This is a genomic window from Microbacterium galbum (assembly GCF_032464915.1).
GTDB lineage: Bacteria > Actinomycetota > Actinomycetes > Actinomycetales > Microbacteriaceae > Microbacterium > Microbacterium galbum.
In genome coordinates, this window is the sequence record NZ_JAWDIS010000002.1 from 342144 (window position 1) to 452973 (window position 110830).

At 71.9% G+C, this 110830-nt stretch carries 112 protein-coding genes, 1 tRNA gene, 1 other RNA gene and 2 pseudogenes (2 of these 116 only partly in view); 56 read left to right on the forward strand and 60 right to left on the reverse strand.

Annotated features, from left to right (window positions below):
- Nucleotides 1–592 carry the 5' portion of a PTS transporter subunit EIIC gene (locus RWH45_RS10765; protein ID WP_315994896.1) on the reverse strand. It extends 998 nt beyond the left edge of the window, so 592 of the gene's 1590 nt are visible here — the first part of the coding sequence; it begins with the start codon at nt 590–592; the stop codon falls past the left edge of the window.
- Nucleotides 593–623: 31 nt separating this feature from the next.
- A complete protein-coding gene (locus RWH45_RS10770) occupies nt 624–1073 on the reverse strand; it encodes a PTS sugar transporter subunit IIA (RefSeq protein ID WP_315994897.1) in 450 nt (149 codons plus the stop codon).
- A 168-nt stretch (nt 1074–1241) separates the two neighbouring features.
- Between RWH45_RS10770 and RWH45_RS10775 the strand changes: the two genes are divergently transcribed.
- Nucleotides 1242–1988, forward strand: a complete 747-nt coding sequence (locus tag RWH45_RS10775) for a GntR family transcriptional regulator (protein WP_315994898.1) — start codon at nt 1242–1244, stop codon at nt 1986–1988.
- 7 nt (nt 1989–1995) lie between these two features.
- Here RWH45_RS10775 and RWH45_RS10780 read toward each other — a convergent pair whose 3' ends face one another.
- Nucleotides 1996–3228 carry an acetate/propionate family kinase gene (locus RWH45_RS10780; protein ID WP_315994899.1) on the reverse strand — a complete coding sequence of 411 codons (1233 nt, stop codon included), beginning with the start codon at nt 3226–3228 and terminating at the stop codon, nt 1996–1998.
- Nucleotides 3225–5363, reverse strand: coding sequence for a phosphate acetyltransferase (gene pta, locus RWH45_RS10785; protein WP_315994900.1), 2139 nt, complete (start codon nt 5361–5363; stop codon nt 3225–3227). The genes RWH45_RS10780 and pta overlap by 4 nt, the downstream gene beginning before the upstream one ends.
- A gap of 92 nt (nt 5364–5455) precedes the next feature.
- On the opposite strand from pta, the gene RWH45_RS10790 reads away from it, so the two are divergent.
- The 3 genes and pseudogenes from RWH45_RS10790 to RWH45_RS10800 all read left to right on the forward strand — a co-directional run bounded on the left by RWH45_RS10790 (nt 5456) and on the right by RWH45_RS10800 (nt 6908).
- Nucleotides 5456–6127 carry an NUDIX domain-containing protein gene (locus RWH45_RS10790; RefSeq protein WP_315994901.1) on the forward strand — a complete coding sequence of 224 codons (672 nt, stop codon included), beginning with the start codon at nt 5456–5458 and terminating at the stop codon, nt 6125–6127.
- 276 nt (nt 6128–6403) lie between these two features.
- Nucleotides 6404–6694: pseudogene (locus tag RWH45_RS10795) on the forward strand (DedA family protein); the annotation flags it as partial.
- A gap of 61 nt (nt 6695–6755) precedes the next feature.
- The gene (locus RWH45_RS10800) at nt 6756–6908 is read left to right on the forward strand and encodes a hypothetical protein (RefSeq protein ID WP_315994902.1); all 153 of its coding nucleotides are present in this window, start codon (nt 6756–6758) and stop codon (nt 6906–6908) included.
- Between the two features lie 33 nt (nt 6909–6941).
- Here RWH45_RS10800 and ffs read toward each other — a convergent pair.
- The 7 genes from ffs to RWH45_RS10835 form a co-directional block, all read right to left on the reverse strand.
- An RNA gene (gene ffs, locus RWH45_RS10805) (signal recognition particle sRNA small type) lies at nt 6942–7038 on the reverse strand.
- 104 nt (nt 7039–7142) lie between these two features.
- Nucleotides 7143–10169, reverse strand: coding sequence for an alpha-mannosidase (locus RWH45_RS10810; RefSeq protein ID WP_315994903.1), 3027 nt, complete (start codon nt 10167–10169; stop codon nt 7143–7145).
- A gap of 29 nt (nt 10170–10198) precedes the next feature.
- Nucleotides 10199–11113: a carbohydrate ABC transporter permease gene (locus RWH45_RS10815; protein WP_437127335.1), complete on the reverse strand. Its 915-nt coding sequence runs from the start codon at nt 11111–11113 to the stop codon at nt 10199–10201.
- Nucleotides 11110–12042 (reverse strand): carbohydrate ABC transporter permease, encoded by a 933-nt coding sequence (locus RWH45_RS10820; protein ID WP_315994904.1) that lies wholly within the window; start codon nt 12040–12042, stop codon nt 11110–11112. Before RWH45_RS10820 ends, RWH45_RS10815 begins: the two co-directional genes overlap by 4 nt.
- A 2-nt stretch (nt 12043–12044) precedes the next feature.
- Complete coding sequence (locus RWH45_RS10825) at nt 12045–13403, reverse strand: extracellular solute-binding protein (protein ID WP_315994905.1); 1359 nt, start codon at nt 13401–13403, stop codon at nt 12045–12047.
- A 136-nt stretch (nt 13404–13539) separates the two neighbouring features.
- The gene (locus RWH45_RS10830) at nt 13540–14736 is read right to left on the reverse strand and encodes an ROK family transcriptional regulator (protein WP_315994906.1); all 1197 of its coding nucleotides are present in this window, start codon (nt 14734–14736) and stop codon (nt 13540–13542) included.
- Nucleotides 14737–14796: 60 nt separating this feature from the next.
- The gene (locus tag RWH45_RS10835; RefSeq protein ID WP_315994907.1) at nt 14797–15729 is read right to left on the reverse strand and encodes an ROK family protein; all 933 of its coding nucleotides are present in this window, start codon (nt 15727–15729) and stop codon (nt 14797–14799) included.
- Nucleotides 15730–15895: 166 nt separating this feature from the next.
- On the opposite strand from RWH45_RS10835, the gene RWH45_RS10840 reads away from it, so the two are divergent.
- Genes RWH45_RS10840 through RWH45_RS10850 form a run of 3 tightly spaced genes read left to right on the forward strand, consistent with a single transcriptional unit; the run spans nt 15896 to nt 20491 of the window.
- On the forward strand, nt 15896–16939 hold the full coding sequence (locus RWH45_RS10840; protein WP_315994908.1) for an AAA family ATPase: 1044 nt from the start codon (nt 15896–15898) through the stop codon (nt 16937–16939).
- 8 nt (nt 16940–16947) lie between these two features.
- Nucleotides 16948–18192, forward strand: a complete 1245-nt coding sequence (locus RWH45_RS10845) for a DUF58 domain-containing protein (RefSeq protein WP_315994909.1) — start codon at nt 16948–16950, stop codon at nt 18190–18192.
- Nucleotides 18179–20491 carry a transglutaminase TgpA family protein gene (locus RWH45_RS10850; RefSeq protein ID WP_315994910.1) on the forward strand — a complete coding sequence of 771 codons (2313 nt, stop codon included), beginning with the start codon at nt 18179–18181 and terminating at the stop codon, nt 20489–20491. The genes RWH45_RS10845 and RWH45_RS10850 overlap by 14 nt, the downstream gene beginning before the upstream one ends.
- A gap of 46 nt (nt 20492–20537) precedes the next feature.
- Here the strand turns inward: RWH45_RS10850 and RWH45_RS10855 are convergent.
- From RWH45_RS10855 to RWH45_RS10870, 4 genes are all read right to left on the reverse strand, one after another.
- Nucleotides 20538–20629: transfer RNA gene (locus RWH45_RS10855), tRNA-Ser, on the reverse strand.
- 142 nt (nt 20630–20771) lie between these two features.
- On the reverse strand, nt 20772–21701 hold the full coding sequence (locus RWH45_RS10860) for an acetamidase/formamidase family protein (RefSeq protein ID WP_315994911.1): 930 nt from the start codon (nt 21699–21701) through the stop codon (nt 20772–20774).
- Complete coding sequence (locus tag RWH45_RS10865; RefSeq protein WP_315994912.1) at nt 21698–23119, reverse strand: APC family permease; 1422 nt, start codon at nt 23117–23119, stop codon at nt 21698–21700. Before RWH45_RS10865 ends, RWH45_RS10860 begins: the two co-directional genes overlap by 4 nt.
- A 68-nt stretch (nt 23120–23187) precedes the next feature.
- On the reverse strand, nt 23188–24078 hold the full coding sequence (locus RWH45_RS10870) for a proline iminopeptidase-family hydrolase (RefSeq protein WP_315994913.1): 891 nt from the start codon (nt 24076–24078) through the stop codon (nt 23188–23190).
- A 78-nt stretch (nt 24079–24156) separates the two neighbouring features.
- Between RWH45_RS10870 and RWH45_RS10875 the strand changes: the two genes are divergently transcribed.
- A complete protein-coding gene (locus tag RWH45_RS10875; RefSeq protein WP_315994914.1) occupies nt 24157–24900 on the forward strand; it encodes a FadR/GntR family transcriptional regulator in 744 nt (247 codons plus the stop codon).
- Between the two features lie 70 nt (nt 24901–24970).
- On the opposite strand, the gene RWH45_RS10880 is transcribed toward RWH45_RS10875, so the two are convergent.
- Nucleotides 24971–25591 carry a GNAT family N-acetyltransferase gene (locus RWH45_RS10880; RefSeq protein WP_315994915.1) on the reverse strand — a complete coding sequence of 207 codons (621 nt, stop codon included), beginning with the start codon at nt 25589–25591 and terminating at the stop codon, nt 24971–24973.
- Nucleotides 25588–25959 carry a MerR family transcriptional regulator gene (locus RWH45_RS10885; protein WP_315994916.1) on the reverse strand — a complete coding sequence of 124 codons (372 nt, stop codon included), beginning with the start codon at nt 25957–25959 and terminating at the stop codon, nt 25588–25590. The genes RWH45_RS10880 and RWH45_RS10885 overlap by 4 nt, the downstream gene beginning before the upstream one ends.
- A gap of 121 nt (nt 25960–26080) precedes the next feature.
- On the opposite strand from RWH45_RS10885, the gene RWH45_RS10890 reads away from it, so the two are divergent.
- The gene (locus tag RWH45_RS10890) at nt 26081–27574 is read left to right on the forward strand and encodes a SulP family inorganic anion transporter (RefSeq protein ID WP_315994917.1); all 1494 of its coding nucleotides are present in this window, start codon (nt 26081–26083) and stop codon (nt 27572–27574) included.
- 22 nt (nt 27575–27596) lie between these two features.
- Here RWH45_RS10890 and RWH45_RS10895 read toward each other — a convergent pair whose 3' ends face one another.
- Nucleotides 27597–28532, reverse strand: coding sequence for a helix-turn-helix transcriptional regulator (locus tag RWH45_RS10895; protein ID WP_315994918.1), 936 nt, complete (start codon nt 28530–28532; stop codon nt 27597–27599).
- A gap of 515 nt (nt 28533–29047) precedes the next feature.
- Between RWH45_RS10895 and RWH45_RS10900 the strand changes: the two genes are divergently transcribed.
- Entirely contained in the window at nt 29048–29392 is a 345-nt protein-coding gene (locus RWH45_RS10900) for a hypothetical protein (protein ID WP_315994919.1), read from the forward strand.
- Nucleotides 29393–29511: 119 nt separating this feature from the next.
- Here RWH45_RS10900 and RWH45_RS10905 read toward each other — a convergent pair whose 3' ends face one another.
- Complete coding sequence (locus RWH45_RS10905; protein ID WP_315994920.1) at nt 29512–29961, reverse strand: MarR family winged helix-turn-helix transcriptional regulator; 450 nt, start codon at nt 29959–29961, stop codon at nt 29512–29514.
- A 198-nt stretch (nt 29962–30159) separates the two neighbouring features.
- Here RWH45_RS10905 and RWH45_RS10910 point away from each other — a divergent pair, with 198 nt between their 5' ends.
- The 8 genes from RWH45_RS10910 (at nt 30160) to RWH45_RS10945 (ending at nt 36662) form a co-directional block, all read left to right on the forward strand.
- The gene (locus tag RWH45_RS10910) at nt 30160–30966 is read left to right on the forward strand and encodes a hypothetical protein (RefSeq protein WP_315994921.1); all 807 of its coding nucleotides are present in this window, start codon (nt 30160–30162) and stop codon (nt 30964–30966) included.
- Entirely contained in the window at nt 30944–31357 is a 414-nt protein-coding gene (locus tag RWH45_RS10915) for a phage holin family protein (protein ID WP_315994922.1), read from the forward strand. Before RWH45_RS10910 ends, RWH45_RS10915 begins: the two co-directional genes overlap by 23 nt.
- Nucleotides 31354–31917, forward strand: a complete 564-nt coding sequence (locus RWH45_RS10920) for a DUF3618 domain-containing protein (RefSeq protein ID WP_315994923.1) — start codon at nt 31354–31356, stop codon at nt 31915–31917. The genes RWH45_RS10915 and RWH45_RS10920 overlap by 4 nt, the downstream gene beginning before the upstream one ends.
- Before the next feature lie 182 nt (nt 31918–32099).
- A complete protein-coding gene (locus RWH45_RS10925; RefSeq protein ID WP_315994924.1) occupies nt 32100–32285 on the forward strand; it encodes a hypothetical protein in 186 nt (61 codons plus the stop codon).
- A 172-nt stretch (nt 32286–32457) separates the two neighbouring features.
- Nucleotides 32458–33654, forward strand: coding sequence for a glycosyltransferase (locus tag RWH45_RS10930; protein WP_315994925.1), 1197 nt, complete (start codon nt 32458–32460; stop codon nt 33652–33654).
- Between the two features lie 104 nt (nt 33655–33758).
- A complete protein-coding gene (locus RWH45_RS10935) occupies nt 33759–34853 on the forward strand; it encodes a type III polyketide synthase (protein WP_315994926.1) in 1095 nt (364 codons plus the stop codon).
- A gap of 47 nt (nt 34854–34900) precedes the next feature.
- Nucleotides 34901–35560 (forward strand): methyltransferase domain-containing protein, encoded by a 660-nt coding sequence (locus tag RWH45_RS10940; protein ID WP_437127342.1) that lies wholly within the window; start codon nt 34901–34903, stop codon nt 35558–35560.
- Nucleotides 35553–36662, forward strand: a complete 1110-nt coding sequence (locus RWH45_RS10945; RefSeq protein ID WP_315994928.1) for an FAD-dependent oxidoreductase — start codon at nt 35553–35555, stop codon at nt 36660–36662. The genes RWH45_RS10940 and RWH45_RS10945 overlap by 8 nt, the downstream gene beginning before the upstream one ends.
- 205 nt (nt 36663–36867) lie before the next feature.
- Here RWH45_RS10945 and RWH45_RS10950 read toward each other — a convergent pair whose 3' ends face one another.
- The 3 genes from RWH45_RS10950 to RWH45_RS10960 form a co-directional block, all read right to left on the reverse strand.
- Complete coding sequence (locus RWH45_RS10950) at nt 36868–37302, reverse strand: hypothetical protein (protein ID WP_315994929.1); 435 nt, start codon at nt 37300–37302, stop codon at nt 36868–36870.
- A 112-nt stretch (nt 37303–37414) separates the two neighbouring features.
- On the reverse strand, nt 37415–38341 hold the full coding sequence (locus RWH45_RS10955) for a UbiA family prenyltransferase (RefSeq protein ID WP_315994930.1): 927 nt from the start codon (nt 38339–38341) through the stop codon (nt 37415–37417).
- Between the two features lie 19 nt (nt 38342–38360).
- Complete coding sequence (locus tag RWH45_RS10960; protein WP_315994931.1) at nt 38361–39134, reverse strand: MBL fold metallo-hydrolase; 774 nt, start codon at nt 39132–39134, stop codon at nt 38361–38363.
- Between the two features lie 164 nt (nt 39135–39298).
- Here RWH45_RS10960 and RWH45_RS10965 point away from each other — a divergent pair, with 164 nt between their 5' ends.
- Nucleotides 39299–40204 carry an SDR family NAD(P)-dependent oxidoreductase gene (locus RWH45_RS10965; RefSeq protein ID WP_315994932.1) on the forward strand — a complete coding sequence of 302 codons (906 nt, stop codon included), beginning with the start codon at nt 39299–39301 and terminating at the stop codon, nt 40202–40204.
- A 97-nt stretch (nt 40205–40301) separates the two neighbouring features.
- On the opposite strand, the gene RWH45_RS10970 is transcribed toward RWH45_RS10965, so the two are convergent.
- Both RWH45_RS10970 and RWH45_RS10975 read right to left on the reverse strand, forming a co-directional pair.
- Nucleotides 40302–40862: a DUF2231 domain-containing protein gene (locus tag RWH45_RS10970; protein ID WP_315994933.1), complete on the reverse strand. Its 561-nt coding sequence runs from the start codon at nt 40860–40862 to the stop codon at nt 40302–40304.
- 5 nt (nt 40863–40867) lie between these two features.
- Nucleotides 40868–41749 carry a manganese catalase gene (locus RWH45_RS10975; protein WP_315994934.1) on the reverse strand — a complete coding sequence of 294 codons (882 nt, stop codon included), beginning with the start codon at nt 41747–41749 and terminating at the stop codon, nt 40868–40870.
- A 238-nt stretch (nt 41750–41987) separates the two neighbouring features.
- On the opposite strand from RWH45_RS10975, the gene RWH45_RS10980 reads away from it, so the two are divergent.
- The 4 genes from RWH45_RS10980 (at nt 41988) to RWH45_RS10995 (ending at nt 43986) form a co-directional block, all read left to right on the forward strand.
- The gene (locus RWH45_RS10980; protein ID WP_315994935.1) at nt 41988–42443 is read left to right on the forward strand and encodes an Hsp20/alpha crystallin family protein; all 456 of its coding nucleotides are present in this window, start codon (nt 41988–41990) and stop codon (nt 42441–42443) included.
- A 106-nt stretch (nt 42444–42549) separates the two neighbouring features.
- The gene (locus RWH45_RS10985; RefSeq protein ID WP_437127336.1) at nt 42550–43620 is read left to right on the forward strand and encodes an iron-containing redox enzyme family protein; all 1071 of its coding nucleotides are present in this window, start codon (nt 42550–42552) and stop codon (nt 43618–43620) included.
- A complete protein-coding gene (locus tag RWH45_RS10990) occupies nt 43617–43817 on the forward strand; it encodes a CDGSH iron-sulfur domain-containing protein (RefSeq protein WP_315994936.1) in 201 nt (66 codons plus the stop codon). Before RWH45_RS10985 ends, RWH45_RS10990 begins: the two co-directional genes overlap by 4 nt.
- 13 nt (nt 43818–43830) lie before the next feature.
- Entirely contained in the window at nt 43831–43986 is a 156-nt protein-coding gene (locus RWH45_RS10995) for a hypothetical protein (RefSeq protein WP_315994937.1), read from the forward strand.
- Between the two features lie 79 nt (nt 43987–44065).
- On the opposite strand, the gene RWH45_RS11000 is transcribed toward RWH45_RS10995, so the two are convergent.
- Nucleotides 44066–44425: a sugar ABC transporter ATPase gene (locus RWH45_RS11000; RefSeq protein ID WP_315994938.1), complete on the reverse strand. Its 360-nt coding sequence runs from the start codon at nt 44423–44425 to the stop codon at nt 44066–44068.
- A gap of 187 nt (nt 44426–44612) precedes the next feature.
- Between RWH45_RS11000 and RWH45_RS11005 the strand changes: the two genes are divergently transcribed.
- The 4 genes from RWH45_RS11005 to RWH45_RS11020 all read left to right on the forward strand — a co-directional run bounded on the left by RWH45_RS11005 (nt 44613) and on the right by RWH45_RS11020 (nt 47961).
- The gene (locus RWH45_RS11005) at nt 44613–45545 is read left to right on the forward strand and encodes a helix-turn-helix transcriptional regulator (RefSeq protein WP_315994939.1); all 933 of its coding nucleotides are present in this window, start codon (nt 44613–44615) and stop codon (nt 45543–45545) included.
- A 111-nt stretch (nt 45546–45656) separates the two neighbouring features.
- Nucleotides 45657–45983: a DUF7882 family protein gene (locus RWH45_RS11010; protein WP_315994940.1), complete on the forward strand. Its 327-nt coding sequence runs from the start codon at nt 45657–45659 to the stop codon at nt 45981–45983.
- Between the two features lie 52 nt (nt 45984–46035).
- Nucleotides 46036–47244: an NAD(P)/FAD-dependent oxidoreductase gene (locus RWH45_RS11015; RefSeq protein ID WP_315994941.1), complete on the forward strand. Its 1209-nt coding sequence runs from the start codon at nt 46036–46038 to the stop codon at nt 47242–47244.
- Between the two features lie 264 nt (nt 47245–47508).
- Nucleotides 47509–47961, forward strand: a complete 453-nt coding sequence (locus tag RWH45_RS11020; protein WP_076677050.1) for an SRPBCC family protein — start codon at nt 47509–47511, stop codon at nt 47959–47961.
- 67 nt (nt 47962–48028) lie between these two features.
- Here the strand turns inward: RWH45_RS11020 and RWH45_RS11025 are convergent, their stop codons facing one another.
- Nucleotides 48029–49021 (reverse strand): aldo/keto reductase, encoded by a 993-nt coding sequence (locus RWH45_RS11025; RefSeq protein WP_315994942.1) that lies wholly within the window; start codon nt 49019–49021, stop codon nt 48029–48031.
- A 151-nt stretch (nt 49022–49172) separates the two neighbouring features.
- Here RWH45_RS11025 and RWH45_RS11030 point away from each other — a divergent pair, with 151 nt between their 5' ends.
- The gene (locus tag RWH45_RS11030; RefSeq protein WP_315994943.1) at nt 49173–49655 is read left to right on the forward strand and encodes a hypothetical protein; all 483 of its coding nucleotides are present in this window, start codon (nt 49173–49175) and stop codon (nt 49653–49655) included.
- Nucleotides 49656–49793: 138 nt separating this feature from the next.
- Here the strand turns inward: RWH45_RS11030 and RWH45_RS11035 are convergent, their stop codons facing one another.
- The 3 genes from RWH45_RS11035 to RWH45_RS11045 form a co-directional block, all read right to left on the reverse strand.
- Complete coding sequence (locus RWH45_RS11035) at nt 49794–51122, reverse strand: Cpe/LpqF family protein (protein ID WP_315994944.1); 1329 nt, start codon at nt 51120–51122, stop codon at nt 49794–49796.
- 141 nt (nt 51123–51263) lie between these two features.
- Nucleotides 51264–52709: a PepSY-associated TM helix domain-containing protein gene (locus RWH45_RS11040; protein ID WP_315994945.1), complete on the reverse strand. Its 1446-nt coding sequence runs from the start codon at nt 52707–52709 to the stop codon at nt 51264–51266.
- 239 nt (nt 52710–52948) lie between these two features.
- Nucleotides 52949–53548: a hypothetical protein gene (locus tag RWH45_RS11045; protein WP_315994946.1), complete on the reverse strand. Its 600-nt coding sequence runs from the start codon at nt 53546–53548 to the stop codon at nt 52949–52951.
- A gap of 116 nt (nt 53549–53664) precedes the next feature.
- On the opposite strand from RWH45_RS11045, the gene RWH45_RS11050 reads away from it, so the two are divergent.
- Nucleotides 53665–54711, forward strand: a complete 1047-nt coding sequence (locus tag RWH45_RS11050; RefSeq protein WP_315994947.1) for an epimerase — start codon at nt 53665–53667, stop codon at nt 54709–54711.
- A gap of 69 nt (nt 54712–54780) precedes the next feature.
- On the opposite strand, the gene RWH45_RS11055 is transcribed toward RWH45_RS11050, so the two are convergent.
- Nucleotides 54781–54939 (reverse strand): hypothetical protein, encoded by a 159-nt coding sequence (locus RWH45_RS11055; protein ID WP_298873663.1) that lies wholly within the window; start codon nt 54937–54939, stop codon nt 54781–54783.
- 142 nt (nt 54940–55081) lie between these two features.
- Between RWH45_RS11055 and RWH45_RS11060 the strand changes: the two genes are divergently transcribed.
- Nucleotides 55082–55354 carry a hypothetical protein gene (locus RWH45_RS11060; RefSeq protein WP_315994948.1) on the forward strand — a complete coding sequence of 91 codons (273 nt, stop codon included), beginning with the start codon at nt 55082–55084 and terminating at the stop codon, nt 55352–55354.
- Nucleotide 55355: 1 nt separating this feature from the next.
- Here RWH45_RS11060 and RWH45_RS11065 read toward each other — a convergent pair whose 3' ends face one another.
- A complete protein-coding gene (locus RWH45_RS11065; protein WP_315994949.1) occupies nt 55356–56285 on the reverse strand; it encodes a helix-turn-helix transcriptional regulator in 930 nt (309 codons plus the stop codon).
- Nucleotides 56286–56371: 86 nt separating this feature from the next.
- On the opposite strand from RWH45_RS11065, the gene RWH45_RS11070 reads away from it, so the two are divergent.
- Nucleotides 56372–56836 (forward strand): GNAT family N-acetyltransferase, encoded by a 465-nt coding sequence (locus RWH45_RS11070; protein WP_315994950.1) that lies wholly within the window; start codon nt 56372–56374, stop codon nt 56834–56836.
- A gap of 187 nt (nt 56837–57023) precedes the next feature.
- Here the strand turns inward: RWH45_RS11070 and RWH45_RS11075 are convergent, their stop codons facing one another.
- The gene (locus RWH45_RS11075) at nt 57024–57917 is read right to left on the reverse strand and encodes an SDR family oxidoreductase (protein ID WP_315994951.1); all 894 of its coding nucleotides are present in this window, start codon (nt 57915–57917) and stop codon (nt 57024–57026) included.
- Between the two features lie 52 nt (nt 57918–57969).
- The gene (locus RWH45_RS11080; protein WP_315994952.1) at nt 57970–59778 is read right to left on the reverse strand and encodes a glycoside hydrolase family 15 protein; all 1809 of its coding nucleotides are present in this window, start codon (nt 59776–59778) and stop codon (nt 57970–57972) included.
- A 169-nt stretch (nt 59779–59947) separates the two neighbouring features.
- Here RWH45_RS11080 and RWH45_RS11085 point away from each other — a divergent pair, with 169 nt between their 5' ends.
- Nucleotides 59948–60514 (forward strand): Dps family protein, encoded by a 567-nt coding sequence (locus RWH45_RS11085; RefSeq protein ID WP_315994953.1) that lies wholly within the window; start codon nt 59948–59950, stop codon nt 60512–60514.
- A 102-nt stretch (nt 60515–60616) separates the two neighbouring features.
- Here RWH45_RS11085 and RWH45_RS11090 read toward each other — a convergent pair whose 3' ends face one another.
- From RWH45_RS11090 to RWH45_RS11100, 3 genes are all read right to left on the reverse strand, one after another.
- Nucleotides 60617–61054, reverse strand: coding sequence for a hypothetical protein (locus RWH45_RS11090; RefSeq protein ID WP_315994954.1), 438 nt, complete (start codon nt 61052–61054; stop codon nt 60617–60619).
- 137 nt (nt 61055–61191) lie between these two features.
- A complete protein-coding gene (locus RWH45_RS11095) occupies nt 61192–63723 on the reverse strand; it encodes a DEAD/DEAH box helicase (protein WP_315994955.1) in 2532 nt (843 codons plus the stop codon).
- Nucleotides 63724–63934: 211 nt separating this feature from the next.
- Complete coding sequence (locus RWH45_RS11100; RefSeq protein WP_315994956.1) at nt 63935–64717, reverse strand: hypothetical protein; 783 nt, start codon at nt 64715–64717, stop codon at nt 63935–63937.
- Between the two features lie 90 nt (nt 64718–64807).
- Here RWH45_RS11100 and RWH45_RS11105 point away from each other — a divergent pair, with 90 nt between their 5' ends.
- A complete protein-coding gene (locus RWH45_RS11105) occupies nt 64808–65842 on the forward strand; it encodes an LLM class flavin-dependent oxidoreductase (protein WP_315994957.1) in 1035 nt (344 codons plus the stop codon).
- Nucleotides 65843–65922: 80 nt separating this feature from the next.
- Nucleotides 65923–66411, forward strand: coding sequence for a GNAT family N-acetyltransferase (locus tag RWH45_RS11110; RefSeq protein ID WP_315994958.1), 489 nt, complete (start codon nt 65923–65925; stop codon nt 66409–66411).
- On the opposite strand, the gene RWH45_RS11115 is transcribed toward RWH45_RS11110, so the two are convergent.
- Nucleotides 66395–66763, reverse strand: a complete 369-nt coding sequence (locus tag RWH45_RS11115) for a hypothetical protein (RefSeq protein ID WP_315994959.1) — start codon at nt 66761–66763, stop codon at nt 66395–66397. The two genes, RWH45_RS11110 and RWH45_RS11115, sit on opposite strands and share 17 nt — an antisense overlap.
- Before the next feature lie 227 nt (nt 66764–66990).
- Here RWH45_RS11115 and RWH45_RS11120 point away from each other — a divergent pair, with 227 nt between their 5' ends.
- The 3 genes from RWH45_RS11120 to RWH45_RS11130 all read left to right on the forward strand — a co-directional run bounded on the left by RWH45_RS11120 (nt 66991) and on the right by RWH45_RS11130 (nt 70199).
- Nucleotides 66991–68394, forward strand: a complete 1404-nt coding sequence (locus tag RWH45_RS11120) for a glycoside hydrolase family 113 (protein WP_315994960.1) — start codon at nt 66991–66993, stop codon at nt 68392–68394.
- A 17-nt stretch (nt 68395–68411) separates the two neighbouring features.
- The gene (locus RWH45_RS11125) at nt 68412–69080 is read left to right on the forward strand and encodes a DUF4440 domain-containing protein (RefSeq protein WP_315994961.1); all 669 of its coding nucleotides are present in this window, start codon (nt 68412–68414) and stop codon (nt 69078–69080) included.
- A gap of 162 nt (nt 69081–69242) precedes the next feature.
- Complete coding sequence (locus tag RWH45_RS11130) at nt 69243–70199, forward strand: NAD-dependent epimerase/dehydratase family protein (protein ID WP_315994962.1); 957 nt, start codon at nt 69243–69245, stop codon at nt 70197–70199.
- 10 nt (nt 70200–70209) lie between these two features.
- On the opposite strand, the gene RWH45_RS11135 is transcribed toward RWH45_RS11130, so the two are convergent.
- Nucleotides 70210–70773, reverse strand: coding sequence for a ribonuclease H family protein (locus RWH45_RS11135; protein ID WP_315994963.1), 564 nt, complete (start codon nt 70771–70773; stop codon nt 70210–70212).
- Nucleotides 70774–70963: 190 nt separating this feature from the next.
- Here RWH45_RS11135 and RWH45_RS11140 point away from each other — a divergent pair, with 190 nt between their 5' ends.
- Nucleotides 70964–71488 (forward strand): hypothetical protein, encoded by a 525-nt coding sequence (locus tag RWH45_RS11140; RefSeq protein WP_315994964.1) that lies wholly within the window; start codon nt 70964–70966, stop codon nt 71486–71488.
- 16 nt (nt 71489–71504) lie between these two features.
- Here RWH45_RS11140 and gnd read toward each other — a convergent pair whose 3' ends face one another.
- The 4 genes from gnd to RWH45_RS11160 all read right to left on the reverse strand — a co-directional run bounded on the left by gnd (nt 71505) and on the right by RWH45_RS11160 (nt 74978).
- Nucleotides 71505–72566 (reverse strand): phosphogluconate dehydrogenase (NAD(+)-dependent, decarboxylating), encoded by a 1062-nt coding sequence (gene gnd / locus RWH45_RS11145; protein WP_315994965.1) that lies wholly within the window; start codon nt 72564–72566, stop codon nt 71505–71507.
- A gap of 79 nt (nt 72567–72645) precedes the next feature.
- Nucleotides 72646–73146, reverse strand: coding sequence for a bifunctional nuclease family protein (locus RWH45_RS11150; RefSeq protein WP_315994966.1), 501 nt, complete (start codon nt 73144–73146; stop codon nt 72646–72648).
- Between the two features lie 51 nt (nt 73147–73197).
- A complete protein-coding gene (locus tag RWH45_RS11155) occupies nt 73198–73818 on the reverse strand; it encodes a response regulator (protein WP_315994967.1) in 621 nt (206 codons plus the stop codon).
- Entirely contained in the window at nt 73815–74978 is a 1164-nt protein-coding gene (locus tag RWH45_RS11160) for a sensor histidine kinase (RefSeq protein WP_315994968.1), read from the reverse strand. Before RWH45_RS11160 ends, RWH45_RS11155 begins: the two co-directional genes overlap by 4 nt.
- A 146-nt stretch (nt 74979–75124) precedes the next feature.
- Here RWH45_RS11160 and RWH45_RS11165 point away from each other — a divergent pair, with 146 nt between their 5' ends.
- Both RWH45_RS11165 and RWH45_RS11170 read left to right on the forward strand, forming a co-directional pair.
- Entirely contained in the window at nt 75125–76186 is a 1062-nt protein-coding gene (locus RWH45_RS11165) for an FtsX-like permease family protein (RefSeq protein WP_315994969.1), read from the forward strand.
- Nucleotides 76183–76872 (forward strand): ABC transporter ATP-binding protein, encoded by a 690-nt coding sequence (locus RWH45_RS11170; protein ID WP_315994970.1) that lies wholly within the window; start codon nt 76183–76185, stop codon nt 76870–76872. Before RWH45_RS11165 ends, RWH45_RS11170 begins: the two co-directional genes overlap by 4 nt.
- Nucleotides 76873–77043: 171 nt before the next feature.
- On the opposite strand, the pseudogene RWH45_RS11175 reads toward RWH45_RS11170, so the two are convergent.
- The 5 genes and pseudogenes from RWH45_RS11175 to RWH45_RS11195 all read right to left on the reverse strand — a co-directional run.
- A pseudogene (locus tag RWH45_RS11175) lies at nt 77044–77820 on the reverse strand (class C sortase); the annotation flags it as partial.
- A gap of 11 nt (nt 77821–77831) precedes the next feature.
- Nucleotides 77832–79247, reverse strand: coding sequence for a SpaH/EbpB family LPXTG-anchored major pilin (locus RWH45_RS11180; protein ID WP_315994971.1), 1416 nt, complete (start codon nt 79245–79247; stop codon nt 77832–77834).
- Entirely contained in the window at nt 79244–80095 is an 852-nt protein-coding gene (locus RWH45_RS11185) for an MSCRAMM family protein (RefSeq protein WP_315994972.1), read from the reverse strand. The genes RWH45_RS11180 and RWH45_RS11185 overlap by 4 nt, the downstream gene beginning before the upstream one ends.
- The gene (locus tag RWH45_RS11190) at nt 80092–81687 is read right to left on the reverse strand and encodes a hypothetical protein (RefSeq protein WP_315994973.1); all 1596 of its coding nucleotides are present in this window, start codon (nt 81685–81687) and stop codon (nt 80092–80094) included. Before RWH45_RS11190 ends, RWH45_RS11185 begins: the two co-directional genes overlap by 4 nt.
- Nucleotides 81688–81967: 280 nt before the next feature.
- Nucleotides 81968–82330, reverse strand: coding sequence for a hypothetical protein (locus tag RWH45_RS11195; protein ID WP_315994974.1), 363 nt, complete (start codon nt 82328–82330; stop codon nt 81968–81970).
- Between the two features lie 230 nt (nt 82331–82560).
- On the opposite strand from RWH45_RS11195, the gene RWH45_RS11200 reads away from it, so the two are divergent.
- Together RWH45_RS11200 and RWH45_RS11205 are read left to right on the forward strand one after the other, a co-directional pair.
- Nucleotides 82561–82842, forward strand: coding sequence for a metal-sensitive transcriptional regulator (locus RWH45_RS11200; RefSeq protein ID WP_055956168.1), 282 nt, complete (start codon nt 82561–82563; stop codon nt 82840–82842).
- A 10-nt stretch (nt 82843–82852) separates the two neighbouring features.
- Entirely contained in the window at nt 82853–83182 is a 330-nt protein-coding gene (locus RWH45_RS11205) for a heavy-metal-associated domain-containing protein (protein WP_315994975.1), read from the forward strand.
- Between the two features lie 28 nt (nt 83183–83210).
- On the opposite strand, the gene RWH45_RS11210 is transcribed toward RWH45_RS11205, so the two are convergent.
- Both RWH45_RS11210 and RWH45_RS11215 read right to left on the reverse strand, forming a co-directional pair.
- Nucleotides 83211–83501, reverse strand: coding sequence for a hypothetical protein (locus RWH45_RS11210; RefSeq protein ID WP_315994976.1), 291 nt, complete (start codon nt 83499–83501; stop codon nt 83211–83213).
- Nucleotides 83502–83601: 100 nt separating this feature from the next.
- Nucleotides 83602–84153 carry a PadR family transcriptional regulator gene (locus tag RWH45_RS11215; protein ID WP_315994977.1) on the reverse strand — a complete coding sequence of 184 codons (552 nt, stop codon included), beginning with the start codon at nt 84151–84153 and terminating at the stop codon, nt 83602–83604.
- A 157-nt stretch (nt 84154–84310) separates the two neighbouring features.
- On the opposite strand from RWH45_RS11215, the gene RWH45_RS11220 reads away from it, so the two are divergent.
- From RWH45_RS11220 to cydC, 4 genes are read left to right on the forward strand one after another with little or no spacing between them, the layout of a single operon-like run.
- The gene (locus RWH45_RS11220) at nt 84311–85750 is read left to right on the forward strand and encodes a cytochrome ubiquinol oxidase subunit I (protein WP_315994978.1); all 1440 of its coding nucleotides are present in this window, start codon (nt 84311–84313) and stop codon (nt 85748–85750) included.
- A 17-nt stretch (nt 85751–85767) separates the two neighbouring features.
- Entirely contained in the window at nt 85768–86793 is a 1026-nt protein-coding gene (cydB, locus tag RWH45_RS11225) for a cytochrome d ubiquinol oxidase subunit II (RefSeq protein ID WP_315994979.1), read from the forward strand.
- 15 nt (nt 86794–86808) lie between these two features.
- Nucleotides 86809–88518, forward strand: coding sequence for a thiol reductant ABC exporter subunit CydD (gene cydD / locus RWH45_RS11230; protein WP_315994980.1), 1710 nt, complete (start codon nt 86809–86811; stop codon nt 88516–88518).
- Nucleotides 88515–90200: a thiol reductant ABC exporter subunit CydC gene (gene cydC / locus RWH45_RS11235; RefSeq protein ID WP_315994981.1), complete on the forward strand. Its 1686-nt coding sequence runs from the start codon at nt 88515–88517 to the stop codon at nt 90198–90200. Before cydD ends, cydC begins: the two co-directional genes overlap by 4 nt.
- Nucleotides 90201–90313: 113 nt before the next feature.
- On the opposite strand, the gene RWH45_RS11240 is transcribed toward cydC, so the two are convergent.
- Genes RWH45_RS11240 through modA form a run of 3 tightly spaced genes read right to left on the reverse strand, consistent with a single transcriptional unit; the run spans nt 90314 to nt 93005 of the window.
- On the reverse strand, nt 90314–91477 hold the full coding sequence (locus RWH45_RS11240; protein WP_315994982.1) for an ATP-binding cassette domain-containing protein: 1164 nt from the start codon (nt 91475–91477) through the stop codon (nt 90314–90316).
- Complete coding sequence (modB, locus tag RWH45_RS11245) at nt 91474–92250, reverse strand: molybdate ABC transporter permease subunit (protein ID WP_315994983.1); 777 nt, start codon at nt 92248–92250, stop codon at nt 91474–91476. Before modB ends, RWH45_RS11240 begins: the two co-directional genes overlap by 4 nt.
- Nucleotides 92247–93005, reverse strand: a complete 759-nt coding sequence (gene modA, locus RWH45_RS11250; protein ID WP_315994984.1) for a molybdate ABC transporter substrate-binding protein — start codon at nt 93003–93005, stop codon at nt 92247–92249. The genes modB and modA overlap by 4 nt, the downstream gene beginning before the upstream one ends.
- A gap of 162 nt (nt 93006–93167) precedes the next feature.
- On the opposite strand from modA, the gene RWH45_RS11255 reads away from it, so the two are divergent.
- Entirely contained in the window at nt 93168–94007 is an 840-nt protein-coding gene (locus tag RWH45_RS11255) for a helix-turn-helix transcriptional regulator (protein ID WP_315994985.1), read from the forward strand.
- Between the two features lie 173 nt (nt 94008–94180).
- Nucleotides 94181–95095: an SDR family oxidoreductase gene (locus tag RWH45_RS11260; RefSeq protein ID WP_315994986.1), complete on the forward strand. Its 915-nt coding sequence runs from the start codon at nt 94181–94183 to the stop codon at nt 95093–95095.
- Between the two features lie 18 nt (nt 95096–95113).
- Here the strand turns inward: RWH45_RS11260 and RWH45_RS11265 are convergent, their stop codons facing one another.
- On the reverse strand, nt 95114–95509 hold the full coding sequence (locus RWH45_RS11265; protein WP_315994987.1) for a TOBE domain-containing protein: 396 nt from the start codon (nt 95507–95509) through the stop codon (nt 95114–95116).
- A 275-nt stretch (nt 95510–95784) separates the two neighbouring features.
- On the opposite strand from RWH45_RS11265, the gene moaA reads away from it, so the two are divergent.
- The 5 genes from moaA to RWH45_RS11290 are packed head-to-tail and all read left to right on the forward strand — an operon-like array spanning nt 95785 to nt 99746.
- Nucleotides 95785–97005, forward strand: a complete 1221-nt coding sequence (gene moaA / locus RWH45_RS11270; RefSeq protein WP_315994988.1) for a GTP 3',8-cyclase MoaA — start codon at nt 95785–95787, stop codon at nt 97003–97005.
- Nucleotides 97002–97802, forward strand: a complete 801-nt coding sequence (locus RWH45_RS11275) for a HesA/MoeB/ThiF family protein (RefSeq protein WP_315994989.1) — start codon at nt 97002–97004, stop codon at nt 97800–97802. The genes moaA and RWH45_RS11275 overlap by 4 nt, the downstream gene beginning before the upstream one ends.
- Complete coding sequence (locus RWH45_RS11280; protein WP_315994990.1) at nt 97799–99022, forward strand: molybdopterin molybdotransferase MoeA; 1224 nt, start codon at nt 97799–97801, stop codon at nt 99020–99022. The genes RWH45_RS11275 and RWH45_RS11280 overlap by 4 nt, the downstream gene beginning before the upstream one ends.
- Nucleotides 99019–99513: a cyclic pyranopterin monophosphate synthase MoaC gene (gene moaC / locus RWH45_RS11285; protein ID WP_315994991.1), complete on the forward strand. Its 495-nt coding sequence runs from the start codon at nt 99019–99021 to the stop codon at nt 99511–99513. The genes RWH45_RS11280 and moaC overlap by 4 nt, the downstream gene beginning before the upstream one ends.
- Nucleotides 99510–99746: a MoaD/ThiS family protein gene (locus RWH45_RS11290; protein ID WP_315994992.1), complete on the forward strand. Its 237-nt coding sequence runs from the start codon at nt 99510–99512 to the stop codon at nt 99744–99746. Before moaC ends, RWH45_RS11290 begins: the two co-directional genes overlap by 4 nt.
- Nucleotides 99747–99804: 58 nt before the next feature.
- Here RWH45_RS11290 and RWH45_RS11295 read toward each other — a convergent pair whose 3' ends face one another.
- From RWH45_RS11295 to RWH45_RS11305, 3 genes are all read right to left on the reverse strand, one after another.
- Nucleotides 99805–100233, reverse strand: coding sequence for a molybdenum cofactor biosynthesis protein MoaE (locus tag RWH45_RS11295; protein ID WP_315994993.1), 429 nt, complete (start codon nt 100231–100233; stop codon nt 99805–99807).
- On the reverse strand, nt 100230–100712 hold the full coding sequence (locus tag RWH45_RS11300) for a MogA/MoaB family molybdenum cofactor biosynthesis protein (RefSeq protein WP_315994994.1): 483 nt from the start codon (nt 100710–100712) through the stop codon (nt 100230–100232). The genes RWH45_RS11295 and RWH45_RS11300 overlap by 4 nt, the downstream gene beginning before the upstream one ends.
- A 113-nt stretch (nt 100713–100825) precedes the next feature.
- Entirely contained in the window at nt 100826–102439 is a 1614-nt protein-coding gene (locus tag RWH45_RS11305; protein WP_315994995.1) for an SDR family oxidoreductase, read from the reverse strand.
- 143 nt (nt 102440–102582) lie between these two features.
- On the opposite strand from RWH45_RS11305, the gene RWH45_RS11310 reads away from it, so the two are divergent.
- On the forward strand, nt 102583–104052 hold the full coding sequence (locus RWH45_RS11310; protein ID WP_315994996.1) for an MFS transporter: 1470 nt from the start codon (nt 102583–102585) through the stop codon (nt 104050–104052).
- A gap of 221 nt (nt 104053–104273) precedes the next feature.
- Here the strand turns inward: RWH45_RS11310 and RWH45_RS11315 are convergent, their stop codons facing one another.
- The 3 genes from RWH45_RS11315 to RWH45_RS11325 all read right to left on the reverse strand — a co-directional run bounded on the left by RWH45_RS11315 (nt 104274) and on the right by RWH45_RS11325 (nt 108319).
- The gene (locus tag RWH45_RS11315) at nt 104274–106184 is read right to left on the reverse strand and encodes a helicase HerA-like domain-containing protein (protein WP_315994997.1); all 1911 of its coding nucleotides are present in this window, start codon (nt 106182–106184) and stop codon (nt 104274–104276) included.
- 10 nt (nt 106185–106194) lie between these two features.
- Nucleotides 106195–106893 (reverse strand): phosphatase PAP2 family protein, encoded by a 699-nt coding sequence (locus tag RWH45_RS11320; RefSeq protein ID WP_315994998.1) that lies wholly within the window; start codon nt 106891–106893, stop codon nt 106195–106197.
- An 88-nt stretch (nt 106894–106981) separates the two neighbouring features.
- Nucleotides 106982–108319 (reverse strand): multidrug effflux MFS transporter, encoded by a 1338-nt coding sequence (locus RWH45_RS11325; RefSeq protein ID WP_315994999.1) that lies wholly within the window; start codon nt 108317–108319, stop codon nt 106982–106984.
- A gap of 232 nt (nt 108320–108551) precedes the next feature.
- Between RWH45_RS11325 and RWH45_RS11330 the strand changes: the two genes are divergently transcribed.
- Together RWH45_RS11330 and RWH45_RS11335 are read left to right on the forward strand one after the other, a co-directional pair.
- The gene (locus RWH45_RS11330; RefSeq protein ID WP_315995000.1) at nt 108552–109259 is read left to right on the forward strand and encodes a DUF3105 domain-containing protein; all 708 of its coding nucleotides are present in this window, start codon (nt 108552–108554) and stop codon (nt 109257–109259) included.
- Nucleotides 109260–109261: 2 nt separating this feature from the next.
- Nucleotides 109262–109933, forward strand: a complete 672-nt coding sequence (locus RWH45_RS11335) for a DUF305 domain-containing protein (protein WP_315995001.1) — start codon at nt 109262–109264, stop codon at nt 109931–109933.
- A gap of 412 nt (nt 109934–110345) precedes the next feature.
- On the opposite strand, the gene RWH45_RS11340 is transcribed toward RWH45_RS11335, so the two are convergent.
- Nucleotides 110346–110830, reverse strand: partial view of a carbohydrate ABC transporter permease gene (locus RWH45_RS11340; protein WP_298873750.1) — the 3' portion only. The gene runs 493 nt beyond the window's last position; the window shows 485 of its 978 coding nt (coding positions 494–978); its start codon lies off the right edge, out of view; its stop codon occupies nt 110346–110348.

Here is a 110830-nt window from a genome sequence, read left to right on the forward strand (position 1 = left end):
GGCCCGTCAGGCCGGTGTCGAAGATCGGATAGAAGTAGCTGAGCCCGAACCCGACGACGAGGCTCGCGAGCGAGACGACGATGGGAACGAACCGGCGCCCACCGAAGAATCCCAGGTAGGACGGCAGTTGGATGGTGTGGTACCGGTCGAACAGCCACGCCGTGAGCAGGCCGATGACGATGCCGCCGAACACGCTGTAGTTGATCTGCACCTGATCGCCCGCGGCCGTGGTCTGCCCGGCGAGCACCACCGGCGACATCGCCTTGAACACGTTCGCGAGCACGAGGTATCCGACGACGGCCGCGAGCGCCGTCGATCCGTCGGCCTTCTTCGCGAAGCCGATCGCGACGCCGACCGCGAACAGCAGCGCGAGGTTGTCGAACAGCGCACCGCCGGCCGCGCTCATGGCCTGGAAGAAGGGGCCGATGACCGGCAGGTCGATCTGGCCCAGCAGGTCGGGCTGACCGAGACGGAGCAGGATGCCGGCGGCCGGCAGCACCGCGATGGGCAGCATGAGGCTCTTGCCCAGGCGCTGCATCTGCGCGAAGCCCGGGATTCCACGGCGGCGCGCGGTGGGGACGGTGGTGGCCATGACGGTTCTCTCTCGACGGTGACGGAACGGATCAGACGGACAGAAGGGGGGTACCGGGGGTGATCTCGGCGCCCTCGGCGGCGTGCAGGGACACGTCGTCGGCGGAGCGCTCGAGGACGACCACGGGGACGACGCTGGCGAGGCCCGCCGCGCGGATCGCCGGCACGTCGTAGGCGATGACCGGGGTGCCCGCCGCAACCCGATCGCCCTTGGCGGCATAGGGCGTGAAGCCCTCGCCCTGGAGCTGGACCGTGTCGAGCCCGAGGTGCACGAGCACGCCCACCCCCTCGTCGGTCACGACGACGAACGCGTGCGGGAAGACCTGCAGCAGCGTGCCCTCGACCGGCGAGACGACGTCGACGATCTCGAGAGGCGGCTCGACCGCGACGCCCGGACCCATCGCCCCCTGGGCGAACAACTGATCGGGTACGTCGGCGAGCGGCAGGACGACTCCGACGAGCGGGGACAGGATGACGGTCACGGGGACTCCTCGGGGGCGGCGGTTCGACGGTACGCACCAGCGACCGTCGCTTAGGTTGGGGAAGATCAGATCGTCTTCGCCCGCGCCGACCACGTGGCTCGTACTGGTACGTACCAGTGAAGCTACTGGTCACCGTCGGGCGTGTCAACACCGAAAGTCGACGCCGTCATGCCCCGTCTCCGCGATGCCGACACCCCGCCCGCCGTCACCGCCGGCCCCATTCCCAAGCACGCCCAGTTGCGCGCGATCCTGCTGTCGGACATCGGCAGCACGTGGCCGGCCCACGCGGCCATCCCGTCGGAACGCGAGCTGTCGACCCGCCACGGGGTGAGCAGGGCGACCGTGCGCGAGGCGCTGCGGCAACTGATCGACGAGCAGAAGCTGTACACGGTGCAGGGGAAGGGCACCTTCGTCGCCGGCGAGCGCGTGCAGTCCCAGCTGCACCTCGCGTCGTTCACGGAGGACATGCGTCGACGGGGCATGGTCGCCACGACCCTCGTCCGCCGCGCCGAGAGGGCGATCCCGCCCCTCGACGTGCGCGCAGCCCTCGGCCTCGATGAGGACGAAGAAGCCTGGTCGATCGAGCGTCTGCGCCTGGCCAACGGCATCCCGATGGCCCTCGAGACCGGCTGGTACTCACCGCGTCTCGCCGACGACCTCGGCGAGCAGGACCTCGGCACGTCGCTCTACGGCCTGTTGGCCGAGAGGTACGGCGTCCGCATCGACGCCGCCGAGCAGACGGTGTGGACGGAAGCGGTCGAGGATGCCGTCGCGACGGCGCTCGCGGTGCCTCCCGGGTCGCCGGTCCTGGTGTTCCGGCGCACGTCGCGCTCCGGCGGTCGCGCCGTCGAGCACGTCACGTCGTGGTACCGCGGGGATCGCTACCAGGTGCACATGGCGCTGGCCGGAGGCTGAGTCGACCTCAGGCCGTGACCGACAGCGTCTGCCGGGCGATCTCGAGCTCCTCGTCGGTCGGTACGACGAGCACCTCGACGAGCGAGGCATCGGTGGAGATGCGACGGATGCCGCGCTCGCGCGCCGCGTTGCGCGCGGGGTCGATCTCGACGCCGGCGAAACCGAGGGTGGCCATCGCCTCCGCGCGGACCGCGGGGGCGTTCTCCCCCACCCCCGCCGTGAACGAGATGACATCGACCCCGCCGAGCTGGGCGAGGTAGGCCCCTGCGTAGGCGCGCAGGCGGTGGATGTAGACGTCGAAGGCGAGCCGCGCCGCCGGGTCGCCGGCATCCCGTCGCTCCTGGATGTCGCGCATGTCGGAGACGCCGGCGATGCCGAGAAGGCCGGACCGCTTGTTCAGCAGCGTGTCGAGATCGGCAATGGACATCTCGGCACGACGGGCGAGCTGGAGGAGCACGGCCGGGTCGAGATCGCCCGAGCGCGTTCCCATGACGAGACCCTCGAGGGGGGTGAGCCCCATCGAGGTGTCGACCGAGCGGCCACCCTCGATCGCGGCCACGGAAGCACCGTTGCCGAGGTGGAAGACGATCTGCTTCAGCTCACCGAGGGGGCGCCCGACGAAGGCGGCGGCGGCCTCGCTGACGAACTTGTGGCTCGTGCCGTGGAAGCCGTAGCGACGGATGCGGTGCGCCTCGGCGACCTCGCGATCAATGGCGTAGGTGTACGCCTCGGGAGCGAGGGACTGATGGAACGCGGTGTCGAAGACCGCGACGTGCGGCACGGTCGGAAACGCCTTCTTGGCGGCGACGATGCCGGCGAGGTTCGCGGGGTTGTGGAGCGGCGCGAGCACCGACAGCTCGTCGATGTTGATCTCGACGAGGGGGGTGACCACGGTCGGCGCGAAGAACCGCGCGCCGCCGTGGACGACGCGATGGCCGACCGCGACCGGCGGGTGCTCGTCGAGCGAGGGTCCGTGCGCGGCGAAGGCCTCGAGCATGACGGCGAAGCCGGCGGTGTGGTCGGGGATCTCGCGCTCGATGGTCGAGGTCGCGTCGGTGACCGTGGGCGCCGGGCCCTCGGGCGAGGCGAGGGCCGCCGCCTTCACCGTGTGCCGCGCGACCCCGGTCGACTCCCCGATGCGCTCGACGAGGCCGCTCGCCAGGACTTCTTCGCGCGCCATGTCGAGCAGCTGGTACTTGAACGACGACGATCCGCTGTTGACGACGAGCACGACGCTCATTCGGGGCTCCCCTGGGCCTGGATCGCGGTGATCGCGATGGTGTTGACGATGTCGTCGACGAGCGCTCCGCGCGACAGGTCGTTGATGGGCTTGTTCAGCCCCTGCAGGACCGGTCCGATCGCGACGGCGCCGGCCGAACGCTGCACCGCCTTGTAGGTGTTGTTGCCCGTGTTGAGGTCGGGGAAGACGAACACCGTGGCGCGTCCGGCGACCTCCGATCCCGGCATCTTGGCGCGTGCCACGGCCGCGTCGGCGGCGGCGTCGTATTGGATGGGTCCCTCGACGAGGAGCTCCGGAGCGCGCTCGCGCACCAGGGCGGTCGCCGCGCGCACCTTCTCGACGTCGGCACCGGTGCCGGACTCCCCCGTCGAGTACGACAGCATCGCCACGCGCGGGGCGATGCCGAACTGCTCGGCCGTGGCCGCCGACGACACGGCGATGTCGGCGAGCTGCTCACTGGTCGGATCGGGGATGACGGCGCAGTCGCCGTACACGAGCACGCGATCGGCGAGCGCCATGAGGAACACGCTCGACACCACCGAGACGCCCGGGGCGGTCTTGATGATCTCGAACGCCGGACGGATGGTGTGCGCCGTCGTGTGCGCAGCACCCGAGACCATGCCGTCGGCCAAGCCCAGGTGCACCATCAGGGTGCCGAAGTACGACACGTCGGTCACGGTGTCGGCGGCCTGCGCGTAGGTGACGCCCTTGTGCGCCCGGAGCCGGGCGTACTCGGTGGCGAACTTGTCGACGTGCACGGCGTCGAAGGGGCTGAGCACCTCGGCATCGCGGATGTCGATACCCAGCTCGATCGCGCGCCCGCGCACCTCGATCGGCTCGCCGAGGATCGTCAGGTCGGCGATGCCGCGCGAGAGGACGGTGGCCGCCGCCCGCAGGACGCGGTCGTCGGTGCCCTCGGGCAGCACGATGCGGCGCTTGTCGGCGCGGGCCCGGTCGACGAGGCCGTACTCGAACATGAGCGGGGTGACGACGCTCGGGCGGGCGACGCCGAGCTCGCGCGTGAGCAGCTCGGTGTCGACGTGGCGCTCGAACAGTGCGAGTGCGGTGTCGTAGCGGTGCTGGGAGTCGGCGGCCAGGCGACCGCGCGTGTTCATGATGCGCACGGCGGTGTCGTACGTGCCGAGGTCGGTGGCGATGATCGGCAGCGGCGAGCCGAGGCCGTCGATGAGTCGCACGATCGAGTCGGGCAGCTCGAACCCGCCGTTGAGCACGATGCCCGCCAGCGACGGGAAAGTGCCCGACGCGTTGGCGAGCAGCGCCGCGAGCAGCACCTCGGTGCGGTCGGCCGGGATCACCACGACTGCGGACTCCTTCAGGCGCGGCAGCACGTTGACCATCGACATGCCCGCCACGACCACGCCCAGCACCTCGCGCGTGAGCAGCGCCGGGTCGCCCTTGATGAGCTCGCCCTCGACCGAGCGCAGGACGCCCCGGACCGACGGCGCGATGAGGAAGCGGTCTTCCGGAAGCGCCCACACGGGAACGGTGCGGTCCTCTCCGGCGACCGGAGCGGCGTCGACGACCTGGCGAACGGATGCCACGATCTCGTCGAGGTGGTCGGCATCGGCGCGGTTGGCGATCACGGCGAAGAGCGCCGCACGCTCGTGCTGCAGCTCTGAGATGGCGAGGGAGGCGATCTGACCGACCTCCTGCGGGGTGCGCGCGACCGACAGACCGAGGGTCTCGCTGTGCCCCTGCTGCGCGCGGCCACCGAGAACGAGAAGCACCGGGGCACCGAGGTTGGCGGCGATGCGCGCGTTGTAGGCGAGCTCGGCGGGGCTGCCGACGTCGGTGTAGTCGCTGCCGATGATGACCACGGCGTCGCACTGCGCCTCGACCGCCTTGTAGCGCTCGACGATGCGCGCCAGCGCCGCATCGGCGTCGTCCCGCACGTCGTCGTAGGTGACGCCGACGCAGTCGTCGTACGCCAGGTCGACGCTGTCGTGGTCGAGCAGCATCTCGAGCACGTAGTCGCGTTCGGCCGTCGAGCGCGCGATGGGGCGGAACACCCCCGCGCGCGGCGTGACGCGGCTGAGGGCGTCGAGGACGCCCAGAGCCACGGAGGATTTGCCCGAATGACCTTCGGCCGACGTGATGTAGATGCTCTGCGTCACGCGTCCAGCCTAGAGCGGGCCCCCGACACCGCTTCGGGGTTGCTTCGGCGTCGAGTCATCAGGACGACCCGGCAGCACTATCGTTCCGAAACATGAACGATGCGCGTCCCGGCACCACCGTCCCCGACCACCGCGGTCGCACCGGCCTGCACCTGACCGGTCTCGGCCTCGACCGCAACCCGAGCGTGGTCGTCGAAGACGTCGAGCTGCTCGCTGCGGGCTGGCACGTACTGCGCGCGACCACGTTCCGCTACCGCGGCGACGACGGCACCTGGAGCACGCAGACGCGCGAGACCTACGATCGCGGCAACGGCGCGACGGTCCTGCTCTACGACCCGGCCCGGCGGACCGTGCTGCTCACCCGGCAATTCCGCTACCCCGTGTACGTCAACGACCACCCCGACGGCATGCTGATCGAGACCGCGGCGGGGCTGCTCGACGACGATGACCCGGTGACCGCGATGCGCCGGGAAGCCGAGGAGGAGACCGGGGTGCGGGTCGACGAGGTCGAGCCGGTCTTCGAGGTGTACATGAGCCCCGGATCGGTCACCGAGCGTCTGCACTTCTTCGCCGCCGCTTACGACGGCTCCGCGCGCCACGGCGATCGCGGGGGCCTCGCCGAAGAGGACGAGGAGATCGAGATCCTCGAGTACGACATCGACGACGCCCTGTCGATGATCCGCGACGGGTCGATCCAGGATGCCAAGACGATCATGCTCCTGCAGTGGGCGGTGCTGGACGGGCCGTTCTCCCCCGGCCGCTGACGCGCCGGTGCGATCACGGTCGCGGGGCGCCGTCAATCTCGGCGAAATCTGGGAGGACCGGTTCTCCCGTCGACTGCGTCGGCGCTCCCGCTCCGGCACGGGCGGCCCGTTCCGCCCCGGACCGGAGGATCACGCCGCATACTCACCGCCCTGTATCCCTTCGACGCGGCATCCGTGCTGCAGGCCTTCGGGCCCTTCGTCCTCGCCGGGATCGCCCTCCTCGTCTTCATCGAGTCGGGGGTGCTCTTCCCCTTCCTTCCGGGCGATTCCCTGCTGGTGACGGCGGCGATCCTCAGCGACCCTCTCGGCATCGCTCCGTGGCAGGTGGCTGTCGTCGCGTCGCTCGCCGCACTCGCGGGTGATCAGGTCGGGTTCTGGCTCGGCCGACGCTTCGGCCGGCGACTGTTCCGCGACGACGCGCGCCTGCTCACGACGGCGCGTCTGGCCGAAGCCGAGGCCTTCTTCGCGCGCTGGGGCGGCCTCTCGCTCGTGGTCGGCCGGTTCGTCCCCATCGTGCGCACCTACGTGCCCCTCGTCGTAGGCGCTGCCGACATGCCCTATCGCCGGTTCCTGCTGTGGAACGCCGTCGGCGCCATCGGCTGGCCGTGCGCGATGACCCTGGTGGGGGGTGCTGCTGGGCGGCATCCCGTTCATCGCTCACAACATCGACGTGCTCGTCATCGTGATCGTCGCGGTGTCGGTCCTGCCCGTGGTCATCGCGGCGGTGCGGCGACGTCGCGCGGGCGGCGGGACCGGGCGGTCGGTGGAGGGCCGCCGCTGAAGCGTCGGAGAGCGTCCACCCGTTTCCGGGCAAAGAAAAGACCCTCCGCGCACCCGGTAGAGCCTGGTTACCCTTGCTACGTTTCCGTCCTGGGGGAGTTGGCCTGGATGCCGCCACGCGGAGAGCCGAGTACAGCTTACCCGACCGGCGGGGCCGCTCTCGCCCGCGACCCCTCCCGCAGACGACGACGCGGCCGGGGCGCTTATCGCACCCCGGCCGCGTGTCGGTCGGATGTCAGCGCGACAACCGCACCGTGACGAGCTGGAACGGACGCAGCTCGAGATCCACGACGCCGCCCTGCACAGCGGTCACCGCTGCGGCGTCCACGTCACGCTCCAGCAGGTCGGTCTCGCTCACGCGGGCGACGTCGAAGCCGGCCTCGAGGCGCGCCTGCGTGCGCTCTCCCAGCGCTTCGTAGAGACGGACGACCACGTCGCCCGATCCGTCCTGGGCGAGCTTGACGGCCTCGACGACGACGCCGGGAGCATCGATCGCCACCAGGGGTGCCACGGAGTCCTCCCCGGCATCGGTCACCACCCGCGCGGGCAGGTTGGTGCGGTAGCCCTCGGCGACGGCGTCGAGCACGTCGGCCCCCACGACGATGCCCACCTCGAGGTGGTGCGCGCCCTGGTCCTGCCCCGGGTCGGGGAACATCGCCGACCGGATGATCGACAGGCGCACGAGCGAGAAGGTCCCCCCGCCGTCGCGCTCGTGGCGGGTGATGTCGTGGCCGTAGGTGGAGTCGTTGGTCACGGCGACGCCGAAGTCGGGCTCCGCGACCCGCACCCAGCGGTGCGCGGCGGTCTCGAAACGCGCCGAGTCCCACGACGTGTTCGTGTGGGTCGGGCGCACGATGTGTCCGAACTGGATCTCGGATGCCGCCCGGTCGGTGTGCACGTCGACGGGGACGCCCAGCTTGAGCAGCTTCTGCTGCTCGTGCCAGTCGACGTCGAGCGACAGCCGCACGGTGCGCGCGCCCGCGGCGAGCGCGACGCGCGTGACGATCGTGGACTCGCCGATCGAGCGCTCCACGACGACCGCGTCTGCGTCGACGCGCACGGCATCCGCGCTGTCGAGGGGTGTCGCGTGCCGGCGGTAGGTCTCGTCGATGTCCCACGCGTCCCACTGGGTGGGGGTGTCGCGGAAGACCTCGAACAGCCCCGCCACCTGGCCCGCCGGCACGACCTCGCGCCCCGACACCACGTCGACGAGCGAGATGAGAAGTCCTCGGGCGTCGATCACCGCGTGGACGATGCCGTTGTCGAGCACGAAGCCCGAGCCCTCGGCGCGCGGGGTGACGTCGCGCGCACCCGGTGCGGCGGCGATGCCCAGCGCCGGCGCACCGGCGCGGGCGTGCGGCGCGGCGTTGACCAGCAGCGTGCGGTCGCCCTCGCCGACGAGCGCGCGGAGGCTGTCGGCGATGATCTGCTCGAGCTCGGTGGCGATCGCTTCGTAGTTGCGCTCGGCATCCCGATGCACCCACGCGATCGAGGTGCCGGGGAGGATGTCGTGGAACTGCTGCAGCAGCACCAGGCGCCACAGGCGCTGGAACGCGTCGGCCGGGTAGGCGGCGCCCGTCCGCACGGTCGCGGTGGCCGCCCACAGCTCCGCCTCGCGCAGCAGGTGCTCGCTGCGACGGTTGCCCTGCTTCGTGCGCAGCTGGCTGGTGTAGGTGCCCCGGTGGAACTCGAGGTACAGCTCCCCCGCCCACACGGCCGGGTCGGCGTACTCCGCCTCGGCGGTCTCGAAGAACTCCCGCGGCGTGGAGTGCTTCACGACCGGCGCGCCCTCGAGGGAGTGCGTGCGGGCGATCGTCGCGGTCATCTCACGCGTGGGCCCGCCGCCGCCGTCGCCGAAGCCGTACGGCAGGAGCGAGGTGCGGGCCCGACCCTTGTCGGCGAAGTTGCGCTCGGCGTGGGCGAGGTCGGCCGCGGTGACCTCGGAGTTGTACTTGTCGACCGGCGGGAAGTGCGTGAAGATGCGCGATCCGTCGATGCCCTCCCAGCGGAAGGTGTGGTGCGGGATGCGATTGGTCTCGTTCCACGAGATCTTCTGCGTCAGGAACCACCGGGCGCCGGCGGCCTTCATGATCTGCGGCAGCGCGCCGCTGTAGCCGAACGAGTCGGGCAGCCACACCTCTTCGGTGTCGATGCCGAACTCCTCGAGGAAGAACGACTTGCCCTCCACGAACTGGCGGGCCATGGCCTCGCCGCCGACCATGTTGGTGTCGGATTCGACCCACATGCCACCCACCGGGACGAAGCGTCCCTCGGCGACGCGCGCCTTCAGCCGCTCCCAGAGCGCCGGGTAGTGCTCCTTCATCCACGCGAACTGCTGCGCCGATGACGACGCGAAGACGAACTCGGGGTCTTCGTCCATGAGCGACAGCACGTTGCTGAACGTGCGCGAGACCTTGCGCGCGGTCTCTCGCACCGGCCACAGCCACGCAGAGTCGATGTGGGCATGACCGACCGCGTGCAGCACGTGGGCACTGGATGCCGCGGGCGCGGCCATCAGCGGGGCGAGGACGTCGCGGCCGGCCTGTGCCGTCCCCGCGACGTCTTCGGGATCGACCGCGTCGATCGCGGCATCCATCGCCTCGACCAGGGTCGCGCGGCGCGCGGAGGTCGCGTCGAGCTCGGCGATGAGGCCGTGGAGCAGACGGAAGTCCTGCAGCAGGTTCCACACCGCGAGGTCGCGGAGGCCGATCGACATCTCGCGGAGCACATAGAGAGGAGCGTCGCCCGCGGTCGCGGGGTCGCCGACCGGGGTGGGCTCGAAGGTGAAAAGGCTGCCGACATCGGGATTGGATGCCGCCTCGACAAGCACGTCGACACGACCGTCGGCGTCGACCGCGGCCGGGCTGGCGTTGTTGAACGGCGAGACCCCCTTGATGGGCGCTCCCTCGCGGTTCCAGACGAGCGCCTCGCACTGGAAGCCGCTCTGACCGGCGGTGAAGCCGAGGTCGATGACGAGCTCGGCGACGGTGCCCTCGGGCAGGGCGCCCGCGGCGTCACGCCACGCAGCGGGGATCTCCCCCGACACGGCGAACCAGGTGGTCCCCCACGCGCGGCCCCACGGCGTCCCGATCGCGAACGGGCGGTAGGCGGCATCCCGCGCCTCGGCGAAGGTCACGGGCTCGCCCGGGGCCTCCCACGCCTGGATGTCGAGGGGCTGGCGGGCGCGGTAGACGGCGGGGGCGAGACGCTCCCGGGCGAAGCGTTCGATGCGCATCTCGATGAGCGCGGTGCGGTCGTGCATGGGATGTGTTCCTTGTCTGGGGGGACGGGTCAGCCCTTGACCGCGCCGGCGAGGGCCGACGGGCCGCCGAGTCCGCGCTGTACGAGCACGTACAGGCCGAGGACCGGGAGGGAGTAGACGATCGAATAGGCCGCGAGCTGGCCGTAGGCCACCGCTCCGAACGACCCGAAGAAGTTGAAGATGCTGACCGCGGCCGGCTGATAGTCGGGGCTGAGCAGCAGCACGAAGGGGACGAAGAAGTTCCCCCACGCCTGGATGAACGTGAAGATGAACACCACCGCGATACCGGGACGCATGAGCGGCAGGACGATCTGCACGAGTGTGCGCATCGATCCCGCGCCGTCCATCCACGCCGCGTGCTCCAGCTCGACGGGGACGCCGTCCATGAAGTTCTTCATCATCCAGATCGCGATCGGCAGGGCGCTCGCGGTGAGGAAGAGGATCGTGCCGCCGACGGAGTCGATGAGGTTCAGCTGGACGAACAGGCTGTAGACCGGCACCATGATCGCCGTGATCGGCAGACACGTTCCGAACAGCACCGCGTAGAGGAAGGGCTTTCCGACGCGCATCTTGTAGCGGGACAGCGGGTAGGCCGCGAGAGAGGCGAGCACCACGGTCGCGATCGCGGTGCCGCCCGCGAGCAGCACGCTGTTCCAGAGCGGGAGGAACAGCAGGTCGGGCTTCATCACCGCGGCGAAGTTGTCGAGGGTGATGACCTCGGGCATCTTGATCGCGAGGGTCGGCTGCGCGTCGAGGGACGCGGTGACCAGCCACACCAGCGGCACCACGAACAGGAAGCCGATGACGATCATGAGCGTGTTCGACAGCACGCTCAGCGCGCGCGTGCGCGGAGACGAGAGCGAGGCCTTCGTGCGCGTCGGGGCGGGCGCGGCCGACCGGGCGCGGCGGCCCGTGACCTCGGGGAGGGTGGTGGTGGCGCTCATGACGAGACCTCCTCGCGCAGGGCGCGGACGTAGAAGAACGAGAAGACGGCGCCGATGACGAGCATGATCGTGGCGATCGCGGTGCCGTAGCCGAGCTCGCCGAACTTCAGCCCCTGCTGGTACGCGAGGATCGGCAGCGTCGTGCTCTTGTTGCCGGGGCCGCCGCCGGTCATGACGAAGATGAGCGTGAACACCGACAGCGTCTGCAGGGTCACGATCATGGAGTTCGTGCCGATGGTGGAGCGGATCATCGGGATGGTGACGTGGATGAGGCGCTTGAACCCGCTGGCTCCGTCCATCTCCGCCGCCTCGGTGATCTCGGGCGGCACATCGGCCAGCGCGGCCGAGTAGACCATCATCGAGAAGGCCGTGCCGCGCCAGATGTTGGCGAAGATCACCATGAGCACCGGCAGGGTGAACAGCCAGCTGACGGGCTCGATGCCGAAGACGGCGAGGACGGCATTCAATGTTCCGTTGTCGCGGAAGAACGCGTATGCGGCGAACGCCGCGACGATTTCGGGGAGAACCCACGCGGTGACGACGATCGTGCCGACCACGGCCGTCACGATGCGGTTGCCGGAGCGCATCATCAGCGCCAGGGCCAGGCCCAGGACGTTCTGTCCGATCACGGCCGAGAAGAACACGAAGACGATCGTGTTGATCACCGCGACGGGGAAGTCGGGGGCCTTGAACAACTGGACGTAGTTGTCGAAGCCGACGAAGTCGCTCGCGACGGCCGTCGATCCCGACAGCGTCGCGTTCGTGAGCGAGCCCCACAGCGACACCAGGATGGGGCCGAGCAGGAACACGGCCAGCAGCAGGGCTGCCGGCAGGAGAGGGAGCGCCCGGGCCGACGACCGGAGGCCGCGCGTCTTCACGCGCGACCCCCGGCCGGTTCCGGTCGCCCCGGGGGTAGCCAGGGCGGTCACGATCAGCCCTGCTGGGTGTTGTCTTCGCCCACGATGCCGATGACGGCCTGGTCGTAGGCGGCGGCCGCGTCGTCCACGCTCGACTGACCGGTCATGACGGCTTCCATGGCGACCTGGATCTGGTTCGAGATCTTGTCGTAGTCCTCGGTCGCCGGGCGGAAGTGGGTGGTGTCGACGAAGCTCGAGAAGGTCTCGAAGCTCGGGTTGGCGTCGAGGTACTCGCGGGACTGGGCGACGTCCGCGCGCACGGCGATCTGGCTGTTGTCGATGCCGTAGGCGGTGGCGTTGTCCTTGTTCACGGCGGTGGAGAGGAAGTCCCACGCGGCGTCGGCGTTCTTGGTGTTCTTACCGATCGCGAGGGTCCATCCCCCCGACATGCTGGTGGTGCCGGGCGCCTGGCCGTCCTGCGTCGGCATGGCGGCGATGCCGAGGGCGTCGCTCCACTCGGGCCACGCGGCGGTGCCGCCGTCGACCCACGCGGCCGACTGCCACGAGCCGTCGAGAGCGATGGCGAGCTTCGACGAGGGCAGCCAGTCGGCGGTCACGCTGGTGAAGATGTTGGGGTCGAGCGCCTGCTGCAGCGACGGTCCGAGGCCGCCCTGGTAGACGTCGCTGACGAACTGCAGCGAGTCCTTGAAGCCCTGGCTGCCGACGACCCACTTCTTGCTGTCGGTGTCGTAGAGGGTGTCCTCGGTGCCGTACATGAGCATCTCGAGCCCCTGCATGGATGCCGCCTCGCCGGCGGTCTTGCCCGAGTAGACGTTGATCGGGATGACGTCGGGGTTGGATGCCTTGACCTTCTCGGCGGCCGAGAGGATGTCGGCCCAGGTCTTGGGCTGCCACGGCACGGAGATGCCGGCGGCCTCGAAGAGGGCCTTGTTGTACCAGAGGCCGCGGGTGTCGGTGCCGAGCGAGACGCCGTAGGACTTTCCGTCGGGGCCGAGACCGGCCTGCTTCGCCCCCTCGGCGAACTGCGACCAGTCGTCCCACTTCGCGAGGTAGTCGTCGAGCGGCAGGAGGTAGCCGGCCGCAGCGTCGGACTGGATCTTGAACGTGTCTTCGTACTGCACGTCGGGAGCGGTGCTGGCCGACTTGTTCATCAGCGCGAGCTTCGTGTAGTAATCCGCGCCCTCGGCCTGGATCGGGACGAGCTCGACCGTCATGCCCTCGTGCGCGGCCTCGTACTGCTTCTTGGCGTTCTCCATCAGCGTCTGCATCTGGTTGAACGTCGCCGTGGTCTGGTACGCGACTCGGATCGTCTTCGAGTCCGCCGCGTCGCCGCTGCCACCGGAGCAGCCGGCCAGAGCCACGGTCAGGGCGGTGGCGGTCAGAAGACCGGTCGCCATCGTCAGTTTCTTCATGGAAGCTCCCTTGCTCGGGTGGAGACACCGCGTCGCCAGAACCTTTTATAAATCAAATGGACTAACTCGGCAAGTCAGGGCAGCCGCAGCGAGGTAACGATCGCGACACGCCCCGCTATGAACGGTCCGGGCCGCGTCAGAGCGCGATCATCATGCGCGCCGGCCGGGCCGCGAACGCGCCGTCCAGCATCAAGCACGCGGCTCCCACGGCCGCCACATCGAGCCCGACCACCGAACGCCGCACGATGATCGGCAGCGTCGCCGTCGACGCGGGATCCGAGGCGACATGCTCCGCGACGATGTCGGCGAGCACCCCGGAAAGGCGTTCCCACGCGGGACCGCCGAGCACGACCTCGTCGACGTCGAGGAGGTTGTTGGTCACCACGAGAGCCCGCGCGATCCGCTCCCCCGCCCGCCGCAGCACTCCCGCGGCCGCGTGGCGGGGATCCGCCGCATCGCGCACGAGACGGTCGAGGCCCGAGCGCGGGTCGGCGTCGAGGTACCCGGCCTCGGCGATGAGCACGCGCGGTTCGATCGACACCCCCAGGCATCCTCGCGACCCGCACGCGCACAGAGGTCCGTCCGCATCCACGACCACGTGCGCGATGCCCCCGGCGTTGCCGGTCCGCCCGCGCACCGGAGCGCCCGCCACCGCGAGCCCCATGCCGACGCCGGCGCCGTAGTACAGGAACATCGCGTCGCTGAGCACGTCGGAGCGATCGAACCACATCTCGCCGACCATCGCCGCGGTGACGTCCTTCTCGACGATGACGGGCAGCCCCGTCGCCGCACCGAGGTCTTCGCGCACGTTCACGTTGTGCCACTGCGGCAGCAGCGGCGGATCGAGAAGGCGTCCGCCACGGGCGTCGAACGGCCCGGGGGCGGCGACGCCCACCCCGAGAACGAGCTCGCGCGGCACCCCCGCACGCTCGACGATCGCGTCGACGGCCGCGCCCACGGCCGTCACCAGGGCTTCGGGAGCGACCTCGCGGAGCCCGGGGATCTCGTCGTGCGCGATGACCTCCCCCGCCATGTCGACCACGACGATCGTGTCGACGACGGGGTCGAGGTGCACCCCCACGGCGAACCGCGAGCGCGGCTCGAGCTTGAGCAGCGTCCGCGGCTTGCCGGGGCCGGAGATGACCTTGCCCGCCTCGATGATGAGACCGTCATCGGCGAGACGGCGGGTGACGTTGCTGAGCGTCTGCGCGCTCAGACCGGTGCGCGCCGAGAGCTCGACACGACTCAACCCCTCCGGCGAGCGACGGATGAGGTCGAGCACCAGCGTCTGGTTGTACTCGCCGACGGCGGGCAGATTGGAACCCGTACGCATGTTCCCCGCCCTCACTCGCCGGCCCGCGGCGCGGTCCTCGGTCTCAGGGTAGACCCGGCCTCAGGACTGCAGCGCGAGCGCTGCCGCCCCCAGCAGGGGGCCGTCGCCGTCGAGACCCGAGCCGACGATGCGGCACCGGCGCGCGTAGGCGTGCAGCGCCGCCGCCTCGGCGGCCGCGCGCACCTGGGCGACGTAGTCGGGGGCCACCTGCGAGAAGCCGCCCGCGATGGCCACGGCCTCGAGATCGCACAGTGTCGCCGCCGCTGCGATCGCCTGCCCGACGGCGATGGCCGAGCGGCTGACGGCGGCGATGGCGATCGCGTCCCCGGCCGCGTGGGCGGCGGCGAGGTCGAGCCCCGTCTCACCCTCCCACCCGTGCGCCTGCGCCCAGGCGACGGTCCCGGGGCCGGCCGCGACGGCCTCGAGGGTGGATGCCACGACCTCGTCGCCCTCGATGGTGCGCACGAACGTCTGGCCCAGGTGGCCCGCGTTGCCGCTGGCGCCGGGAACGGGCCGACCGCCCAGGATGAGTCCGCCGCCCACGCCGGTGGACACCACGATCGCCATCGCGTCGTCGCAACCCACGAGCGCTCCGCGCCAGTGCTCGGCGAGAGCGATGCAGGTGCCGTCGAGGGCGAGGCGGATCGGGCCGTCCACGAGCCCCCCGAGCACCTCGTCGATCGGGAGACCGGCGGCGAGGGGCAGGTTCAGGGGCGAGACCGAGCGGGAGGGCAGGTCGACGGGGCCGGCACTGCCCACACCGATCGCGCCGACGCGGGCGCCGTCGACGGCGGCGAGCGCCGCGGTGGCGGCCTCGCGGATGTTGCGGGCGATCTCGTCGCGGTCCGCGGCCCTCCCGGTCGGACGCCGGGTCACGCTCGCCCGCTCGACCTCGCCGGCGAGCGAGACGAGGGCGGCATCCACCTTCGTCCCGCCGATGTCGACGGCGAGCACGTGCGTGACGGCGGGCAGGGACGGGGTGGTGTGCGACATGCGCGGGCTCCTCGGGTGGACCAACGCTCCCCGATCCTAGGGGCCCGAGCATCCGCCGAGTGACGCCTGTGTGCCGCGTCGTTTCGGGCCCCCGCCCATGCCGAGCGGGTTACGATCAGGTCACGGCGGCGACGACGCGCCTCCACCCCGCGACGCAAGGGATGCCATGGACGAGACGGTCACGCCCGAGGCGGCATCACGACTCCGCCGCCCCGACACCACCGCTCGGCCCGCGGCCGACGCGCCCCTCGACGCAGAGACGTTCGCCCGTCTGACCGGGGGAATCCTGGCATCCGTGTCGCAGGTGATCGACGGCAAGCCGGAGGCGGTCCGAAGCGCTCTCATCGCCCTCCTCGCGGAGGGGCACCTGCTGATCGAAGACGTGCCCGGGGTCGGCAAGACGATGCTGGCGCGGGCCCTCGCGGCCACGATCGACGCCGACGTCCGTCGCATCCAGTTCACCCCCGACCTGCTTCCGGGCGACATCACGGGCGTGTCGGTGTTCAATCCGGTGCAGCGGCAGTTCGAGTTCACCCCCGGCGCGGTCTTCGCCCACATCGTCATCGCCGACGAGATCAACCGCTCCTCGCCGAAGACGCAGTCCTCTCTGCTCGAGGCCATGGAGGAGCGGCAGGTCACCGTCGACGGGCGCACGCACGTGCTGCCCTCCCCCTTCCTCGTGGTCGCCACGCAGAACCCGTACGAGATGGAGGGCACGTACGCCCTGCCCGAGGCGCAGCGCGATCGTTTCCTCCTGCGCATCTCGATGGGATACCCGGATGCCGCGGCCGAGGCGCTCATGCTCCGCCAGCGCGACGCGGTCAACCCGCTCGACGGGCTCACCCCCGTCGTCTCGGCCCGCCAGGTGACCGCCATGATCGCCTGGGCGCGCGGGGTGCACGTCGCCCCGGCACTCGAGGAGTACGTCGTGGCGCTCGCACAGGCGACGCGCAGTCACCCCGACATCCGGCTCGGCGCGAGCCCCCGGGCGACCCTGCAGCTCGTTCGCGCCGCCAAGGTGCGGGCGGCCCTCGACGGCCGGTCGTACGTGATCCCCGACGACATCACGGCCCTGCTGGCGCCCGTCTTCGCCCACCGCCTGATCGCCAACCGGTCCGCGGCCGGAGGCAAGGCGGGGGCTGCGGTCGTGGCAGACGCCCTCGAGCGGATCGCCGCGAGCGTGCGCGTACCCCTCGCCGCCCGACCGTGAGAGCCCGGGTGAGGCGGTTCTGGCCGTTCACGGTGCGCGGCACGGGGGCGCTGCTGCTCGCCGTGGCGGCCTTCGTGATCGCCCAGCGCGCCGGCATCCCCGAGCTGCTGTACTTCGCGACGCTCCTGGCGGCGCTGCTCGTCGCGTCGGCGGTCGCTCTGCTGCTGACCCGCGGATCGGGCGCCGTCACGCGTGTCGTCTCGCCCGAGGTGCCGGAGGTCGGGGGGCCCGCGAGCGTGACCGTTCGCGCGGGTATTCAGAGCGCACTGCCGACGGCTCCGGGCCGGTGGCGGGACGCGCTGCCGGCGGGACTGACGGGGACGGCCGAGGGGGCGTCGCCGACGATCTCGTCGAGCCTCAGCGGTACGGCCTCCACGATCGAGGTGCGCTACGACGTGACGGGGGCTGCGCGGGGGGTGCACGCCCTCGGACCATTCGAGGTCACCACCACCGACCCGTTCGGGCTGGTGCGCCGGCGCATCGCCCTCGGCCGCACCACCGCCGTGACCGTGGCGCCGACGGTGCGCGATCTCGCGGCCCTCCCCGTCGCCGCGGGCGAAGCGGGCGGATCGCGGCAGACCACGACGCTGCAGATCGGCCAGGGCGCCGACAACCTCGTCGCCCGCCCGTACGCGCCCGGCGACTCGATGCGCCGCATCCACTGGCGGGCCACCGCGCACCGCGACACGCTCATGGTGCGTCAGGAGGAGCAGGAGGCGAGCCCCGCGGCCACGATCGTGCTCGACCGCGCCCTGTCGCGCTGGTCTCCGGTGGCCGCCCACGCCCCCGGCGGCGACGCGGCGTTCGAGACGGCCGTCTCGGCATGCGTCTCGGCGGTCGCACGGCTCGTGCACGAGGGGTACACGGTCGACGTCGTGGACAGCGACGGTCAGCTTCTGGCCGATCCGGTGGAGGGCGGCGACGACGCCGACGCCCGTGCGACCGCGGCGGCCTTCGCGAGCCTGCGTGCGCGCCCGGACGACACGGCACGTCGTGTCGTCCCCGCCACGGCGGCGGGCCTCACCGGCCCCCTGATCGTGATCACCGGGGCCTTGCAGGCAGACGACTTCGAGGCCCTCAGGGCCGTGGCCCAGCGCTCCGCCCTTCCGATGCTGCTGGTCGTGGCCGAGCGCGCGGATCTGGACTCGTTGCGCGCGGGCGGCTGGCGCGCGGCGCAGGTGCGTCCCGGTGGCGATGTGGCCGCGGCATGGGACGACGCGATCGAGCAGGGGTACGCCCGTGTCGGTCGCTGACATCACGCAGTTGCGCATCGCTCGGCGGCGGCGCGACGCCGCGCTGCTGGCGGCGGGACTGTACGTCGCGATCATCGCGGCGCTGCTGCCCGCGTTCTCGGTGATCGCCCCCGGCGCGTGGGTGGCCGGCGCGGCGGCCCTGTCCGCCGCGGTGCTCGGGGCGGGGCTGCTCGTGCGGCTCGCACACCTCCCCGCCGTGGTCGCCACCATCATCGAGGCGGCGGTCTGGATCGTGGGGCTCACGCTGCTGTTCGGTCGCTCGACCGCCCTGCTCGGCGTCATCCCCACCCCGGCGACCTTCGCGACGGTGCCGGGGCTGCTCTCGGGCGCCTCCGAGGAGATCCGCCTCGGGGTGGCCCCCGTGCCGCCCGAAGCCGGGCTGAGCTTCCTGCTCGTCGCGGCGGTCGGCGCCCTCGCCCTCGTGCTCGACCACGTCGTGCTGACGGCGCGCATGCCGCTGCTCGCGGGCGTCGGCCTGGTCGCGGTCTCGCTCATCCCCACGATCGCGATCCCTTCCGACGTCGACGTCGCCGGTTTCGTGCTGCTGGCCGCCTCGCTGCTCTTCCTGCTCCGCATCGATACGCGGGCTCGCGCCGCAGCTCCCGCGCCGCGGCGGCCCTCCGCCCGCGCGCCCGGTCGTCTGGGGGTCTCGGCGACGGCCCTCGCCGTCGCCGTGGTCGCCGTGATCGTCGCCGTGGTCGCCACCCCGCTCCTCCCCCAGCCCGGCCTGCGCTTCGCCACCGGCGGATCGGGCGGCACGGGCACGACCATCAACCCCAACCTCGAGCTCGGCAACGACCTGCGCCAACCGCGCGAGGTCGACGTGCTCACCGTGCGGACGACGGCCCCGACGGCGCCGTACCTGCGGGCCGTGACCCTCTCCCGCTTCGACGGAGCGGTCTGGTCGCCCGACAGCTCCGACACCGTGCCCGTCCCGGGCGACGGAGCGGTGTTCAGCCCGGTCGAGACCGACGCCGACATCGCCCGCGTCGACTGGACCACCGACGTCACCGTCGACGCCCTCGACAGCCCCTGGTTGCCCGTGCCCTACCCCGCCGCGACCGTCACCGGGCTCGACGGCGAGTGGCTCGGCATGCCGCAGAACCGCACGGTCGTCACGCGCGCGGGTTCCACGCGCGATCAGCAATACGAGGTGCAGGCGAGTGTGCCGCGACCGACGCTCGAGCAGATCCGCAGCCGCTCGGTGGGCGACCCCGGCCTGAGCGCCGATGTCAGCGCCCTGCCCGCCGATGTGCCTTCGGTCATCGGCGACACGGCCCGCGAGGTGACGGCGGGGACCTCGACCCCCTACGACGCCCTGCTCGCGATGCAGACGTGGTTCCGCAGCAGCGCGTTCCGGTACTCGCTCGATGCACCGGTCGACGCGGGCTTCGACGGCGCGGGACTGGACGCGGTCGCCGATTTCCTGCAGGTGCGCGCGGGATATTGCGTGCACTACGCCTCCGCGTTCGCGGTGATGGCGCGCTCGCTCGGCATGCCGTCGCGCATCGTCGTCGGATACCTGCCGGGAACGGCTTCCAGCATCCCCCAGCAGGGTGGCACCGAGTACACCGTCACCTCGAGCCAGCTGCACGCGTGGCCGGAGGTCTACTTCCAGGGCATCGGCTGGGTGCCCTTCGAACCGACGAACAGCCTCGGGGTGCCGACGAACTTCGCATCGGGATCGACCTCGAACGGCGGCGCCACGCCCACCACCCCCGAACAGGATGCCGCTGCCCCCGACGCCCAGCCGTCATCGGCGCCCTCGTCAGCCGACCGCGGCGACGTGGGGGCCGTGGACGCCGGCGCCGCGGCGACGAGTGCGCGTCCGGGCGCCGCCTGGGTGCCCGTCGGGATCGTGGTGCTGGCGCTGCTCGTGGCCGCCTTCGTGCCGGCGCTGCTGCGTGTCGTCCGGCGCCGCCGACGTCTGAACGCCGCGGGCGCGGGGGATGCCGTGGCCGCGTGGACCGCGCTGCGGGAGGACGCGGTGGATCTCGGCATCCCGGCCCCCGGCGCCGAATCGCCTCGCGCCTTCGCCGCGCGACTGGTCGAGGAGCACGGCGTCGCCGCCGACGACGCCGACCTGCTGCGGGAGGCCCTCGAGCGCGTCAGCTATGCCGGCGACGCGCCCGACCCCGCGCACGGACCGGCGCTGGCCGCGGCGGTCGATCGCGTCCGAGCGGGCCTGCTCGCGCGGGCGACCCCGGCCCGCCGCGCGCTCGCGCGAGTGCTGCCCCGCTCGCTCGTGGTGCGCCCGGGGGCGGTGGATGCCGAGCGCGAGAGCGCGAGCGTGGGCTGAACACCGAAGAGCGCCACCCTCGATCTCGAGGATGACGCTCTTCGTGTGGCGGAAGTGACAGGATTTGAACCTGCGAGGCGAGTTACCCCGCCTACATGGATTCCAGCCATGCTCCTTAGGCCGCTCGGACACACTTCCAACAGGAAAGCTTACACGGCTGCCGAGCCCGCCCGAGTCACGGGCCGCGTCCGACCGCGCGAGGCGGGTGTCGGAACCAGCTCCCGCCCCGCGCGGCGCGAGCCCGCGCGCACGCCGCAGCCGCGGCGCTCGCCCGGTCGCGTCAAAGCACGTCCTTCGGCAGCCGGTGCAGCGTCACCGCCCCGACCGCGCGGAAGGGGTGCAGGGGGTCGGGGGCCGTCGACCCCGTGGGCCCGCCCAGTTCACTGTGGACGACCGCGCTCATCACGGCGTAGGCGTCCATCGCGTCCCACCCGTGTGCGCCGACGAGGGTGTCGAAGACGTCCTCGTATCCGCGTCGGATGCTCTCCTGCACCGGGTCGCCGAGACCGACGAAGATCCACTCGTCGGCGGTCTCGACGCGCGGCGCGCGGTAGCCGGCATCCTTCACGAGATCGATCGAGACCACCGCGACGCCGGCGGCCTCGATCGCCACGAACGACGACTCGCCGCGGGCCATGACGGCGTGGATGTCGCCGATCGACAGCAGCGCACCCTCGACCTCGACGGGCAGGTAGACCGTGGCGCCGGGGGCGACGTCGGTGAGGTCCATGTTGCCGCCGAGCGACGTCGTCGGCATGACGGTCGAGTTCACGCCCGCCGCGGGTGCGGTGCCGATGCACCCGATCATCGGACGCGCTGCGACCACGTGGCGATCGGTGAGGTGCACGCCCTCGGCGTCGATCGGGATGCGACGGCTGACGACCCGATCGGGCATGCGGTGCTGCAGGGCGCCGGCCCCCGGCAGGCTCTGCGACCAGCCGTACGGCCCGAGGCGGATCTCGTGCACGTGCACCGCGAGCGCATCGCCGGGCATCGCGCCCTCGACGTGGACGGGCCCGGTGACCGGGTTGATCGGGGCGCGCAGGGCGGCGAGATCCCCGTGCTCGTGCAGTTCGGCGTACACGGCGTCGTCGGTCTCGAAGGAGATCGTCTCGCCCGTGCCGGGGGTGACGCGCAGGACGGGTGCGACCGCGGCGTCGAAGCCCGGACGGCCGAGCTCCTTGCCGAGCGCGTGGGTGACGCTCGTCACGAGGCCACCTCGCCGCCGCCCTCTCCGGCCGTCGCGGTGGCGTGCTCGGGCAGGGGCCCGGTGGCGCCACCGTTCCTGCGGGCGAAGACGGCGTACACGACGCCGCCCACGACCAGCCACAGGATGCCGCCCACCTTGGCGGTGATGTCGGCGTTGAGCAGCACATAGCCGATGATGAGGAACCCGATCACCGGCACGACGAGGTGCAGCAGGTAGTTCTTCGACTTCTTCTTACCGAGGTAGTACACCGCGACCGAGACGTGCAGCAGCAGGAAGCCGAGCAGTGCGCCGAAGTTCACCAGCGACGAGATGACCGCGATCTGGCCGACGAAGAACAGCACGAGCACGAGCGAGATCGCGCTGACCGACAGGATCGCGGCGAGCGGCACCTGGCGCGCGTTCACCTTCGACAGGAAAGCGGGAAGGCGCCGGTCGCGGCTCATCGAATACAGCAGTCGTGAGGTGGCGGCTTGAGCGGCGACGGCGTTGGCGATGCCCACCGCGACGACGTTGACGGCGAGGAACGCCGTGGCCCAGCCGGATCCCGCAGCCTGCGCGACGAGCAGGAAGAAGGCGTTGTTGACGTCGTCGTCCGAGAACGCGATCGTTCCGGCGGCCAGGGCGCTGGCGAACCACGTCTGCGTGACGAACAGCACGGCCACGACGAGGAGGGCGATGATCATCGCGCGGCCGCCCGACTTCCGGTCGCCCGTGGACTCCTCGGCCATGGTCGAGATGCCGTCGAAGCCGAGGAAGCTCAGGACCGCGATCGACAGGGCGGTGGCGATGAGCGCGGGGTTGACCTTCTCGGCATCCCACACCGGGGCGATCGAGAACTCGGCCCCGGGGATCGCCCCGGAGGAGAGGGCGACCATGGCGATCACGACGAAGATCACCACGAAGAGGAGCTGGATGCCGAGCATGACGCGGTTCGCGAGCTTGATCGAGCCGATGCCGAGCACGTTGATGACGGTGTTGATGATCACGAACGCGACGGCCCAGATCCACTGCGGCACGTCGGGGAAGATGCCGGCCATCGACGACGCCGCGAACACGTAGAGCAGGGTGGGGACGAGCAGGTAGTCGAGCAGGATTGCCCACCCGGCGAAGAAGCCGACGGTGGGGTGGATGCCGCGACCGACATAGGAGAAGACCGAACCGGCGATCGGGAAGGCCTTCGACATCTGCGCGTAGGCCAGCGCGGTGAAGATCATGGCCACGACGCCGGTGATGTACACCAGCGGCACCATTCCGCTCGCGGCGTTGTAGACCACGCCGAAGATCGCCCAGGGGGCGATCGGCACCATGAAGACCAGGCCGTAGACGACCAGGTCGAGAGTGGACATGGAGCGCTTGAGCTCCTGCTTGTAGCCGAAAGATTCCAGCGATTGCTGGGCTTCGGGGGCGGACTTCGACATCGGGGCTCCTGATTCGGGTTCGGGTGGGGCGGGTGCGGTGGGGGCGGGACGTGTTCGCTCGGGGCGCGTCAGGGAAGGGGGGCGAGGAAGTCGGCGATGACGCCGCGGAAGACGTCGGGCATCTCGAGGTGCGTGCAGTGGCTGGCTCCCGCGAAGACGTGGGAGCGGGCGCCGGCGATGCGCTCGACGAACGGCGCCCACGTCTCGGGCGTGGCCTCGTCGTACTCCCCCGCCACGACGAGGGTGGGCACCGCGATCTGCGGCAGGCGGTCGATGATCGTCCAGTCGCGGCCGGTGCCGACGACGTGGAACTCGTTGGGACCGTTCATGGTGTGGTACACCGTCGGGTCGGCGAGCATCTGCGCCTCACTGTCGACGAAGTCCTGCGGCATGGGCGTGATGCGGCAGACGTGACGCTCGTAGAAGACGCGGGTGGCCTCGACGTAGTCGGGGTGGTCGAGCGTGCCGTCGGCCTCGTGGCGATCGAGGGCCTCGCGGTTCTCGGCGGGCAGCTCGGACCGCAGGCGTGCGGCGCCCTCGAGCCAGAGCGGCATGGATGCCGGGGAGTTGCAGATCATCAGGCCCTGAAGCCCCGCCGGCCGGCGCACGGCGATCTCCGCACCGAGCATGCCGCCCCAGGACTGCCCGAGCACGTGATACTCGTCGAAGCCCAGCGCCCCGCGCAGATGGTGGAACTCGTCGACGAAGAACTGCGGCACCCACTGCTCGACGGGAGCGTCGGGATGGTGCGAGCTGCGTCCGCAGCCGATCTGGTCGTAGTGCACGACGGTGCGGCCGGTTATCTCGGCGAGGGCGTCGAGGTTCTTCACGTAGTCGTGCGCCATACCGGGGCCGCCGTGGAGGACGAAGAGCGGCGCGCGGCCGGTGGGTTCTGCGGGCTCGGTCAGGCGGGCCCAGGTGAATCCGTCGTGGAACGGAACGGTGATCTCGCGTTGCATGGAGTCATCGTGGACCCGTTAAAGGTGTGTTGGCAAACCTTTTCTGCGGATTTAACATGGGGGAAACGACGGGAGCCCATGGCCGAGACCGACGACGCCTCCCTGGTGGAGCGCGTGACCGAGCGCCTCATCACCGCCGTCGCGGTGGGCGAATTCCTGCCCGGCACGCGGCTGCCGGCCGAACGCGACCTCTCGCCCCTGCTCGGAGTGGGCCGCACGACGGTGCGCGCCGCCCTCGACGACCTCTCCACCCGCGGGCTGATCGAACGCCGCCGGGGCCGCAGCGGAGGGACGTTCGTGGCGCAGCACTGGCCCGACTCGGTGGTCGTCGGCGTCGACCGGTGGTTCGAGGAGCGCTGGAGCGACCTCGTCGACGCCTGCACGGCGAGCTCGATGCTCCACTCGTCACTGGCTCGGCTTGCGGCCGAACGACGCACGGATGCCGACATCGCCACGATGCGCGACCGCCTCGCCGCCTTCCACGCGGCACCCTCGGGCGACCCGAAGCAGCGGGCCGACAGCCTGCTGCACCTGTCGATCATCGACGCGGCCCACAACACGGCCCTGCGCGACATCCTGCTCGAGCACGAGCGCCATCTCTCGCTCTCGGCCCCCGCCCACCCGTGGGGCGACCGCGAGAGCCATCGACGCATGGAGTCCCGCGCTGCGCGCGAGCACGACGCGATCGTCGACGCGATCGTCACGGCCGCCCCCGACGAGGCGGCGGAGCTCGCTCGCCGTCACGTGCAGATCGATCTCGAACTGTTCACCGAGGCCCGGGAGTTCGCGCGCCGCCGCGCCGCGCAGGCCGCGGCCGGCTGACCCGCCCTGCCCGCAGCGTCCACGAGACGGCGTGCGACGGACCTCTCGACTGCAGGATGTCGCCGGGTCGTCAGCGGGCTGCCGTCTCGGCATCGAAGGCGCGCGCGCCGGGCTCGGCGGACGACAGTCGCGTCTCGAGACCGGCGCGCACGTCGGGCCACTCGTCGCGGAGGATCGAGAAGTAGAGCGTGTCGGCGACGGAGCCGTCCGGCGCGACGCGGTGCCGGCGCAGGCGCCCCTCCGGCGTCGCGCCGAGCCGCTCGATGGCGCGGGCGCTGCGCTCGTTGCGCGCGTCGCATCGCAGCGCCACTCGATTGACTCCCCAGGTCTCGAAGGCGTGGCCGAGGAGGAGGAGCTTGGCGGCGGGGTTGGTCTTCCCGCCTTGGAACGTGCGTCCGTACCACGTCGTCCCGATCTCGACCCGCCCCTGCGCGGGCACGTACTCGTAGAACGTGGTCGATCCGCGTACGACGCCGGTGCCGGCATCCCGCACGGTGAAGGCGAACAGCCCCGGGGTGGCGAGCTGTCGCTCGACGTGCGCGGCGTAGGCGTCGACCGAGGCCGGCCACGGCGTCGTCATGCGACTCCACAGGTCGGGGCCGGTGAGGGGCCACGCCGCGGCGGCGTCGGACGGGTCGGCGGGAGAGAGACGGATGCCGTGCCCCTCGAGCGTGATGTCGTGGGCGGTCATCGCGCCTCCAACTGCGCGATGAACTCGTCGGCAGCGGCGACCTTGCGGCGCAGGTCTTCGCGGCGCTGCTGCGCCTCATCGCGGATGCCGGCGAATCGATCCCGCAGTGCGGTGTCGCCGGGATCGGCCTCGAGACCGTCAACGACGTTCAGCAGCTCGCCCATCTGCTCGAGCGAGTATCCGAGCGGCTTCATGCGTCGGATGAGCAGCAGGCGCGATTCGTCGTCGGCGGTGTAGAGCCGGAACCCGCCCTCGGTGCGGGCCGAGGGGCGCAGCAGGCCGATCTCGTCGTAGTGGCGGAGCGTGCGGATCGACAGCCCCGTGCGCTCGGCGAGCTCGCCGATCTGCATCGGACGCTCCTCGGTCATGGCATCCCCGATCCCGCAAACCTCACGTTACGGTAGAGTTCTTCTCGGTCGCGGTTGCGACCCCTCTATTCTTCCCCGCGCCGCCGCGGGTTCCCACCGAGCCCCCCTCAGGAGCATCGACATGACCGACGTCCTCGCGCGCCCGCGCCCCGAACCCACCGTCCTGCAAGCGCTGCGCTCCCCGCGCCTACTCACCCGCGAGGTGCTCGCCGGTCTCGTCGTGGCGATCGCCCTCATCCCCGAGGCCATCGCATTCTCGATCATCGCCGGCGTCGACCCGCGTCTCGGACTCTTCTCGTCGTTCGTCATGGCCGTGGCCATCGCGTTCCTCGGCGGGCGTCCCGCCATGATCTCGGCGGCGACCGGAGCGATCGCGCTCGTCATCGCCCCCGTCGCCCGCGAGCACGGCGTCGACTACCTCCTCGCGACCGTGATCCTCGGCGGCATCCTGCAGGTGATCCTCGGACTCGCCGGGGTCGCGAAGCTCATGCGCTACATCCCGCGCAGCGTCATGGTCGGGTTCGTGAACGCCCTCGCCATCCTCATCTTCATCGCGCAGGTGCCGCAGCTGATCGGGGTGCCGTGGGCGGTGTACCCGATCGCCGCGGCGGGCCTGGCGATCATGTACCTGCTGCCGCGCGTGACCAAGGCGATCCCCGCTCCGCTCGTGGCGATCGTGCTGCTCACGGGTGCGGCCGTTGTCTTCGGCATCTCGGTCCCGACCGTGGGCGACCAGGGCGCCCTGCCCGAGAGCCTGCCCGCACTGCTGATCCCGAACGTGCCGTTCACCCTCGACACGCTCGGCATCATCTTCCCATTCGCCGTGGCGATGGCCGTCGTGGGCCTGCTCGAGTCGCTCATGACCGCAGCCCTCGTCGACGACATCACCGACACCCCCTCGTCGAAGACGCGCGAATCGCTCGGCCAGGGCGCCGCGAACGTTCTGTCGGGCCTGTTCGGCGGAATGGGCGGCTGCGCGATGATCGGCCAGACGATGATCAACGTCAAAGCCTCGGGGGCGCGCACCCGGATCTCGACGTTCCTCGCCGGCGTGTTCCTGCTGCTCCTGGTGCTGGCGTTCGGCGACGTCGTCGCGATCATCCCGATGGCCGCTCTCGTGGCCGTGATGATCGTCGTGTCCATCGCCACCTTCGACTGGCACAGCATCCGCCCCTCGACCCTGCGCCGGATGCCACTGAGCGAGACCATCGTCATGGTGCTGACCGTCGCCGTCACGGTGTGGACGCACAACCTGGCGATCGGTGTCGGAGTGGGCGTCGTCGCGGCCGCGGTGCTGTTCGCACGCCGCGTGGCTTCGCTGACGAGCGTCACCCGCTCCGTCGAGGGGGACACCGCCCGCTACGTCGTGGAGGGCGAGCTCTTCTTCGCTTCGAGCAACGACCTCACGACCCGGTTCGCGTACCACCGCGACCCCGCGCACGTCGTGATCAACCTGTCGCGCTCGCACGTGTGGGACGCCTCGACCGTCGCCGCGCTCGATGCGGTGCGCACGAAGTACGCCCACCTCGGCACGACCGTCGAGCTCGAGGGAATGAACGACACCGCGGCCCGCTTCCACGATCGCCTCAGCGGCGGCCTCGGCGCCGGGCATTGACCGGCGGTCGCACCGACCGGCGTCAGGAGCGCAGGGTCGACGAGGGCGTCTCGCCGAACTCCCCGCGGTACATGGCGGCGAAGCGGCCGAGGTTGGAGAAACCCCAGCGCGCGGCGATCGCCGCGACCGTTTCGACCGAGGGGTCGGCGCTGCGCAGTTCCGCCCGCGCGGCGTCGAGGCGCACCCGCCGCAGATACTGCATCGGCGTGCGACCGGTGGCGGCACGGAAGGCGTACTGCAGGCCGCGCGGCGACAAGCGTGCAGCCTCCGCGATGTCGGCGAGCACCACGGGTTCGGCGGCGTGCGCTTCGACGTAGGCCTTCGCCCGACGCACGGGCGCGGGCAGGGGTCGCGACGGCCGGCCGGCGGCGAGGGCGTCGGTGAAGGTCGTCGGGAAGGTCATGAGAGAGGCTTCGAGCATGAGCGTTCGCGCCTGCTGCTGGATGAGCGGGGTGCGCTCGGGCGAGCGCAACAGCACGTCGCGGGTGTACTCCCACGTGCGCGACCAATAGCGCAGACGCTGCTCGCTCACGGGGGCATGGCCCGTCGCCCGGACGCGCAAGCCCTCATCCCCCGACAGACGACGCGCGGCGTCGTCGAACTCCGTCCGCGTGAACGAGACGCCGGTGCCCGCGATGCGACCCGTGAATGCGATCTCCAGCGGACGGTCGACCACCATGAAGGGGACCGCGGTGTCGATGCGTTCGCGGCGATAGGTCCCCACCACCCGCGGGCCGGCGATGCGGCCCACCACCACCTGATCGAGCGGGTCGGATTCGACCAGCATCGTCGACCCGATCGTGTAGTCGCAGAAACCGAATCCTGGCTCGGACGCCGCGTGCCACGCCATCGCGGGCTGAATAGCATCCGCGCGGGCGATGCGGGCTCCCGGGACGATGGTCTGCCACAGGTGCTCCACCGTCTCGGCGTCGCGGGTCTCGATGTTCGTATGCTCCACGCAGGCTTCCTAAATCGTCCGAGAATGTGCGGCAAGACCATTGCGTCGAAGGACGCCCGCCGGTATGGGAACGCTCTCACGCGCCGCAATGCACAGATCGACGATGACGCACCCGACCGGCGACGGTCGGCGCGGATGACCCCCCATCCGCATTCACCGTATCCATCAAAATGCGGAAAATGCGCATTTCGGCGTCGTCGGCCGCGGGACGCGAGTGAACAGCCGCGAAGCGCAGCATCGCGCGGCGCACATTGACCCGTCGCCGAACCGCGGCGAGCATTCGCAGGCGGCATCTCGATGCAGCGACCCGACCGCTCCCGCTCCCCGGCGCGGTGGTCGGAGGCGTTCCGGCGCGGAGCTCGTGACTTCGCGCTGGAACGTCCGATGGTCTCCCTCCCCCTCGTCGTCGATCCCGGTGCCGTCGATGCGATCACCGTCATTCCCCCTCCGTGCGTCCGGCCGCCGTCATAATGGGTGCGGCGCCCGTTCGGCGCCCCGCCAGTCGAGGGGACCCGATGCCGTTTCGCACAGTGACCACGCTGCAGTCGTGGATCGACGATTTCCGCGCCCTCGGCTACGACGACGCGGACATCCTCCGCGTCATCCCGCAGGACAACGACGACGGCGGGGATGCCGGACTGATCGCCGCCCAGCTGCGCAGCGTATCGACCACCTTCTACGTCGCCCCCGGCTCCGAGCAGGGCGCCACCGACTGGTCGGTCACCTTCGAACCGCGCGAAGACGCCGCTCCCCTGCCGGCCGGCCGCGTGATGGCCCTCGCGGGAGAACTCGCGACCCTGGCCGCGCTGTGCTCGTTCCTCCAGGCCCGCTCGGAAGCCTTCCTCGCGGCCGCCGAGTAGTCCGACTCGGCGCGTCGCGTGCCGTCCGTCACCGACGCTCGGTGGGCGGAGTCCCGAGGCGACGTCGCGAACTAGCGGCAGCCGGACGCGTGACCGGATGCCCGCGTCGCACCCCGCCGTCAGCGTCGCGCGTGCGCGACGAGCTCGTCGATGACCCCGGCCACGCGGTCGGCCAAGGCCGGGTCCATGCGGGTGACGGCATCCTCGATCGCCGCGTCGAACGCCCGCAGCTCCGACCACGGCGGGGCATCCAGATCGACGATGGCCGTGATGTGGTTCACGCGGCGGTCCTCGGCGTCCAGATCCCGTTTGACCGCTCCCCGCTGGACGAGACGGTCGATGAGGGTGGTGACCCCGGCCGAGGTGATGCCGAGATGGTCGCGCACGTGCGAGGGGCGCGCTCCGGGGTTGTCGCCGATGAACAGGAGCGCCCGGGCATCGAGCTCGTTCAGCGACAGGGCGCGGCGAGCCTCGGCGGCGGCGGTGCGCCGCGCCTCACCGTAGGCGAGAAGGGCACGCCCGAGCGCCGACCCGGGGAGGGGCGACAGCGGGGCTTCGGATGACTGCACGACCCATGATCGTACTCATTCCGCGGCGGCGCGCACGACCGTTGCGACCGGCCGTCGGGCGGGTCCGTCCATCGGACGCTTTCCGAAGCGAACCGGCCGCCTCGCGCGTTGCACGCCATCCGCACCGGGGCAAGGCCCGAGCCGCAGCGGTGGTTCCGGACCTAGACCGGACACCCCAACGCCACGGAAGGAGCGAACATGTCGCAATTCACCACGTCTCAGGACGAGGACTCGGGCACCGCCGCGAAGGCGGGAGCCGCCGCGCAGGAGGCATCGGCGACCGCGAAGACGGCGGGGCACGCCGCCCAGGAGGTCGCGCAGTCCGGCGCCCACGAAGCGGCCGCCGTCGCCGGCGAGGCAAAGGCGCGCATCGGCGACCTCGTGTCGCAGTCGGGCCGTGAGCTGTCGGACCAGGCCGCGACCCAGCAGAAACGCCTCGCGGACGGGCTTGGCTCCCTGGGCGAGGATTTCACCCGCATGGCCGACGCCGACGAGGGCGGCGGGATCGCGGGTGAGGTGGTGCGCCGCGCAGCGGAGCACGCGTCGACCGTGGGCTCGTGGCTCGCGGATCGCGACCCTCAGCAGCTCGTGAAAGACGTCACCGCGTTCGCACGTCGTCGCCCCGGCACCTTCATCGCCGTCGCGGCCATCGCGGGGGTCGTGGTCGGCCGGCTCAGTCGCGCGATCGCCGCCGGAGCCGCGTCGGACGACTCGGGTGCGTCCGCTCCCGCGACGCTCGGCGGTCCGCGCTATGCGGATGCGGACGCCGCGGTCCGGGCCAGCGACGACGGCGCGGACAGGCTCGAGGGGAACGTCCCCCCGGTCGGCGTCGTCGACGCGACGCCCATCGTCCCGGTCGTGGACGGCACGCGGCCGACCGAGCCTGTCGGCGACGGCACGGGCCTGACGGCCGACGTCGACGACCCGCCGCTGTACACCGAGTCGGCGGCACGCCTCGACGGCGCACGTGAGGGAGGTTCTGATGACCGACCCGACACCCTCTGAGCAGAAGGCTGCGACGACGTCGCTGGGCGAACTCGTCGGCGAGGTCACTCGCGACATGTCGACGCTCATGCGGCAGGAACTGGCTCTCGCCAAGGCCGAGGTGAAGGAGTCGGCGACGAAGTCGGCGAAGGGCGCCGGGCTGCTCGGTGGCGCGGGATACGCGGCCGGCATGGTCGTGCTCTTCCTCTCGATCGCGCTCTGGGAGGCGCTCGCGCTGCTGATCGGGCACGCCTGGTCGGCCGTGGTGGTGGCCGTGATCTGGGCGGTGGTCGCGGGGATCCTCTTCGCCATCGGCCGGAGCCGCCTCAAGACCGTGGAAGGGATGCCGCAGACCGCGGCCACCCTTCAGGAGATACCGGAAGCATTCGCAAGGAATGAGGAGAACCGATGACCGATTCACCGGAAGCCATCCGCGCCGAGATCGAGCGCACCCGTGCCGACCTGGGCTCCGACGTCGATGCCCTCGCCGACAAGGTGACGCCCTCGAAGATCGTCGATCGGCAGAAGAGCAAGCTGCACGGCGCCGTCCGCAGCGTCCGCGATCGCGTGATGGGGGTCGCCGACGATGCCGGGAGCACGGCATCCGGCCTCGCCCACCGGGCGGGGGACGCCGCGCACGACGCGGGCCACGCGGTGAAGGGGAACCCGCTCGCCGTCGGGCTCGTCGCCTTCGGCGCGGGCCTCGTGCTCGCCTCGCTCATCCCGCCCTCGCGCGCCGAACGCGACGCGGCCGCGAAGGCGAAGGACAAGGCGGCTCCGCTGATCGACGAGGCGAAGGACGTCGCGCACGACATCGTCGCCGACCTGAAGGAACCCGCGGGCGAGGCCGTCGACGCCGTCAAGGATCGTGCCGCCGAAGCGGTGCAGCACGTCAAGGACGACTCCGCCGACGCGGTCTCCACCGTGCGGGACCGCGCGCAGGATGCCGGAGAGACCGTTCGCGGCGCGTGAGGACACCGCGGGGTGGGGCACCGGGCTCGCTCCACCCCGCGGCCGGCGGCGCCGCCGGGATGCGCATCATGTCACCGTTGTCAAGCGGGCACCGCCGCGACCCGCGTCGGGTTATGACGGAGGTCGAGACGCCCGTCGGGAGACGGGGCATCCCGTCGGGAGACGGGAGTGAGGAGCACATCATGATCTACGGACAGCAGAGCGGACAGAAGGCGGGCTCGGTGTGGAGCATCGCCATGTCGACCGCCATGGGCAACGGCATCGTGCCGCGATCGACCGACGAACCGCGCGAGCGCACGGCGCCGCGCTGGCCTTGGTCGCGCACACGCGACGCCGGCGAGGCGATGGTGGTCGCGCCCCGCGCCTGACCCACCGCCCCTTCACCCGACGCGTCGGTCCCTCCCCCGGGGGCCGGCGCGTCGGCTCGTGTCCGGGCGTTCACACGATGGTCTCCCGGGCGTAACCCAGCCCACGGGGTCCACGCCTCAGCATGGGACGACCGCATCCGCGGTGCCTCTCCCCGGCTGAAACGAGACCCCGATGACGCGATCCATCCGTGTGCTCTCCCTCTACGAGGGCTTCTTCGCCGGTGGAGCCCGCATCCTGCATTCCGACGTCGTCGCGGGACTCGCGCGCGACGGCTCGCAGGAGCACCGGGTGCTCTCGCTCACCGCGTCCGCGCGCCGCGACGCGTCGCTGCAGCTCGCGCGCGATGACACGCGCTACCGGCGCCTTCGCGAGGCGGGCGTGGAGATCACGGCGTTCGACCGCATCGCCGGCGACCGCCCGATCGCCCCGGAGGATTACACCGCGGCCGAGCTCGACCACGCCGCCGCTCTCTTCTCCGACGCCGACGTCGTGCTCTCGCTGAAGGAGCAGCCGCTGAGCCTCGTCGTCGCGCTGGACCGGGCAGGTCTGCTCCCCGACGTCCCCGTCGCGGCGTGCCTGCACCGGTCCGACCCGACACACTCGGGCCCCGCCCTGGGATGGCTGACGGATGCCGCCGCCTCCGGCGCCGTGACGGCCACCATCTCGTGCGCCCTGTCGACCTCCGACGCCTATGCGCGGGCCGGGGTGGCGGCGCACGAGGCGTGGGTCATCGACAACGGCATCGACACACGCCGCTTCCGCCCGGGCACGCGGGCGGAGCGCCGTCGCATCCGCTCGGCCCTCGGCATCCCGGAGTCGGCACCCGTGGTGCTGCTGGCCGCTCGCTTCGACGCGATGAAGGATCCGGGGCTCTTCCTCCGCGCCGTCGCCGCGCACGCGCGCCGCGCGCCCGCCACGCACTACCTCATGTGCGGCTCCGGGATGACGGCCGACAACCCCGCGTTCCGCGCGCTGCGCGCCGAGAGCGGGGTCGGTGTCGAGGTCGCCCTGCACGCGTTGGGCCTGCGCGAGGACATGCCCGAGCTGTACCGCATCGCCGACGTCGTGGCCCTCACGAGCGCCTTCGGCGAGGCGTCTCCGCTTTGCCTGGTCGAGGGCGCGGCCTCCGGGGCCGTACCCGTGACGACCGACGTCGGCGACGCCGCGCGCATGGTGGAGGGGTTCGGTCTCGTCACCGCGCGCGACGTCGCCGCCATCGCCGAGGCGTGGGGCGACGCCCTCGCCCTGCGTCCGGCCCTGCGCGGGGCCGCTCTCGCGGCCCGCGGACGATTGGACCGCCGCCGCATGATCGACGAGTACCGGGGCGCCATCGCCGGACTGCTGCTGCGCGACGCGATCGCGGCCTGACCCCGACGGCACGCGGGTCTCACCGACCTGCCCGCACCATAGACGCCGTGCGACACCCGCACCATCCCCGCGCCGGGGCCCGCGAAGCGTGTCTACAGTGAGGCATGACCGCCCGAATCGTGTCGATCGGCACGGCCCTGCCCGACACCCGCGTCACCCAGTCGACGCTGCGCGACCTCTTCGCCGCGCAGCCGGGCTTCGACCGCAAGGCCCAGCGCCTGGTCGGGGCCGCCTTCGACGCCGCCGCGATCGACACCCGTCACGTCGTGCTGCCGCAGCTCGCGGGTGCCGCCGGAGACGGCCTCCCCGTGCGCGACGGCGACACCCTGCTCATGCCGCCGACGGGGGCCCGCAACGACGAATACCGCCGCACCGCCCCGGGGCTCTTCGCCGCGGCCTCGCGCGCCGCGATCGACGGGTCCGGATACGACACGGATGCCGTGACGCACGTCGTCACCGTCTCGTGCACGGGGATGTTCGCCCCCGGGCCCGATTACCACCTCGTGCGCGACCTCGGACTCTCGCCCACCGTCGAGCGGTACCACCTGGGCTTCATCGGCTGCGCGGCCGCGATCCCGGCGCTGCGCCTCGCGGCGCGGATCGTCGGGAACGACCCCGCCGCGGTCGTGCTCGTGGCCTGCACCGAGCTGTGCTCGCTGCACTGGCAGACCTCGTCGCACCCCGACCAGATCGTCGCCGCCTCGGTGTTCGCCGACGGCGCGGGCGCCGCGGTCGTGGCATCCGGGGATGCCTCGCGCGACGGACTCGACCTCGACGGCTTCGCCACCCACGTCACCGACGACGGTGAGAAGGACATGGCGTGGACCGTCGGCGACTCGGGCTTCGAGATGACGCTGACGCCCGAGGTCCCGCGCATCATCGGCCGTGAGATCTCCGCGATCGCCGCCGATGTGCTCGGCGACCTCTCCGACGTCGACGCGTGGGCGGTGCATCCGGGCGGACGCAGCATCCTGGACCGCGTCGAGAACGCCCTCGACCTGGATGCCGCCGCCCTGGCGCCCTCGCGGGACGTGCTGCGCCGGCACGGCAACATGTCCAGCGCCACGCTGCTGTTCATCCTGCGCGACCTGCTCGCCGATGCCGCCCTGCGCGATGGCGATCGAGTCGCCGCGATGGCCTTCGGGCCGGGCCTCACCGTGGAGGCGGCGACCATCACCGTGCGCCGCGCATCGGCGTGAGCGCGTTCACCGGCCTCGCGCGGCGCGACACCGCGCTGCGGGAGCTGATGGACGACCCCGAATGCGACCCGCGAGCGTTGGCGGCCACCTATCGCCGGTTCGACGTCGTGAACCGCCTCGTCTCGGCGTGGGGGCGGGTGTACCGCACGCACGTGCGTCCCGAGCTGATCGCGCTCGGTCGTCCCGCGCGCGTGCTCGACCTCGGTTCGGGCGGCGGCGACGTCGTCGTGCGCCTCGCGTCGCTGGCGTCCCGCGACGGCCTCTCGGTCGAGTGGGTGGGCGCCGATCCCGATCCGCGCGCGCACGAGGCCGCGCGGCTGCGGGAGCGTCCCGGTGTGCACTTCGTGTCGCAGGGCTCCCGCGAGCTCATCGAGTCCGGAGAGACGTTCGACCTCGTGCTGTCGAACCACGTGCTGCACCATCTCGACGACGCGTCGCTCGCGGCCTTCGCCGACGACAGCCTCGCCCTCTCGCGCGGTGCGGTGCTGCACGCCGACATCGCGCGCGGGCGCCTCGCCTACGGCCTGTACGCGGTGGGCATCGCGCCACTCTCGGTCGGCACCTTCCTGCGCGTGGACGGGCTGCGCTCGATTCGCCGGAGCTACCGCCCCGCAGAACTGGCCGCCGCCCTGGGCACGCCCTGGGTCGTCGAGACACCGGCGCCGTTCCGGGTGCTCGCCACGGCGAGAGGGCGCGCGCGTGACTGAGGTGCTCGTCGTGGGCGCGGGACCGGTCGGCCTCGCCCTCGCCGCCGATCTGCGCACCCGTGGCGTCGCCGTGGAGGTCGTCGAGCGACGCGCCGATCCCGGTGCGGGCACGCGAGCCATCGGCATCCATTCGCCCGCCCTCGAACTGCTCGAGGCCTCAGGGGCGACGGACGGGATCCGGCAACGCGCCGTGCGCATCTCGCGGGGAGAGGCCCGCGCCGACGGCCGGCTGCTGGCCGGGATCCGGTTCGATCGCCTGCGGGCTCGGCATCCGTACGTGGCGGCGCTGCCGCAGTCCGACACGATCGAGGTGCTCACCGCGCTCGCCCCACCGGTGCGGCGGGGTGCGGGCGTGGTGACGCTGAGCCAGGAGGGCGACGGCGTCCGCGCGCAGCTCGACGACGGGGACGAGATCCGCGCGGGAGTCGTCGTCGTCGCCACCGGGTGGTCGGGGCGAGACCTCGTGTATCGCCCGGGGGCCGTGCGCACGCACCACTACCCCGATACATACGTCATGGCCGACGTCGTGGCATCCGGGGGGCCCGTCGCCCGCGTCCACCTCGAGCGCGAGGGGGTGGTCGAGTCGTTCCCCCTGCCGGGCGGGCGGCGCCGACTCGTCGCGTGGGCGGGCCGTGGGGAGGTGACGGATGCCGACGGCTTCCTCCGCGACGCCGTCGCCGCCCGCACCGGGACGGCGCTCGAGATCACGGGCGCGTCGACGTTCGGGGTGCGGCGGGCGGTGGCGCCGGCCCTGCGGCGCGGACGCGTGGTCGTGGTGGGTGACGCGGCGCACGAGGTCAGCCCGATCGGCGGTCAGGGGATGAACCTCGGCCTGCTCGACGCGCTGACGCTCGCGCCCCTGTTGGAACCGTGGGTACGGCGCGGGGACGACACGGATCTCGCTCGGTGGGAGCGCGACCGCCTGGCCTCGGCGCGGCACGCGGCGCGTCTCGCCTTCCTGAACACGCTGCTCGGGCGCGCGGCCGGCGCCCCCGCGCACGCGGCACGAACGGCCGCGCTGCGCACCGTGCTGCGCGGGCCGGGCGGCGCCGTGTTCACTCGGGCGTACGCGATGCGGTTCGACCGGGCGGCGCGGGGCTGACGCGCGGCGTCGCGGCGGGCGTGCGTGAGCTGCACCCGCTCGGCATCCCCACCGCCGGCAGTGCCGACACCGTCTCCGACGGAATCACCACCCGGCCATCCCTCTTCTCCGCGGGCGACATCGTCGTGTCCGACCGCCGCCTCGTCCGTGGACGACGAAGGCCCCGCAACCCGAAAAGGAGCCGAGGCCTTCGGATGCGCGAGCGTCAGCTGCAGGTGACCGGCGGCACGTCCGGCGCGCTCACAACGGGGCCGTCGAGGCGCATCGTGTTGCCCTCCGTCATGTAGGGCGACTGCTCGAGCGGCTGAACGTAGCGGCCGTCCATGCATTCGGCGTCGTAGTACGCGACGCCCTCGGGCAGCGGATCGGCGGGCTCGCCGAACGCCGCCACGAAGTCATTCGGGCAGCCCTCCGTGCCGGAGCACTCGAAGCCGTCGGGGTAGACGATCCACAGCTGGTCGTCGCTACGCGCCCAGGCGGGCAGTTCGGTGATCGGCGGAGTGGCCGTGGGAAGCGGGTACTCAGCCTCGGGAGTGCTCGCCGGGGTGACGGTGGGCGCGGGAGTCGGGGCGCACGCCGTCATCCCCGCGAGGAGCGCGAGCGAAGCGAGGCTGACCGTGATCTTGGCTACAGGGGTCATCCCGCCAGCTTCACATCCGCTCGCGGTGGTCGCCAATCCGCGGGGCGCGCGCGTCACGGGCGCAGCGTGAGCACGTCACCGGGCCATCTGTCCCGGAGCGACGGAAGGTCGCTCAGGTCGCGACGAGCTGGGCGGCGAGCAGCAGAGCGGCGAGCATCGTGAGCTGGAACACCGCCCGCCCCGGTGTCCGCACGAACACCAGCACCGCGGCGGCGAGCGCGACCACCAGCACGGCGACGAAGAAGATGACGCCGACCGGGGTGGCATCCGTGCCGAGGAGCACCGCGACCGCGCCGACGACGATCCCGAACGCGGCGAGCACGACCGAGGCGCGCGCGCCGAGACGGTGCGGCAGGCCGCGCACCCCCGTGCGGCGATCGTCGTCGAGGTCGCGGACGACGTTGGTGAGGTGCACGGCGGCGCCGAGGGCGGCGCCGGCGAGGGAGGCCCACGGGGCGGCGAGGCCCGGGTCGGACTGCGACAGCGTCGCGAACGAGGGGAAGAGCCCGAAGCTCAGCAGGAACGGGACGATCGAGAACGGCGTGGACTTGAGCCCGGCGTTGTAGGCCCACGCCGAGGCGAGGGCGATCGCGTGTGCGGCGAGCAGCCCCGGCCCGAGCGGTACCGACAGCGCGACCGCGACAACGAGGGCTGCCACGGCCACCGCGAGCGCGCGCTCCGGGGTGACCGCTCCCCCGGCGATGGGCTTGTCGGTGCGGCCGACCGCCGCGTCGCGGGCGCCGTCGATCGCGTCGTTGGACAATCCGACCGAGACCTGCCCGGCGAACACGGCCACGACCAGCAGCACGAGACGCGCGGGCTCCACTCCGGCCGCGATGCCCAGCGCGAGCGACAGGGCCGTGACCACGAGCGTCGGCCCGGGGTGAGTGGCGCCCCACAGCGCCCGCACGAGGGGTGGCTTCGCCGCGGCATCCGTCACCTCGACGACGCTACCGTGGCGAGGCGCGTTCGCGGCACCGCGCGATGACGAGCGCGCGAGGTCGTCCCGCGGGGCGACACCGGCCGCACGAAAGGCCATGTGGGGGGGCTCGGGGCGATCAGTGGGCCCCGGTGGCGTGCGCGTCCCGCACCGCGTGTTCGGCCCCGGCCGTCCACGGGTCGCCGTGGCCCGGGAGCATCGTGCCGGCCCGGGTCTCGGCGAGGGCGCCGAGCACCGCGAGCGCCGCGGTGCTGTCGGCGGTCGCCGCGCGGGCGACGATCTGCGGCCCCGCCCGCCCGGTGTACGGGTCGAGGGTGACTAGGGCGTCGCCGGTGAACAGCAGGTCGCGGTCGGGGAGGTGAAACGCTGTGTGACCGTAGGTATGACCCGGGGTCGCGATCGGGACGAGGCCGCCCAGCAGCGGCTCGCCCGGGCGGATGTCGCCGAGCGCGGCCGCACCGCGGACGGAGAGTGCCCCGGCTCGGGCCATCTTCGCGAGAGCCGGGATGCCTCCGGGGTGACGGAGCGGATACAGGGCGCGAGACGCCTCGCGGTCGTAGCGGTAGGGATGCCGCACGAGCGGCACGTCGGCTTCGTGCACGTGGATCGGGACGTGGTGTTCGCGCTGCAGGCGGTCGACGGTGCCGACGTGGTCGAAGTGGCCGTGTGTGAGGGCGACCGACACCAAGTCGTCGGGACCGGAGCGATGCGCGGCCAGGGCGGCGACGAGGTACGGCCACGACCGTGGCAATCCCGTGTCGACGAGGATCAGGCCGTCATCGGTGGCGATGAGGTAGCTGTTGGTGAGGGCGCGCGTGATCATCAGCACGCCGTCGGCGACCTCTCTTACCCCGTCGGGCGTGCGCCCGGGTCCTGCGTGTTCTTTCGACATGTCGCACACCCTCGTGCGGGGACGGGCGGACCGCACACGGGGTTGCGGGTGCGCCGAGGCGCTGTTAGCGCGTCGGGCCGGCGTCAACCCCCTCGGGGTGCCCGGTCCCGCCGCTTAGCGTCGCCCCGCGAGGAGCCGCCGAGGCCTCACGCGGAGGGGACAGCATGGGTCAGGTCGTCGTCGTCACCGGCGGTTCGCGCGGAATCGGACGGGCGGCGGCCCTGCGCTTCGCCCGCCGGGGTGCCCGGCTCGCGCTCGTCGCGCGCGACGAGATCGCCCTCGCCGCGGCCGCCGAGGAATGCCGCCGCCGCGGGGCCGAGGTGCTCACCCTCTCGATCGACCTCGCCACCCCCGACGGACCGGCACGGGCGGCGGATGCCACGGTCGCCCGCTTCGGACGGATCGACGTGTGGGTGGGGTCGGCGTCGGTCTTCTCCTACGGTTCGGTCGAGGACACCCCCGACGAGGTGCGCGATCGGGTGATCGAGACGAACCTCCTCGGACACATGCGCGCCGCCCGCGCCGTGCTGCCGTACTTGCGCGCGGGCGGGGGCGGCACGATCGTCTTCGTCGGCTCGCTCTACTCGCAGGTGGCCGGGCCCTACGTCTCGTCGTACGTCGCCGCGAAGCACGGTCTGCTCGGCTTCGCGCGCTCGCTGCGGCAGGAGATGCTCGCGCACCGCGGCATCCGGGTGAAGGTCGTGCTGCCGGCCAGCATCGACACCCCGATCTACCAGCGCGCAGCGAACTACACCGGGCGCACCGCCTTCCCGCTCCCGCCGGTGGTCGCCGCCGACCGCGTGGCCCGCGCCATCGTGCGTGTGACGCGCGGACGCCGGCACGAGGTGGGCGTGGGGGCCGCGCAGTTCGTCACCCGTCCGCTGCAGTTCCTCGCGCCGCGCGTCTACGACCGCTTCATCCGCGCGCTGCAGCACGCGCTCGGCCTGCGCCGCCGGCCCGCGACACCGACCAGCGGCGCGGTGCTGGAGGCGCAGCACGACCCCGGCGCGGTGAGCGGCGGCTGGGCGCGCGTGCCGCTGCGGCGCCCGCGTTCTTCCACGGGAGGCTGAGCCCGTCGAAGCCTCCGGTCCCTTCGACAGGCTCACGGACCTCCCGCCACAGGAGGCTGAGCCTGTCGAAGCCCCCGCGGTCGAGAGGACCGATCGGTCAGGCGGCCGTCTCGAAGCCCTCGCGCTGGGTGTTCTCGTCGGCGACCCGCACGCCCCAGCGGTAGGCGAGCTTTCCGCCGAGCCAGCCCGAGACGCTCAGCCCGGCGGAGGCCATGACGCTGAGCCCGAAGGCCACGACCGGGACCCGCGCGAGATCCAACGCCCGCACGACGAGGCTGGTCGAGAACAGCGCCATCGCGGTGACGTTGATCACCAGATGAGCGACGGCCGTCCGCCGAGCCGGCGTTCCGCGCGGAATGCGCGACATGTCGAGCAGGCCGAGCACCGACGCCCCCACTGCCCCGCCGAGACCGATCGCGATGAGCCAGCGCGAGCCCTTCGCGAACGCCCGGGGATCGTCGGCGGCGAGAGCCAGCAGGTCGAAAACGAGGCTCGACGACCACGCCCCGATCGGCACGGTCACCGCGACCGGATGGAACGGGTGCCCGTACGGCCCCGCCACGATCGACCGCGGCACCTTGGCCGCGCGCATCGCGGGAAAGCTCGCTCCGCTCCGCGGCGCCGAGACCGTCGAGGGCCCCGGCGCCGCGGCATCCATCCCGTTCATTCCTTGTGCAGCGCGTCCTGCGCGCGCCCGGCGAGCTTCTCGACCGTGTTCGGCAGCTCGGTCGTGCCGTAGAACCGCACGTCGGGCTTGGTGGGCGGGGGCATCGGCACGCCCGCGGGGGGCTCGGGGAGGTAGGTGAACTCGCCCTTGCCGTCGGGCGTCGGCCCCGAGGCCCAGGTGCCGTCACCGGCCTGCGCACCGTTGCTGAAGTTGATGTATTGGTACGACACGTCGCGATCCTCCTTGTCGAGGGGGAAGTTGCTCGGCACGGGCATCTGCTCGTAGCCCTCGGCCTGCAGCTCGGCGGCCGCGGCGGCCCACTGGTTCTGGTGCATCGTGTCGCGGGCGAGGAGGAACGCGAGCAGGTCCTTCACGCCGTGGTCATCGGTCTGGTGATACAGCCGCGCGACCTGGACGCGCCCCTGCATCTCGGCGTTCGCGTTGGCGGTGAAGTCGGCGAGCAGATTGCCGCTCGCGGTGATGAAGCTGCCCTGCCACGGGTTGCCGTTCGCGTCGACGGGGCGGGCACCAGCGCCCGCGACGATCCCGTGCTGGATGTCGGTGCCGCCGATCACGGCGGCGACGGTCGGGTCGTCCTGCACGGCCTCCTCGGTGATGCCGAGCGGCGACTTCTCCAGCAGCTGCGCGATCATGATCGCGAGCATCTCGACGTGACCCATCTCTTCGGCACCGATACCGAACACGAGGTCGCGGTACTTGCCGGGCATGTGCATGTTCCACGCCTGGAACTGGTACTGCATCGCGACCGAGATCTCGCCGTACTGGCCGCCGAGCACCTCCTGGAGCTTGCGGGCGTAGACGGCGTCGGGCTTGTCGGGGGTGGCGCTGTGCTGGAGTTCTTGTCGGTGGAAGTACATGTCTCTCCTCGTCGTCGGGACGCCGACCGGGGGGCTCGGCATCGACGGCCACGAAACGCTTCCTCGCAGGGGTCCGGCACGGGGGTTGCGGGCGCGGTCGACGCGGGCCACAATCGCGCGCCCGACCTCTTGGCACTCTCGACCCGAGAGTGCTAATCTTCTGCCGAGTTGAGCGAGCATGACTCAACTTCTGGAGCCCCGGATGCCACGTCCGGACTGATCGAAAAGGAGAACGACCATGGCCACCTACGACCCCTTCCGCGACCTCGACCGCCTCGCGTCGACGCTCCTCGACGCCCGCCGCGGCGGTGGTCCGCGCCGGATGCCGATGGACCTGTACCGCGACGGCGATCACTACGTCCTCGCGGCCGACCTGCCCGGTGTCGACCCCGGGTCGGTCGACATCGACGTCGACGGCCAGCTGCTGACGATCCGCGCCGAGCGCACCCTCGGTTCGGGCGAGGGCGTGAAGTGGATCACCCGCGAACGCGAGACGGCATCCTTCGTCCGACAGCTCAACCTCGGGCAGGGCATCGACACCGAGCGCATCAGCGCCGCCTACCGCAACGGCGTGCTCTCGGTCACGATCCCCGTCAGCGAGAAGGCGAAGCCGCGGCGCATCGCCGTGTCGACCGACGACGGCGAGGGCGTGATCGAAGCGCACGAGAGCACGCCGCAGCCCATCGAGCAGTGATCACCACCGAGCGAGGGAGCGGTCCCATCCACCCGCTCCCTCGCCCGGGCGCCTCCGCTTGTCAAGGGTCTCGAACAACCGCCGCTCCCTGACGCACAGTGCCTGGGTGCCGCCGACTCTGTCCTCGCCCCCGCCCGCTGCGCCCGTCGACGACGTCGAGGCCCGGCTGGTGCCGTTCGACGCCCGCGGACCCGTGAGCGCCGCGGTTCTGCGTCACCTCGTGGACGGTGTCGCCACCGGGCACACGGCACTCGCCGACGCGGCGGTCTCCACGACCGCCGACATCGCGTGCGACGACGATCTCCAGCTCGCGCTCTTCGCGCTGTACGCCTCGTCGTACGGATCGATCGCGGCGTTTCGTGCCGAGCTCGAGTGGGATCCCGCGCTCGTCGCCACCCGACGCGTCATCGAGACGGCCTTCGAGGCCTCGCTGCGCGAGAGCATCGCCGTCCCGCAACCACCCGCGCCCACCGCGGATGCCGTGGCCCGCGACCTCTTCGCCCTGACCGGCGCCGAGGGCGGCCCCAGCCTCTCGCGTCACCTGGCGCGCAAGGCCACGCTCGAGCAGGCGCACGAGTTCCTCGTGCACCGCACGGTGTACACGCTGCGCGAGGCCGACCCCCATTCCTGGGCCATCCCCCGCCTGACCGGCCGCCCCAAGGCCGCCCTCGTCGAGATCCAGTCCGACGAGTACGGCGCCGGTCGCCCCGACCGCGTTCACGCGACCCTGTTCGCACGGGCGGTCCGCGGCGCCGGACTCACCGACGCGTACGGCGCCTATGTCGATGACGTTCCCGCCGTCACCCTCGCGTCGCACAACACGATGTCGATGTTCGGACTCAACCGCCGCTTGCTCGGCGCGATCGTCGGTCACCTCGCCGCGTTCGAGATGACCTCCTCGATCCCCAACCGTCTCTATTCCGAGGGGCTGCGCCGGCTCGGCTTCGGCGACGATGTGTGCGGGTACTTCGACGAGCACGTCGAGGCCGACGCCGTGCACGAGCAGATCGCCGGACGCGACCTCGCCGGCGCCTTGGCCGAGGACCGGCCCGACCTGCTCCCCGACATCCTGTTCGGCGCGGCCGCGTGCCTCGAGGTCGACGACCGCGTCGGCCGACACATGCTGGACGCGTGGTCGCGGGGTGCGTCGTCGCTGCGCACGGAGGACGAACGATGACCGACGACCGCGTCACGATCACGGCCTACCCCGACGGTCCCCTCCTCGTCCGCGGTGACGCCCACCTCCTGACCAGCGAGGGGGCGGAGGTGCCCCGTACCCGCCGCACCGTCGCCCTGTGCCGCTGCGGACTGTCGACCATCAAGCCGCTCTGCGACGGAACCCACAAGGCGTCGGGTTTCCGCACCGAGGAGTGAGGCTCTCGCCCCGATGCGTCTCGACGCCGACGACGCGCTGCCGCTGCGACGGAGGGACGACGCCGGTCTCGACGAGCTCGCGGACGACCCTCACGACCTCGTGCGTCGGTCGGCCACGCCCTCACGCGCGCTGCGACGCGGGGTCGCGGACGCCCGCGACCATGCGTAGGCGGCCCGGCAGGAGAGGGGCCCACGCGCACGACGACGCCCCGACCACCGGGAGCGGTGACCGGGGCGTCGGGAGTGCGTCAGAGGTCTTCCGGAGCGAGATCGCCCTGACCCTCTTCGCCCAGTTCGACGACGCCCGGGTCCTCGCCCTGCGAGTCGGTACCGGTGGACTCGGGGTGGATGTCCTCGAGGGGGATGTCACTGTCGTCTGCCGGGATCTCGGCAGGGTCGGCGCCGGTCGCGGTGGCCGGGTTGATGTCGTCGGGATCGGCGCCCTCGTCGAGAGCGGTGGTGGCGTCCCACTCCGCCTGCGCCGGGTCGAGCGCGGGATCCGGCTCGATGGACGTGTCGCCGTCGCGCAGGGGCTGCACACCCGCGGTTCCCACGTCCGCGGCCGGCATGGTCGCGTCGGGGGTCGGGTCGATCGAAGCGTCGCTCATGAGGGGTCCTTCCGTCGGACGCGGGGGGCCGCCGGAATCAGCGGTGAACCCATCCAACGCGGGCCCCGCGCAACCGGCCCGCCCCTTGACAGCCTCTCGGCGCGCCCGTACCGGACGTCACGTCCGGCCCGCGCTCCGCTCCACCACCCCACCCCGGGCCGCGCCACGACGCGGCGGAAGGAAAGCCATGGGAGAGTTCCTCTCGGTGCGCTCACGCGGAATCGACGACGTCGAACGCGTGTGGCGCCAGTTCGTCCCCAGTGCCCGTCTCGAGCGGGTCGACCCCCGTACCGTGTCGTTCTCGTGGACCTCGGTCGAGCTCGCGCACTTCTCGGCGGTGTCGTATGAACTCGCGGCATCCGTCCATTCCTCGGTGCGCATGACCGACCAGATCATGGCGTGCCGCATGATCGCGGACGACGTGCGCATCGAGTCGGAGGGGCGCCCCGTCGACCCGCGGCGACCATGGGTGACCTCGGACGCCGGGGCGGACGCGCAATGGACGGGTTCGGCGCGGGTACGTGCCTTCGTGTTCGACCGCAGCGACGCCGAGCGCGTCGCACGCATCGCCTCGGGCGACGACCGACTCGTGCTGCGTCGGATCGATCCACAGGCGCGGGATCGCGACGCCGCGACCCAGTGGGAACGCTCGTTCGCACACGTGTCGTCGTCGCTGGTCGCCGTCCACGACGACGGCATCCTGGCCGCGGAGCTGCACCGGCACGCGCTCCTGTCGACCCTGTCGGCGTTCTCGACCTCCTATGCCGAGGCCGTGCAGCGGGCCCACCAGCGCTCGTCGGCGCCGCGCGCCGTGCGCCGCGCCGTCGCGCACATCGAGGCGCACGCGCACGAGCCGCTCACCCTCGAGGACATCGCCGCGGCAGCGGGGATGTCGGGGCGCGGGCTGCAGCACGCCTTCCGCCGCACTCTCGACATGACGCCGATGGAATATGTGCGCCGCGTGCGGCTCAGTGCCGCCCACGAGGAGTTGCGCTCGGGCACCGCGGTGTCGGTCTCCGACGTTGCGAAGCGCTGGGGTTTCTCCAGCGCCTCGCGCTTCGCCCGGTACCACCGGGAGCACTACGGACAGAACCCGGCGCAGGTGGCCCGCATGTTCTGAGGCGTCGCGTTCGGTCTCGCCGTTGCGCACGGGGTGTCGGCGAGACCTTCCGAACACACAGCGATTGCACAGTGAAGACGGCGGGGCACGACAGCCCGCGAAAGGACAGATGTGGGCAAGTTCATCTACGAGGGCGGCGTTCGCAACGAGTTCGAGGACCGCCTCCTCGCGCACCTCCAGGTGGTCGTCGGCAACAAGCTGCGCCGCGGGGAGCCGTTCTACTTCGTGTGGAAAGACGACATCAGCACGGGAGGCGGCCGCACGTCGGTCTGGGTGCACCCCCGCGCCAACATCGTCTTCAAGTTCAACGGCGGACGCCCGCCCGCGCTGAACCGCGCGTGGCTCGAGGCGCTGATGTCGACGGCCAACTCCCCCACGGGTCTGTACGTCGTCCCCGAACCCGCCGACGAGACGGTGGCGCCCGAGTCGTACGCCTGACGCGGCTGTCAAGGCGCTGGCATCCCGGCCCCCGGCGGCGGAGCGTGGAGGGATGACCCCCTCTTCCTCCGCCGCGCCCGTGCGCGTCGTCGTGATCGGCGGCGGCAATGCCGGACTCTCCGTCGCCGGGCGGCTGCATCGCGCCCGCGTCGGCGAGATCACCGTCATCGAGCCGCGCGAGCAGCACGTCTTCGCCCCCCTGCAATCCCACATCGCGGGAGGGGCCGCGCGGGCGTCCGAGGCCGTGCGACGTCAAGCCGACGTCATCCCGCCGGGGGTGCGGTGGTTGCGCGATGAGGCCTTCACCGTGGATGCCGAGACCCGGCGCGTGCACCTCGTCTCGGGCGGAAGGATCGACTACGACCAGCTCGTCGTCTGCGCCGGCATGCGGATGGCGTGGGAGCAGATCCCGGGCCTGACCGAAGCGATGGCGACCCCCGAGGGCGTGTCGAACTACGACTACGACCTCGCCGCGAAGGCCTCCCCGGTGCTGCGCGATCTGCGTCGGGGCACGGTGGTGTTCACCCAGCCGCCCGAGCCGGCATCCTGCGGGGCCGCCGCGCAGAAGCCGATGTACCTCGCGTGCGACTGGTGGCGCGCGATCGGCGTCCGTGACGACATCCGCGTCGTGTTCGTCTGCCCCGATCCCGTGCCCTTCGGCATCCCGGCCATCGATCGCGAACTTCGTCGCAAGCTCGACGAGTACGGCATCGAGGTGCGGTACCAGCGCGAACTCACGAACGTGGATGCCGACAGCCGCACGATCGAGATCGGACACGGCGAGGCGCGCGAAACCATCGCGTACGACGTGCTGCACGCCGTTCCGCCCCAGCGGGCGCCGGAGTGGATCGCCGGCAGCGGGCTGTCGGCATCCGATGATCCGCACGGGTTCGTCGACGTCGACCCCGAGACGTTCCAGCACGTGCGCCACCCCGAGATCTGGGCCCTCGGAGACGCCGCGACCGTCGCCACGCGCCGCTCGGGCGGGGCGATCCGGCAGCAGGCGAAAGCGCTCGTGAAGAACATGACGGCGGTCCTGGCCGGCCGCACCCCGACCGCGAGGTACAACGGCTACAGCGTCGTTCCGTTCACGGTGTCGCGGGGCACCGTCGTGTTCGCCGAGTTCGACCGCGCGGGTCGGTTGCAGCCCACCATCCCCTTCTGGCGGTCGCTCTACCGCGAGCGCCGCCTGTCGTGGATCGCCGATCGCCGTGTGCTGCCGTGGGTGTACTGGCACCTGATCCTGCGCGGGCGCGCCTGACGGCACCGGCCCGCGGCCACGGGGCGCGCGCCCGGCGTCGGGTCGCGCCCGGCGTCGGGTCGCGATAAACGCCATTCGTGCGCAGAAACGCCCTGACACCGCGTTTCCGCGCACGGATGGCGTTTATGCGGGTGGGAAGCGAGCGACGGGACCCGCTCGCGCCTATAGGGCACGAACGCCGATCCCTCAACCCCGGGGGCGGGCCGTCGGGATCGCGCGAAGACTGGGGGCACCCCGGAAACCCACGAGAAGAGGACATGCACCATGGCACAGGTCATCGAAACCATCGACGTCGACGTTCCCGTCCGCGTCGCCTACAACCAGTGGACCCAGTTCGAGGAGTTCCCGCACTTCATGAGCTTCGTGGAGTCCATCACGCAGAAGTCCGACACGCTCACGCACTGGAAGGTGAAGATCGCCGGTGCCGAGCGCGAGTTCGACGCCGAGATCACCGAGCAGCACCCCGATGAGCGCGTCGCGTGGAACAGCGTCGGCGGCGACGAGAACCACGCGGGTGTCGTGACCTTCCACCGCCTGTCCGACACCGAGACGCGCGTGACCGTGCAGATCGACTGGGAGCCCGCGGGCGCCCTCGAGAAGCTCGGCGCCGTCTTCGGCGCCGACGACCACTCGGTGAAGAAGGACCTCGCGAACTTCAAGGAGTACATCGAGTCGCGCGGCGCCGAGTCCGGCGCCTGGCGCGGCGACGTCAGCTGACGTCTCCCCCTTCGATGAGAAGCCGGGCCCGCCTTCAAAGCGGGCCCGGCTTCTCGTCATCGCGGCGTCACCACTGCGGGTGGATCTCCGCGCGCAGACGACGGTCGTACACGTCGCGCACGAGGGCGTCGAACGCGTCGAGGTCGAAGCCGCCGTCGAGCAGGCCGCCCGCCTCGGCGTTCGCGCGGGCCTGCTGCACCGAACGCGCTCCCGGGATGACCGCCGTGACACCCTCGCGCGACGCGATCCACGCGAGCGTCGCGGCCGGCAGCGTCACGCCCTCCGGCAGCGAGGCCTTGAGTTCGTCGGCCGCGGCCACGCCCTCCTCGAACGGCACTCCCGAGAACGTCTCGCCCTTGTCGAAGGCTTCGCCGTTGCGGTTGTAGGTGCGGTGATCGTTCTCGTCGAAAGTGGTGTTCGTCGTGTACTTCCCCGACAGCAGGCCGCTCGCGAGCGGCACGCGCGCGAAGACCGCGACGTTCTGCTCGGCCGCGAGGGGCAGCACCTCGTCGAGGGGCTTGAGGCGGAACGGGTTGAAGATGATCTGCAGGTTGGTCAGGTTCGGCCGCCGCAGCGCCGACAGCGCCTGATCCATGGTCTCGACCGACGCCCCGTAGGCGGCGATCACGCCCTCCGACACGACCTGGTCGAGGGCGTCCCACGTGGCGTCGCCGTCGATGACGGCCGACGGCGGGCAGTGCAGCTGCACGAGATCGAGCGTCTCGGTGTCGAGCAGACGACGCGAGCGATCGAGCCAGCCGCGGAAGTTCTCCATCACGTAGTTCTCGGGCACCTGGTCTTCCCGGCGCCCCATCTTGGTGGCGACGGTGATGCCGGCATCCGGCCTGCTCTTCAGGAACGCCCCGATGATCTGCTCGGACCGGCCGTCTCCGTAGACGTCGGCGGTGTCGAAGAGGGTGACGCCGGAATCGGCCGAGGCCTCGAGCACGGCACGGGCATCGCCCTCGCTGACATCACCCCAGTCGGCGCCGAGCTGCCAGGTGCCGAGGCCGATCGCCGAGACCTCACGGCCGGTACGGGAGAGGGGACGCTGCTGCATTGCGGTTCCTTTCGAAGCTTCTCCGAGCCTATCCAGCCCCTCCGACACCGGGGCCGATCGACGACGGATGCCGGTGACCCGGCGAGCGCAACCCCGGATGCGCTCGCGCACCCGACGCCTAGCGTGGCGACACACCCACGGAAGGAACAGCATGGACACCCCCGCCGAGCGGCTCCCCGGAGCCGACGAAGAGAACATCGTCCCCGACTCCGACGGTCTCGCCGCCGATGTGCCCGCGGGCGCCGCGGGCGCCGATTCGGGAGCCGTCGGCACGGCTCGCATCGACCCCGACGACGAAGCGCGCCTGCAGGGCATCTCGAGCCAGAACGACCTGCCCGGCGTCGGCACGCGCGCCGCCGACGGACTCACCGAGCGCGGCACGGACGACGCGCGCGGCGAGGGCGGGTCGACATCGCGCCACACCGAGGACACCGGGGGCGCCGACCACGACGACCTCCCCACGGAGAAGAGCGAGGACGTGCGGACTCCGGCCTCTCCCCCGCGCAGCGACGACGGCGGCGAACCGCACGTCGACGCCGACGACCCCATCGCGGCCTTCCAGCCGGGCGTCGGTCGCGACTCCGCGGCATCCAGCAAGATCGCCCAGGGCCTCCCCGACCCCGACGAGGCCTGACCGGCCGGACGCGGGAGGTTCGGTCGTCCGGGCCTCCCGCGCCCGGTCCCTTCGACAGGCTCAGGGACCTCCCCACGTAGAAGGAAGGCTGACCCCGTCGGAGCCTCCGCAACCCGCGACCCGGGCCGGTCCCGAGCATCAGTGCGTCAGGCGCAGGGCGTCCTCGGCGAGGTGGAAGAAGCTCGGCATCGCCTCCGACACCGCGGCGACGTCGGTGTCGGCCATCAGCAGCACCACCGTCGCGTCCCCCGCGTCGTCGCGCACGAACCAGCTGCCGGTCAGCACACCGCGGCTCGAACCGCCCTTGAACGCCACGTACGGCCAGGTTTTGACATCGAGTCCCTGGCCCGGGTTCTCGCTCAGGATGCCGAGCACCTCGGCATCCTGAGTCCGCTGCAGCGCGTGGTGCACGGCGGCGACGTCGGCCGCCGACGCGAACCAGTCGAACCCGTTCTGCCACTGCGACGTGGTCACCGCCTCGCCCTCCACGGCGAGGGGCGCCGCGGCGATGCGGTCGAGCACCGCGCGCCCGCCCGCTTCGTCGGCGGCTTGCCATTCCGCCCGCAGCGCGGGGTCTCCCCACCCGAGGGTGAAGATCTCCTTCGTGGAGGGGAAGGGCGTCAGCGCCGCGGGGTCGGCGTGGCCGCTGCGTGCGACCGCCGCTTCGACGCGCTCCCGACCGAGCCGCGCGATCAGCAGATCGGTCGCCGTGTTGTCGCTGATGCGGATCATGGCCGACGCGGCATCCCGCACCGACACCTCGGTGCCCGCGGGGGCATCCTGCAACTCACCCGAGGGCAGACTGCGGTCGGTGTCGGCGAGCACGAGGGTGTCGCCCCACGACACCTCCCCGGATGCCACGGCCTCCGCCGTCGCGAGCAGCACGTACAGCTTGAACACCGACGCCAGCGGGGCGGAGCGGTCGGCGTCGAGGGAGATCACGGTCTCGTCGCCCCGCTGGACGAGGGCGCTCACCTCGCCGGGCAGTTCGCGCAGCCGCCGCTCGACCTCGTCGAGCGAGGTCGACGGCTCCCAGGCCGGGGCGACGGGGCTCAGCAGCATCGTGGTGATCCGCCCCGCGGAGTCGATCGCGAGGGTGAGGTCGAACGGGTCGCCGAGGGCGCCGGCGACCGTGGCGCGCGCCTGCGTCTCGGTGCCGGTGTAGGCGGTGACGGTGAACGGCGCCGCCGGGCGGATCTGGCGGTTCACCATCTCCGCGACCTGCTCCGCCGGCACCTGCTTCTGGAAGTTCTCGTCCAGCACCCGAGCCCACTCCCCGGCCGTGGTGTCGTTTTCGGCCTCGAACAGGTCGAGGACCCACGTCAACCGCTCCCCGACGGGGGTGGAGGGGACCTCGACGGATGCCGCGGCGCTCGCGGTCGGGACGGGTTTCGCGCTCGTGCATGCGGTGAGGGCGGCGACGGCGACGAGCGAGACGAGGGCGGTCAGGCGACGGGCGAGGGTCACGAGGTTCCTTCCGGTGGGGTCCTCCCACGCTACGAGCGGGCGGCTTCGCGCACCTCCCCCTCTCGACGGAGGTGCGCGAAGCGGTCGAGGCGCGGGACGACATCCGCCGGACCCCGTCCGCGGCATACCGTCCCCCGGGACTCAGCGCGCTGCCGTGCCGCGCGTCCCCGACGGGGCAGCGCGCCGCGCCCGCCACCCGACGAGCACGTCGATCACGACGAACGCGGCGAGCGTGTAGCCCACGAGCGGCAGGAACAGCCCGATCGCGATCGCGACGACGAGCACCGCCGCGATCCCCCACCACGGCGCGCGCCCCAGAGCCCCTCGGGCCGGTGCGGCCGCGAGACCGCGGGTCGGTCGACGCCTCCACCACATCGCGTACCCGAGCACGACGAGAGCGGCGATGCCGAGGGCGAGCGCGAACAGCACGAGCTGGTTGGCGAGGCCGAACATCGTCCCCGAGTGCAGATCGATGCCCCACCGCGAGAGTTTCGCGAGCAGGGGGTAGTCGGCGAAGTCGACGCGATCGGTCACCTGCATCCGCGATCCATCGATCGCGACGGCATCCACCTCGGTCGGGAAGCTGCGGTGGATCTCCTGCACCACCCACGCCTTCCCGGCGGCGGCGGGCGGCTTGATCTCGACGTCGCCGCTGTCGACGTTGATGCGCTGCGCGATCGCGAGGACCGCGTCGAAGGTCGCGGAGTCGGCGGGGCCGGTCGCTGCCGCGGCGCTGTGCCCCGCGTGCCCGGCATGCTCTCCACCCGCTGCCGCGCCGTCGAGCGAGGTCGTCAGCGTCGGAGTGCCCTCCCCCACCGCGGCTCGGAGGTCGGACACGTGGGCTCCGGCGAACGTCGACCACGTGATGCCGGTCGCCGAGAGGAAGACCGCGCCGAGCACGACCCAGATCCCGACGGCGGAGTGCCACCCCGACAACCGGCGGTAACCGGTGTGACGGCGGTTCGGACGCACGAGGTCGCGGCGGCCCCGGCGCGAGCGCACGAAGCGTCCGATCCACAGTCCGAGCCCCGCAAGGGCGACGATCCCGAGCCAGGATGCCGCGAGCTCGCTGTACCAGCGCCCCGCATCCCCGAGGTGCAGCGACCGGTGCAGGTCGCTGATCCAGTGCCGCAGCGGCAGCGCTCCGCTCGTGCCGTAAGCGGGGAGATCGCCGCGGATCTCGGTCGTGGCCGGATCGACGAAGATCGCTCGCGTCGTGCTCTCGGGCAGCGTCTCGTCGGCGAACATGACGCGCGTCGTCGCGCCGGCCTCGGGCGCGGGGCGCACCGCGACGGGCGTCGATCCGTCGCCGAGGTGGGCCCGCGCCGCCTCGATCTGGGCGGCGAGAGAGACCCCCGGGGCGTCCGAGGCCGCGGTCAGCTCGTGCGCGTACATGACCTTCTGGAGGGTCGGTGCGACCGCGTACAGGGCCCCGCTCACCGCCGCGACGAGGATGAACGGCCCCACGAGGAGACCGGCGAAGAAGTGCAGGCGCCGCAGCAGCGGGGTGAACCACCCTGCGCTGCCGGGCGGGCGGACGGCTGGGGAGGGGGCCGCGGCCGCAGGAGGGGAGTCGGTGGCGGTCATGCGACGACCACCGGACGAAGACGGGAAGAGGGCATGGGGATGTCGCTTTCCGGGCGCGAACGCCCGTCATCCGGCGCGCACAGCGGCACCGGTGCCGCGCCCTCCGACGGGCGGCCCGCGGGCCGGCGCGTGCGGATGAGCGCGGAGAGGAAGGGGGCGCATCCGGGAGGGATGCGGGAGGAACCGGCGCGCGAATCGCGCGCGGCCGGATCCCCACCCGGAAGAGGGCGGGGAGAAGCTCAGGATGCCGCGAGCGGCGGACCGCGACGGCGAGCCGACGCGACGATGACGGTCGAGATCGGCACGACATCGGCGACGACCATCGCGTGCACGCGACGAGTCGGCGCCGGGCCGACGGAGACGGCGGCGACGCGCGCCCGCGCGCGAACCCACGCGACGCAGCGACCGGCGAGCGCCCCGAGGACGGCGACCGTGCGCTCACCGCGATGCAGCATCGCCGTGGTCGCGACGGCCGCGACGAGGTGACCGGCCCACATCGTGGCATCCACCGAGACGACCGGTGCCGGGGCGTCACCCGTCAGCAGGAGCGGCGCGCCGTGGACGTGACCCGCGACCCCGGGCTGGAAGCTGCCCAGCACGAAGAGCAAGTGGAAGAGCAGCTGGCTGAGGGCGACCGCGAGCCCGAGACGCGCCGGCGAGAGCCGTCGTCCGGCGAGGACGGTGCACACGACGAACGACAGGGCGAGGGGCACGACGACCCCGACGAGCCCGGGTACCTCCCCGCCGCCGGAGACGTGGGAGAGCAGGGCGACGAAGGTGGCGACGGATGCCGCCACCGCACCGCGCGCGACGCGCGGGGCCCGGCTCTGTCGTCGCATGGACTCATTGTGGCAGCACGCGAGGACCCCCTCCGCGCCCGACGAACAGGCTGTGCGACGAGGATCGGCGGTTCGCACGACTCGGTCGGTAGCATCGACCGACGACAGGAGCCCCCGTGACCGATCACCCCGCAGACCGCGACGGCGACCCGCGACCCGCTTCGCGCCCGCGCGCCGTCATCGCCGGCGCGAGCGGCTTCGTCGGGCGGGCACTGACCCGCGCGTTCGAGGATGACGGCTACGACGTCTACACCGTCGGCCGCACGGGGTCCGCGGTATGGGGGGATGCACCGGCGATCGCGCGCCTGGTCGACGGCGCCGACGTGCTGATCAACCTCGCCGGGAAGATCGTGTCGTGCCGGTACACCGACGCGAATCGCGACGAGATCCTCCGCTCCCGCGTCGAGACCACGCGTGAGCTGCACACCGCCGTCGCTGCGGCCGACACGCCGCCACGCGTTTGGATGAACGCCTCCACCGCCACGATCTACCGGCACGAGACCGAGCGCGGCAACGACGAGGTCGAGGGCGTGCTCGGTGAGGGGTTCTCGGTCGACGTCGCCACGAGGTGGGAGCGTGCGTTCTTCGCCGGCGAGCTGCCCGCGACGCGCCGCGTCGCGCTGCGTATGGCGATCGTCCTCGGCGACGGCCCCGCCACGCGCATGCTGTTCGCCCTCGCGAAACTCGGAGTCGGCGGGCCCCAGATCGACAGCTGGTGGTTCCCGCACCGGCGCTACCGCGGCATCGGCGCCCGTCCGACCGGACCCGTGTGGTCGTCGTGGCACCGGACGAGCGGACACCAGCGCTTCAGCTGGATCCACATCGACGACGTCGTGGCATCCGTCCGCTTTTTGCGCGACCACGACACGCTCTCGGGGCCGGTCAACCTCTCCGCTCCGGGCGTCAGCGACAACCGCACCCTCATGCGGGAGCTTCGGAGGGTGGCCCGGATGCCGTGGGGCCTGCCCGCGTGGAGATGGATGCTCGACCCGGCGATGGCGGTCTTGCGCAACGAGCCCGAGCTGGTGCTCAAGAGCCGGTGGGCGCTCCCCCGCCGACTGACCGAGGCGGGGTTCACCTTCCGGTTCGCCGAGCTCGGCGGCGCCCTCGACGACGTCGCTGCATCGCGTCGGCCCCGAGCGCGCGATATTCTCGCCGCCTGAACGACGACGCCGCCCCGGCGCGGCCTCCCGGGGGCGGCACGCGCGGAGCGGCGTCGGTGAGACCGGTGGTCAGACCTGTCGACGGATGAAGCGCATGAGCGCGGCGATGATGCCGATGATCAGGATGATGATCCCGATCCACAGCAGGAACTTCACGGCCTCGACGAAGACGCCGAGGAACAGGAGCACGAGGCCCACGATGACGAGGATGATGGCGAGAGCTGGCATAACCTCCACCCTGCACCTCCGGGCGGGCCCGCGCCGCGGCCTTGACACGCGCCGAGCCGGCCGACAAGGACGTGTCAAGACGGTCGCCGACTCGGCATCCGGCGGCTAGCGTCGAGCACACCACGACCCCGAGGAGGCGGCTATGGCCGATCGCGACGTCACCGAACACGCAGGCGGACACGGCACCGGACCCGGCGAGGGCGAGTACACCGACGTCCAACTGCCCGACGGCGAGATGGACCGCGGTAGCGCGGACCAGCCCGGGGAGTACGTCGACCGCGAGAACGCCGACGGCAGCGAGAGCCGCCCGCGCGCCGACGAGGCCGGCGCCTACACCGACGTCGAGCAGCCGAGCGGCCACGAATCGCGCGAGGACCTCGACGACCCGGGCGAGTACACCGACCGCGATCGCTGAGTCAGCGATCCAGCGTCCGCCGCGGCGTCGTGCGATACGCGTCGCGGTAGGCCTGGACGAAGGCCGCGAGATCGACGAAGCCCCAGCGCGCCGCGATGTCGGCCACGTTGGTCGCCGTCGGGTCGGCAGCGAGCAGGTCCGCATGCGCGGCGCTCAGCCGCGCGTGCGCCAAGTGGCCTTCGGGAGTGGATGCCAGATGCCCATTGGCCAGGAATGCCCGACGCAGGCCCTGCGTCGAGGTCCCGACCGCCCGGGCGGCGTCGTCGATCGTGACGGGCAGCGACGCGTGATCGTCGATCCACGAGACCGCCGCGGCGTAAACCGCCGCCTGCTCGATCGCCGATGCCCGCCGCTCGCGCGGATCGCCGAGGAGGGGGAACGCTTCGAGCGTCGCAGCGACGAGCGCACGGCGCACGTGGGCGCGAACGAGCGGCTCGGCGAGCAGCGGCGTCTGTGTGAGCGACCAGCGCACCGTCGCCAGCCAGTAATCGCGCAGCCGCCTCGACACGGGACCGGTGTCGCCGAAGCGGATCTCCAGCGCCTCGTCGCCGTAGATCGTCCGAGCCGCCTCGCGGAGCCACTGCGCATCGAAAGACAGCAGCTGCACCTCGGTCTCGTCCGGGCGGCCGATCAGCTCGTGCCCGGGCTCGACGATGCCCGGCTCCACGCTGTAGTCACCCTCGCGCGATCCGATGCTCCACGCGTATCCGGGGCCCGAGGTGGCGAAGAAGAAGCGGTCGGCCTCGTAGACGATCTCGGCTCGGCACTCCCAGGCGAGGCGTCGCAGTGCGAAGGACTCGTCGCCGACGGCGTGCTCGGAGATCGACGCGTGGTCGGCCAAGACGTCGACGCGCCCATACTGCGCCTGGAGCCAGGCCTGCGTGTCGGCGACGCCGTCGGTGCGGACGCGCGAGTCGAAGAAGTCGTTCATAACGAGATGCGCGAGACCCCTGAAAGACGTCGCAGCACGCCCCATGATAGTTAACCTCCGCTTCGAAACCGCCGGGAGAGAACCCCATGACCGATGAGCCCGTCATCCGCTCCATCCACCCCGACGACGCCGGCGAGGTGCTGACGATCCAGCGCGCCGCCTTCGCCAGCGAGGCGCTCATCTACGGCGACCCCGACATGCCGCCGCTCACCCAGACCCTCGAGGAGCTCGCCGCCGAGCTCGTCGAGAACCTCGGCTGCGTCGCGGTGAGCGGGACCCGCATCGTCGGCGCCGTGCGGGCCCGCCGCGACGGGGATCTGCTGTTGATCGGCCGGCTGGCGATCGCGCCGGACCAGCAGGGCGAGGGCCTGGGAACGCTCCTGCTCGCGGCGGTGGAGGAGCGCGGACGAGAGGCCGGGGCGACCGAGGCCGAGCTGTTCACGGGCGGGCTGAGCGAGGCGAACCAGCGCCTGTACGAGCGCGAGGGCTATCACCGGTCCGAGACCACCGCCGACGGCGAGATCTTCTACCGCAAACGCCTCGACGCCTGACCCGCTCCCGGTGGCTTCGACAGGCTCAGCCGCCTTTCGCCTCCGTGCCGCACGCGAGCGCCCCGAGCCGACCGCAAGGCCCCCGAGCCGCCCGCGAGGTCCCTGAGCCTGTCAAAAGGACCGGACCCCCGCACACGCCGAACGGCCGCCGTCCGAACCCGGACGACGGCCCCTCGCGGCGCAGCGCTTACGGTGTGGGCATGCCGCCGTTGACGTTCAGCGTCTCGCCGATGACGTAGCTCGACTCGGCCGACGCGAGGTACACGTACGCCGGGGCGAGCTCGGCAGGCTGACCCATTCGTCCGAGCGGCGTCTCCTCGCCGAACTCGTCGACCTTCTCGTCGGGCTGTCCGTCGGTGACCTGCAGCGGCGTCCAGATGGGTCCCGGTGCCACCGCGTTGACGCGGATGCCCTTCGGCGCCAGCTGCTGGCCGAGAGCCTTGGTGAAGGTGTTGATCGTCGCCTTCGTCGAGGCGTAGTCGACGAGGATCGGCGCCGGCGAGTACGCCTGGATCGACGTCGTGTTGATGATCGTCGAGCCGGGCTGCAGGTGCGGCACGGCCTCCTTGCAGATCCAGAACATCGCATAGACGTTCGTCTTGAAGGTGTCGTCGAACTGCTCGTCGGTCAGCGTGGTGACGTCCTCGTTGAAGATCTGCTTGCCGCCGTTGTTGACGACGATGTCGAGCCCGCCGAGGCCCTCGACCGCTTCCTTCACGAGCGTGCGCGCGTACTCGCGCTCGCGCAGATCGCCGGGGATCTGCACCACGGTCGCGCCGGCCTCGCGCAGGATGCCGGCGATGCGATCGGCATCCACCTGCTCCTGCGGCAGGTACGACATCGCGACCGAGGCCCCCTCGCGGGCGAACGCGATGGCGGTGGCCGCGCCGATGCCGGAGTCGGCGCCGGTGATGAGCGCCTTGCGCCCCGCGAGTCGGTCGCTGCCGACGTAGGTGTCCTCGCCGAGGGCGGCCTTCGGCGTCAGCTCGGCATCGAGGCCGGGCTCCTTCTGGTCCTGCGACTGCGGGTCGATGTCGGCATAGAGCTTCGCCGGGTCGGTGAAGGTGTACTGCGTGCTCATGGCGAGTCCTTTCATGGGGGATGCCGGGGCGGGGCCGCCTCGACGGGGAGGGTCAGCGGTTCTTCAGCGCGACGTCGTCCACGAGGTCGCGGATGACGAGGGCGGCGTTGATGAGGGCGAGATGGCTGAGCGCCTGCGGCAGGTTGCCCCAGAACGCGCCGTCGGACTCCGCAATCATCTCGGAGTAGATCCCGACGTCGTTGCCCTGGGCGACGAGGGCGTCCATCGCCTCGAGGGCCTCGTCGTGCCGACCGACGCAGGCCAGGGCTGTGGCTCGCCAGAAGGCGCAGGCGACGAACGTCTGCTCCTCCTGGTCCATGCCGGTGTAGCGATAGACGAGGTGGTTCTCGGTCGTGAGACGCTCCGTGATGGCATCCAGGGTCTTCGACATGCGCTCGCCCCGGTCGAATCCCGTCGGCGCGTGCAGCAGCACGGAGGCGTCGAGGTCTTCGCTGCCGGGCGCGATCGTGTAGGCCTGCAACTCGTCCGACCAGCAGCGCTCCTCGACCCAGCGGTGGATGCGGTCGCGCTCGGCGCGCCAGCGATCGCCGTTGTCGGGGATGTGCCCGCCGTCCGCCAGCCACTGGGCGTCGTCGAGGGCCTTCCAGCACCCCATCTTCGACGAGGTGTAATGGCGGAGCTCCGGGAGTTCCCACATGCCCGAGTCCTCGCGGCGCCAGAGGTCGCACGTGCGATCGGCGACGTCGGCGAGGAGCCGCCCGGTCTGGGTGTCGAGGCGGTTGCCGGCCTCGACGTAGGTGCGGCACAGCGCGATGAGGTCGCCGTAGACGCCGAGTTGCAGCTGCCCCTGCGCGGGGTTGCCCGTGACGACCGGCTGATTGCCGTTCCACCCCGGGACCTCGTGCTTCTCGAGCCCGATCTCGGCGTCCCCGTCGAGCGTGTACATCACCTGGACCTCGGGACCGTTCTTGCGGATCGTCCGCAGCAGCCACGAGATCGCCGCGTGCGTCTCCTCGCGCAGACCGAACCCCACCCACGCGTGCGCGGTGTAAGCGAGGTCGCGGACCCATGCGAAGCGGTAGTCCCAGTTCTTGCCGCCGCGGGGGTTCTCGGGCAGCGATGTCGTCGCCGCCGCGGCGATCGCCCCGGTCGGGCTGAACAGCAGCAGCTTCAACGCGAGGGCACTACGTTGCACGTCGTCGGCCCACGGACCCTCGTACGAGAACTCGTCCGACCACATCTGCCAGCCGCCGATCGTGCGGTCGATGCCCCGGTCCACGTTCTTCGCGTCGGGGATGCGCAGCGGCTCGCCCTCGGTGGCGGCGATGACGAGGAGGTGCCGCGATCCCTTCGCGGTCGTGAACCCTCCGTCGATGCTCTCGTCGCCGGCATCCGGGTCTCCGTGGACTCCGTGCTCGTGGCCCGTCACTGCGAGCGAGACATGGCCGATGCGCATGATCGAGAAGCCGTCGATGCGCTCGGTCCACGGCGCCGCGGAGCGGAGCATGGTGCCCGGTTGCACGCACCACGCGAACTCCACTTCGCCCTTCACCCCGTCGACGCGGCGGGCGAGCTCGGCCCACGGCAGGCGCCCGGCGATGCCCGTGACCATGGCGTCGGTGAGGGTGGCCACCCCGGAGGCGGTCGTGAACGTGGTCTCGAGGACGTTCGTGCGCGGGATGTACCGCCGAGAGACCTCGTACTCCTCCACGGGTGCCAGTTCGATGCAGCCTCCCGCCGACTCGTCGACGAGACGCGCGAAGACCGGGCGGGAATGGATATTGGGCAGCGGAAGCCAGTCCACCGAGCCGTCGAGGCCGATGAGCGCGACCGTTCGGCCGTCGCCGATCGCGGCGTAGTCGCGAAGCGGCCGAGACGGTGCGGGAGGAGTGGGAGGCACGTCTTCACGCTAGGAATCGCGTGCCGAGGCTCCCCCGGGGTTGTCGTATGGCGTCCGAGCGGCTACGGACGCGGCTCCGGTACCTCTCCTCCGACGCGCTCGCAACCCCCGCCGCCCGCTCGAGCCTGCGGCCTAACGTCGCTACCGACCGTGAGCGAAAGGAACGCGCATGTCCGCCACCACCACCAAGGACGCCGCCCCCACCAAGAACCGTCGCCGCCCCGCGCGCGGAGGCAGCGGTCCGGAGACCACCGACGAGCAGAACGCCGAGAAGGGCTTCCAGGCGTCGGAGCAGTTGACCGACGCCCTCCAGGCCGTGCTGGTCGACCTCATCGAGCTGTCGATCCAGGGCAAGCAGGCCCACTGGAACGTCGTCGGCAAGAACTTCCGCGACACCCACCTGCAGCTCGACGAGATCATCGACGCCGCCCGCGAGTTCGGTGACGAGATCGCCGAGCGCATGCGCGCGCTGCACGCCCTCCCCGACGGACGCAGCGACACCGTCGCCGAGACCACCACCCTCCCCGAGTTCCCGCAGGGCGAGGTCGACACGGCCGAGGTCATCGACCTCATCACCGAGCGTCTGGATGCCGTCGTCGGCACCGTCCGCGACGTGCACGACGACGTCGACGAGGAAGACCCCACGAGCGCCGACATCCTGCACGGTGTGCTCGAGCGCCTCGAGCAGCTGTCGTGGATGGTCAGCGCCGAGAACCGCGTCGCCCGCAAGTCCTGAGCGGAATCGATCACGACGGATGCCGGGGCCTCAGGGCCTCGGCATCCGTCGTTCGTGCGAGGGCCCGGGCGCCGCACCGATGATCGGCGCGGACAGGAATCGTCAGCCGCGCGCGATCAGCAGGGGCGGGTGCGGGCCCTCAAGCCGCGCGAGCGAGGCCTTCATCTCGACGATGCTGTCGGTCATGCCGGCGATTCTCGCGGTGATGTCGAGAATGTTCGCGTCGATCTTGAGCAGCCGGTCGTCGATCTGCCGTTCGCGGGCGTCGATACGCGCCATGCGCTCGTCGAGCCGTGCGTCAGCGCGGTCCATGCGGGCATCCGCCCGCTCCATGCGGGCCTCGAGGCGGTCGAACCGGTGATCGATCTGTTCGAACCGCTGATCGACCTGTTCGAACCTCCGGTCGACTTGCGCGAAACGCTGATCGACCTGCGCGAAGTTGCGGTCGGTCCGACGCTCGACCCGATCGAGCATCCATTTCACGCCGCCCAGGATCGCCGCAGAGAACGTGAGGAACAACGCGGCGAGGGCGATGAACACCTGTGCGATGTCGAGAGTCACGGCCGATCCTTCCTGTGCGCGGCGTGCGTTCACTGTACGACGCCGCTCACCGGGAATCACATGCGCACGTGCGATCGGTGGAGAACTTCACCCATCGCAGGATCGGGGAGGAGGCGTCAGAGCCGCAGCACCTCGGTGACCCGGACGACCGCGGTGCCTTCCTCCTCGGATGCCGCGAGGTCGACCTCCGCGCGGATGCGCCAGTCGTGGTCGCCCGCGGGGTCGTCGATGGTCTGCTCGACGCGCCACACTCCGTCGGAGGTCGACGACTCGTCGATGTCGACCAGAGCGGACGAGCGTGCCGCTCCGCCCGTGCCGATCGCGTCGTGCTCGTCGAAGTAGCGATCGAGAACGTCGGGCCAACCGGCATCCGGATCCAGCTCGACGAGCTCCTCGTCGCGCTGCAGAGCAGCGAGTTGCACGCGCCGGAACATCTCGTTGCGCACGAGCACGACGAACGCGCGGCGGTTGGTGAGGATCGACGGCGGCGCCGGAGGCACCACGGGGGCGTCCGGATCGTCGGCCGGGTTGATGAGCTGCTCCCACTCGTCGACGAGGCTGGAGTCCACCTGCCGCACCAGTTCGCCGAGCCACGCGATGAGGTCGAGCAGGTCGGGCGTCTGCGCGTCGACCGGCACCGTCTGCCGGATCGCGCGATACGCGTCACTGAGGTAGCGCAGCACCAGACCCTCGCTGCGCGCGAGCTGATACAGCGAGACGTACTCGCCGAACGAGCAGGCCCGCTCGAACATGTCGCGCACGACCGACTTGGGCGACAGCTCGAAGTCGCGGATCCACGGCTGACTCGACGCGAACACCTCGTACGCCTGCGCGAGCAGTTCCTCCAGGGGCTTCGGCCAGGTGATCCCCTCGAGCAGCTCCATCCGCTCGTCGTACTCGATGCCCTCGCGCTTCATCGCGGCGACCGCCTCGCCCCGCGCCCGGAACTGCTGCTGCGACAGGATCGGGCGCGGGTCGTCGAGCGTCGCCTCGATGACGCTGACGACGTCGAGCGCGTAGTGCCCCGTGCCGACCGATGACGCCGGGGCGACGGCATCCGGCCCCCGACCGAGCTCGACCTCGGGGTCGAGCATCTCGATCGCGGCGAGCGCGAACGGCGACAGCGGCTGGTTGAGTGCGAAGTTCGGCTGCAGATCGACGGTGAGCCGGATGCCGTCGGCCCCCGCCTCCACCACCCCGGCCTGAACGAGCGTGCGGAAGATCGCGATCGCCCGCCGCGCGAGCTCGTACCGGCGGGGGCGGGGCTCGTGGTTGTCGAACACGAGCGAGCGGACGTTGCCGAACACGTCGCCGCCGCGCGCGATGACGTTGATCAACATGGCGGCCGACAGCTTCATCTGCGGCTGGAGCGGCTCGGGCTCGGCCGCGACGAGACGGTCGTAGCTCTGCTCGGTCCAGTTGACGAAGCCCTGCGGCGCCTTCTTGCGCACGATCTTCTTCTGCTTCTTGAGGTCGTCGCCGGCCTTGAGGATTTGAGCTGCGTTCTCGATCTCGTGATCGGGCGCCATGACGACGACGGTGCCCGCGGTGTCGTAGCCGGCCCGGCCCGCGCGCCCCGCGATCTGATGGAATTCGCGCGCCGAGAGCTGGCGCATACGGGTGCCGTCGTACTTGGTCAGTGCCGTCATGAGCACGGTACGGATCGGCACGTTGATGCCGACGCCGAGGGTGTCGGTGCCGCAGATGACACGCAGCAGCCCCCGCTGCGCGAGGGTCTCGACGAGCCGGCGATACCTCGGCAGCATGCCGGCGTGGTGCACGCCGATGCCGGCGCGCACGTAGCGCGAGAGCGTCTTGCCAAAGCCGGTGGTGAAGCGGAAGCCGCCGATCGCCTCGGCGATCTCGTCGCGCTGCTCGCGGCCGATGATGCGGATCGACGACAGCGCCTGTGCGCGCTCCATGGCCGCGGCCTGCGAGAAGTGCACGACGTAGATCGGCGCCTGCTTCGTGTCGAGCAGTTCCTGCACGGTCTCGTGCACGGGCGTGCGGGCGTACTCGAAGTGCAGCGGAACCGGGCGCTCGACGCCGGTGACTCTCGCCGTGGGCCGACCGGTGCGGCGCGAGAGGTCATCGGCGATGTCCTCGACGTCACCGAGAGTGGCCGACATGAGGATGAACTGCGCGCGATTCAGCAGCAGCAACGGCACCTGCCACGCCCAGCCGCGGTCGGCCTCGCCGTAGTAGTGGAACTCGTCCATCACGACCTGGTCGACGTCCGCGTCGGCGCCCTGGCGGAGGGCCAGGTTCGCGAGGATCTCCGCGGTGCAGCAGATGATCGGGGCGTCGGAGTTCACCGACGAGTCGCCCGTGACCATCCCGACGTTCTCCGCCCCGAAGATGTCGACGAGCGCGAAGAACTTCTCGCTCACGAGCGCCTTGATGGGCGCCGTGTAATAGGTGCGGCCGCCTCGGGAGAGGGATGCCGCGTGCGCGGCGACCGCGACCAGGGACTTCCCCGTGCCGGTCGGGGTCGACAGGATCACGTTCGCCCCCGACACGATCTCGATGATCGCTTCGTCCTGCGCCGGGTACAGCGTCAGCCCGCGCGAGGCCGCCCACTCGACGAAGCCGAGGTACACGGCATCCGGATCGCTGCCGGTCGGCACGTGCTCGAGGAGGGTGGTCATTCCCCCACCCTCTCATCCACCGGGCGGGCGGACCCTTCGACAGGCTCGGGGCCGCCAGGGCGGAGCCCGAGCCGAGGCGCCCGGACCCGACCAGGGCGGCTGCGCGCGACCGAGGCGGCTGCGCCGAACCGAGGCGGCTGAGCCCGCACCCGAGGTGGCTGAGCCCGTCGAAGCCACCGGCTCCACCGCTCGCGCCTGGCGCCCCCGTGCCTCACCCCGCGTCGCTGAAGACGCCCACGTTCTCGCCGTCGTACACGAACTGCACGCTCGTGCCGACCGGGAAGCGCTCGATGAAGGCGTCCGGCATGCCGTCGGCGACGACGAACTGCACGGTGGCCGGGAAGATCCCCGCCCCGCATCCGCCGTAGACGAAGTTGCCGCGGAAGCCGGTGGTGCCGTCCTGCCCGACCTCGTCGGTGTCGAGCAGATACAGGCACGAGCTGCGATTCTCGCTCGCATCGACCTGGGCCGTGCCGACGAAGGCGCTCACTCCGTAGAAGTCCGCGAAACCCCGTTCGTCCCCCGTGCGCTGTCCGAAGATGGTGGGGCTCTGCGCGCCCGGATCCTCGACGAGGGTCGCCACCTGCGGCGCTCCCACGGACGCGGCGACCGGCACGAACCCGACTCCCACGGTGGTCGCCGCGCTCGCGAGCGCCGCGACGAGCGCGAGGGACAGTGCCCACGCCCACACGGTGCGCTTGGAGCGCAGGAGCGGGGCGCGCTCGCGCTCGACCTCCTCCTCGGGCTCGGGTTCTTCGTCGCCGTCGACGGGCGCCGCGGCGCCGACCGCCGGGGCCGAGGGAGGCGGGACCGTCGGAGCCGAGGCTGACGGAACCGGGGCCGTCGCGGCTGCCGGAGCTGCCCGCTCGGACCGCTCGAGGTCTTCCAGCGCGAGCAGCCGCTCGTACGCGGCCGGGTCGGCGGAGATGTCGGCGCTCGGTCCGTACGCCCGCGCGCGCAGTCGCCGCAGCTCCTCCCGCACGCCATCGTCCATTCTCGAAATGCTTCCACACCTCGCGGGCGTCCGGGCCATCTCGCGTTACATGCGTGGGAATAGATCAGGATGCCGTGCGTTGCACCGCGTATGCGCTCCTTCGGCACACTCTCCTTCGGCCACTACGGCCCCCTCGGCGGGGGACACCATCTCTCCGCGGGCGACTCGATGCTCCAGGCGATCGACCTCGCCCAGGGCATGGACGACCTCGGCGTGAACGGCATCTCGTTCCGGGTGCACCACTTCGCCCGTCAGCAGGCGGCGCCCATGCCGCTGCTCGCGGCGATCGCCGCGCGCACCTCCCGCATCGAGGTCGGCACCGGCGTCATCGACATGCGGTACGAGAACCCGCTCATGCTCGCGGAGGAAGCGGCATCCCTCGACCTCATCAGCGGCAACCGCCTGGCCCTCGGCGTGAGCCGCGGGTCACCCGAGACCGTGCAGCGCGGCTACGAGGCGTTCGGGTACACGGGGTCGCAGGACCCGCGCGGCGCCGACATCGCCCGCGACCACTTCGACCTCTTCCTGCGCGCGATCGAGGGCGAGGGTCTCGCCGAGCGCGACCCGATGAGCCCCTTCGGCGGCGGAACGGGTCTGCAGCGCATCGAGCCCCACTCCCCCGGCCTGAAGAAGCGCATCTGGTGGGGCGCCGGCACCACCGCAACCGCGGAGTGGGCGGGGCGCACGGGGGTGAACCTCATGTCGTCGACGCTGCTCACCGAGGCCGACGGCACGCCGTTCGACATCCTGCAAGCCCAGCAGCTCGACGCCTTCCGCGCCGCGTGGCGCGAGGCGGGGCACGCCGGTGAGCCGCGCACCTCGGTCAGCCGCAGCATCTTCCCGATCGTCACCGCCGAAGACGAGATGTACTTCGGCGGGTCCGCGGGCAGCGACCAGATCGGCGTGATCGACGGCATGCGCTCGACGTTCGGCAAGACCTACGCCGCGCCGCCCGAGGTGCTCGTGGAGCAGCTGCAGAACGACGCGGCCGTGATGAGCGCCGACACCCTCATGCTGACCATCCCGAGCCAGATGGGCGTGGAGTTCAACCTCCGCCTCGTCGAGAACTTCGCGACGCACGTCGCGCCCGCCCTCGGCTGGCAGCCGACGCTCGCGACGGTCTGACCACCCCGGATGGACCCGGATGCCGCCCCCTCGGCATCCGGGTCCATTCGTCGTCTCGGAAGCAGTCGTACGGTGGAGGAATGACCGTCGTTCGGACCGCCGTCTTCCCCCGAGACGCCGCCGCGGTCTCGGGACTGCTCGGCGATTACCTGCGCCGGACGGAGTCGGAGAAGGCCGAGCGCGGGCTCGCGACGCCGGGGGCGGCGCTGGCCGCTCGCTACGCCCGTGAGATCGACGACCCCGCGGCGGCCTTCGCGGGGAATCGCGTGCTCGTCGCCACGGTCGACGACGTCGACTGCGGCATCGTCGTCGTGCGCATCTCGCCCGTCGTCGTGGAGCTCTCGCGATTGTGGACCACTCCGCCGGCACGGGGTCGAGGGGTCGGGTCCGCGCTCCTCGACACGGCCCTCGCGGATGCCGTCACACCCGTGCGCCTCTCGGTCTGGCGCTGGCGGGACGACGCCGTCCGCCTCTACCGACGTCGGGGCTTCACGGTCGTCGCCTCCGAGGACGACCGCCCCGACCTCATCTTTCTGGAGCGGCCGGCGCCGGTCAGCGCCAGGCCGTGACGCCGCGCGAGCGGGCGACCGTCTGCGACAGCAGGTATTCGCCCCAGGCCACCGCGTACGCGCCCAGCGCCGCCCATGCCCATCCCGTCGGCAGCACACCGGCGATGCCGAGGAGACCCGCCACGGTGAGAGCACTGACGACGACCAGCACGGGGATGACGGCGCGAGGGGCGGCGAGCGCGCTGTCGGACTTCCAGATCACCAGGACGGCGCCGGCCGTGGCGAGGAGCAGGATGAGCGGCGCCCACCACGACCCCAGGACCGCCATCGCGATCGACGCTCCGACACCCGCGACGGCGAGCGATGCGGTGCGGAGGATGCGGATGCGCCGGGCGCGCTCGTCGGATGACACGGTGACTCCTCGGGTGACGGGTCTTCCAGCGTAACCGGCGTGGTCCGGGCGCCGTCCGCCCGGGAGAAGACCCAGAATCGTTGCGGATCCCGGCGATGAGGCGTCGCGCCGCCCGCCGCGCGCCCTAGCCTGGGACGGCGGGCCCCGAGGCCCTCACCGGTCGACGTCGACACCGCGCACCACACGGCATCGCGCATCTCACGGCATCGCATCGGGAAGGGGCCGACATGGACGTCTCACGACGCGGCCTTCTCCTGGGCGGTCTCGGAGTGGTGGCCCTGGGCGCCGCCAGCGCAGCGGCGGCAACGGTCATCACCAACGGCGCTCCGGCAGAGCCCGTCATGTCTGCGTCGAACAGCGCCTCCGGCGCATCCCCCTCTCCGAGCGCGAGCACGCCCGCCGACCTCGACCTCCACGTGTGGGACACCGTCCGCCGCCCGCTGTCGAAAGCCGACGACGCGACGCTGGCGCTCGTCGACGGCGAACTCCCCGCGGGCCTCGCGATCGTCGGTGCGACCCTCGCCGGACGACCGACCACCCAGGGCCCGTACGCCTTCACGATCGAGGTGCGCCGGGACGACGACCGTCGGCGGCGCCGATTCGCCGGCACGGTCGGCGACATCAGGCGCGACCTGAGCATCTCGCTCAGCCTCGACGAGAAGACCCCCCTCTCCGCGACGGCGCGCGAACTCGACCGCATCGCCCTCCTCGGCGCGCACGCGACCCTCGTCGTGCTCTGCTACATCCCGGATGCCACCTCGACGACGTTCACCCGCGTGTCCGACGATCGCATCCGCAAGGTGTTCGCCCTCGCGAAGGATCGCGGCGTCCGCATCACTCTGCTGAAGCCCCACATCGCCACCGAGAAGGACGGCGACGGCTTCTATCGCGCGAACTACGCCCCGGCATCCGTCGACGGCTTCTTCTCGCGGTGGACCGAGCAGATGGTGCATTTCGCGGGCCTCTGCGCCGACAACGGGATCGAGTACCTCTCGCTCGCGTGCGAGCAGCCGGGCCAGACGGACGCGGCGCAGTACGCGAAATGGGTCGATCTCGTTAAGACGGTGCGAACGGCCGAGCCCGGGGTGAAGCTCACCGCCGCCTTCACCACGCTGGAGCTGTATCTGCTGCACACGTACTGGCTGCCGCAGGGCACCCCGCACATGGCCCAGCTGCTCGACGTGTTCGGCATCAACTCGTGGATCCGCCTGACCGACAAGGTCTACACCCCGTCCGCGCCGAACATCACCGTCGACGAGCTCGCCGGCGGCTGGCGCGGAGCCGACGGTCGCACCGACGACCACCTCGGAAAGCTCGAGGACGTGTGCGCGCAGCTGCGCATCCCCTTCCTCATCACCGAGGTCGGCGTGCAGCCGCGGGTCGACGGTCTCGCCCAGCAGGAGGGCAGTACCCCGCCCACGGGCGCCCCGAACCACGACGTGCAAGCGCTGCTCTACCGCTCGGTCCTGAAGGCCCCGCTGCGGTCGTCGTGGTGCACGGGCGTCTCGATCTGGCACATGCGCGCCCCCTTCGCTTTCGGCGACGTGTACCACGACGCCCTCTTCCCGGGCGAGAAGGTGCTGAGGGATGCCATCGCGAAGACCCCGTCGCTGGCATCCCCCGCCAGCTGACCCCGTAGCGTGAGCGGATGACGTCTGCCTCGACTCCCCACCGCGGCCGCGAGGTCACTCTGTCGGGCTCGTTCCGCTGCGCCGACGAGACCGAAGCCGCGCGGGTGCGCGCACACCTCCCTGCGCACCTCGCCCTCACCCGGGCCGAACCGGGCTGCGTCTCCTTCGACGTCGACCCCACCGACGACCCCCTCGTGTGGCGCGTCGAGGAGCGTTTCGTCGATGAGGCCGCGTTCGACGCCCATCAGCGCCGCGTCGCGGCGAGCGCGTGGGGCGCCGCGACCGTCGGCATCGAGCGCCGGTATGAGATCCGCGGACGAGACCGGGATGCCGCGGCCCTCGTCGCCGCGGCGTGGGCGGCCGAGGAGCGTCTGCTGGACCCGCGGGTGCGCCAGGACCCCGCCCGGGTCGAGCCACTGCTGGACGACGACTTCGTGGAGATCGGGCAATCGGGGCGCCGCTTCACGCGGGAGGCCATCGTCGCCGCCCTGCGGGCCGAGCCCGGCACGTCGACGGCCGAGATCGCTGAGCGGTCGAGCCGCGTCATCGCCCCCGACACGGTGCTCCTGGACTACCTGCTCACGGTCGAGGAGCGCGTCAGTCGCCGTTCGTCGGTGTGGCAGGGCTCGCCCCCGCGCCTGACGTTTCACCAGGGGACGCCCGCGCCGTCGGACAGCGCGAACTGAGCCGACTCGGCCGCCGACGGCCGGTGGCTCCCGCGAGGGTTGCGTCCGCCGAGCGCGAACTGAGCCGACTCGGCCGCCGACGGCCGGTGGCTCCCGCGAGGGTTGCGTCCGCCGAGCGCGAACCCGCTCGCCGCGCGGGCCGGCGGCTGCTTGGCTGGCCGCATGCGACGCATCCTCATCCTCGGCGGAACCGCCTGGCTCGGCCGGGCCCTCGTCACGGCGGCGCTGGCCACCGGCGCCGATGTCACCTGTCTCGCCCGGGGAGAGTCGGGAGCCGTCCCCGCCGGAGCACGGCTGGTGCGCGCCGACCGGAACGACCCCGACGCCTACGCCGACCTCGACGGCGAGTGGGACGACGTCGTCGAGCTCTCGTGGGACCCCGGCTTCGTGGCATCCGGTCTCGACGCCCTCGCCCACCGGGCGGCGCACTGGACGCTCGTGTCGAGCGTGTCGGTGTACGCGGACTCCGCCGCGCCGTTCGCCGACGAGTCCGCGGACCTCGTCGAGCCCGTCGACCTCGAGCAGTACGCGGATGCCAAGGTGCACGCCGAGCGACTGACCACCGCGCGCGTGGGCGAGCGGGCGCTGCGCGCTCGCGCCGGGCTCATCGTGGGGCCGGGCGACCCGACCGATCGCTTCGGCTACTGGCCGGCCCGTTTCGCGCGGGGAGGCCGGGCGGTCGTGCCCGAGCCGAGCGGCCGGCACGCGCAGGGCATCGACGTCGACGATCTCGCGGAATGGATCGTGCGCGCGGGGTCGGCCGGGGTGACCGGTCCGGTCAACGCCGTCGGTGAGGAGTTCCCGCTCGCCGCGGTCTTCGCGGCCGCCCGTGAGGCCGCCGGTGCGAGCGTCGAGACCGTCCCGCTCGACGACGAGACCCTCCTGTCCCGCGGTGTGCAGTACTGGGCGGGCCCGCGGTCGCTCCCGCTCTGGTTGCCCGCCGAGGCGCGGGGCTTCTCCCGTCGCAGCGACGCCGCGTTCCTGTCATCCGATGGTCGGCGCCGCCCTCTGGCCGAGACGATGCGACGCGTCCTCGACGACGAACGGGCGCGCGGGATCGACCGGCCCCGTCGCGCCGGACTCGCCCCGGCGGAGGAGGCCGAGGTGCTGGCTGGCTGACCGCGCGGTCTCAGCGGCCGTTGCGGTCCGCCGCGGAACGGGGCGGTGCCTGCTGCACCTCGAGGCGATCGAGACCGCGCAGCGAGGTCCAGATGAGTTCCTCGCCCTTCGCCGCATGCTGCGAGGCGCGCACCGCGCGTTCGTCGGCCCACGAGTTCAGCACGTGGCCGGAGTGTCCGCGCACGTGCTCGAGCACGACGTCGGGGAGCCCCGCGTCGCGTCGCGCATCGCGAGCGGCGATGAGCGCCTCGAGGATCCCGCGGTTGGCCACCGGCTTCTTGGCGCTCGTCACCCACCCGCGACGGCGGTGGCCGTCCATCCACGACGAATACGTGTCGATCGCGTACTTCGAGTCGGCCTGCACGACGAGCTCGCGCACGTCGGCGTGGTCGGTGATCGCGTGCAGGAGCCCGAGCAGCTCTCCGATGTTGTTCGTCCCCGAGGGGATCGAGCCCGCGGCCCAGTGGCCGTCTTCGCCGACCCACGCCCAGCCCGCGGGGCCGGGGTTGCCCTTGCAGGCGCCGTCGGTGGCGACGACGTAACGGTCGGAGGGGGTGGATGCCGAACTGCTCATCCCCCTAGTCTCCCCCGCCCGCCCGGGGCGATCCGACGCGGGGACCCGGGCGGGCGAGCACGCGGGTGAACCTTCGACGCTTCCCCGCGGGAGGGACGGTGAGCGCGCGCGGAGACCGACACCGCGGATGCGAGTCTGGCGCGATCCGTCATCGCGTCGCCCGCGTCCCGCCCCCTCGAGAAAGCCCGCCATGTCGTCCACGTCTCGCGCCCGCCTCCACCCCGCCGCTCTCACCGCCCTCATCGTCGGCGGGGTCGTCATCCTCGGGGCTCTCGGATTCCTCGCCTGGCTGCTCACCTCGACGCAGTCCACCCCGAATCAGCAGGCCACCCAGAAGCTCGTGCAGTGGCAGGAGATCTTCGAGAAGTACCGCAGCGCTCACGGCACGCTCCCCGACATGCCCGCGGGCGGCTACTGCCTGGGCACGGGCTTCCCTCTCGGATCAGGGGGGACGGCCAACTGCCGCGACTACGCCGCGGCGACGTACTACACCGAAGAGGCCGGTGCTCCGCTGCGCGAGGCGCTCGCCTCGGTGGGCGAGCTCCCGCAGGGCGTCTCGGCCGCCGTCCGCGGCACCGTGGGCCCCTACGCGCTCTACGACGACGCCGGAGTCCGACTGCTCACCGCCGAGGACGGCGCATGCGAAACCCCCGCCGTCGAGGTGTGGAACGACGGCGGGGGCCTCTTCATCTGTCAGATCCTGCTGACGCGCTGAACGCGCGCGCGGGCCGTCAGCTCCGGCCGCTCTCGGCCTTCTTCTGACCGGCCTCCAGCACGTCGCCGGCGGGCAGCTCCTGGTGACCGCCGAACTGCAGACGCATCGCCGACAGCACCTGGTTGGCGAAGTGGTCCTCGCCCCGCGAGGCGAAGCGCTCGAACAGCGAGGCGGCCAGCACCGGCACGGGCACCCCGGTGTCCACGGCGGCCTTGACGGTCCAGCGCCCCTCGCCCGAGTCCGAGACGCGACCGGCGAGTCCGTCGAGCGTGGGGTTCTGCGCGAGAGCCGCCGCGGTCAGGTCGAGCAGCCACGACGAGATGACCGATCCCCGGCGCCACAGCTCCGTCACCCGCGCCGTGTCGATGTCGAACTGGTAGTACTCGGGCTCCTCCAGCGGGGCGACCTCGGCCGAGTGCTCGCCCTGGTGCAGGCCCGCGTCGGCGTTGTTCAAGACGTTGAGCCCCTCGGCGAGCGCGGCCATGATGCCGTACTCGATGCCGTTGTGCACCATCTTCACGAAGTGCCCGGCCCCCGAGGGACCGCAGTGCAGGTACCCGCGCTCCTCGGTCGTGTAGTCGCCCGTGCGTCCGGGCGTGCGCTCGACCTCTCCCGGTCCCGGCGCGATCGTGCGCAGAACGGGCTCGAGGTGCGCGACGGCTTCGTCGTGACCGCCGACCATCAGGCAGTAACCGCGCTCGAGGCCGAACACGCCGCCGCTGGTCCCCACGTCGACGTAGTGGATGCCGCTGTCGTCGAGCTTCTTCGCGCGACGCACGTCGTCACGGTAGTTCGAGTTGCCGCCGTCGATGATGATGTCGCCCGGCTCGAGCACCTCGGCGACCTGGTCGACCACCGACCCGGTGAGTCCGGCGGGGATCATGAGCCACACGGCGCGGGGCTTCTGCAGCTTGGAAGCGAGGTCGGCGATGCTCGTCGCCCCGGTCGCCCCCTCCTCGACGAGGGAGGCCACGGCATCCTGATTCACGTCGAAGACGACGCAATCGTGACCGTCCCTCATGAGTCGGCGCACGATGTTGGCGCCCATCCGTCCGAGTCCGACCATGGCGAGTTGCATTCGTACCCCGTTCGTCGTGATGAGGCCGCGGCGCGCGGCCCCTCCGCGAGTCTAGGAGCGTCGAGGGGGCGGCGGACCGTCAGCCCTGGAAGTCCTCGGGGTCGACGTCGTCGAGGAACCGGCGGAACTCCTCCACCCGCTCCTCCTCGGGCGACGGGTCGAGCTCGACCGCGTCGTCGGGCACTCCCGCCTCGGCGAAGACGCTGTCGGCGACCCAGATCGGCGCATCGACACGGGCTCCCAGGGCGATCGCGTCGGAGGGGCGGGCGTCGAAGGAGCGCTGTCCCCGCGGGGTGTCGACCACGAGGCGGGCGTAGAACGTGCCGTCCTCGAGATGGGTGATCTCGACCCGGTCGACGGTCGCCGACAACTCCCCCAGCATCGCCGTCATGAGGTCGTGCGCGAGCGGGCGGGGCGGGGCGGTGCCCTCGATCGCGACGAGGATCGACATCGCCTCCTGCGGACCGATCCACACCGGGAGCACGCGCTCGCCGTCGGCCGCGGCGTCGAACGGCGAGAGCAGGATGACGTGCTGCTGGGCCGGGTCGAGGGCCACGCCGACCACTCGCACCCGGATCATGACGCCCATCGTACGTCGTCGCCTGCGCCGTCCGCCTCGGCGTCCGAACCGTCAGCGCAGGATGCCGAGGGCCCGCGCCGCGGAGACGGCGCCGGTGCGCGAGGTGACGCCGAGCTTCGAGAAGATGTGTGCGAGGTGCGACTTCACCGTCGCGTCGGTGATGTGCAGGAGCGCCGCGACGTCGGCGTTCGACGCGCCGCGGGCGACGAGATGCAGCACCTCGATCTCGCGCGCCGACAGGGTGACGCGGGGTTCGCGCATCCGCGCGAGCAGTCGACCCGCGATCGCTGGTGCGAGCGCGCTCTGCCCCGCCGCAGCGGCGCGGACACCGGCGAGCAGCTCGTGGGGAGGCGCATCCTTCAGCAGGTACCCGCTGGCCCCCGCCTCGACGGCACCGAGGATGTCGCCGTCGGTGTCGTAGTTCGTGAGCACGAGCACGTAGGGCGGGGCGGCGAGCGCGCGGACGCGCCTGGTCGCCTCGGCACCGGCGGCACGGTCGCCGAACTGCAGGTCCATCAGCACGAGCTCGGGCGCGAGACGCTCGGACAGGGCGACCGCCTCGTCGGGGGTCGCGGCCTCGCCCGCCACCTCGATGTCGGCCTCCGCATCGAGCAGGGCGCGCACCCCCGCGCGGACGACGGGGTGGTCGTCGGCGATGACGACGCGGATCACGACGCACCCCCCGGGAGCGTCACCGTGATGGCGGTGCCCCGCCCCGGCGCGCTGTCGACCTCGAGGGCGCCGTCGAGCTGGCCGACCCGCTCCCGCATGGCCCGCAACCCGAACGAATCGGTCTCGGCCGCGGCCGCCTCCGCCCGCTCGGGATCGAACCCGACGCCGTCGTCGGCGATCCGCAGCCGCACCGCGTCGTCGAGCCGGGTGAGACGGATGCCGACGCGCGCCGCGCCGGCGTGCTGGGCGACGTTGGCGAGGGCTCCCTGTGCGATGCGCAGCAGCGCCGTCTGCGCGTCCATCGGCAGCGACGCGTCGTCGTCCACCTCGACGTCGATCGCGACCTTCTCGCGTGCTCCCCAGTCGCGCGCGAGGCGCTCGAGTGCGGGGCCGAGACCGCTGTCGAGGCGGGGCGGGGACAGTTCCCGGATGAAGCGCCGGGTCTCGGCGAGTCCGTCGGCGGCGGTCTCCCGGGCCAGACGCACGTGCGCGAGGCCCGGGCTCGTGGCATCCGCCCGCTCCGCCGCGTGCAGCAGCATCTGGATGCTCGAGAGCCCCTGCGCGACGGTGTCGTGGATCTCGCGCGCGAGCCGCGCCCGCTCGGCGAGGATGCCCTGCTCGCGCTCGGCGGCCGCGAGACGGTCGCGCGTGGCCAGCAGCTCGGCCATGAGCGCCTCGCGCTCGGCGGCCCGCCGGTCGAGCGCGGCATAGCCGAGGCCGATGAGCAGTGCGACGCCCGCGCCGACGAGGGGGCCTACGACGCCGCCCACCGTCAGGCCCCCGTGCACCGCGAAGGCGGCGATCGTGAGCGCTGTCGTCCCGAGCACGACGAGGGGCCCGGCGGCCCCGGGCAGCACGTGCAGGTAGAGGAAGAACAGCGGGAAGACGAGGTAGGCGGCCTCCGGCACCAGCCAGACCAGCGCCGCCCAGACGAGGGTCAGCACCGCCACCCACACCACGGCCGCCGCCCGGCGGCGTGCGCGGGCGACCGCCAGCCCGCCGAGGTAGACCCCGCCGAGCAGCCCCGCCAGCACGAGAGCCGTCACGGAGCCGTCGGTCACCAGCACGCGCACCACGACGAGCGCGAGGAGGGCCCCGAACAGGACGTGGAGCCCGGCGCGCAGGCCCGCGAAGACGGGAGCGAGGGTGCGGTGCGGCATGACGATCTCCAGGCTACGGATGCGGGGCCCGCGGCGGATCATCCGAAAGGTGGAGAGCAGGAACGCCCCTTGCGCCGATGACCGCGGAGGGCCGGGTGACGACGCTGGAGGGGTGCCGGTGAGATCCGCCGGCGGAAGGAGGCGACGTGTACGTCGCATGGCGCGATCTGCGGTTCGCCCGCGGGCGATTCGCCCTCATCGGGGCGGTCGTCGCCCTCATCACCCTGCTCGTGGGTTTCCTCGCGGGCCTGACCGGCGGCCTCGCCGCCCAGAACGTCTCGGCCGTGCTGGCCCTCCCCGGCGACCGGCTCGTGCTGCAGCCGGTCGGAGACGCGGCGGCGACCTTCGGAGAGTCGGCGATCGGCGACGCCACCGTCGCCGCGTGGCGCGACGCTGCGGGTGTCACCGGCGTCGTGCCGATCGGCATCCTGCAGTCCCGCGCCGAGGGCCCCTCCGCGTCGGGGGCTGTGGCCCTCTTCGGTCTCGACTCCCCCGCCTTCGCGCTGAACGTCTCGTCCGACACCGACGCCGCGCTGTCCGCGGGCGCGGCGAAGACCCTGGGCGCGTCCGTGGGGAGCGAGGTGACGATCGCTGGCGAGGGCTTCCGCGTCGCCTCCGTCGGCGACGACCTCTCCTACAGCCACACCCCCGTCGTCGCCCTCACCTCGACGGCGTGGAAGACGCTCGCCCAGCGCCTGGGCGGGACGGGCGCGGCGACCGTGCTCGCCGTCTCCGGCGACCCTGTGTGGGACGCGGTGGCCACCGACACCGGGACCACGGCATCCACTCCCCTGGCGAGCCTGCCGGCGCTGCCGACGTTCCGCTCCGAGATCGGATCGCTCGGTCTCATGATCGCGATGCTCTTCGGTGTCTCGGCGCTGGTCGTCGGCGCGTTCTTCACCGTGTGGACCATGCAACGAGCCGGAGACGTCGCCGTGCTCAAGGCCCTCGGCGCCAGCACCCCCGCCCTCGTGCGCGACACCCTGGGCCAGGCCCTCGTCGTGCTCATCGTCGGAGTGGGGGTCGGCATCGCCTTGACGGCCGCCCTGGGCGCGCTCGCCGGCGGCGCCCTGCCGTTCGTGCTGAGCCCCCTCACCACCCTCGCCCCGGCGCTCGTCATGATCGCCCTGGGCGTGCTGGGAGCCGCCGTGTCACTGCGCACCGTCACGAAGTCCGACCCTCTCACCGCCCTGGGGAGCACCCGATGATCCTTCTCGACGACGTCACCCTCACCTACCCCGACGGCGACGCCCGCGTCACCGCCGTCGACCGCGTCACGCTCGAGGGCCGCCCCGGCCTCGTCACGGGCATCACCGGACCGTCGGGGTCGGGCAAATCGAGCCTGCTGGCTCTGGCGGCCACCCTCGTCCGTCCCGACTCCGGTCGCGTCGTCGTCGACGGAGTGGATGCCACTCGGCTCGACGCCGCGGGTCGCACCGCGCTCCGGCGGGAGCGGATCGGCATCGTGTTCCAGCAGCCGCAGCTTCTGCCCGCCCTCACCGCGCGCGAGCAGCTGCGCGTGATGGCCGAGCTCGGAGGACGGGGCCGCCGGGAGCGGCGCGCCGCCGTGCGGGGTCGCGTCGACGGGCTGCTGGATGCCGTGGGCCTCGGCGACCACGCCGATCGCCGCCCCGCTCAGCTGTCGGGCGGTCAGCGCCAGAGGGTCGCGATCGCCCGCGCGCTCGTGCACGAGCCCCGCGTGCTGCTGGTGGACGAGCCGACGAGCGCGCTCGACAGCGCCCGCGGCGCGGAGATCATGGCGCTGCTCTCACGGCTCACGCACGAGCGCGGTACCGCCACCCTCCTCGTGACGCACGACCTCGTGCACGCGGGTGCCCTGGATGAGACGGTCGAGGTCGTCGACGGCCGAGCGACCCGCGTCGTCGCGGTGTGACCCCCGGCCCGCGCGGGAACGTCGGGCGCGGCGGGCCCACCGCATCGCGCGCGCCGCGACCACGAGCCAGCCCACCGCCGCCGGGGCGAGGACGGCGAGCCACCAGGGCGGAGGCAGGGTGGTCCGCTCCGGAGCCCCCGTCTCCGGAGCGTCCTCATCGGCGACGCGCTCCGCGTGCACGACGAGGCGATGGGTGTTGATGCCGATGGGCGTGCAGGTCACGAGGGAGACGAGGTCGCGACCGTCCTGCACCGCGAGGCGCGAGATGTCGGTCGGCAGCACCACGTCGGAATCTGTCACCCGATACCGCAGGGTGCGCCCGAGGACGTCGACGTCGACCTCGTCACCCGGGTGGAGCTTGTCGAGGTCGGAGAGGAGCGTGGCGTCGGGGAGGCCCGAGTGGCCGGTCAGGACCGCGTGCGTCCCCGGCCCGCCGACCGGCAACGACGAGCCGTAGAGGTGACCGAGCCCGCGGTCGAGGACGTCGGGAGTCGATCCATGGAAGACGGGCAGATCCACGGCGATGGCGGGGATGCGCACGCGGGCGATCACGCCGTTCGGGTCGAGGGAGAGCTGCGAGAGGTAGCGCGCGGCGGCGGCGTCGACGCCCGGCTTCCCGGCGTCGTCGCCGAAGGGGTCGATGAGCAAGCCCGTGGCCTCGCGGAGGTTGTACTCCCGCGCCGCGGAGAGCGACTGGTCCACGACCTGTCGATCGGCGGCATCGACCACCTGGGCGTATCCCTCGACGACCGTATTGGTGCGGATGAGGTCGAACCAGCTCGCGGTGGGGGGATACATCATCACCGCCACCCCGATGAGGGCGGCTGTGGCGAGCAGCAGATCGTGGCGGGCGCGTCGCGCGCGGGTGCGCAGGGTGCGCGCCGTCCGAGACGGCACCGAGGAGGGCCCCGGCCGCCGACCGGCGTCCGAGACCCTCCCGGTCTTCATGCGAGGACCGCTCAGGCCCGGCGACGCGCCCGGCGCACCAGCACGACACCGAGGGCGAGCACCACCAGTGCACCTCCGGCCGCGGTGAACGCCGCGCCCGTCGATCCACCGGTGAGCGGGAGGGTGAACGGCGGGATGGGCGAGTCCGCGATGTCGGCGACGTTCGGCGACGTGGTCGATCCGACGGCCACGGTGATCTTCACCGGCTGAGCGAGCTTCTGATACCCGGTGGGGGCCGTGGTCTCGACGAGCCAGTAGTCTCCCGTGCGCAGCCCGGCGACCTGGACGGAACCGTTCGCGCCGGTGGTCGCGCCCGTCACGACGGCCGTCGCGCCCGCCGTGCTCGGGTCGACGGCGTAGACGTCGAAGACGGCGCCGGCCAGCGTCTTGGTGCTGTCGCCGGTCACGTGCTTGACGACGCGCAGGGCACCCCACTTGGAGGGAGTCGGCGTGGAGCTGGTCCCGTGCGCGTGCTGAGGATCGTTGATGTACGCGGTGGCCGTGTTGCTGATGGTGCCGTCACCGATCGAGAGCACGGTGGTGTCGATCTCGACGATCACTTTCGCCGTGCTCGCCACGCCGTTGAGCTTGGCGAGCCCCGAGGCGGTGAGCGAGACGACGACATCGCCGGAGGTTCCGACGGTGGGCGCCGTCAGCGTGTAGTCGCGCGGCGTCGCGAGCGTCGAGGTCGTCGACCCGTCGACGAGCGAGACGGTGGTGCTCGAATAGCCGAGACGACTCTCGAGCGTGTCGCTGATCTCGTAGGACGAGATCGAGGTGCCCGCCGGCGCCTTGGAGACGTCGTTGGTGATGGTCCACGGGAGCGTGTCGCCGATCACGTGCGCTTTGCTCTCGTCGACGGTCTTCGTGAGGCGCGAGACCGCGTTCTTCGGGTAGACGTGCACGTCGTAGTTCCACGCGCCGTTGGCCGGCTGCGGGAGCGCGACCAGGAAGGGGACGGCGGGCGAGACCACCGACGACGTTCCGGGGGCGGTCTCGCGCACGAGGTACAGGCCGATCCCCACGGCGGGGGACGTCAGCGTGATCTCACCCGCGCTGTCGGTGGTGCGGACGATACCCGTGCCGAGCGTGTGCGTGGCCGTCGAGCCGTACACGTCGGCGACGGTCAGCGCGCTCGCGGTCGCCCAGCCCGTGTCGGTCGTGAGGTCGACGTCGGTGACCTTCTGCACGGTGAACTCGACATCCGCGAGGGGGGTACCACCGGGGTTGGCGATCTTCGTTCCGTCGTTCGTGCCGAGGGTGCCGGTCGCGGGCTGCTCGAACTTGTGGATCGTCAGCGAGACCGAGGCGGAGGTGTCGATATCGGCCGACGAGGCGTGAGCCGGTGCGGCCGCGGCCAGGAGTGCGGCCGCCACCCCCGCCGAGGCGAGGAGTCGGAGCCGGCGCGAGAACCGGGTGGTGGTCATAGTCCTTCTGCTTTCTGAGTATCGATGGATGTCGGTGTCGGAGGAGAGGATTCGGAAGCGGATGCCGCCCCGCGGCGACGCCGCGCGCGCACCCACAAGAGGGCGGCCGACGCCATCAGGGCGACCCCGGCGCTCGTGAAGGCGATCGTGCCCGGGCCTCCCGCCGACGGCAGGGCCACGACGCGGGCGTCCCAGATGCGCAGCGTGCGCGAGGCGGTGTCGTAGGAGACGAGCGGGTCGGTGGTGGAGCCGAGGTCGATCGCGCCGTCGGGGTGGGCGGCGTCGTGGCGCACGGCGAAGGCGATAGGGGCGACCAGGGGCGCGTACCCGCTCGGTGCCGCCGTCTCGACGAGCCAGTAGGACCCCGGCGCGATGTCGACGAGGGCGAACCGGCCGGGCTGGGCTCCCGTCTGCAGCACTCCCGAGACGGCGGCTCCGGGATGCCCGTGATCGTCCGCGCGGAGGTCGAACGCCGCGCCGTCGAGGAGTGCGGGCGCTGTCTGTCCGCGGTCGCTGTAGGAGTGCTTCTCGATGTCGAACGTCAGGATGCGCTCGTCGGTCACGTCGGCCGTCGTGACGTCGAGGCTGGAGGCACCGATCGTGAACGAGGTCGACGCGGTGGCGAGGTGGTAGCCGTCGGGCGGCGACTTCTCAGTGAGCGTGTACGTGCCCCAGGACAGACCCGTGACGCGGAACACGCCGGGACGCGCGTCGGTGTCGGCCCCGGAGTACCCGGTCTGACCGGTGTTGTCACCGACGTCGACAGCGGTCGCGCCCGGAGCCGTCAGCGTGAAGGTCGCACCCCCGACCAGCTTCCCGCTCACCTCGTCGGTCTTCCTCCACGTCACCGATCCGGCTTGGTCGGCATTGGTGAGGGTGCACGAGACGCGCTGGCCGTCGGCGATCGCGATCGTCGAGCTGCTGCCACGGCGACGGTGGTCCCCGACGCGTCGACGCACGACACCGCTTGGAGCGTGTACCCCGGCCGCGCCGTCTCGGCCAACGTGTACGTCGCCGGCTCCACCACGCGTGTCTGCCCCGAAGTGAAGGCGAGAGCCGTGGTCCCGGCCGTCGCGGAGAGTTGCCAGATCGAGGCGTCGGAGGGCGCACCATGCCGGATGTCGAACGCTTTCACGAGGGTGAGCTTCGGCTTCAGCACATTGACGAAGGCACAGCTGACACGCACCCCCCGATCCGTCGCTGCCGGGTTGGTCGGAACCGTCACCGTCGCTTTGGAGCCGCTCCCCGAGGAGATGACGCCGGAAGCCGAGCGGCACGACCAGGTCGTTCGGTAGTCGTTCGGATCCGTCGTCCCGGCGGGGTCTTGGACGACGTCGTACGTGGACTCCGCGAGCACGGGCAGAGGACCGACGACGGCCGGTTGCACTCCCGTCGCGCTGCCCGTGGTCGTGTTCGTCATGGACGTGACCGTGCCGCTGCGGATGGAGAGCGTGAACTGGTCGCTCGGAGCATTGCGGGCGTCGACGCTCACGGTCCCCGTCATCGTCGGCGGGGCCAGACAACTCCCGAGGTCCGTGTTGGAGGAGAGGGAGGTCGTCACCGTGTCCAACTTCGTCCAGGTGGTGGGGTCGAAGCGTGCGACGGTCGTCCCGTTGCTGAGGTAGGCGTTTCCGAGATTGTCGAAGTCCAGACCGTTGGTGCCCGGCAGGCCACCGGCGATGGTCTTCGACGTCGACGCCGGGACTTCGCCTCCCGTGCTGGCCGCCAAACTGGCCGCGGAGACGATGATGAGGTTGGTCGAGTCCCACGAACCGCGGACGATGTAGAGATTCCCGTCGGCGTCGAAGGCGATGTCGCCGTTCGGCTGACCCGAATCGGTGATACCCGTCCAGGCGAACCCGCGGTCGGAGAAGGAGCGCGCATTCGGCGCATACTCGAAGATGCGGAAGCGATATTCCTGGACGCCGGCATGGTCCGCCTTCTCGAACCCACCGAAGTAGAAGTCGCCGGTGTCGAGGTCGAGCGCTCCACCGACGAGGTCGCCCGCAAATGCGGCGATGTAAGAGTCCGACGTGGTGGTGAACGTCTGACCTCGGGCGTCGTACGTCAGGATGCGGGCCTTGTTGTTGCCCCCGTTCCCCCAGCTTCTGTCGTAGGAGTACGCACGGTCGCCACTGGCGGTGATTCCCAAGCCGTTGGCGAAGGGCACCTTCCACGAGCCCATCGACGACGTCGACCCGTCGGGCGCGATCTGGGTGATCTCCCCGGATGACGACACGGCGTACTCGTAGCGGGGAAGGCACTGGAACGGCTTCCACGTCGCCGCGGCCGCGGGGGGCGCGTCGACGACGGTCGCCGCGACCGGTCCGATCACGGCGAACGCGACGACGACGACGGATGCGACGAACCGGCGGATCGCACGGGTGTACGTGGCGGGCATGGTCTCCTCGATGGCGCGGAGGAGCAGACCGAGGATCACGCAGAGGTGCCGCGGAGCGCGTCAGCGCAGCCCCTCGAGGGCAATGATGAAGCCACGCGCGGCCCCCATCCGCTCGGATGGGGGGCTATCTCACGAGGGAGCACGCCCGGTCGTATCGACCCTTCACCCGAACGTCGCCGAGCGTCCCCGCGCGCACTTTCGGGCCGAGGTAAAGCGGGGTTCTGCCGTCACCCGAGCGTGACGGACCCACGTCGCCGCGACCGGGCCTCGATGTGAGTGCCGCCTCCCCATCGGCCGCCGTGGGCCACAGGAGCGGGAGTCACCAACCGAAGGCGTTGAACCATTCGCGACGACGACCGGCCTCCGCGCGCGACTCGTCACCGCGCCACGAATCGTGCTGTTCGAGTGTCCGGTCGTCGGTCAGAGCCACGAAAGCCCAGCAGACCGGGCAGACCGCGCGTCCGTCAGGGAACCCGTCGTCGAGCATCGCTGCGGGTTCGGCCGGTGAGCCCGCACCGGGGCACTCGGGCGGATCGGCCTGCAGGTCGCTCCAGAGCAGACGCCCACCGGTGCGGTGGTGAAGGCCCCGGTGCCCGTCCTCACGAGTGCAGATCTCGCCGTTTCGTCGGCTGAGGCACAGCCTCCGGGCGGCGCCCGGGAGCGCTGCCAGTGTTCGCGTCATCCTTCGATTCTCGCCGCTGCGAGCGCAGCGGGGGCAGGTGCGGGATGCGCACGGGGCGGTGGGGTCCGGTGGGGAAAGGTTCGGTGGTCATCGCCGACCACCACCGGTCTGACGAAAAAGCATGTCGACCTCCTGATGCTTCGACTGTCCGCCAATGGGAGCCGTGCGCCGAGGGGGTTGACACCGCACGAGACGGTGCTAAGCATACCCCACGGGGGTATCATCGAGGCATGCACGGATACGAGGGCAACAAGGACGACCTCCTCAAGCGCCTGCGTCGGGCGGAGGGGCAGGTGCGCGGCATCGCCCGCATGGTCGACGACGACCAGTACTGCATCGACATCCTCACGCAGGTGTCGGCGGTCACGAAGGCCCTCGAGAACGTCGCTCTCTCACTCCTCGACGATCATCTCTCGCACTGCGTCGCCGAGGCGGCCGCGCAGGGCGGGCCGGTCGCCGAAGAGAAGTTGAAAGAAGCAAACCAGGCCATCGCGCGCCTGGTCCGTTCCTGAGGAGGACACCATGTCGGAACAGCGCATCGAGCTCGGCCTCACGGCCGCCGCCCCCGCCGGTGGGGGCTGCGGCGAGGCCTGCGGCTGCGGCCATGCGGCAGCGGCATCCGCTGCCGCTGCCGCTACGGCGACGGACGAGTTGCGCGTCGAGGGCATGACCTGCGAGCACTGCGTGCGCGCCGTCACCGAGGAGCTCTCCTCGCTCGCGGGCGTCGACGTCGTCGACATCGCCCTGCAAGCGGGCGGTACGTCGATGGTGCGCATCACGCGCACGGAAGACGTCACCGACGACGACCTCGCCGCCGCGATCGACGAAGCGGGTTACTCGCTGGCCCCCTGACGCCGCGAGCGCGAGAGACCGCCGAGGCTCAGAGCACGCGACGCACGAGGGCGTCGACGGCGGAGTGGAACGTGAGGTGCTGCGACACCTCGACCGCGCGGTCGTACCGTGCGCCGCCGAGGGCCACGAACACCGCACGGACGACCTCGACGTATCCGACGATGTAGCCGCCACGGGCGACCTCGTAGAGGTCGAGGTCGATTCGCGTCCAGGGGATCTCGGTGGGCGCCGGTGGGGCGACGACGGTGTCGATGGGGGCCGCCGCGCGCGCCGCGCCGATGAGCGGACCCCGGTGGCTGAGCGGTGCTTCCATGACCATGTGAGAACTCCTTGGCTCGTCCGGGGTGCTCTCAGCGTGCACGCTCTCCCGATGCCTCGTGCCTCCCTTGACGAAACCCTCCGCCGGGGCTACGCGAGCCTTACACCGTAGAGCGGGCGGGCCGACCGCGACGCGGGCGCTCCTCGGACAGACCGAAGGGCACGGCTGCGGCGGTGAGGCGGGCGACCTCGTCGAGCCATCGCAGGTCGGCCTCGAGTCGCGCCTTCCGGGCCGCTCGGACGATCGCCGCGGGAACGGCATCCGCGTCGGCGACCTCTGCGTCGCTCGCGTCCAACGCCGCTCGGACCGCGGCACGCTGCACCGAGAGGATGGCATCGACGTCGGCACCCGGGAGGGTCACGGCGAGCGCGATCTTGAGGGCGACGTCGTCGCGGCCCTCTGCGAGGGAGGCGGTGGTCAGCCAGGCGCGCGCCTCGGCGCGGCCCGCGGCGGTGGGCCGCCACAGCACCCGCGCCTCGTCGTCGACGCCCGCCCCCTCGACGAGCCCGTCGCGCTCGAGTCGCTCGAGGGTCGTGTACACCTGACCGACGTTCACGCTCGCCCCGGTGCGCCTCTCGTACTCGGCGCGCAGCTGGGAGCCGTAGCAGACGCCGCGATCGAGGATCGCGAGCAGGCTCTGACGCACCGACATGCGGCCTCCGGACCGGTTCGCAGGGAAAAGACTTTCCCGGTAAGTCTCAGCGTAGACCGACGAGGTGGTTCGACGCCGAATCATCGCCGGGCGGCGTGGGAGGGCCCGGCGTAGCATGTGGTCTGACCACATAATCCGGTTTGATCGGAGGCTCCCGATGGAGTGGCTCGACCCCCTGGCTCTCGCCCGCTGGCAGTTCGGGTTGACGACCCTGTACCACTTCCTCTTCGTTCCGCTGACGCTGGGGATGTCGCTGATCGTGGCGGTTTTCCAGACCGTCTGGTACCGCACCGGTGACGTGCGATGGCTGCACCTCACCCGCTTTTTCGGGAAGATCTTCCTCATCAACTTCGCCATGGGCGTGGTGACCGGCATCGTGCAGGAATTCCAGTTCGGCATGAACTGGTCGGCCTACTCCCGCTTCGTCGGCGACGTCTTCGGCGCCCCGCTCGCGTTCGAGGGCCTTCTCGCCTTCTTCCTCGAGGCGACGTTCATCGGCCTGTGGATCTTCGGGTGGGACAAGCTCCCCCGTCTCGCCCACCTCGCGAGCATCTGGATGGCCTCCATCGGCGCGACACTGTCGGCGTACTTCATCATCGCGGCGAATGCGTTCATGCAGAATCCCGTCGGGTATCAGATGTCGGCCGAGGGTCACCGCGCCGAGCTCGTCGACTTCTGGGCGCTGCTGACCAACCCCGTCGCCCTCGCCGCCTTCCCGCACACGATCTTCGCCGGCTGGATGTTCGCCGCCATGGTCGTGGTCGCGGTGTCGGCCTGGCACATGGCCCGCGGCCGCAACACCGACATGATGCGCAAGACCCTGCGGTTCGGCCTGTGGGCGACCGTGGTGTCGTTCGTGCTCGTCGCGATCGTCGGCGACCAGCTGAGCCTGGTCATGGTCGCGACCCAGCCGATGAAGATGGCCGCCGCCGAGGCGACGTTCAACACGGTCTGCGGACAGGACGCGTCGTTCTCGATCTTCACCCTCGGCACCCCCGACGGGACGAGCGAACTGTTCTCGATCCGCGTTCCGTTCCTGCTCAGCATCCTGTCGACGCACTCGCTCGACGGCTGCGTCGAGGGGATCAACGACCTGAACACGCTGTACAGCCAGGAGATGTTCCCGCAGTTCGCCGACCAGGTCGACGGCAACTTCGCCCCCGTGCTGTGGGTCACGTACTGGGCCTTCCGCTGGATGATCGCGCTCGGCGGCATCGCGGCGCTCGTCAGCGTCGTCGGCCTGTGGGTCACGCGCAAGAACGCGAAGCGCCCCGTCGCCGGCTGGATGTGGCGGATCGCGATCTGGACGGCTCCGCTGCCCATGCTCGCGAGCCTCGTGGGCTGGGTGTTCACCGAGATGGGCCGCCAGCCGTGGATCGTCTTCGGTCTCATGCTCACGCAGGACGGCGTCTCGCCCAGCGTCCCGGGGTGGAGCGTGCTCGTCTCGCTCGTCGCCTTCACGCTCGTCTACCTGAGCCTTGCGATCGTCGAGTTCGGTCTCATCGTGAAGTTCGCGCAGAAGGGCCCCGACCCCCTGCCCGACCCGGATGCCGAGCGCGACGACTCCGTCGAGAACACGCCGACCACGGTCTACTGAGAACGCAGGAGAACATCATGGACCTCGCACACCTCTGGTTCTGGATCGTCGCCTTCCTCTTCGTCGGCTACTTCGTGCTCGACGGGTTCGATTTCGGCGTCGGCATGTCGATCCCCTTCCTCGGCAAGGACGACATCGCCCGCCGCCAGATCATCAACACCATCGGGCCCGTGTGGGACCTCAACGAGACGTGGGTGATCGTCGCCGGCGCGGCGCTGTTCGCCTCGTTCCCCGAGTGGTACGCCACGCTCTTCAGCGGGTTCTACCTCCCGCTGCTGGTGATCCTGCTCGCGCTCATCGCTCGCGGGGTGTCGTTCGAGTACCGCCATCAGCGCGACTCGCTGCGGTGGAAGCGCTCGTTCGACCGCATGATCGTGGCAGGGTCCGCCCTCCCCGCGTTCCTGTGGGGCGTCGCCTTCGCGAACATCGTGCAGGGCGTGCCACTGGATGCCGACCACGAATACGCCGGCACCGTGCTGACGCTGCTGAACCCCTACGGCATCCTGGGCGGGCTCACGACCCTGCTGCTGTTCTTCACGCACGGCGTGTACTTCGTCGCTCTCAAGACCGACGGCCAGGTGCGCGCCGACGCCCGGCGCCTGGCGGGTCGGGCCGGTCTGGTCACGATCGCCCTCGCGGCCGTGTTCCTGGGGTGGACCGTCGCCCGGTCCACGCAGGCGCCCCTGTTCCTCGGCGTCGTGGCGCTGTCGGGTGTCGCCGCACTCGCCCTCATCGGCTCGTGGGTCGCCAACTCCCGCGACCGCGAGGGAACCGCGTTCGCCCTCGGGGCCGTGACGATCGTGTCGGCCGTGGCCGCGCTGTTCTTCGCGCTGTTCCCCAACGTGATGCCCTCGACCCTCGACGGGGGCGCGAGCCTCACGATCGACAACGCCTCGAGCACCGACTACACGCTCACCATCATGAGCTGGGCGGCGCTCATCTTCTTGCCGCTGATCCTGGCCTACCAGGGCTGGACGTACTGGGTGTTCCGCAAGCGCGTCACCCGCGCCCGGATCGAGAAGGCCGCGCTCGTCGCGCACTGATCCCCGGACCCACCCATGAAACCCGTCGACCCCCGCCTCCTGCGGTACGCGAGCGCCTCGCGCGGCTACTTCGTCGTCACCGCGGCGATCGTGCTCGCGCAGGCGGGCGTGATCGTCGGCTTCGCCGGGGCGCTCACGCACGCGCTGGTGGGGGCGATCGAGGGGCGGCCGCTCGCCGAGCTCTGGGGATACGTGGGCATCGCGGCATCCCTCGCCGCGCTCCGGGGGCTGCTGATCGCCGCCTCCGAGCGCACCTCGGCCCGCGGGGCGGCGGCGGCGTCGGCGCAGCTGCGCGAGGCGCTCATCGCCGCGGTGACGCGGCTCGGACCGCGCTGGCTCGGTGCGCGCAACACCGCCGCCCTCGCGGTGACGGCCGGACACGGTCTCGAGGCGCTCGACGCGTACTTCGGCCGCTACCTGCCTCAGCTGGTCGCCACCGCGATCACGATGCCGATCCTGATCGGTGCGATGACCCTCGCCGACCCGCTCTCCGGTCTGACCGTGGTGCTGACGATCCCGCTCATCCCGCTGTTCATGGTGCTGATCGGCCTGGCCACGCGCGGGGTGCAGCAGAAGCAGTACCGCACGCTGGGCCGGCTCGCGGCGCGCTTCGCCGACACCGTCGACGGACTCGGGACTCTGAAGGCCTTCGGTCGCCAGCACCGTGCCGCCGACTCCATCGAAGCGGTGACGCGCGACTACAAGCGCGAGACGATGACCGTCCTGCGTGTGTCGTTCCTCTCGGGCTTCGCGCTGGAGTTCCTGGCATCCATCTCGGTCGCCATCATCGCCGTGACGATCGGGTTCCGCCTGCTCGCCGGCGACCTCTCGCTGCTGGTGGGGCTGTTCGTTCTCCTGCTCGCGCCGGAGGCGTACCTGCCGCTGCGGCAGGTGGGGGTGCAGTTCCACGCCGCGAGCGAGGGAGTCGCCGCGACGGAGGAGATCTTCGACGCCCTGGACGCTGCCCGCACGACCCCCGACGCGGATGCCGAGACCCCGGCGCGCGGATCCGTCCTCACGCTCGACCGCGTGCGCGTGCGGCGGGAGGGGCACGTGCTGCCGGAGGTGTCGCTGTCGGTCGAGCCGGGCGAGATCGTGCTGGTGACCGGCCCGAGCGGTGTCGGCAAGTCGTCGCTGATCGCGGCGGTGCTGGGTTTCGCGGAGTACGACGGCTCGGTGCGCATCGACGGCGCCCCAGTTTCGCACGCGCGCGGCGCGGTCGCCTGGGCGGGCCAGCGACCGGGGCTCGTGACCGGCTCGGTCGCCGACAACGTCGCTCTCGGCTGCGCGCCCGATCCCCGGCGCGTCACCGCGGCGCTGGCCGACGCGGGGGCGGCGGATCTCGACCCCGGAACGGTGCTCGGGGCCGCCGGCGCCGGGCTCTCGGGCGGCGAGGCCCAGCGCGTCGCCGTCGCCCGCGCCCTGTACCGGGTCCGCGTCACGGGGGCGCCGCTCCTCCTGCTCGACGAGCCGTCGAGCGCCCTGGATGCCACGACCGAGGCGCACCTGTGGACGACCCTCCGCCGCGAGGCCGACGCCGGCCGCGGCGTGCTGCTGGTGTCGCACCGTCTTTCCGCGCGGGCGATCGCGGACCGCGTGGTCGAGCTGCGGCGCGGGTCCGGAGGCTTCGACAGGCTCAGCCTCCTCCGTCCCGACCCCGCAACCGAGGTCCCTGAGCCTGTCGAAGGGACCGGGAGCTTCGTTCCCGAGAGGAGTCACCCGTGAACGGGCGCGTGCGCGGCATCCTGCGCTCGGCGATGCCGTCGCGGCGGCGGTTCGCCCCGGCGCTGCTCGCCGGCTTCGGTACGGCGGCCAGTGCCGTGGCTCTGCTCGCGGCGAGCGCGTGGCTCATCGCCCGCGCGGCGGAGCAGCCGCTGGTGATGTACCTGTCGGTCGCCGTGGTCGGGGTGCGCGCGTTCGCGCTGTCGCGCGGGGTGTTCCGTTACCTCGAACGTCTCAGCGGCCACGATGCGGCGCTGCATCAGCTCGCGGGGGTCCGCGCCGACCTGGTGCGCGACCTCGTGCCGCTGGCCCCCGACGGCCTCGCGCGCTCTCGCCGCGGCGGGCTGCTCTCAAGCGTCGTCGACGACGTCGAGGAGCTTCAGAACCTCCCGCTGCGCGTGGTGCTCCCGCTCGTGACGGCGGCGACCACCGCGCTGGCCGCCGTCGTGTTCACGGCGTTCGTCTCGTGGCCCGCCGCGCTCGCGATGCTGGTCTGCCTGCTCGCGGCGTTCGCCGTATCGGTGGCGGTCGGCTGGGCCGCGGGCGCTCGCGCGGAGCGTTCGATCGCGCCGCTGCGCACCGCCGTCGCCGACGCCGTGCACGACCTGCTCACGAATCTCGACGTGCTGACCGCGTACGCAGCGGTGGATGCCGCCCGCGCTCGCGTCCGCTCCGCCGATGCCGCCCTGCGCCGGGCGCTGGTGCGCCGCGGAGGCGCCCAGGGACTGACCTCGGGCGCCGTCTCGGTGCTCGCCGGCGTCGCCTCTCTCGCGGCGCTGCTGGGCGCCGCCCCGGCCGTGACCGGGAACGACCTGACGGGTCCGGGGCTCGCCGTCGTCGTGCTGCTGCCGATGGCCGTGTTCGAGGTGTTCGGACCTGTCCCCCTCGCGCTCGCGTCCTGGCGGCAGGTGCGCGCAGCCGCAGAGCGGATCGCGGATGCCGTGCCCGAGCGCATTCCCGACGGCCTCCCCCGCGACGAGCCCGCACCGACGGGCCGGGCGCCCGCGCTCGGCGAGGGGATCGAGCTCCACGGTGTCGGGGCGCGGTGGCCGGCACGATCGGACTCCGACGCAGACGCCGGACGGCTGGAAGACGTCGACCTGCGGGTCGGCCCCGGCGAGCGCGTGCTCGTCACCGGCCCGAGCGGAGCGGGCAAGACGACGCTGGCGCACGTGCTGGTGCGCTTCCTCGACTACGAGGGATCGTTCCGCATCGGCGGCGTCGACGCGCGCGGACTCTCGGGAGACGACCTGCGCCGCACGATCGGTCTGATCGAGCAGTCGCCGTACCTGTTCGACGAATCGATCCGGCAGAACCTCCTCTTCGCCCGCGACACCGCCACCGACGCCGACCTGTGGGTGGTGCTGTCGCGCGTGGGCCTGGCCGATTGGGCCCGGGAGCGCGGTGGTCTCGACGCCCGCGTGGGCGATCGCGGCGGGCTCGTCTCCGGCGGGCAGGCCCAGCGCCTCGCCCTCGCCCGGGCGTTGCTGCGCGGCTTCCCCGTGCTCGTGCTCGACGAGCCCACGGCGGGCGTCGACCCCGCGGCATCCGATGCCCTGCTCGCCGATCTGCTGGGGGCCGTCCATCGCGATCAGGCGGTGGTGCTCGTGTCGCACGTCGACGTCCCCGCGGGGCTGGTCGATCGCGAGGTGCGGCTGGAGGGCGGGCGCGTCGTCGCGGACTGAGCCACCGCAGGCCCCCGCCTCGCGCCGCGATCGACCCGGCCGAGTGTCCCGGACACGCCGGGAAACGCGAAGTCCAGCGACGTGTCCTGGACACTCGACGGAGAGGAACCCGCTCAGGATGCCGCGACGAAGCGCACGCGGTCCGGAGGAACGCTCCATCGCACCGTGTCGCCGGGGCGGAGCGCCGCGGCCTCGGCCGCCGGCACCTCGGCGACGCCGGAGTCCATCACGACGCGCACCCCCGTCGGCGTGGGCTCGAGGTGCGACACCGTCGCCGTGGCCCCCTCGCCGAGCCGCGCGTCGGCTGCGCGGAAGACCGCGGCCAGCGCACGCCCCTCGGTCGACGCGAGGGCGAGGGAGGCGGCATCCGTCGAGGTCAGCCGCAGCCCCTCCCGCACGAAGTCCCCGCGCTGCGCCGCGCCCACGAGCCGCTCCACACCCGCGATCTTCGCCGCGACCTCGGTCGCCGGGGCCGCGAGCACCTCGGGCACCGGCCCGTCCTGCGTCACCCGGCCCCGCTCGACGATGAGCAGCCGGTCGGCGAGGGCCGCGGCATCCACCGCGTCGTGCGTCACGGCGATCGTGGTCACCCCGGCCAGCCGATCGCGCAGCATCGAGCGGATCTCGGACGCCGTCACGGCGTCGAGCGCGACGAGCGGCTCGTCGAGCAGCACCACCCGCGGTTGCGCGGCGAGAGCCCGCGCCACGGCGACGCGCTGCTGCTCCCCGCCCGACAGCTGGGCGGGCCGACGCTCCCCCGTGTCGGGCAGCCCCACGCGGCGGAGCCAGTCGTCGGCATCCGCACGGGCCATGGATGCCGGCACCCCGGCGGAGCGCGGACCGAAGGCGACGTTCTCGCGCGCCGTGAGGTGCGGGAACAGTCGCGCGTCCTGACTCAGGAGCACGATGCCGCGGTGCATGGGGGCGGTGCGCAGACGCGGCGCACGATCGAGCACGTGCGCGTCGACGGCGATCTCACCCTTGTCCAGCGGAGTGAGTCCCGCGAGGGCGGTGAGCAGCGTCGACTTGCCCGCGCCGCTGCGGCCCATCACGGCGATGGTCTCCCCCGGGGTCGCATCGAGGGCGACGTCGACGGTGAAGTCGCGACGGCGCACGACGACGCGGGCGCGCAGGGCGGCGGCATCCGGCAGCGGCATGCGGCCGTCGCGCGACGCGGTGGTGCCGGCATCGCGCGGTCCGGGGCTCCCTCGGCGCCCACCCGCTTCGTCGGCGTCGCGCCGATCACGTCCGGGCTTGCCGGCATCCGGAGTCGTCATCGCCCCACCCCCGGGCGCCAGCCCCGCACCAGCAGCAGCACCGCGACGGCGGTCACCAGCAGCAGCAGCGACAGCGCGACAGCGGCGCCCTGCGAGACGCCCGCCCCGTTGAAGGCGGTGTAGATCGCGAGCGGCATGGTCTGCGTGACGCCGGGGCGGTTGCCCGCGAAGAGCGCCGTCGCTCCGAACTCCCCGATCGCGCGCGCGAAGCACAGCACGACTCCCGCGACGATGCCGGGCGCCGCCAGCGGCAGCGTGATGCGCCGCAGGATCGTCGCGCGCGACGCGCCCAGCGAGGCGGCCGTGCGCTCGAACTCCACGCCGGTGCTGCGCAGGGCGCCCTCGACCGCGAGCACGAGGAACGGCAGCGCCACGAACACCTGCGCCAGCACGACCGCCGCGGTGGTGAACGGCAGACCGAGGACGCCGAGCGCCCCGTTGCGCCCGAACAGGTAGAGCAGGGCCACGCCCCCCACCATCGGCGGGAGCACGAGGGGAACGGTCACGAGCGCGCGCAGCACCGCCGCCAGCCGCGCGGGGCTGCGGGCGATCACGAGGGCGAGGGGGATGCCGACGACCGCGCACACCACGGTCGCCAGAGCGCCGGTGCTCAGCGACAGGCCGAGAGCCGACAGGGCCGCGGGAGACGTGACATCGCTCCAGAGCGTCCCCCACTCCACCCGGGCGACGAGCGCCGTCAGCGGAACGAGGAGGAAGAGGAGCCCCGCGACGGCCGGCACGACGAGCCAACGCGGGACGAAACCGCCCGTCACGGCGCTCGGAAACCCGCGTCGCCGAGGATCCTCTGCCCCTCGTCCGAGAGCACGAACGCGACGAAAGCGGCGGCGGCGTCAGGGTTCGGGGCCTCGGACAGAGCGGCGATCGGGTAGCGGTTGACCACGGCATCCGCCCCCGCGGGCACGATCGCCTCGACGTCGTCGCGACCGACCACGTCGGTGGCGTAGACCAGGCCCGCGTCGGCCTCGCCGGCGGCGACCTTCGTGAGCACCGCGGTGACGTTCTGCTCGGCGCTCGCGGGGGTCACGGCGACCCCGGCGTTCGACAGCAGCGTCTGCGAAGCAGCTCCGCACGGCACCTCGGGGGCGCAGAGCACCGTCGTGACCCGCGCGAGGTCGGCGAGGCCCTGCACGCTCCCGGGGTTGCCCGTCGGCACGGCGATGACGAGGGTGTTGCCCGCGAAGATCCGCGGATCGGGCGCCTGCGCGGCGACCTTCGCCATGTTCTTCTCGTCCGCCGAGGCGAAGACGTCGGCGGGCGCCCCCTCGCCGATCTGCGTGGCGAGCGTGCTCGAGCCGTCGTAGACCGGGGTGACCGTGATGCCGGGGTTCTGCTCCTCGAACGCCCGCGCGATCTCGTCGAACGACCGCTGCAGCGAGGCCGCGGCGTAGACCTCCACGGTTCCGGACGGGCCGTCGGCGGATGCCGCGGGGGCGGGCGACGTGCCCGCGCACCCGGCCAGGAGGGCGGCGACGGCGACGACAGTGAGCAGACGGAGGGGGCGGGACATGGCATCCTTTCGGCGACGCCGGCGGGCCGCCGCTCCAGTATTCCGTATAAGCGGACTCATGGCCGCGTGAATACCGAATGTGCGGATAAAGCGAGGGGTGGATCGGCGGGTCCTGGCATGGCGACCGCCCACCGGGTAGGAACGGGGGGTGCGAGGAACGACGTGAGCGACCTGACCAGCCTGGGCGATTTCCTGCAGCGCCGACGCGAAGCCCTTCAGCCGGAGGACGTGGGGCTCGCACGAGGCGTGCGCCGTCGTACGGCGGGGCTGCGCCGCGAGGAAGTCGCGCTGCTGAGCTATATGTCGACCGACTACTACGCGCGCCTCGAACGGGGCACCGGCCCCACTCCGTCGGAGCAGATGCTGACCGCTCTCGCCCAGGGGCTGCACCTGAGCCTCGCCGAACGCGATCACCTGTTCCACCTCGCGGGCCACCGGCCTCCCCTGCGCCACGCGGGCACCGAGCACATCAGCCCCGGCATGCTGCGCGTCCTCGACCGCCTCGACGACACCCCCGCCGAGATCGTCACGGAGCTGGGCGAGACCCTTCGCCAGAGCCGCCTGGGTGTCGCGCTGCTGGGGGATGCCACGCTGCGATCGGGGCCCGCCCGCAGCATCGGATACCGCTGGTTCACCGATTCGTCGGCGCGTGCCGCCTACCCGCCCGAGGAACAGGCGACGCTGTCGCGCGTCTACGCGGCGGGTCTCCGCGAGCTCGTCGCCGCTCGCGGACCCGACTCGCAGGTCGCCGCCCTGGCCGACGACCTGCGCGTGCGCAGCGACGAGTTCGCCGCTCTCTGGCTCGCTCACGAAGTCGGCGCGCGACCGCCCGCGATCAAGCGCTTCCTCCACCCCGAGGTCGGCCGCCTCGAGCTGTCATGCCAGACCCTGGTCGACCCCGACCATGCGCACCGCCTGCTCGTGTACACGGCGCAGCCGGGGAGCGAGAGCGCCGAGAAACTGCGGCTGCTCGCGGTGATCGGAGCCCCCGGCGGCCGCTGAGGGGTGGATCCCCGGCGGGCGAGCACCGCGGGCGGGCCGCGCAGACGGTGAGCCCGCTGCGCCCGGGCACCGCCGGTCGCCGAGGGGTGGATCGTCGATCAGCGGCTGAGCGGGCACTGGCCGCCCGGCACCCGGGGGCGCGAGCATCGAGGCACTCCACGAAAGGACCGCCCATGTCTCCCGATTCCCCCCGCCCCCTCCGCGGTCGGCTGGCCGTCGTCACCGGCGCCAGCGACGGCATCGGCACCGTCATCGCGACGCGGCTCGCCTCGCTCGGCGCCGAGGTGGTGCTGCCCGTCCGCTCCCCCGACAAGGGCCGCCGTGCGCTCGACGCCCTGCGCAGGGAGGTCCCGGATGCCGTCGCCTCGACGCGCGCGCTGGACCTCGCCAGCCTCGACTCGGTGGACGCTCTGGCCGCAGGCCTCCGCGAGGAAGGTCGCCCGATCCACCTGCTCGTCAACAACGCCGGCGTCATGACCCCTCCCCGCAGGCAGGAGACCGCCGAGGGGTTCGAGCTGCAATGGGGCACGAACCACCTGGGTCACGCGGCGCTCACCCTCGCCCTGCTCCCGGTGCTGCGCGCGGGCACAGCGCGCGTGGTGCACCAGACGAGCATCGCCGCACGGCGCGGACGCTTCGACCCCGACGTCATCTCCGCCACCCCCTACGACGCCATGGCGTCGTACGTGCAGTCGAAGATCGCGATCGGACTCTTCGCCCGCGAGCTCCACGCGCGCAGCCGGGCCGAGGGCTGGGGGCTCACCAGCACGCTCGCTCACCCGGGCGTCTCGCCGACCAACCTCCTCGCGGCGCAGCCCGGCGTGGGCCGCGAGCGCGAACTCGGAGCGCGCCGTGTCATCCGGCTGTTGACCCACCTGCGCATCACCGGCACCGTGGCATCCGCCGCCGAACCCGCCGTGCTCGCGGCGACGGCGCCGCTTTCGGACGACACGTTCTTCGGCCCGTCGCGCCTCATCGGCGGCCCCGCGCGGGCGAGCGAACCGTGGGAGCCCTTCCGCTCCGCCGACGACGCCCGGCGGGTGTGGGCACTGACGCACGAGGCCATCGGGCCGCGCTTCACACCGTGATGACCGGGGCGCCCGGTCTCAGCCCCGGGGCGCCTCCACCGTCACGACCGTCGCCTTGACCGAGGCGACCGCGAGCGAGCCGGGCTCCACCGCGAGGTCCCGCGCGGCCTCGGCCGACATGAGCGAGACCACCCGGTGCGGGCCGCACTGCAGATCGACCTGCGCCATGAGGCCGTCGATCTGCACGCGCGTGACGATGCCGGTGAAACGGTTCCGTGCGCTCGAGGAGACCCCCGTGGGGTCGTCCGGCTCGTCGGCGAGCGCGACCGCGCGTTCGGCGAGGGCGGCGCCGGGGATCTCGACCGGCGACGCCCCCGTCGTGGGCAGCGTCCCCTGATCGATCCAGCGCCGCACCGTGTCGTCGCTGACCCCGAGCAGACGGGCGGCGGTGGCGATACGGAAGGTGTTCGGCATGCGACGACCGTACCCGTCGGCGCCGAGCGCCGAGACAGCATCCTGCTGACAAGTCGGCGACACCCTGCAACCGAGTCGTCAGCAGCATGCCGTCTCACGGCGGCAGGCGTCACCGGCTCCGCACCGCCGGTGACGCCGGAACAGCGCTACGCGCCACCCGCGCCCGCGGCGGCACCCCGATGCAGGTCGCGGTCCCGGCGGCGTCCGCCCGCGGTGAGATCCGCACCCACGCGCCGGACCGCCCTCACCCCTCCGCGCTCGCCTAGGCTCGACCCATGGATGCCGAGGACGCGAGCACGACGCGACGACCGGTCGCCGTGCCCCTCGGCGCGACCGTGACCGCCTCGGGCGCGACGGCGCTGCCCGCCACCGGCGCCCCCGCAGGCCCGAGCGCGGGGCGCACGTCTCACGCGACCGCGCTCCCCGCCACCGGCACCCCGCGCGGAAAAGCCTCGCACGAAGGCGCCCCGCGCGAGGGCGGCCTGCTCGACCGCTTCGGCCGCGTCGCGACCGACCTGCGCGTCTCGGTCATCGACAAGTGCAACCTGCGCTGCACGTACTGCATGCCGGCCGACGGGATGCCGTGGCTCCCTCAGACGCAGCTCATGAGCGCCGACGAGATCCGCCGCATCGTGCGGGTCGCCGTCCGCTCGCTCGGCGCCGAGGAGCTGCGCATCACCGGCGGCGAGCCCCTCGTGCGCAAGGATCTCGAGCACATCATCGCCGGCATCCGCGCCGACGCCCCCGATCTGCCCATCTCGATGACCACGAACGCCGTCGGCCTCGACCGGCGCGCCCAGGCGCTCAAGGATGCGGGCCTGACCCGCCTGAACGTCTCGCTCGACACCCTCCACCCCGAGACCTTCGCCGAGCTCACCCGGCGCCCGCACCTCGACAAGGTGCTCGCGGGTCTGCAGGCCGCTCGCGCAGCAGGCCTCGGGCCGATCAAGATCAACGCGGTCCTGCTCGCGGGCGTCAACGACACCGAGATCGTGCCCCTCGTCGACTGGGCCGTGTCGAACGGCTTCGAGATGCGCTTCATCGAAGACATGCCCCTCGACGGCGACCGCTCGTGGAGCGCCACGAACGTCATCCCCGCTCGCGACATCCGCGCCGCCATCGAAGAGGCCTTCACGCTCACCGCCGACCCGCGCGGCCGCGGAGCCGCTCCCGCCGAGCGCTGGGAGGTCCGCCGCCCCGGCGAGACCGCCGTGGCCGGGCACGTCGGCATCATCTCCTCGGTCACCGAACCCTTCTGCGCCGCCTGCACGCGCACGCGCGTGACAGCCGACGGCAAGGTGCGCTCGTGCCTGTTCTCGCACGAGGAGACAGATCTGCTCACGGCCGTCCGCGACGGCGCCGACGACGAGGGCATCGCCCAGATCTGGCGGGATGCCATGTGGGCCAAGCCCCGTGCGCACGGCTCCGACCGCGTCGGTCTCGCGCGTGCCGACTTCGTCCAGCCCGAGCGCACCATGAGCGCGATCGGCGGATGAGGCCGCTCGTCGAGCCGGTGGCATCCCTCGCCCCGGAAGAGCTGATCCGCACCGCTCGCCATGCCGTCCTCGCGGCCATCGGCGAAGAGGGACAGCGGAGGATCGCGGCCGCCCGCATCGCCGTGATCGGCGCCGGCGGGCTCGGGTCCCCCGTGCTGCTCGCCCTCGCCGCCGCCGGGGTGGGCGAACTCGTGATCATCGACGACGACACGGTCGAGCGCACCAACCTGCAGCGGCAGCTCGCGCACCGCGTCGACGACATCGGCACCGCGAAGACCGCCTCCGCCGCGCGCGCCGTGCGTGATCTCTCGCCGCTGACCGTCGTCCATGAGCGAACGGTACGGCTGACCTCCGACAACGCCGTCGCGCTGCTCGACGGCGCTCACCTCGTGATCGACGGCAGCGACACCTTCGACACGCGCGAGGCCGTCGCCGCCGCCGCCGAGCACCTCGGCATCCCCCTCGTCTGGGGTGCGGTACAGGAGTGGGCCGCGCAGGTGACGGTGTTCTGGTCGGCCCCGCCCGAGGGGCACTCCCCCGTCGTGCTCGGCGATCTGTTCCCGACGGGGTCCGCCGGCGAACCGCCGACGTGCGCCCAGGTGGGCGTGCTGGGATCGCTGTGCGTGCAGGTCGGAGGCCTGCTCGCCACCGAGGCGATCAAGCTCGTGACCGGCGCCGGAGAACCGCTGCTGGGCCGCCTCGTCGTGATCGACGCGCTGCGCGCCCGCCACGACGTGATCCCGCTCACCCCGGCCGCCCGCCCCGCGGCCGGATCCTGCCCCCGGAGGCCCCGATGACCGAGCTGCGCACCGTCGAACAGCACCGCGACCGCGTGCTCGCCGCCGTGTCGCTCCTGCCCGCCGAGAGGGTCGCCCTCGCCGACGCGGCCGGACGCACGCTCGCCGAACCCGTTCTCGCGGCGCACGATCTGCCCGGCTTCGACAACTCCTCCATGGACGGCTTCGCCGTGCGTTTCTCCGACGTCGCGGGAGCGGATGCCGAGAACCCGGCGACCCTTCGAGTGGTCGCCGATCTGCCCGCCGGCACGACCGACGACCCCGCGCTCGCGCCCGGTGAGGCCGCCCGCATCATGACGGGAGCGCCGGTCCCCGCCATGTCCGACGCGATCGTGCCGTTCGAAGACACCGCGGGCGGCCTCGCCGACTCGCTGGGCACCGTGACCGTGCGTCGCTCCCCCGCCGGAGAGGGGGCGTTCATCCGCCGCCGGGGCGGCGACAGGCGCGCCGGTGACACGGTGCTCTCAGCCGGGGAGCGTCTCGGCCCCTTCGCCCTCGCCGCCGCGGCCGCCGCCGGGGTGGATGCCGTGAGCGTCACCCGCCGCCCGCGCGTCGCCGTGGTGTCGACCGGCAGCGAGCTCGTGGCGCCGGGCACCGCGCCCGGCAGAGGGCAGACCCCCGACTCCAACGCCACTCTGCTCGCGGCGCTCGTCGACGGCGCCGACGCCGACCTCGAACTCGTCGACCGCGTCGGCGACGATCCCGCCGGCATCGAGACCGTGCTCGACCGAGCGTCGCGCGCCGACGTCGTCGTGTTCACCGGCGGGGTCAGCGCCGGCGCCTACGAACCGGTACGCCTCGCCCTCAGCGACCGCATCGCGTTCGAGAAGGTGTCGATGCAGCCCGGCAAGCCGCAGGCGTTCGGGGCACTCCCCGACGGACGGCTGGTGTTCGGGCTGCCCGGCAACCCCGTGAGCGTCGCCGTCTCGTTCGAGGTCTTCGTCCGCCCGGCGCTGCTGGCGCTGCTGGGCCGCGCGGTCATCGATCGACGCCTCGCCCGGCTCACGGCATCCGAGACCTGGACGACACCGCCCGGCCGACGGCAGTACCTCCCCGCGGCGGTCGACCTCGTCGCGGGCACCGTCCGCCCGGCCACCGCCGGCGGCTCCGGCTCGCACCTCGCGGCCTCTCTCGCCCGTGCCGAGGCGTTCGCGATCGTCCCGGCCGAGGTGTCCACCGTGTCGGTGGGCGACGTCGTCGATGTCATGCTGATCCCATGACCTTCACCCACCTGGATGCCGCGGGCCACGCCCGCATGGTCGATGTCACGCAGAAACAGCCCACCGTCCGCACCGCCACCGCACGCGGGTTCGTGCGCTGCGCGCCCGAGGTCGTCGCGGCGCTCCGCGACGGCACCACCCCCAAGGGCGACGTGCTCGCCGTGGCGCGGATCTCCGGCATCCAGGCCGCCAAATCCACCCCCGCACTGCTCCCCCTCGCTCACGTCATCGGGGTGCACCGCGCCTCGGTCGACCTCCGGATCACCGACGCCGGCGTCGAGATCGAGGCCACCGTCGGCACGGCCGACCGCACCGGCGTCGAGATGGAGGCGCTCACGAGCGTCTCGGTGGCAGCCCTCGCGGTGGTCGACATGGTGAAGGGTCTGGACAAGGGCACCTCGATCGAGAACGTGCGCATCGTGTCGAAGACCGGCGGCAAATCGGGCGACTGGCATCGTCCCGGCGAGCCCGGCACGGCGGTGACCGCATGAGCGTGCGGGTGCGCTACTTCGCCGCGGCCGCCGACGCCGCGGGGACCGACGCCGAGGACCGCGCCGAGCCGACCCTCGCGGCACTGCGCTCCGGGGTCGTCGCGGATCACCCCGCTCTCGGCGGGATCCTCGACCGCTGCGCCGTGCTCGTCGACGGCACCCGTCATGACGACGACGCCGCGCTCGACGGCGTCACGCACGTCGACGTTCTGCCGCCCTTCGCCGGGGGCTGAGCCCGCCTCGCCTCACCTCGGCTCGAGGCGCGCAACCGGCCCCGGCGCCCGGCCGTCTCTAGCCGCCCAGGCCCTTCCACTCCGTCGTGCCGTCGGCCTCGACCTGCCGCTTCCACACGGGCAAGTCGGTCTTGATCGTCTCGATGACCGTGCGGCACACCTCGAACGCGGCAGCCCGGTGACCGGATGCCACGGCGATGACGACCGCGGCCTCGCCCACCTCGAGTCGCCCGACACGGTGACTGACGGCGACGATGGCGTCGGTGCCGGCGGCGGCGTCGGCGGCGATGCGGTGCAGGGTCTGCTCGGCGTCGGGGTGCGCGCTGTACTCCAGGGCGACGACGGCATCGGAGGCGTCGGGATCGGTGTCGCGCACGCGACCGACGAAGGTGGTCACGGCCCCCGACGAGGAGTCCTCGACGGCGTCGAGGTGCAGGTCGAGGTCGAGGGGCTGCTCCGACAGGCGGGCGATGCGGACGGCGCTCATGAGTGGTCTCCTCCGGCGAGCTGGTCGAGGATGTGCGGGGCGAGCTCCGCGACGACGGCTATCCCGGATGCCACGGCACGCGTCGATCCGGGGAGATTGACGACGAGGACACCGGGGTCGACGATCCCGGCCAGCCCGCGCGAGATCACCGACAGAGGGGTGTCGGCGAGTCCTCGACGGCGCAGCTCCTCGGCGATCCCGGGAAGCTCGCGGTCCAGGACGCGGCCGGTGCCCTCGGGCGTGCGGTCGGTCGGGGCGATCCCGGTGCCGCCGGTGGTGACGATGAGCCCCGGCCCCTGGTCGACGAGGTCGCGAAGAGCGGACTCGACGCTGTCGGCCCCGTCGGGCACGACGAGGGGCTCGTCGCAGGAGAAGCCGGCCTCCTGCAGCAACGACACCGCGAGCGGACCCCCGCGGTCTTCGCGCAGTCCCGCGGCGGAGCGATCGGAGACGGTCAGGACGCGGGCGTGATGAGGCACGTTGTTCAGCCTAGGCCGCCGTCGTTGGGATGGGCTCTCCGGCCGCGCCGCCCCGGCGGCTGCATCGCGCCTCCGTCGCGGCCTGACCGTCGTCCGCGCTCACGGGCCCCGCCTCACGCCGAGGGGGCCGCGGTGGTCTCGACCTCGGCGATCTCCGGGGCGATGCGTCCCGCTTTCGCCTTCGGCGCGAGGTCCTCCCGCTGCACGTGCTCGGCGGCCGCGGTGATGCGCCGCGCCATGCCGCTGAAGATCAGGCCGTGGAACGGCAGCACCGAGAGCCAGTAGAGGCGACCGGCGAGGCCCGTGGGGAAGAACAGTGCGCGCTGGTCGAAGCGAGCCCCCTCACCCTCCGGCGTGGCGCGCAGTTCGAGCCACGCTCCCCCGGGCACCTTCATCTCCGCCCGCAGACGCAGCAGGTGGCCCGGCTCGATGGCCTCGACCCGCCAGAAATCGAGCGCATCGCCGACGGTGACGACCGAGCGACTGCGCCGACCGCGGGCGAGGCCGACCCCGCCGACCAGCCGGTCCATCCAGCCGCGGATCGCCCACAGCAGTGGCGACGAGTACCACCCGTTCTCGCCGCCGATGCCCTCGATCACCGACCAGAGCTGCGCGGCGCTGGCCTTCGTGGTCATCGTGCGGACATCGGTGTAGACGAGCCGCCCCGCCCACTCGGGGTCGCTCGGCAGCGGGTCGCTCGGAGCGCCCGACACCTCGGCATCCTGCCAGCTGGTCTCGATGGCGTCGTCGTTCACGCGGCCGAGCGCCCGACGCACGGCCTCGCGATACGGCAGCAGGCCGCCCTCGGGGCGCGGGACGAGATCGTCGATCGCGCGGTCCTTCACGACGCAGTCGTTCTGCAGCGACTCCACCAGCGGGCGCGCGATCGACTTCGGAATCGGGGTGACGAGGTTGACCCAGTGCGAGGCCAGGCGCGGGGTGAGCACGGGAAGAGAGGCGATGGCCCGCTGCGGGAGACCGGCCTCCATGGCGTAGCCGTTCATCATCTGCCCGTACCGCAGAACGTCGGGCCCGCCGATGTCGACGGCGCGGTTGACGTTCGGCGCGACGCGGGCGGCTCCGAGCAGGTAGTGCAGCACGTCGCGCACCGCGATCGGCTGGATATGGTTGCGCACCCATTTGGGCGCCGGCATGTACGGCAGCACGTCGGTGAGGTGGCGCACCATCTCGAACGACGCCGAGCCCGACCCGATCACCACGCCGGCCTGCAGCACGAGGGTCGGCACCCCGCTGTGCAGCAGGATGTCGCCCACCTCCACCCGCGAACGCAGGTGCGCCGACAGGGTGGCGTCGTCGGGGTGCAGGCCGCCCAGGTAGATGATGCGCGACACGGATGCCGCGGCGGCGGCGTCGGCGACGGTCTGCGCGGCGACGCGGTCGGTCGCCTCGAAGTCGCGCGCGCTGCCCATCGAGTGGATGAGGTAGTAGAGCACATCGACGCCCTCTACGGCGGCGCGCACGGCCTCGCGGTCGGTGGCGTCACCGGCCGCGATCTCGACCTCATCGCCCCACGGGAACGCTTCGACACGGCGCGGATCCCGCGCGAGGACGCGCACGCGGTAGCCCGCCGACAGCAGTCGGGGAACGAGCCGTCCGCCCAAGTAGCCGGTCGCCCCCAGGACGAGGGCGCGGGGGGCCGACCCGTCGGGTCGGGGCTGCGCGACGAGGGCGGGTTCGCGGCCGGTGGGGGCGGAGAGCTCGGTCATGCCCGACACGGTACGCCGGGCCTCCGACATCTCCGGGGGCTTGACGAGAGGCACCGTGCGGTCGGCGGCCACGGCCGGTAGCACCACCCCTCGCGCAGCGCGCGGACTGGAAACGCGGACGCGATGGGGGTAACGGTAGAGGGATGAACGAGAAATCCCCCTCGGCATCCGGAGCACCCCGGCTCGAGGTCGACGACGTCATCGTCGTCGACAAGAAGCGCGTGCGCACCGCGATCGGCGGCACCGTCGTCGGCAACTTCATGGAGTGGTTCGACTTCGGCATCTACGGCTACCTGGCCGTGACGCTCACCGCTGTCTTCGCCTCCGACGTCCCCGCCCCGTGGGGTCTGCTGGTCACGCTCCTCGGCTTCGCGATCTCCTTCCTCGTCCGCCCCTTCGGCGGCTTCGTGCTCGGGCCCCTGGGCGACCGCATCGGCCGGCAGAAGGTGCTGTTCCTCACGATGGCGATGATGGCCACGGCCACCGCGCTCATCGGCATCCTGCCCACCTCCGCGCAGATCGGCCTGTGGGCGATCATCCCGCTGTACCTGTTGAAGATGGTGCAGGGCTTCTCCACCGGCGGCGAGTACGCCGGCGCCACGACCTACGTGTCGGAGTTCTCCCCCGACAAGCGCCGCGGCTTCTGGTCGTCGTGGCTCGACGTCGGCTCGTACGTCGGCTTCGCCGCGGGCGCCTCGGCGGTGGCGATCACGACCGCGATCACCACCTCCGTCTCGGGCGAGAACGCCATGACCGAGTACGGATGGCGCATCCCGTTCCTCCTCGCCGTCCCGCTCGGCATCGTCGCCATCTACTTCCGCCTCCGCATCCCCGAGACGCCCGCTTTCGAGCAGGCCGGGGCGGTCGAGGCCGACGCCGACGACCCGATGGCCCGGCAGGGGCTCGTGGGCATCGTGCGCCACCATTGGAAGGCGCTGCTCATCGGCATCGCCCTGGTGGCCGCGACGAACACCGCCGGCTACGCCCTCACGAGCTACATGCCGACCTACCTCGAGAAGGAGGTGGGCGTCTCCAACCTCTCCGCCGCGATCGCGACCGTGCCGGTCCTGCTGATCATGTCGGCCACACTCCCGCTCATCGGTCGCCTCAGCGACCGCATCGGCCGCAAGCCCGTGTACGCGATCGCCGCGGGGTCGGCCCTGGTCCTGCTCGTCCCGGCCTTCCTCATCATGCAGATCGGCGAGCTGTGGGCGGTCATCATCGCGCTGTTCATGGCGGCGGTCCCGGTGGCGTTCTACGTCGCCATCTCGGCATCCGCCCTGCCCGCCCTGTTCCCCACGGCGTCGCGCTTCGGCGCCATGGCCGTCGCCTACAACGTCGCCGTGTCGCTCTTCGGCGGGACCACCCCGCTGTTCAGCCAGGCGCTCATCGATCTCACCGGCAACACGCTCATGCCCGCGTTCTACATCATGTTCTTCGCCGCTCTCGGACTCGTCGCGCTGCTGTCGATGCGCGAGACGGCGAAGCGCCCGCTCCTGGGTTCCGTGCCCACGGTCGAGACCCCCGCCGAGGCCGAGGCCCTGGTGGAGCGCCAGGACGACGACCCGCTCATCGACACCTCGACGATGCCGCTGGCGATCCGCCGCTCGTGACGTGACGCGGAGGGGGCGAATGCCGGGACCACCGGCCTCCGCCCCCTCCGCGCTCCGCGTATCCCCTTCGCCGTACTCCTCTCGCGCTTCTGCGCTCAGCGATCCGCCCACCCTCGGCCCGCGCGCCGCGAACCCCCTGACCCTGCGCAGATCACCGCCCTGCGCACCTCACCAGCTGAGCGCGCGCCGCAGCCACCGGGCCGACAGCCGACCCCGCCCGCTCAGCGCCGACGGCTGTTGCCGAACAATCCGCGGATGACACCGTTCACGATGCTCTTCGTGGCTCCGCGCCCGAGCAGCCCGTCGAGGCCCGGGGTCGGCGCGCTCGAGCGGCTGCGAGGGGCGGCGGTGCTCTTGAGGATCCGCTCGTACTCGCGCTGCGCCTTCTTCTGCGCCTCGGCGTTGGCCTTGTCGATCGCCGCCTTCTGCTTCGCGTACTCGGCCTGGTCGGCCGCGGCCTTCTTCGCCCGCTCCTCGGCCTCGCGGGCGTCGGCGGCCGCCTGCATGCGGGCACCGAGGATCTCGCGCGCCGACTCCCGGTCGATCGGCGTCGCGTACATCGGGAACAGGGCGGATGCCGACACGGCCGAGGCCATGGCGTCCGCGGTGATCGGCGACATCGACGCCCGCGGCGCGAACAGGCGCGTCCACGCGACCGGGGTGGGGGCGCCGCGCTCGCTCATCACGGTGATGATCGCCTCACCCGTGCCGAGCTCCTGCAGCACGCGCTCGAGGTCGTAGCCCGAGTCGGGGTAGGTGCGCACCGACGCGCGCAACGCCGTGGCGTCGTCGGGGGTGAAGGCCCGCAGGGCGTGCTGCACGCGCGAGCCGAGCTGGGCGAGCACGTCGCCGGGCACGTCCTTCGGCGTCTGGGTCACGAAGAACACCCCGACGCCCTTCGACCGGATGAGGCGCACGGTCTGCGTGATCGCCTCGAGGAAGGCCTTCGAGGCATCGCGGAAGAGCAGGTGCGCCTCGTCGAAGAAGAACACGAGCTTGGGCTTGTCGAGGTCACCCACCTCCGGGAGCACCTCGTACAGCTCGGCGAGCAGGTACATGAGGAACGTGGAGTACAGCTCCGGGCGCGCGGCGACGTTCGGCACCTCGAGCAGGCTCACGATGCCGGCGCCCTCCGCGCCCGTTCGCAGGAAGACCGACACGTCGAGCTCGGGCTCGCCGAAGAAGGTGTCGGCACCCGCGGCCGAGAACGCCACGAGTTCGCGCAGGATCACCCCCGCCGTCGCCGCAGACAGCCCGCCGATGCCCTTCAGCTCGGCCTTGCCCTCGTCCCCCGTGAGGTACGTCAGCACCGCTCGCAGGTCGGCAAGGTCGACCAGCGCCAGGCCCTTCTCGTCGGCGTAGTGGAACACCAGTCCCAGGCTCGACTCCTGCGTGGCGTTCAAGCCCAGCACGCGGCTGAGCAGGAGCGGCCCGAAGCCCGACACGGTGGCCCGCACCGGGATGCCGGAGCCCACGTCGTCGCCGAGCGCGTAGAACTCGGTCGGGAAGGCCCGCGCCGACCACTGCTGTCCGAGCGCGGCGGTGCGGGCAGAGAGCTTGTCGCTCGGCGTGCCCGCGGCCGCCAGCCCGGAGAGGTCGCCCTTGATGTCGGCGGCGAACACCGGGACGCCGTTCTGCGAGAGCTGCTCGGCCAGCAGTTGCAGCGTGCGCGTCTTGCCCGTACCCGTCGCGCCCGCCACGAGCCCGTGCCGGTTCATCATCGCGAGGGGGATGCGCACCGGAACGGATGCCACCGGCCCGCCGTTCATGAGCACGCCCAGGTCCAGCGCCGCGCCGTCGGCCGCGTAGCCGGCGGCGATCTTCGCGACCTGCGCGTCGGTCAGCGGCGCGTCGGGTGTCGACGGTGCGGGCCCCGCCGGTGCGGGGACGGATACCGACGCCCCGGGCGTCTCCGCAGCCGGTTCCGACGGCGCACCTCCCGCGGCCGTCGTCTCACCGCCTCCCGCGGCGCGGACCCGTGCCGCCGCGGCAGCGGCCTCCGCCGCGGCGAGGTCGGCGCGGGCACGGGCGAGTCGGAGCTCCGCTTCGGCCGCCTCGGCCTCCGCTCTGAGCCGCGCGACCTCGGCCTCGGCCGCGGCGGGGACGGAGGGCGCGTCGTCGGGCTCGCTCATGCGCGTCAGCCTACGACGACACCGCCGGTCCGGCATCCGTCTTGCGCAGGCGTCGGATCGTCAAGCGGTCCTCGTCGCGGGCACGCAGACGCGAGAACGCGGCGGCGAGGACGAAGGCGGCCCCCGCGCCCACGAGGGCCCCGCCGGCGGTGTCGGAGAGCCAATGGGCGTGGAGGTAGGTGCGGCTGAACGCCATCAGCACGACCCACGCCACACCGACGATGCGCACCCAGGCGCGCGGGAACAGCACGGCGGCCACGACGGCGATCGTCGCGGCGTTGGCGGTGTGACCGGAGGGGAAGGAGCCGTAGTCGCTCAGGATGAGGATGTCCTCGGGGCGCGCCCGCCCGAACGTGTGCTTGAGCACCTGCACGAGCAGCGCGCTGCCGACGGAGGCGCTCAGGAAGTACAGCGCCGACCACCGCCGTCGCGACAGGAACAAGGCGAGAGCGCCCAGCACCGGCACGATCAGCACCGCCGTCAGGTGTCCCCCGACGGTGTCCATGACCAGGGCGAAGACGTACACCGGCTGCGAGGGCGCGGCGGCGAACAGCTGGTTCCACCACACGTCGATCGCGAAGGGACTCGGCCCCCGGAAGAACACCCATGCCCCCAGCCCGCAGGCCAGGGCGATCAGCACCACCCCGACGACGGCGCGGAAACGCTGCGGACGCGTGTCGAGCACGTCCTCGATCGCGGTGGCATCCATCGACTCATGATGCCGCGTCGCGGGCGCGGGCGGAACGGTCGATGCGCAGACCGTCCGCCCTGCTACTGTTCGCGACTGCGCGCGGGTGTCACGGCGCGAGGCGCTCCACCGTCTTCGGGCGCACCAGCAGCCACAGAGCCAGCACCCCGATCACCGCGCACCCGACCATGACCGCGGCCATCGTCGTGGCGGTGATGCCCGAGCCCGTCGCGAGCAGGCCCACGACGGGGGAGATGATCCCCGCGACACCGAAGTTCGCCGCGCCGATGATCGACTGCGCGGTCCCGGCGGCCTTGCCGTGCCGGTCGAGCGCGAGCACCTGCGCGCAGGGGAAGGTGAACCCGCACGCGGTCATGAAGAAGAACAGCGGGATGACGGTCCCCCACAGCCCCAGGCCCAACTGATCGGTGAGCACGATGGCGCCGCCCGCGATCACCAGCACCGCCGTCGACACCGCCAGGACCCACTGCGGGCCGAAGCGCGCGGCGAGACGCGAGGCGATCTGCACGCCCACGACGACGCCCACGGAGTTGACCGCGAAGAGGACGCCGTACTGCTGCGGGTTGAAGCCGTAGGTCACCTGGAAGAGGAAGGAGGATGCCGACAGGTAGGAGAACAGTCCGCTGAACGCCATCGCGCCGATGATGAGCACGCCGATGAAGACGCGGTCGCGGAAGACGCTGCCGTAGCGCTGCCACACCGTGCTCGAGCCCGGTCCCCCGCGACGTGCCGGGGGCAGCGTCTCGGGGACGAAGAGAATCGCCGAGACGAGCATGACCGCGCCGTAGACGGCCAGCACGACGAAGATGCCGCGCCAGTTCATCACCAGCAGCAGGGCGGATCCGGCGAGAGGGGCGAGCACGGGCGCGACCCCCGAGACCATCGCCATGCGCGAGAGCATCACGACGAGCCGCTTGCCGCCGAACAGGTCGCGGATGATCGCGGCCGCCACCACGCCGCCCGCGGCCGCGCCGGCCCCCATGAGCACGCGCGCGATCGAGAGGGTGCCGAGGGTCGGGGCCAGGGCGGCGAAGATGCTCGCCGCCACGTGCAGCGCCGTCACCGACAGCAGCGGGATACGACGACCGACCTTGTCGCTGAGCGGTCCGACGATCAACTGCCCCAGGGCGAATCCGATCATCGTGCCGGTGAGGGTGAGCTGGATCGCAGCGGCGGTGGTCTGGAAGTCGGCCTCGAGCACCGGGAAGGCGGGCAGGTAGAGGTCGATCGTGAACGGGCCGAGAGCGGTCAGCGCGCCGAGGACGATGATGTACAGCACCCGGCGCGAGGCGGGGATCGAATCGCCGGGGTGCAGCACGATGGGCGCGGTCGCGGGGTTCTTGCCCAGCGAGCGGATCGCGCCGGTGGTCGTCGGCACCGGGTGGGACGACGTCGGGATGACGGGGTGGGAGGCAGTATCGAGCACGCGTCTGGTTTCGTTTCGCAACACGGACAGCCCGGCGCGAGCCGGGCTGAGAAAAAGGGGGGATCGTCGAACCTCGAATCGATTCGACATCGTCATACTACCGTGACTCCCCCGTCGGCCACCATCCCGGCTCGGGGTTTCCTCCCAGGCCAACGGCCCATTCATCCGAATAGTCTGGACAGGTCGGCGGATGCCGATGTGTCCCGCCCCGAAGAGAGACTGAACACAGCGCATGACCTCCCCCTCCGACAAGCGAGCGAGCGGCAACCCCGCGAAGCAGGCCCAGATCGACCTCACCGTCAAGCAGCAGCGCGAGCAGAAGCGCCAGGAGAAGCTCGCCGAATACCAGAAGCAGGTCGCGAAGCGTAAGCGCGGCAAGCTCGTGTGGTGGGTCGTGGGCTCCACTGCGGCTCTCGCGGTGATCGGTCTGGTCGTGGCATCCTTCGCCTTCGCCCCGGCACCCCCCACCAGCTACCAGGCGGGCAACAGCACCGGGCGCGAGATCGACGGCGTGCAGACGTTCGAGAACCGCTCCGACCACGTGCAAGGCGCGGTCACCTACGAGCAGACGCCCCCTGCGGGCGGGCCCCACAACCCGTACTGGCTGAACTGCGGCGTCTACACCGAGCCTCAGCAGAACGAGAACGCCGTGCACTCCCTCGAGCACGGCGCCATCTGGATCACCTACAACCCGGACGAGATCGACGAGGCCGGCATCGACGCGCTGAAGGCCGTCATGCCCTCCAGCTACGCGCTGCTCTCGCCCTACCCCGGCCTCGACACGCCCGTCGCCGTGAGCGCGTGGAACCACCAGCTCAAGGTCGACGACGCGAGCGACCCGCGCATCTCCGAGTTCTTCACCGAGTACTGGCGCAGCCAGAACGCCCCCGAGCCGAACGCGTCGTGCTCCGGCGCGATCGACGGACCGGGCAAGGCCTGAACGTGAGCGACGACACCCCGGTCGCGCGTCCCGCGGTCCGGTGGGCCGTCGTCGCGCTGGTCGCCGTCGCCGTCATGGCCGTCGCCTTCGCGATCGGACGCTTCACGGCGTTCGGCGCGACGGCGGCGCCGGCCCACCCCTCCGACACCTCGGCCGAGGCCGGCTTCGCGCGCGACATGCAGGTGCATCACACGCAGGCGGTCCTCATGGCGATGGAGATCTACCGCAAGACCGCGGATGACGAGCTGCGCACCCTCTCGTACGACATCGCCACGACGCAGTCGGGCCAGCGCGGCGAGATGTTCGGATGGCTGGTCGAGTGGGGCCTGCCGCAGGCCTCGAGTCAGCCGCTCATGACGTGGATGGAGAAGTCCGACGCGCACAGCCACGGCGACACCGCCGCCAAGACGCAGGAGGAGCTGCTGTCCGAGATGGGAATGGCCACCGATGCCCAGCTCGACGAGCTGCGCAGCGCCCAGGGCCAGCCTGCGGACTGCCTCTTCCTCGAGCTGATGACCCGCCATCACGAGGGCGCGATCCCGATGGCCCAGGCCGTCATCGAGCTCGGCGACGATGCGCGCGTGAAAGAGGTCGCGGGCGCGATCGTCACCGGGCAGTCGGCCGAGCTCGACGCCATGCGCGACATCCAGTCCCGTCTGTCCTGCGCCGGCTGACCCGCGCCCGACCCGGTCCGCGCCCGCCCGCCTCCGCGCCTGTGAGGCCCTCGCCCGCCCGGTCCGCGCCCGCCCGGTCCGCGCCCGCCCGGTCCGCGCCCGCCCGGTCCGCACTCGGCCCGCTCAGCCTCGCTCCGCGCCCGCCCGCCTGCCCGCGTTGCGCCTTGCCGGTCCCTCCCCACGCATAAACGCCGTTCGTGCGTGAAAACAGGCCCTCGCACCGTTTCTACGCAGGAACGCCGTTTACGCGCGTCCCGCCCCGCGCGTCCCGCCCCGCGCCGCCGCGCGTCCCCGCCCCGCGCCGCCGCGCGTCCCCGCCCGCGCCGCCCGCGTCGAGCAGCCGACGGCGTGCCGCGGACACGCAGAAGGGCACGGCATCCCGGATGCCGTGCCCTTCGCGTCGGGGCGGATCTCAGCCCTTCGTGGCACCTGCCAGCAGGCCGCGCACGAAGAAGCGCTGCAGCAGGAAGAACACGATCAGCGGCACGAGGATCGAGATGAACGTTCCCGCGGACTGCAGGAACCACTGGTCGCCCCACGTGCCCGACAGGGAGTTCAACGATTGCGTCAACGGCAACGATGACGACGGCGCGAAGATCGTCGCCACCAGCAGGTCGTTCCACACCCAGATGAACTCCAGCACCGCGAAGGATGCCAGGGCGGGAGCGGCGAGCGGAAGGATCAGGCGGAAGAAGATCTGCCCGTGTCCCGCGCCGTCGACGCGCGCCGCCTCGATCACCTCGGCGGGGATCTCGGCGATGAAGTTGTGCAGCAGGAAGATCGCCAGCGGCATCGCGAAGATCACGTGCGCGATCCACACGGTGGCGAAGCTGTGCTCCACCCCGCGCAGGTCGAAGCCCGGGAAGATCGTCACCTCGTTGATCGTCAGTCCGCGCG

Excerpts from the sequence above, each read along its gene's own strand:
- RWH45_RS10920 (WP_315994923.1), top strand. The coding sequence starts at position 31,354 with ATGACCGATTCACCGGAAGCCATCCGCGCCGAGATCGAGCGCACCCGT.
- RWH45_RS11170 (WP_315994970.1), top strand. The coding sequence starts at position 76,183 with ATGATCCTTCTCGACGACGTCACCCTCACCTACCCCGACGGCGACGCC.
- RWH45_RS10780 (WP_315994899.1), bottom strand. The coding sequence starts at position 3,228 with ATGAGCGTCGTGCTCGTCGTCAACAGCGGATCGTCGTCGTTCAAGTAC.
- RWH45_RS10815 (WP_437127335.1), bottom strand. The coding sequence starts at position 11,113 with ATGAGCGCCACCACCACCCTCCCCGAGGTCACGGGCCGCCGCGCCCGG.
- RWH45_RS11240 (WP_315994982.1), bottom strand. The coding sequence starts at position 91,477 with ATGACGACTCCGGATGCCGGCAAGCCCGGACGTGATCGGCGCGACGCC.
- cydB (WP_315994979.1), top strand. The coding sequence starts at position 85,768 with ATGGACCTCGCACACCTCTGGTTCTGGATCGTCGCCTTCCTCTTCGTC.
- RWH45_RS11130 (WP_315994962.1), top strand. The coding sequence starts at position 69,243 with ATGCGACGCATCCTCATCCTCGGCGGAACCGCCTGGCTCGGCCGGGCC.
- RWH45_RS11320 (WP_315994998.1), bottom strand. The coding sequence starts at position 106,893 with ATGGATGCCACCGCGATCGAGGACGTGCTCGACACGCGTCCGCAGCGT.
- RWH45_RS10990 (WP_315994936.1), top strand. The coding sequence starts at position 43,617 with ATGACCGACGACCGCGTCACGATCACGGCCTACCCCGACGGTCCCCTC.
- RWH45_RS11085 (WP_315994953.1), top strand. The coding sequence starts at position 59,948 with ATGTCCGCCACCACCACCAAGGACGCCGCCCCCACCAAGAACCGTCGC.
- cydD (WP_315994980.1), top strand. The coding sequence starts at position 86,809 with ATGAAACCCGTCGACCCCCGCCTCCTGCGGTACGCGAGCGCCTCGCGC.
- RWH45_RS10890 (WP_315994917.1), top strand. The coding sequence starts at position 26,081 with ATGACCGACGTCCTCGCGCGCCCGCGCCCCGAACCCACCGTCCTGCAA.
- RWH45_RS11070 (WP_315994950.1), top strand. The coding sequence starts at position 56,372 with ATGACCGATGAGCCCGTCATCCGCTCCATCCACCCCGACGACGCCGGC.
- RWH45_RS10975 (WP_315994934.1), bottom strand. The coding sequence starts at position 41,749 with ATGTACTTCCACCGACAAGAACTCCAGCACAGCGCCACCCCCGACAAG.
- RWH45_RS10900 (WP_315994919.1), top strand. The coding sequence starts at position 29,048 with ATGCCGTTTCGCACAGTGACCACGCTGCAGTCGTGGATCGACGATTTC.
- RWH45_RS11025 (WP_315994942.1), bottom strand. The coding sequence starts at position 49,021 with ATGCAGCAGCGTCCCCTCTCCCGTACCGGCCGTGAGGTCTCGGCGATC.
- RWH45_RS11315 (WP_315994997.1), bottom strand. The coding sequence starts at position 106,184 with ATGAGCGAGCCCGACGACGCGCCCTCCGTCCCCGCCGCGGCCGAGGCC.
- RWH45_RS10870 (WP_315994913.1), bottom strand. The coding sequence starts at position 24,078 with ATGCAACGCGAGATCACCGTTCCGTTCCACGACGGATTCACCTGGGCC.
- RWH45_RS11065 (WP_315994949.1), bottom strand. The coding sequence starts at position 56,285 with ATGAACGACTTCTTCGACTCGCGCGTCCGCACCGACGGCGTCGCCGAC.
- moaC (WP_315994991.1), top strand. The coding sequence starts at position 99,019 with ATGACCTTCACCCACCTGGATGCCGCGGGCCACGCCCGCATGGTCGAT.
- RWH45_RS10965 (WP_315994932.1), top strand. The coding sequence starts at position 39,299 with ATGGGTCAGGTCGTCGTCGTCACCGGCGGTTCGCGCGGAATCGGACGG.
- RWH45_RS10960 (WP_315994931.1), bottom strand. The coding sequence starts at position 39,134 with ATGTCGAAAGAACACGCAGGACCCGGGCGCACGCCCGACGGGGTAAGA.
- RWH45_RS11265 (WP_315994987.1), bottom strand. The coding sequence starts at position 95,509 with ATGCCGAACACCTTCCGTATCGCCACCGCCGCCCGTCTGCTCGGGGTC.
- RWH45_RS11150 (WP_315994966.1), bottom strand. The coding sequence starts at position 73,146 with ATGATCCGGGTGCGAGTGGTCGGCGTGGCCCTCGACCCGGCCCAGCAG.
- RWH45_RS11030 (WP_315994943.1), top strand. The coding sequence starts at position 49,173 with ATGGACACCCCCGCCGAGCGGCTCCCCGGAGCCGACGAAGAGAACATC.
- gnd (WP_315994965.1), bottom strand. The coding sequence starts at position 72,566 with ATGCAACTCGCCATGGTCGGACTCGGACGGATGGGCGCCAACATCGTG.
- RWH45_RS10835 (WP_315994907.1), bottom strand. The coding sequence starts at position 15,729 with ATGTCGCACACCACCCCGTCCCTGCCCGCCGTCACGCACGTGCTCGCC.
- RWH45_RS10775 (WP_315994898.1), top strand. The coding sequence starts at position 1,242 with ATGCCCCGTCTCCGCGATGCCGACACCCCGCCCGCCGTCACCGCCGGC.
- RWH45_RS10955 (WP_315994930.1), bottom strand. The coding sequence starts at position 38,341 with ATGGCCTTTCGTGCGGCCGGTGTCGCCCCGCGGGACGACCTCGCGCGC.
- RWH45_RS10885 (WP_315994916.1), bottom strand. The coding sequence starts at position 25,959 with ATGACCGAGGAGCGTCCGATGCAGATCGGCGAGCTCGCCGAGCGCACG.
- RWH45_RS11180 (WP_315994971.1), bottom strand. The coding sequence starts at position 79,247 with ATGACCACCACCCGGTTCTCGCGCCGGCTCCGACTCCTCGCCTCGGCG.
- RWH45_RS10810 (WP_315994903.1), bottom strand. The coding sequence starts at position 10,169 with ATGCACGACCGCACCGCGCTCATCGAGATGCGCATCGAACGCTTCGCC.
- RWH45_RS11330 (WP_315995000.1), top strand. The coding sequence starts at position 108,552 with ATGACCTCCCCCTCCGACAAGCGAGCGAGCGGCAACCCCGCGAAGCAG.
- RWH45_RS10875 (WP_315994914.1), top strand. The coding sequence starts at position 24,157 with ATGGCCGAGACCGACGACGCCTCCCTGGTGGAGCGCGTGACCGAGCGC.
- RWH45_RS11215 (WP_315994977.1), bottom strand. The coding sequence starts at position 84,153 with ATGTCGGTGCGTCAGAGCCTGCTCGCGATCCTCGATCGCGGCGTCTGC.
- RWH45_RS11105 (WP_315994957.1), top strand. The coding sequence starts at position 64,808 with ATGCGCTCCTTCGGCACACTCTCCTTCGGCCACTACGGCCCCCTCGGC.
- RWH45_RS11120 (WP_315994960.1), top strand. The coding sequence starts at position 66,991 with ATGGACGTCTCACGACGCGGCCTTCTCCTGGGCGGTCTCGGAGTGGTG.
- RWH45_RS11100 (WP_315994956.1), bottom strand. The coding sequence starts at position 64,717 with ATGGACGATGGCGTGCGGGAGGAGCTGCGGCGACTGCGCGCGCGGGCG.
- RWH45_RS11095 (WP_315994955.1), bottom strand. The coding sequence starts at position 63,723 with ATGACCACCCTCCTCGAGCACGTGCCGACCGGCAGCGATCCGGATGCC.
- RWH45_RS10910 (WP_315994921.1), top strand. The coding sequence starts at position 30,160 with ATGTCGCAATTCACCACGTCTCAGGACGAGGACTCGGGCACCGCCGCG.
- RWH45_RS10825 (WP_315994905.1), bottom strand. The coding sequence starts at position 13,403 with ATGAAGAAACTGACGATGGCGACCGGTCTTCTGACCGCCACCGCCCTG.
- RWH45_RS10880 (WP_315994915.1), bottom strand. The coding sequence starts at position 25,591 with ATGACCGCCCACGACATCACGCTCGAGGGGCACGGCATCCGTCTCTCT.
- RWH45_RS10950 (WP_315994929.1), bottom strand. The coding sequence starts at position 37,302 with ATGACCCCTGTAGCCAAGATCACGGTCAGCCTCGCTTCGCTCGCGCTC.
- RWH45_RS11295 (WP_315994993.1), bottom strand. The coding sequence starts at position 100,233 with ATGAGCGCCGTCCGCATCGCCCGCCTGTCGGAGCAGCCCCTCGACCTC.
- RWH45_RS10830 (WP_315994906.1), bottom strand. The coding sequence starts at position 14,736 with ATGCGTACGGGTTCCAATCTGCCCGCCGTCGGCGAGTACAACCAGACG.
- RWH45_RS10790 (WP_315994901.1), top strand. The coding sequence starts at position 5,456 with ATGAACGATGCGCGTCCCGGCACCACCGTCCCCGACCACCGCGGTCGC.
- RWH45_RS11160 (WP_315994968.1), bottom strand. The coding sequence starts at position 74,978 with ATGCCGCACCGCACCCTCGCTCCCGTCTTCGCGGGCCTGCGCGCCGGG.
- RWH45_RS11045 (WP_315994946.1), bottom strand. The coding sequence starts at position 53,548 with ATGCGACGACAGAGCCGGGCCCCGCGCGTCGCGCGCGGTGCGGTGGCG.
- RWH45_RS10915 (WP_315994922.1), top strand. The coding sequence starts at position 30,944 with ATGACCGACCCGACACCCTCTGAGCAGAAGGCTGCGACGACGTCGCTG.
- RWH45_RS10925 (WP_315994924.1), top strand. The coding sequence starts at position 32,100 with ATGATCTACGGACAGCAGAGCGGACAGAAGGCGGGCTCGGTGTGGAGC.
- RWH45_RS11210 (WP_315994976.1), bottom strand. The coding sequence starts at position 83,501 with ATGGTCATGGAAGCACCGCTCAGCCACCGGGGTCCGCTCATCGGCGCG.
- RWH45_RS11060 (WP_315994948.1), top strand. The coding sequence starts at position 55,082 with ATGGCCGATCGCGACGTCACCGAACACGCAGGCGGACACGGCACCGGA.
- RWH45_RS11020 (WP_076677050.1), top strand. The coding sequence starts at position 47,509 with ATGGCACAGGTCATCGAAACCATCGACGTCGACGTTCCCGTCCGCGTC.
- RWH45_RS11110 (WP_315994958.1), top strand. The coding sequence starts at position 65,923 with ATGACCGTCGTTCGGACCGCCGTCTTCCCCCGAGACGCCGCCGCGGTC.
- RWH45_RS10865 (WP_315994912.1), bottom strand. The coding sequence starts at position 23,119 with ATGTCGAAGTCCGCCCCCGAAGCCCAGCAATCGCTGGAATCTTTCGGC.
- RWH45_RS10980 (WP_315994935.1), top strand. The coding sequence starts at position 41,988 with ATGGCCACCTACGACCCCTTCCGCGACCTCGACCGCCTCGCGTCGACG.
- RWH45_RS11125 (WP_315994961.1), top strand. The coding sequence starts at position 68,412 with ATGACGTCTGCCTCGACTCCCCACCGCGGCCGCGAGGTCACTCTGTCG.
- RWH45_RS10970 (WP_315994933.1), bottom strand. The coding sequence starts at position 40,862 with ATGGATGCCGCGGCGCCGGGGCCCTCGACGGTCTCGGCGCCGCGGAGC.
- modA (WP_315994984.1), bottom strand. The coding sequence starts at position 93,005 with ATGTCCCGCCCCCTCCGTCTGCTCACTGTCGTCGCCGTCGCCGCCCTC.
- RWH45_RS11005 (WP_315994939.1), top strand. The coding sequence starts at position 44,613 with ATGGGAGAGTTCCTCTCGGTGCGCTCACGCGGAATCGACGACGTCGAA.
- RWH45_RS11015 (WP_315994941.1), top strand. The coding sequence starts at position 46,036 with ATGACCCCCTCTTCCTCCGCCGCGCCCGTGCGCGTCGTCGTGATCGGC.
- RWH45_RS11000 (WP_315994938.1), bottom strand. The coding sequence starts at position 44,425 with ATGAGCGACGCTTCGATCGACCCGACCCCCGACGCGACCATGCCGGCC.
- RWH45_RS11310 (WP_315994996.1), top strand. The coding sequence starts at position 102,583 with ATGAACGAGAAATCCCCCTCGGCATCCGGAGCACCCCGGCTCGAGGTC.
- RWH45_RS11275 (WP_315994989.1), top strand. The coding sequence starts at position 97,002 with ATGAGGCCGCTCGTCGAGCCGGTGGCATCCCTCGCCCCGGAAGAGCTG.
- RWH45_RS10940 (WP_437127342.1), top strand. The coding sequence starts at position 34,901 with ATGGACGACCCCGAATGCGACCCGCGAGCGTTGGCGGCCACCTATCGC.
- RWH45_RS11220 (WP_315994978.1), top strand. The coding sequence starts at position 84,311 with ATGGAGTGGCTCGACCCCCTGGCTCTCGCCCGCTGGCAGTTCGGGTTG.
- moaA (WP_315994988.1), top strand. The coding sequence starts at position 95,785 with ATGGATGCCGAGGACGCGAGCACGACGCGACGACCGGTCGCCGTGCCC.
- RWH45_RS10935 (WP_315994926.1), top strand. The coding sequence starts at position 33,759 with ATGACCGCCCGAATCGTGTCGATCGGCACGGCCCTGCCCGACACCCGC.
- RWH45_RS11075 (WP_315994951.1), bottom strand. The coding sequence starts at position 57,917 with ATGAGCACGCAGTACACCTTCACCGACCCGGCGAAGCTCTATGCCGAC.
- RWH45_RS10995 (WP_315994937.1), top strand. The coding sequence starts at position 43,831 with ATGCGTCTCGACGCCGACGACGCGCTGCCGCTGCGACGGAGGGACGAC.
- RWH45_RS11205 (WP_315994975.1), top strand. The coding sequence starts at position 82,853 with ATGTCGGAACAGCGCATCGAGCTCGGCCTCACGGCCGCCGCCCCCGCC.
- RWH45_RS11195 (WP_315994974.1), bottom strand. The coding sequence starts at position 82,330 with ATGACGCGAACACTGGCAGCGCTCCCGGGCGCCGCCCGGAGGCTGTGC.
- RWH45_RS11280 (WP_315994990.1), top strand. The coding sequence starts at position 97,799 with ATGACCGAGCTGCGCACCGTCGAACAGCACCGCGACCGCGTGCTCGCC.
- RWH45_RS10840 (WP_315994908.1), top strand. The coding sequence starts at position 15,896 with ATGGACGAGACGGTCACGCCCGAGGCGGCATCACGACTCCGCCGCCCC.
- RWH45_RS11140 (WP_315994964.1), top strand. The coding sequence starts at position 70,964 with ATGTCGTCCACGTCTCGCGCCCGCCTCCACCCCGCCGCTCTCACCGCC.
- RWH45_RS11260 (WP_315994986.1), top strand. The coding sequence starts at position 94,181 with ATGTCTCCCGATTCCCCCCGCCCCCTCCGCGGTCGGCTGGCCGTCGTC.
- RWH45_RS11135 (WP_315994963.1), bottom strand. The coding sequence starts at position 70,773 with ATGAGCAGTTCGGCATCCACCCCCTCCGACCGTTACGTCGTCGCCACC.
- RWH45_RS11290 (WP_315994992.1), top strand. The coding sequence starts at position 99,510 with ATGAGCGTGCGGGTGCGCTACTTCGCCGCGGCCGCCGACGCCGCGGGG.
- RWH45_RS11040 (WP_315994945.1), bottom strand. The coding sequence starts at position 52,709 with ATGACCGCCACCGACTCCCCTCCTGCGGCCGCGGCCCCCTCCCCAGCC.
- RWH45_RS11055 (WP_298873663.1), bottom strand. The coding sequence starts at position 54,939 with ATGCCAGCTCTCGCCATCATCCTCGTCATCGTGGGCCTCGTGCTCCTG.
- RWH45_RS11200 (WP_055956168.1), top strand. The coding sequence starts at position 82,561 with ATGCACGGATACGAGGGCAACAAGGACGACCTCCTCAAGCGCCTGCGT.
- RWH45_RS11305 (WP_315994995.1), bottom strand. The coding sequence starts at position 102,439 with ATGACCGAGCTCTCCGCCCCCACCGGCCGCGAACCCGCCCTCGTCGCG.
- RWH45_RS10930 (WP_315994925.1), top strand. The coding sequence starts at position 32,458 with ATGACGCGATCCATCCGTGTGCTCTCCCTCTACGAGGGCTTCTTCGCC.